Genomic DNA, 112,387 nt, shown 5'->3' on the forward strand with positions numbered 1-112,387 from the left:
TGGCGCGACGACACCGAACCGTTCGTCGGCGCCATGTCCTCGGTGTACCACCGCGGCCCGGACGGCTGGAAGCTGATGCTGTACCAGCAGTCAGCCAAGGGCTGAATCCCAGAACGCGGATGCCACCTCCGCGATCTTCTCCGGGTATTCGCCGTTGATCGCGTGCGAGGCCGTAGGCCACAGCTCGACCTGGCTGTGGCGCAGGAGCTTTCGTGCGTTTTCGGTGGCGCGGTGCGCATTGAGCATCACGCTGCGACCCGCGATGAACGCCAACACCGGAACCTCGAGGGATCTCAGTTGTTGCTCGGTGAACCGCCGGGGCATGGCGGAGCGCAGCACGAAGTTCTTCGCGCCGGCCGCGATCAGCGACGCCACCGGTTCGGCTTCCTCGAGGTCCACCCCGCCGGAGATCCAGCGCAATGTCCGGCGCCGCAAGGACTCGGGCACCCCCGGCAGGTACATCGCCATCGAGGCCAGGACGGTTGTGACCGGCAACCGGTCGAACGTCAGGACCGCATCCAGCAGTGTCAGCGAGGCCACCCGGCCCGGACGGTGCACCGCGGCGTTGGTGGCCGTCCAACCCCCGATCGATACGCCGAGCAGATGCGCGCGGTGCACGCCGAGCCCGGCGAGTGTCTCGTCCAGCCACTGCGCCTGATCTTCGGCCCCGGCGATGCGACGGGTCTGCACCGACAGTCCCGCCTCGCCGAGCAGATCGAGGCAATAGACGGTGCGGCGGTTGCGCAGCGGTTCCAGGTTGACCCCGTACATCGGGGTGGACGCGTTGCGCCCGGGCAGCAGCAACACGGGCGCGCCGGCCGGACCGTCGAACCGGTAGACCCGCACGGTCCCGAAGGTTGTCGGGATGTCACTCGAGGTGTACGGCGGTAGTCGCGCCATGCCGGACCGATAGGCCCGGAGATACTCGGCGAACGCCGCGGCGCTGCGGAAATAACCGACGTCGCGGTGCCGCCCGATGTTGACGGGTGGAACAGCGAACGCGGCCGGCATTACTCGACGGTCACCGACTTGGCGAGGTTGCGCGGCTTGTCGACGTCGTATCCCCGGGCCTGCGCCACCGCGGCGGCGAACACCTGCATCGGGATGGTCGACAGCAGCGGCTGGTAAAGCGTTGGCACGGCGGGCATTTCGATCAGGTGGTCGGCGTAGGGCCGCACCGTCTCGTCGCCCTCCTCGGCGATCACCACGGTCACCGCCCCGCGCGCCTGGATCTCGCGGATGTTGGACATCAACTTGGCGTGCAGCACCGCCGCACCCTTCGGGGAGGGCATCACGACGATCACCGGCAGCCCGTCTTCGATCAGGGCGATCGGTCCGTGCTTGAGCTCACCGGCGGCAAAGCCCTCGGCGTGCATGTAGGCCAGTTCCTTGAGCTTGAGCGCGCCCTCCAGCGCCACCGGGTAGCCGACATGGCGACCGAGGAACAGCACCGTCGGGGAGGCCGCGAAGCGCGCCGCGATCGCCGCCACGGCGTCCATCCGGGTGAGCACCTCGGCCACCAGCGCGGGCATGGCCTCCAACTCGTGATATTCGCGTGCCACCTCGTCGGCGTACTTGGTGCCGCGGGCCTGTGCCAGCGCCAGGCCGACGAGGTAGTTCGCGGTGATTTGCGCCAGGAACGTCTTGGTGGACGCGACGCCGATCTCCGGCCCGGCCCGGGTGTAGAGCACCGCGTCGCATTCGCGGGGGATCTGGCTGCCGTTGGTGTTGCAGATCGCCAGGACCTTGGCCTTCTGGTCCTTCGCGTGGCGCACCGCCTCGAGCGTGTCGGCCGTTTCACCGGACTGCGAGATGGCGATCACCAGCGTGCTGCGATCCAGCACGGGGTCGCGGTACCGGAACTCGCTGGCCAGTTCCACCTCGACCGGCAGCCGGGTCCAGTGCTCGATGGCGTACTTGGCCAGCATCCCGGAGTGGTAGGCCGTGCCGCATGCCACGATGAAGACCTTGTCGACCTCGCGCAGTTCCTGATCGCTCATCCGCTGCTCGTCGAGCACGATGCGGCCGTCGACGAAGTGGCCCAGCAGGGTGTCCGCCACCGCTTGGGGCTGCTCGGCGATCTCCTTGAGCATGAAGTACTCGTAGCCACCCTTTTCGGCGGCCGACAGATCCCAGTCGATCTGGAATTCCCGAGCACTGGCGGCGTCGTCCACGCCGGCGAAGTCCGTGATCCGGTAGCCGTCGGCGGTGATCACCACGGCCTGGTCCTGGCCGAGTTCCACCGCGTGGCGGGTGTGCTCGATGAACGCCGCGACGTCGGAGCCGACGAACATCTCGCCCTCGCCGATGCCGACCACCAGCGGGGTGGACCGGCGGGCGGCCACGATGGTGCCGGGCTCGTCGGCGTGCGCGAACACCAGCGTGAAGTGGCCTTCCAGGCGGCCCAGCACGGCGTACACCGAGGCCACGAAGTCACCCGCGGTCGCGCCCTCCTTGTAGGCCCGCGCCACCAGGTGCACGGCCACCTCGGTGTCGGTGTCGCTGGCGAACTCGACGCCGGCCGATTCCAGCTCGGCGCGCAGGCCCGCGAAGTTCTCGATGATGCCGTTGTGGACGACGGCCAGCTTGCCGGCGGCGTCGCGGTGCGGGTGGGCGTTGCGGTCGGTGGGACGGCCGTGCGTCGCCCACCGGGTATGTCCCATCCCGGCGGTGCCGGCCAGCGCGTCGTCGTCGGTCTCGGCCAGCGCTTGTTCGAGGTTGGCCAGGCGCCCGGCGCGCCGACGGACCGTCATCTGGCCATCACCGGCGAGCAAGGCGATGCCCGCGGAGTCATAGCCCCGGTATTCCATCCGACGCAGGGCGTCGATCACGACACCGCGGGCGGGACGGTGCCCGACATAACCGACGATTCCGCACATGACTATCGAGAGTAGTGGAGAGCGCCGCCGGAGCCCTTGTCGACGGATGTGAGTTAACGTCATCGGGTGGCCAGTATCAAGAAGCTCGTGTCAACGCTGAGCCGGCGGGGCCCGCACCCCGTTTTGCGTGGTGACCTGGCCTTTGCCGGTCTGCCCGGCGTGGTCTACACCCCGGCGACGGGATTCAATCTGCCTGCGGTGGCCTTCGCCCACGATTGGGTCACAGCCGCCGACCGCTACGTCGGCACGCTGGAACACCTGGCCTCCTGGGGCATCGTGGCCGCGGCGCCGGACACCGAACGCGGTTTGGCGCCCTCGGTCCTCAACCTCGGCTTCGACCTGGGCACCACCCTCGACATCGTCAGCGGCGTGCGGTTGGGCCCAGGGCAGATCAGCGTGCATCCGGGCAAGCTGGGCGTGGCCGGCCACGGCTTCGGGGCCGGGGCGGCGGTCTTCGCCGCGGCCGGGATGGCGGACCGGGTGCGGGTGGCGGCGGCGATCTTCCCGTCGATCACCAAACCGGCGGCCACCGAGCCCGCAGCGGCCCTGAAGGTGCCCGGGGTGGTGTTCACCGCCCCCCGCGACGGCACCGACTTGCGGTCCAACGCGCTGGAGCTGGCCCGCGCCTGGCCGTCGGCGACGCTGCACATAGTGAGCAAGGCCGAATCGACCGGGCTCGCCGAGGGGCGCACACTCGCGAAGTTCATCGGTGCCGGTGGTTCGGATCGACGCACCCAGAAGTCGGTGCGCGCGCTGTTGACCGGCTTCCTGCTGTTCGCGCTCACCGGGGACAAGAAGTACCAGGAGTTCGCCAAGCCACAGGACCGGCTGCCCGGGACCGACGAGCTGCCGGCGGAGTTGGTGCCCGCTTCGACCGAGGAGCGGGTGGTGGCGCTACTGCGGAGGTGAGCCGGGCGGTTCAGGCCTCCAGCGTGCCCAACGTGGTTCCCACCGGATAGGTCGCGTCGGCTTCGACGGCGGTACCGGAAAGTGGTGGCCGCCAAGGGTGTTCCGGCCTTACCGGTTGGTCGGCGGATCTGCGCCGGGTTTGAGCAACAGGGTGTCGATGAGCTGGGTCATGCGGTCCATGGCGGCGGGGTCGGTGGATGCCGCCGCGTGGGCGAAGCCGTCGACGATCGCATTGATCATCCCGGCCACCTCGGCCGGATCCAGATCGGCCGGGATCAAACCGCCCGCCTGCCCGGTACGCACCGCACCCGTGAGGGCATCGGCCATGATCGTGGCCTGCTTGGCGAAGGCCTCGGTGAGTTCCTCGTGCCGGCGCGCGTCGATCGGCGCGGTGGCCACGAAGCCCGCCAATTCGGGCGACTCGTGGTTGATCCGCATCGACTCGCTCAGCACGGCGCGCAGTAGCCCGTGCACGGTGTGCGCGCCAGACATCACCTCCGACGATCGCGCGATGATGTTGCCGTAGACGTCGTCGCAGACGGCGTCGAATAGTTTGCGTTTGGTGCCGAAGTGGTAGTACACCGACCCGGCGGTCACGCCCGCCATGTCGGCGATCAGATTGTTGGTGGCCGGACCGTAGCCGTACTGCGCGAAGCATCGGCAGGCCGCATCGATCACACGCTGGCGGGTGTCGACGCTGTCGATGCCGGCCGGACGGCCCGGCCCCGGCCTGGTCACCTTGTTCTCACTCACCCCACAATCATCGCGCACCAGCGCAAGGGTGGGGACGACCGCGTCAGCGGCCAAGATAGCCACCAAGGTCTTGATGGGACTGCCGAATCCGGATCTCCTGGTATTCGCCTGCATCACAACGGGTTTCCTCATCGACTTCACCCCCTGGGTCCGCGGCAGGTTAGCCCGGCCCGCTGGAACACCACGCACCGCCCGACTGCCCCTCGGGCGGTGATCATCCGGCTGAAGCCATGCAATCCGCCGTGCCCAGTAGACGTCGTACTGCGTGTTGGAGTCGATTCACCTTGGCGTCCTCGGCGTCGAAGCCTTGGCGCCAGAGCGTGGGATATGATCCACCTCGCTATTATATTGGTCCACCAATTAGTCAAACCCCCGCCACGAATAGCTGGGAGCCCCAGCGTTGATCACCGCCGCAACCGAGCCGAACGCCTATCAGGTCGGGGCGTGCGACCCGCTTGGATCCGGCCACCATGCAAGCTCGACACCCGTGGCGTGCAAGGCGGCAGCGAAAGTGTTCGACCGGGGTTCGACCAGCCGACTGAGCCAGCTAGGAATGCCGTGACAAGTCCCAGCATGTCCGCCTACGAGCCGCTGTACGCCGAACACGACTACACCATCGAGGATTTCGAGGGGGCGCTGCCCGAGGAGTTGCGCGGCACCCTCTACCGCAACGGTCCAGGCAAGCTCGAGGCCGGCGGCCAAGCGTTGGGTCACCTCTTCGACGGCGACGGGATGCTGTCGATGTTCGCCATCGCCGACGGCACCGTGCGGTTCCGGAACCGCTACATCAAGACCAAGCACTACCGGAAGTCGCTGGGCTCCGGTGGCGCGCCCTATCGCGCGCTGGGGACCATGCGCCCGGGCGGGGTGCTGGCCAACGCGTTGCGCTTCCCGGCCAACGTCGCCAACACCGGAGTCGTCACGCATGCGGGCAAGTTGTTGGCGTTGTGGGAGGGCGGCCGGCCCACCGAAGTCGACCCGGACACCCTCGACACTGTCGGACTGCACGACTTCGACGGCGGCCTCAAGTGGCTCGGCGCGTTCTCCGCGCATCCCAAATGGGATCCGGACACCGGCGACATGTTCAACTTCGGCATGGCGATGGCGCCGATCCCGAAGCTGATCTGCTATCGCGTCGATCCACGCGGCCGACTGCACCGACTGGGCGAACTCAGGCTGCCCTCGCCGATGTTCAATCATGATGTGGGCCTGACCGCGCGGCACATGGTGTTCGTGATCCCCCCGCTGGTGTTCCCGCTGGGCAAGTTCCTGGGTTCGGGCCTGGGGTTGCGCAACTACATCGATGCCATCGAGTACGACGCCAGCCAGGGCACGATGATCGCACTGGTGCCCCGCGACGGCGGCAAACCCGTGGTGTTGCAGACGGATTCGTCCCTGCACCTGCACCTGTCCAACGCCTACGAACAGGGCGATGACACCGTGGTCGAGCTGGTCAACTATCACGCCACCTGGGAGCAGCTCAACGGCCAGTTGTCCGCGGTGCAGAACCTGGTCGAGACGTCGACCATGCCCTACGGCGGGACGCTCAGCCGGGTCCGGATCACACCGGCCGGGACCGTCAGGACCGAGCAGATCTGCGACCTCAGCGGGGAGTTCCCCACCTTCAACCTGAAGCACACCACGCTGCAGAACCGCTACACCTACCTGTCGGCCGGCGCCGACGGCAGCGTCTACCCCAATTCCATTGCAAAGGTCGACAACTCGACGGGCAAGGAGTCCATCCACCACCTGCCCGACGGGCAGCTGCCGCACGAGGCCATCTTCGCCCCGCGCCCCGGCGGCACCGACGAGGACGACGGCTGGCTGCTGGTGGCCACCCAGGACGGGATCAACAACGTCGCGAGCCTGGTGGTGCTGGACGCCAAGGCTGTCGAGGCCGACCCGATCTACGTCGGCAGGCTGCGCCACCACCTGCCGCTGACGTTCCACGGCAGCTTCACGCCGCGGGTTGCTACTGGGTAATCGGGCGGAACACCTCGCTACCAACTGGCCGGCCATGGTGGCGCGGGTCTGCTCGGCTAGCCCACCAACTGGTTGGTGTATAACTGACTGCTATGCGCACTGGCATCTTTCTGGGGTATTCGGGCGGCTTTCGCGAGGCCGCCGAGCAGGTGGTCGAGTTCGAGAAACTCGGCGTCGACATCGCACTGGTCCCCGAGGCGTACTCCTTCGACGCCATCAGCCAACTCGGCTACCTCGCCGCCAAGACCTCGAGGATCGAACTCGGTTCGGGTGTGGTGCCGATCTACACCCGAACACCGTCACTGCTGGCGATGAGCGCCGCCGGCGTGGACTACGTGTCCGACGGCCGCTTCCGGTTGGGAATCGGAACGTCCGGGCCGCAGGTGGTGGAGGGCTTCCACGGCGTCCCGTTCGACGCACCCATGGGCCGCACCCGCGAGGTGGTGGAGATCTGCCGGCAGGTGTGGCGGCGCGAGCGGCTGAATTACGACGGACGCTACTACCAGTTGCCGCTGCCCGCCGACCGTGGCACCGGGCTGGGCAAGCCGCTGAAGCTGATCAATCACCCTGTCCGGGAACGGATTCCGATTGTCATCGCCGCGCTTGGCCCGCAGAACGTGCAGTTAACCGCTGAGATCGCCGAAGGCTGGCAACCGGTGTTCTACATGCCGGAGAAGGCCGATGAGGTATGGGGCGACGCGCTGCGGGCGGGCTTCGCCAAGCGCGATCCCGCACTCGGCGAGCTGGACGTCATGGTCTCGGCGAGCCTGGCCATCGGCGAGGACGTCGAAGACCGACTGGCCTGGGCAAAACCGCAATTGGCGCTCTACCTCGGCGGGATGGGTGCGCGCGGCCAGAATTTCTATCACAAGTTGGCCACCCGCTACGGGTTTGGCGAGGCCGCCGACCGCATTCAGGATCTGTACCTGGCCGGACTCAAGCAGGAGGCTGTAGCCGCCGTTCCCGACGAGCTGGTGCGCAGCGTGTCGCTGATCGGACCCCGCGGGTACATCAAGGACCGGATCGCGGCCTTCGCGGAGTCCGGGGTGACCACGCTGCTGGTGCATCCCATGGGCAACGAGCGCGAATCCATGGAGTATGTCGAGGAATTGGTTGCCCTGACCCGGTGATCACTCCCCCACCTGGGGTAGTTCGTCGGCGGCCATCTCGCACGGGGTCGCCGCCGGTACCGGTGGCGGCGGTGGTGCAGCTACCGGTGCGCTCGGGACGCAGTCCGGTTCGGGTTCGGGCTCGTGTTCGGGTGGCTGCCCTACCGGGTCGACCTCGGTAGGGCCGTCCTCGGGTTCGATCTCGGCCCCTTCCTCCTCGTCGGTGTCCTCCGGATGAGGGTCGGCCTCCTCGTCCTGCGACTCCTCGGCCTCGCCTAGCGCTGGCGGCTCAAGCTCGTCGAGTGCCGGCGGGTCGAGCTCGTCGAGTGCCGGCGAGTCAATATCCGAGCCGGCCGTCCCCGCCGCCGGCATACCGGCGCCCGGAGCCCCCAACAGCCCGCCCAGGGTTTCGGCGATCCGCCCCGGGATCCCCGCAACCGCACCCAAGTCCGGCGGTGCCGCCGGGACCGGCGGTGCGGCAGGCGGCAAGGGTGCGGCCTCCGCCATCGCTGGCACAGCGGCGGGGCCCGGCGCTACGGCCGGCACAGCGGGCGGGACAGCGACCGGGCCGGACCCTGAAATACCTCCTGCGGTACCACCTCCGCTGCCGCCGCTACCGTCGTCTGGGGCGCCACCCGAACCGGCCGGGGCCCGAGGTCGCCCGGCACCTCGAACTGCACGCCCTGCCACTGACCGAGCGCATCGATGGCGCGCCGGTAGGCGTCCCGGGCGGCCTCGGTCGTCGTCCGCATGTCCCGGAGCCAGTCGTTGCCGATCGCGGTGGCCACAAACGGTGCCACCTGCGCGTCGACGATGTCCACGGCCGCCTCATCAGGCGCGCCGGTCAGCACGGCCTGCGCGGCCGCCAACCAGCTCTGCCGCCGCGTCCCGACCCGTTCCACGATCGCCGTCGTCGCCGCCACCTTGGCGTCCACCGCCCGCCACAGCTCCTCCCGCAGCGCGGCACAGGTCTGCGCCGCCACCGTCAGCGCATCAGCCAGCGCTGCGGACGAATCACAGTGTCGCCGAATGAATTCCACGCTCGCTGCCGCACCGGGCCCGGTCCAGGCCCGCACCAGCGCCGCAAGTTGACCGCGGGCCAGGTCCACCGCCTCGGTCGCGGCGCGCGCCGCGGTCTCCACCGCGGCCCGATCGGCATGCAGGCGCTGCAGGTCGAGGCCGTGTTCGGTGCCGTACCAGGACGCGAGATCGGTGAGTTCGGGATTCGAGTGGCCGCGCTGCCGCACCGCCGACACGTACGTGTGGGCGTCTTCGAGGGCGGCGCGGCCTTCGGCCAGCCGGGCCGCGACATCAAAGAGCGCGGTCATCGGAGCCCAATCGCCCGGCGAGGCCGCGATCGAAGTCGGCGTACCGTTGCGCACCGGCTCGCAGACCGGCCCCGATCTCCGCGGCGGCACGGGACCACAGCATCGCGTCGGTGACCACCCGCTCGATACCGCGCGGTATCGCAGCACCGTCGGCGGCATGGTCGCGACCGGCGACGGCGCTCCCGAAACTCAGTGGCGGCCGCACCGCCCGCTCCACCATCTCGGCAACGCGTTCGAACTCGCCGGCGACGGCCCGCAGTGCGTCCGCATCGACGCGAACCCCATCTTGTCCCATGCCTACTTAGACGGTGGCAGCCCGCCATCGGTTCCGCGGCCGGGGTGAAAGCTACTGCTGGCGACTCACCGATTCGGCCACCCGGCCGGCCACCAGGCGCGCGGTGTCCTCGTCGGCGGCCTCCACCATGACGCGAACCAGTTGTTCGGTTCCGGAGGGCCGCAACAGGATTCGGCCCGTATCACCCAACTCGGCCTCGGCCTCGCGGACCGCGGACTGCACCGCGGGCGCTTGGACGACGGTCGCCTTGTCGGCCACCTCGACGTTGATCAGTACCTGCGGCAGCGATCGCATGCCGGCCGCGAGTTCGGCCAACGACAGACCGGTCTGAGCCATCCGCGACATCAACCGCAGGCCCGTGACGATCCCGTCGCCGGTGGTGCCGAACGCCGGCAGCACGATGTGTCCGGACTGCTCGCCGCCGAGCGTGAACTCCCCGGCGCGCAACTCCTCGAGCACGTAGCGGTCACCGACGGCGGTGGTACGCACCGCGATTCCGGCCGCACGCATCGCCAGGTGCAGGCCGAGATTGCTCATCACCGTGGCCACCAGCGTGTTGGACGCCAGCTCGTCGGCCTCCTGCATCGCCGAAGCCAGCACCACCATGATGGCGTCGCCGTCGATCACCGCGCCGGTCGCGTCGACGGCCAGGCACCGGTCGGCATCGCCGTCATGGGCCAAACCCAGGTCGGCGCCGTGCGCGAGCACCGCGGCGGCGACCCCGTCCAGGTGCGTGGAGCCGCAGCCGTCGTTGATGTTGCGGCCGTTGGGTTCGGCGTTGATCGCCACCACAGTGGCTCCGGCGGCGCGGTAGGCGCGCGGCGCGGCCGTCGAGGCGGCCCCGTGGGCGCAGTCGACCACGACGGTCAGGCCTTCGAGTCGGGTGGTGGCCGCCTTGCCGACGTGCCGCAGGTAGCGCTCGAGCGCGTCCTCGGCGTTGACCACCCGCCCGATATCGGCGCCGATCGGGCGTCCACCGGTACCCGATGCTCTGCGCGCCAGCGGCTCATCGCCGACGAGCGCCTCGATCTGGTCCTCGGCGGCATCGTCGAGCTTGTGGCCGCCGGGACCGAAAATTTTGATGCCGTTGTCCGGCATGGGGTTGTGCGAGGCGGAGATCATCACGCCGAAGTCGGCGTCGTAGGCGCCGGCCAGGTAGGCCACCGCCGGGGTGGGGAGCACACCAACGCGAAGGGCGTCGACACCCTCGCTGGTCAGGCCGGCCACCACCGCGGCCTCGAGCATTTCTCCGCTGGCTCGGGGATCGCGGCCGACCACCGCCACCCGGCGTCGCGCCGGGCTCGAACGTGCAAGGTGACGGGCGGCGGCGGAACCCAGCGCCAGGGCGAGTTCCGCGGTCAACTCGCGGTTTGCCAGTCCTCGGACTCCATCGGTGCCGAACAGTCGACCCATAACAGACAAACCTCCCGGTTTGATGGTCGGTTTCCCCACTTTCCGGCGCGAGCGTGCGTGTCCGCGGTGCGACACGCCGCCGCAGTCGCGGAAGGACGCACGCTCGCGACCAGAAAGTGACCTGCTCGCAGTATCAGCGCTTGCTGTACTGAGGAGCCTTACGGGCCTTCTTGAGGCCGTACTTCTTGCGCTCGATGGCACGCGGGTCGCGGGTGAGGAAGCCGGCCTTCTTCAGCGCCGGACGGTCCTCGGGGGACACCAGGATGAGCGCACGGGCGATCGCCAGGCGCAGCGCGCCGGCCTGACCCGAGGGTCCGCCACCGTCGAGGTGGGCGTAGACATCGAAGCTCTCCAGCCGATCCACGGTCACCAGCGGCGCCTTGATCAGCTGCTGATGCACCTTGTTCGGGAAGTACTCCTCCAGGCTGCGGCCGTCCAGGAAGAACTTGCCGGTGCCGGGCACCAGACGCACCCGGACCACGGCCTCCTTGCGGCGGCCCACGGTCTGGATGGGACGTTCCAGGTAGACCGGCTCGCGGGGAGCGGACTCCTCGGTGGCAGCGGTCTCGTAGGTCTCCACCGGAGCCTCAGCGGCCACGGGGGCCTCTGCGGTCTCGGTGGTCTCGGTGACGGCTTCTTCAGTCACGTCAGTCTCGCTCACTGGCTCACCTGCTTGATCTCGTATGCGATCGGCTGCTGGGCGGTATGGGGGTGCTCGGGACCCGCATAGACCTTCAGCTTCTTCTGGATCTGCCGACCCAACTTCGTGTGCGGCAGCATGCCGAGGATGGCGTTCTCCACCACCCGGGTCGGCTGCTTGGCCAGCAGCTCGCCGATGCTGCGCTTGCGCAGACCGCCGGGATAACCCGAGTGGCGGTAAGCGAACTTCTTCTCGAGCTTGTCGCCGCTGATGGCGACCTTCTCGGCGTTGATGATGATGACGAAGTCACCACCGTCGACATTGGGTGTGAATGTCGGCTTGTGCTTGCCCCGCAGCAGGGTGGCTGCTGCAACAGCAAGGCGGCCGAGCACCACATCCGAGGCATCGATGACATACCACTGACGCGTGGTGTCACCCGCCTTCGGCGTGTAAGTAGGCACGTTGCTTACCTTCTCTTCTCGGGTTACGGAATGCCGGTCAGGCGGGTGCGAGTTGAGGTTCCGGCGACCGACGTTGACCCGGGACCCGTATGCCCGAGAAAAGGGCAGCACACGCCAACCGGGCAGCTTACCGGTGGCCGTCCGCGCAGGTCAAAACGCCCGGTCCGGCATCAGTGCAGTTCGCCGGCGCGGGAGGTGTCCTTGAGGGCGACTCCGGAGCGTCCCAGCTCGACCGCACCGCCGATCAGACCGGCCGCCACCCGCGCGGCGTCGGCGTACCCCAGGCCGTCGGGCGGGTGGATGTTGGAGACACAGTTGCGGTCGGCATCGGTACGGCCGGGCCGCGGCAGATGGGTCAGATAGATGCCGAGGCTGTCGGCCACGCTCAGGCCGGGCCGCTCCCCGATGATCACCAACAGGGTGCGGACCCGCTGCAGAGCGCCGATGTGGTCGCCGAGTGCGACGCGGGCCTGAGTGGCGATCACCGGCGGCGCCAGGGTGTAGCGGTCACGCAACTGCTCGACGAGTGCGCTCAGCAGCGCCGCACCGTGGTGCGCCAGGGCTGTCGGCGACAGTCCGTCGGCCAGCACGAAGCCGATGTCGGCCGGGTGCTCGGGCAACGCCCGGGATTCGGCGAGTACCCGCCCCAGGTCCGGTCTGCGCAGGTACTCGTCGCGGGAACGGGCCCGGCTGGTCACCGTCGCGGGCTCGCCGATTCCGACGTCGCGGACAGCTGCCGCCAACTCGGCGACCTCCAGCGGAATGTGCACGGCGTCACGGGCGGTGGCGTGCGCGGCCGCCAACTCCAGCACCCGTCGGGTCGGCAGCCCGTTGCCGGCTCGACCCAGACCGATCCTGGCCTGAGTGGTCAGGCGCAGCGTGTCCCAGAATTCTCGGACGGCCGGATCCTCGCTGGTCAAGGCGGGCTCACTGGTCCGTCGAGGTCAGGGAACGCAGCGGTGATCGGGTCAGGTCGAAGGGCGTGAGCGTGCCCGCCTCGTCGACCATGCCCACCTTGCGCAGCCACGCCTCGAACTCGGCGGCGGGCCGCAACCCGAGGGTGCGACGGGTGGTCAGCACGTCGTGGAACGCCAGACTCTGGTAGCCGAGCATCACGTCGTCGGCGCCGGGCACCGTGATGACGAACGCCACCCGGGCGGCCGCCAGCAGCGTCAGCAGGTTGTCCATGTCGTTCTGATCGGCCTCGGCGTGGTTGGTGTAGCAGACGTCCACCCCCATCGGCAGGCCGAGCAGCTTGCCGCAGAAGTGGTCTTCCAGGCCGGCCCGGATGATCTGTTTGCCGTCGTAGAGGTACTCCGGGCCGATGAATCCCACCACGGTGTTGATCAGTAGCGGCTGCAGGTCGCGGGCCACCGCGTAGGCCCGGGCCTCCAGGGTCTGCTGGTCCACCGGTTTGCCGCCGACACCCAGGTGGGACTGCGAGCTCAGCGCCGAGCCCTGCCCCGTCTCGAGGTACATGACGTTGTCGCCCACGGTTCCGCGGTGCAGCGCGCGGGCGGCGTCGCGGCCCTCCCGCAGCAGCGCGATGTCGACCCCGAACGCGGCGTTGGCGCTTTGGGTCCCGGCGATGGACTGGAAGACGAGGTCGACGGGCGCCCCGCGTTCGATCAGTCCGATCGTCGTGGTGATGTGCGAGAGCACGCAGGACTGTGCCGGGATGTCGTAACGGGTGCGAATGGAGTCGAGCAACTCCAGCAGGTCGGCGGTGGCCTGTGGGGAGTCGGTGGCCGGGTTGACCCCGATCACGGCATCACCGCAACCCAGCAGCAGCCCGTCGAGCACCGAGGCGGCAATCCCGCGGGGGTCGTCGGTGGGGTGGTTGGGCTGCAGCCGGGTCGCCAGTGTGCCGGGGGCACCGATCGTGGTGCGGAATCCGGCAGTCACCCGGGTGGCTGCCGCGACCGCGATCAGGTCCTGGTTGCGCATGATCTTGCTGACCGCGGCCACCATCTCCGGGGTCAGGCCCGGCCCGACCGCGGCGATCGTCTCGGCGGCCGTGTCCTGCGCGGCGGCCTCCAGCAACCAATCGCGCAAGCCCCCGACCGTCAGACTGGAGATCGCCGAAAAGGCTTGCCGGTCATGACTGTCCATGATCAGCCGGGTGACCTCGTCACTGTCGTAGTCGACGAGGTCCTCGTCGAGGAAGGTCTGCAGCGGCAGGTCCGCGAGCACCCAGGCGGCGGCCGCGCGTTCGGCGTCGTGCTCGGCGGCGCATCCGGCAAGCTGATCCCCGGAGCGCAGCGGGGTGGCTTTGGCCATCACCTCGACCAGCCCGTCGAAGTGGTAGTTCACCCCCGAAACCTGTTGCCGATAACTCAAGTCAATTCGCTCTCGGCCTGGGCCAGGATCGCGAACTCTTCGTCGGGCGAATTGGCCACCAACTGGTGCCGGCTGTACACCGCGAAATATCCCATGAACGCCGCGAACACCGCCAGGCACCAGCCCGCCGCAACGGGGTTGACCAGGAAGGTCGCGATGACCGCCAGCACCGCGATGACCAGCGCGAATCCCGTGGTCACCGCGCCGCCCGGGGTGCGGTACGGCCGCGGCATGTCGGGCTCACGCACTCGTAACACGATGTGGCTGACCATCATCAGCACGTAGCTCAGCGCGGCCCCGAACACCGCCATGTTCAGCAGCAGGTCGCCCTGTCCGGTCAGCGACAGCACGAAGCCAATGGCGCCGGGGATGATCAGCGCCAGGGTGGGCGCCTTGCGCTTGTTGGTCACCGACAGCGTTCTGGGCAGGTAGCCCGCCCGGGACAGCGCGAACAACTGTCGCGAGTACGCGTAGATGATCGAGAAGAAGCTGGCGATCAGGCCCGCCAGGCCGATGTAGTTCACGATCTTGGCGGCGGTGCCGTCGCCGAGCGCCTCCACCAGCGGGTTGCCCGAGGTCGACATCTCTTGGGCACCACCGGCTCCGGTGGTCAGCACCAGGACCGTGACGCAGGTGACCAGCAGCACGGCCATGGCGGCGATGATGCCGCGGGGCACGTTGCGCTCCGGGTCGGCGGCCTCCTCCGCCGCCAGCGGCACCCCCTCGATCGCGAGGAAGAACCAGATGGCGAACGGGATTGCGGCCCAGATCCCCAGGTAGCCATGGGGCAGCCAGGCGGAGGCGCCGGCGGCCTCGGTGGGTGCGATGTTGGTCAGGTTGGCCAGGTCGAAGTGCCCGACGGCGGCGACGGCGAACACCAGCAACCCGACCAGGGCGATGGCGGTGATGACGAACATGACCTTGAGCGCCTCCCCCACACCGGCCAGGTGGATGCCGATGAACAGCGCATAGGCCGCCAGATAGATCCACCAACCGCTGGTGATCCCGAACAGGCCGAGTGACTCGACGTAGGCGCCGATGAACGTCGCAATGGCGGCCGGGGCGATCGCGTATTCGATGAGAATGGCTGTGCCGGTGGCGAACCCACCCCACGGGCCGAGTGCCCGACGGGCGAACGTGTAGCCGCCGCCGGCCGCCGGCAAGGCCGCGGACAGCTCGGCCATCCCGAGGACCAGGGCCAGGTACATGCCGGCGATGATGACGGCCGCGATGGCCAGGCCGCCGAAGCCGCCCTGCTCGAGACCGAAGTTCCAGCCGGAGTAGTCGCCGGAGATGACGTAGCTGACGCCGAGGCCGGCCAGCAGCAGCCAGCCCGCACTGCCCGATTTCAGTTGGCGCTTCTGCAGATAGTCCGCACTCTCGAGATGCGCTTCGACACCGGCCACGTCGAACTCCTTCGCCTCACAGGGTCAATCTGGTTGCCACCGCCGCCAACGCGCTCCCCATTGAGCCCAGAGGTCGGGTACTCGACCTGACGCAAAATCATCTCCCGATATCACGACGGTGTCCACTCAAGTACGCCAACTCCACTGATGCTGTTCTCGGACAACACTATTCGACCGATTCGGGATCAGAAGAATCCCTGCGCGCTGTTGCTGTAGGACACCAGCAGATTCTTGGTCTGCTGATAGTGATCGAGCATCATCTTGTGGTTCTCCCGGCCGATGCCGGACTGCTTGTAACCGCCGAACGCCGCGTGCGCGGGGTAGGAGTGATAGCAGTTGGTCCAGACCCGGCCGGCCTTGATGTCGCGGCCCGCGCGGTAGGCGGTGTTGCCGTTGCGGCTCCACACCCCGGCGCCGAGGCCGTACAGGGTGTCGTTGGCGATGTCGATCGCCTCGTCGTAGTCCTTGAACGACGTGACCGCGACGACCGGACCGAAGATCTCCTCCTGGAAGATCCGCATCTTGTTGTGGCCGGTGAAGATGGTTGGCGCAACGTAATAGCCGCCGGACAGGTCGCCGCCGAGTTCGGCGCGTTCCCCGCCGGTGACCACCGTGGCGCCCTCGCTTTTACCGATCTCGATGTAGGACAGGATCTTTTCCAGCTGATCGTTGGAGGCCTGCGCCCCGATCATCGTCTCGGTGTCCAGCGGGTCGCCCTGTCGCACGGCCTTGGTCCGGATCGCGGCCATCGCGAGGAACTCGTCGTAGATGTCGGCCTGGATCAGCGACCGGGACGGACAGGTGCAGACCTCGCCCTGGTTGAGGGCGAACATCGTGAAGCCCTCCAGGGCCTTGTCCTGATACTCGTCGTTGGCGGCCAGCACATCGTTGAAGAAGATGTTCGGGCTCTTGCCGCCCAACTCGAGCGTCACCGGGATCAGGTTCTGGCTGGCGTACTGCATGATGAGCCGGCCGGTGGTGGTCTCGCCGGTGAACGCGATCTTGGCGATCCGGTGGCTCGAGGCCAGCGGCTTACCCGCCTCCACCCCGAAGCCGTTGACCACGTTGACGACACCGGGCGGCAGCAGATCGCCGATCACCGACATCAGGTACAGGATCGAGGCCGGGGTCTGCTCGGCCGGCTTGAGCACCACGGCGTTGCCCGCGGCCAGGGCCGGGGCCAACTTCCAGACCGCCATCAGGATCGGGAAGTTCCACGGGATGATCTGGCCGACAACACCCAGGGGCTCATGGAAGTGGTAGGCCACGGTGTCGTCGTCGATCTGCGACAGCGACCCCTCCTGGGCGCGGATGGCGCCGGCGAAGTACCGGAAGTGATCGACCGCCAACGGGATGTCGGCGTTGAGCGTCTCGCGGACCGGCTTGCCGTTGTCCCACGATTCGGCGACCGCGATCGATTCCAGGTTCTCCTCGATGCGGTCGGCGATCTTGTTCAGGACGACGGCACGCTCGGCCGGCGACGTCTTGCCCCAGGCCGGCGCCGCGGCGTGGGCCGCATCCAGCGCCTTGTCGATATCGGCTTCGTCGGAGCGCGCCACCTCGCAGAACGCCTCGCCGGTGATCGGCGTGGGGTTCTCGAAGTAGCGGCCGGCGGTCGGCGGCACCCATTGGCCACCGATGTAGTTGTCGTACCGGGCCTCGAACGACATCACGGCACCCTCGGCGCCCGGACGCGCGTAAACAGTCATCTTCAACCTCTTCTGATCGTCAGGTCGGCACGAAACGTGATAGCCACCACCCTTGCGGACTCCGGTGCCGGCCGCAATGCACCAACCGCAATTGGGCCACAATGGCTGCATCGGGACACCACGCAGGACGCCGCACCAGCAACGGGCCAGACAGACCCTGGACGTGCTGGTGGAGGCGGCCGCCCAGATGTTCTCCCGGGAGGGGCCGGCGGCCACCACCAACCGGATCGCCGAGCGCGCGGGCGTCTCGATCGGCACGCTGTACCAGTATTTCCCGGACAAGCACGCGCTGTTACGGGCGGTGGCCCGCCGACACGTCCGGGACGGCGAAGCGCGATTGGCCCCGCTGTTCGACCGGCTGCGGGTGGACAATCCGGCGTTCGAGACCACGATGGCCACGCTGCTGCGGGAAGTGGTGGACCTGCACAGCGGGCATCCGCGCCTGCACGCGTTGCTGCACCGGGTGGCCGGCACCGCCGACGACGTCGAGGAGATGGGCCGGTTCGAAGACTGGATCTGCGCCGAGGTGTCCTACCACCTCAAGCGCTGCGGTCGGGGCGGCGCGGACCCGGAGTTGACCGCCCGCACGATCCTGCACGCCGTCGACGCCCAGGTGCACCGCGTGATGCCCCGGCACGGCTACGACGTGAAGCAGTTGTTGCTCACCGTCGACCGGCTTGCTCCGCCACCGCCCTGACGGTCTCGCGCACCGCCTCCCCCAGCTGTGTCAAGCCCGGCTCCTCGATCGGGTAGTGCCCGCAGTTGTCCAGCAGCACCAACCGGGTCGGCGCCGAGATCCGTTGCAGGAAACCGATACTGCGCTCTGGCGGGGTCCAGGCGTCGGCAGCGGGATGGACCAGGGTGACCGCCGCGCCGCGGTACTGCTCGGGCACGGTGTGCCGATAACCGAGCCAGCTGGACAGGAACCCGAGGGGAACGTGGACGCCACCGCCCTTCGGGTCGGTCGCGCACAACCTCGACAGCCGCGGATTGCCGCTCATCGCGGACATGTCGGCGACCCAGCGCATCGGCACTCGGAGGTTTCCGAACGCCGCGCCGCCCATCCGCAGCGCCGCGCCGCTGATCCGGCCGTCGACCTTGATCCGGGACGCCGCCGCCAGCGCGGCCGGATCGGACAGATCGAGTAGGCAGGTCGCCAGCACCGCGGCGACCTCGCCGGTGCGCGCGGCGACCTCGTAGGCCAGCATGCCGCCCATGCTCGCGCCGAACAGCACGATCGGACGCGCATCGCGGCGCCGCTCTTCGACGACGATGTCGCAGAGCAGGTCGATCCAATCCGCATAGCGCACCCGGGCGGGTTCGGGTTCCACGGTGTCGCCGTACAGCGGCATGTCCGGCGAGAGCACCTCGACGCCCTCGCCCGCGAGCAGCCCGGCCAACGGCCACAGCGCACCCGAGTACCCACCGCCGCCGTGCACCACGATCATCCGCACGGGGGCCGAGGCGTCGGTCGCGCGGGCGATGTGGATGCGACGGCCACGCCAGTCCATCCACGTCGGCTCCGGCAGCACCCCGGAGCGGCGGTCGGGTGGCAGGAAGGCGGCGTACCGGTCGATGTCCATGCATCGATCCTTCGGCACCAGCGCGACGCTGACAACTCGCGTTCCGGACCGCCATCGGAGCAGTTCAGCGCGGCTTTCGGAGTTGCTACTCACTTTTCGCGACTGTGCGGCCCCACCGGGCTCTCCTCCCGGCGGGACCGCACAGAGTTGGTGGCGGCGCTACCGGAACCAGGTGTTCGCGGCGCGCCGGTCGGTCTCGGCCAGGTCGGCGGCGCCCTCACCGACGGCGTGCCCGAGCCGCATCAGCATGTCGTTGAGCGCGACCGCGGACTGCTGCCACCGCAGTTGTTCACCGCGATAGGCGGTGGCCGCCTCGCGGGTCCACAGCTCCTGCAACGGTGCGATCTGCGCTCTGAGGTCATCGAGCATGGCGTTCAGCCTGCCCGAGGTGGCGTTGATCTCGCCGCGCACCAACGCATCGATCTCCCCGAACTGATACGACAGCACTGGATCCATGGTCTGCCCCTTCAGAGTTCCGCGGCGCTCGCGCCGACCTGCCGCGCGTGCCGCTCGGTGGCGGCCCGCAGGGCGCGCTCATTGGTGCGAATGGTTTCGGCGATCGCCTCCAACGCGGTGCACAGCCGCACCGACTCGGCGTTCCAGCGCTGCATGACGTCGCGGAAAACGGTTGCGGCAGCACCACTCCAGACCGTGGGCGGTACGGCAGTCATGCGCCCGATGAAGGAATGCAGCATGGCGCGGATCTCCGCGCTGCGGGCGTCGGTCGTCCCGGCGACCTTGGTCATCAGCTCGAAGTCGGTGGCGAGGCTGTCGTGCGGTGTGCTCATCTGGTCTCCTTGATCGGTTCGGGTGGCCCCTGGTACGGACAGTGGTGCGGGTTCGCGGTCTCCTCCTCAGCGAATTCGGTGTGCGGAGCGGATTGCGAGTTCACAGGCCGGTTGCGCGTGGTGGGTGTCCCCGGGCGGACTCTGGCAGCCGACGCCGATGCGGATGCCGTCCTCGACGAATACGGTCCAGTCGATCTCCGCGTCGGCGCGGACCTCGCGGTAGGTCACCGCATCCCGTCCCGCGCGAGCGCGGGCCGACTCGAACTCGAGGAACACCCCCGGCGGTTGTTCGGCCAGCACGGCGCGCAGCGTGGCGGCCACGGCGCGCAAGTCCTGTCCCGGCACCGGCGCCTGGGTGAGATGCACTACCGCAGCGGGATTGTCGGGAGCGGCGACCTCCAGGCGCGCCGACCCGGGTCCCCCGGTCACCCGCCGCACCAGCCAGCCCTCGGGGATGTCGGCGGTGATGCGACCCTCGACCAGCGCCACCGTCGACGACACCGACGCGGTGTGGGACTCGGGGCGCAGCAGCCATCCCACCCCGAGCCCGGCCAGCAGCACCGCCGCGAGGCCCACCGACACCCCGCTGGGTCGGCGAGCGACGACCGGGGTGGGCGTCGGCGGGGCGGGCTCCGGTGCTGCGACCCACCGATTCGGGTCCACCCGGCGTACCGGCACCCCGTCGGCACGCAGCCGCGCCGCGATCAGCTCCGCCAGCGCGGCGGCGCCGGGCACCTCGGCCGGCGCATCCAGTGCCACCGGTCTCGGTGGTTGGCCCGCCACCAGCGCGGTCACCCGGGTGGCGACGTCACCTGGTGCCGCCGAACGGGATTCGCCCTGAATCGGCTTGCCGCCGGCCGACACCAGCACCAGCTGCGGGGCGATCTCGACATGCACCGACCCCGGTCCGACCAGCGCGGCACGCGAACTGGTGACGACCCGCCGCACGACGCCGCGGGCCAGCTCGGCCACCAACGCCGGCCTGGTCGCCGGCCACCAACTCGGGTGGATCAAGTGGGCCTGCTGGGCGTCGCCGAGCAGCGTCGCGAACACCTGCCGCCACACCGCGGCGGTGCGCACCGCCCGGTCCCCCACCACCGTCACCGGGTCATCGCCGGCCGCCAGTGCCGCTCGCGCCAACACCGGGTCCACACCGGTGCCCGCGGCCGGCCCGAGCCGGCGGACCGTCGCCGGGCCGAGTTCGCACACCGCGACCCGGGTCACGGCGCGCTCCACGCGACTTGGATGCACTGTTCGCCACCTGCCCGGGTGATCAGCACCGCGCGTCCGGGCGGCAGCACGGCGGGGCGGCTCGATGCCAACAACGGGCCCTCGTCGGCACCCGCACTCAGTTGCAGTCCCATGGCGTCGCTGTGCCGAACCGCGGCGAGCAGCGGCTCATACAGCGCTCGCCCGGCCCCGGCGGCGGGCCGAGCGATCAGCAGGTGCAGCCCGACATCGCGGGCCAGCGGCAAGATCTCGGTCAATCGCGTCAGCGCGCCCTCGGCCGTACCCGTCGCCACGTCGTAGTCGTCCACCAGGACGAACACCGCGGGACCGTGATCGGCGGCGGTCGTGCGGCGGTGCAGCAGCAGGAGCAAATCCTCGATCACCGCCACCAGGTCCGCGCCACCGCTGACATGGGTCGCGCCCGGCACCGCGGTCATGGTCCGGCGCGGGTCCACGACGATCAGCCGGTGCCGCCGGTCGATCTGGGCGGCGATCATGCGCAGCGCCGAGGTCTTTCCGCTGCCGCGGTCGCCCAGGATCAGCAGGTGCGGTTGGACATCGAAGTCCAGCGTCACGGCGCCCAGGCGATGCTCGTCCACGCCGATCACGACCTGTGTTCCGGAGCGGGGCGTGGCCGCGAGGGCGGCATGGTCGACCAGGTGCGGCAGCACCCGGATCGGCGGCGCCTGCCGGTCGGGGTAGCGGTCCCGCAGCGCGTTGGCGGCGGCCGCGGTGGCCTCGGCCAGACCGGTCGCGCTCGCGCACCCGTCCAGCCGTGGCAGCGCGACCGTGAGCGCGTTGCCCTCGGGGGTCAGGCCGCGCCCGGGCCGACCGGCCGGCACGTTGCGCGCGGCGCGCCGGTCGATTTCCGAGTCGATCGGGTCGGCCAGGCGCAGCTCGATCCTGGTGCCGATCTGATCGCGCAGCGCCGGCCGCAGATCTGCCCACCGCCCGGCCGCGAGCACCACGTGCAGTCCCAATGAAAGCCCTTCTGCCGCAATCATTGTGATGGCCTGCTCCAGCTCTTCGTATTCTTGGCGCAGCGCCGCCCAGCCGTCGACGATCAGGAACACATCGCCGAACGGGTCCTCGGTGTCGTCGACACCGGTGGCACGGTGGTGCCGGTAGGCGGCCATCGAGTCCAGGCCATGCCGGGTGAACAGCGCCTCGCGGCGGCGCAGCAGGGCGGTCAGATCCGCCACGGTACGACGAACGAGTTCGACGTCGCGGCGGCACGCGATCGCGCCCACGTGCGGCAACTGCCGCAGCGGCCCCAATCCGCCACCGAAATCGAGGCAGTAGAGCTGGATTCGTTCCGGCGGGTGGGTGGCGGCCAGCGCCAGGCACAGCGTCCGCAGCGCGGCGCTCTTGCCGGACTGGGGAGCGCCGATGACGGCCACATTGCCGGCCGCTCCCGACAGCTCCACCAGCGTCGGCTCCCGGCGCTGTTCGAACACCCGATCGGCCAGCCCGACCGGGATCCGCAGATCCTCGACCGCGGCCTGCGACAGGACCTCGTCCAGGCTCGGCGAGTGCGGCAGTGGGGGCAGCCACACCGGGTGGGCCGGCGCGCCGTGGTCGGCCACGGCATCGAGCACCGCGTCGAGCAGCGTCGCGGTCGACGGGGCCTCGACCGGCGGCCGATCCGGCAGGCTGGGCACGCCGGCGAATTCGACCGGGGCATTGACCGGGGCCGGCCGCGGCGGGGCGGACGGCACCGCCGCCGAGACCAGCGCGGCCTGAAATCGCAGCGGGTCGCTCGCGCCGACCTTCAAGAACGCACCGCCCGGCGCGGTCGGCAGCTCATACGCGTCGGCCACGCCGAGTACGGCCCGAGATTCGCCGGCCGACAGGGTCTTCAGACAGATTCGATACGACAGGTGCGATTCCAGTCCGCGCAACCGCCCCTCGTCGAGACGCTGGCTGGCCAGCAGCAGATGGATGCCCAGCGACCTGCCCAGGCGCCCGATCGCGACGAACACGTCGACGAACTCGGGATGTTGGCCGAGCAACTCGGCGAACTCGTCGACGATCACCAGCAGGGTCGGCAGCGGCGGCAACGGTCGCCCGGCGGCGCGGGCCCGCCGGTAATCGGCGATGCCGCCCACATTGCCGGCCTCGCGCAGCATCCGTTGGCGGCGATTGATCTCCCCGGTCAGCGCGTCCTGCATGCGGTCCACCAGGTAGGCCTCGTCGGCGAGGTTCGTGATGATCGCCGAGACATGGCGCGCGCGATGCAGGTCGAGAAACGTCGCCCCGCCCTTGAAGTCCACCAGGATCAGGTTGAGTTCCTCGGGCGGGTGGACCGCGATCATGCCCACCGCGACGGTGCGCAGCAGTTCGGATTTGCCGGAACCGGTTGCTCCGATGCACAACCCGTGCGGGCCCATGCCGCCGGCCGCGGCCTCGCGAATGTCGAGTTCGACGGGGCGACCGGATTCCGCGCTGCCCAGTGGGACTCGCAACTCGCGCGGATTGTCGCCGCGCCACAACGCTTCGGCGTCGAGGGCCTCGAGGCCGGTGAGACCCATCAGGTGCAACCAACCGGTGCCGGCGCGCGGGCTCGCCCCGAGGTGGTGCCGGGCCAGGCGTCGCGCGCACGCCAGCGCCTGCGCGGTCGGCATCAGATCCGGTGCCGCCGTGCGGTTCTCCCGGCCGCGGACGGTGACCTCGGTCGGCGTCACGGTCAGGTGTAGGTCGGCCCCCTCGGCCCCGCCCACCGCGAGGACCGTGGCCCCCGACGGCCGGGCCCCCGAGGTGGCGCAGGCGTGGTCGAGCACCACCAGCAGTCGGGCACCGTCGCGCGGTGCCGCGCCGAGGTCGGTCAGCGCCTCGAAGAACATCGGCGGATCACCGTTGTGCGGCAGCCATTTGACCCAATCCCAGTGCCCGCGGGTGGTGGCACCGGCCACCACGGCGACCCGCACCTGATCCGGGCCGTGGGACACCGCGAGTTGGCAGAGCAGTGCGCGCGCCAGCGCCCGCGCCCCGTCGCGCTCCCCGGCCACGGCCACCACATCGGCGGCCAGCAGGTCGATCGTCACGGCCATGTCCGGCAGCACGGCATGGGCCTCGAGGAACCGATCCAGCGCGGTGTGCGTGACCGGATCGCCCATGGTGATCGACGACGCGGCGGCGACCCCGCCCGCCCGCACCGGCCGGACCTCGGGGCCGATCTCACCGCGGCCCACCCGGACCCGCCCGTACCCGGGTTCGCCGGCGCGGCAGCGCCACATCAGCGCGGTGCCCGCCGACGTCCACAGCGCCGCGGGGTCCGGGTGCCGGTCTCGGCTTCGATCCTGTTGTCGCACAGCCGCTTCGCGCAGTTCGCCCCCGATCCGACCCAGATAGGACAGATAGTCGTCGCGGTCGCGGTCGAGCTTGGCGTTGCCGGCCCCGCCCACGCCGTACGCCAGCGACGTCAACATCGAGACGATCATGATGACCGGAAACGCCAGCAGCGCCGGGTGTTGCGGGGACGGCCCGGCACCACCGACACCGACAGCGACCATCACCGCCGCCCCGGCCAGCAGACCGAGGACGGGCAGCCACCTCGTTCGGCCCCCGCCGGCGTTGTCCCGCGGTACGGCGGGCGGTTCGGACACGGTGAGCTCCAGCACGGACGTGACGCTATGCAGCGGCGTCACACCCGGCAATTCACCCGGCCCGGGCTGTGGATCGCCGTGCACCCGCGCCGGACCGGGCGGCCTACCGTCGCGGGATGCGAGTATCGATCCGTCTCGACGACACCGGTTTTGACGTCACACTGCCCGACGATGTCGCGATCGCCGAACTGCTGCCGGCGGTCTGCGACATCGGCGTCGGTCACGGCGCCGATCCGTGGACGGCGCCGCTGGCCAGGCATGTCTATGTGCCCACGCTCGGTCCGCTGGACCCGTCGACGACCCTGACCGAGGCCGGGGTGGCCGACGGCGATCTGCTGCTGGTGACCGCGACGCCCACGGCGCCCGTCGCCGCGCGCGGCACCGACAGCGCGGACGTGTTGTGCGCCACCGTGCACGCGCAGTACCGGTGGGACTCGAGGTCCACACAGGTCGCGGCGCTGTCCGCGGCGCTGTGCGCGACCGCCGCGCTCGGGTACAACCTGTTACCGGGTGCGGTGGTACCGCGGCTGCTACTGACCGCGGCGGCGGTGGCGTCCGCAGCGACCCTCGCCGGGCGATGGGACGCCGGTACCGCACCGGTGATGCACCCGATCGCCGTCGCCGCGGCGCTGGTCGGCGCGGTCCTGCTGCCCGCCACCATGATCGACGCCCCGGCGCCGAGCGCGGGGATCGCCGTGGCCACCGTCGCGCTGCTGGTGCTCGCGGCCGCCGGCCGGATCGCATTGTTGCCGACCGGTGACCCGGTCGAGACGATCCGGGTCCACGGCCTGCTGGTCTCGGGCACCGCCGGTGCCGCCGCGTTCGGTGCCGCGCTGGCGGCGTTGGGCGCTGCCGGCCCGCCGGGTCGGGTATTCGGTGCCGTCGTCGCGACGGTGCTGCTGACGCGCGCGGCCCATCGGCAGCCGCCGGCGTCGCGGACGGTGCTGCTGGTGGCCGGAATCACCACTGCAACAGCCTGGTTCATCACCTTGTACCCGCTCGGGCCGCAGTGGACCACCGGCATCGCAGTGGCTGCGATGGGGCTGGCGGTGTCGGTTCCGTCGCTGGCGCGCGCACCCGGCGCGCCGGCCGTGCTCGGCGCGGCCGAACGCATCGCGCTGGTGGCGACGCTTCCGGCGGCGTGGTGGGCGCTGGAGCTGTACCGATGACGATCCTCCGGTTCCTCGCGGCCGCGACGCTGCTGGCCGTCGGGGTCGGGGTGGCACCGCCGGCCCACGCCCTGGACCGCCCGGTGATCGACGGCAGCCGATTGCCCGCCCCGGCCGCCCCGGCACCGCCGACCGCCACCCGCCAACGCCAGACGTGCGCGGTCCCGCCGGACCACCGCGGCCCCGCCACGGCGGCGAACGCGGTGGCGATGCTCGGTCTCGATGCGGCGTGGAACATCACCCGCGGGCAGGGGCAGCGCGTGGCCGTCATCGACACCGGCGTCGCCCGGCATCCACGGCTCGCGCGACTGGAGGGTGCCGGCGACTACGTCGGCGCCGGAGACGGCACCCAGGACTGCGACGGCCACGGCACCATCGTTGCCGGAATCATCGCCGCGGCACCCGATTCCGCCGACGGCGTCGGATTCGCCGGCATCGCACCGGAAGCCACCGTGCTCAGCATCCGCCAGTCCAGCACCAAGTTCGGCCCCGCCCACGATGCGACGGCGGTCGGCTTCGGTGACGTCGAGACCCTCGCGATGGCGGTGCGCACCGCGGCCGATCAGGGCGCGACGGTCATCAACATCTCCTCGGTGGCCTGCCGAACCGGCTCGCTCGAGGACCGGGCATTGGGCGCCGCGCTGGCCTACGCGGTCGACGTCAAGGATGCGGTCGTGGTGACCGCCGCCGGCAACATCGGCGGCGCCGCCCAGTGCCCCCCGCAGCCGGCGGACGGCGCCGCGCGGTGGGACAGCGCCACCGTCGCGGTGAGCCCGGCCTGGTACGACGACTACGTGCTGACGGTCGGTTCGGTCGACGCGGACGGCGCCGCGTCCGCGTTCACGCTGGCCGGCCCGTGGGTCGATGTGGGCGCCCCGGGCGAGCACCTGATCTCGCTGAACCCGGCCGGCGGCGGGGTGACCGCCACGCTGCCCACGCCGGACGGCGACCGCCCCCTCTCGGGCACCAGCTACGCCGCTCCGGTGGTGTCCGGGCTGGCGGCGCTGATCCGGTCCCGGTTCCCGGAACTGCGCGCCCGGCAGGTCATGCATCGCATCGAGGCCAGTGCGCAACGCCCGGGCCACGGCTGGGATCCGGCGATCGGCAACGGCGTGATCGACCCGCTACGGGCCCTTGACGGTGAACCGATCACCGCGGCGCCGAGCGCCGAGGCGCTGGGTCGCCCGATCGAACCGGAGCGCCGCTCCGGCCGCGACCCCGATGCGCGGACCGCGGCCCTGCTGGGCGCGGGCGGGTGCGCGGTGGTGCTGCTCGCCGCATCAACGCTGCCCGGTCGGCGTCGCGGCAGTCACGACGTCGTGGGCCACCAACGCGGCCGCCCGACTCAGGGTCGGGCCCGCCGGTAACGCGGTGACCAGCTGCCACGGCGCCGGCAGCGCCGCTGCCGGCAGACCGAGCAGCCCGGCGGTGTCCGCGTCCTCGACCGCGAACCGGACGCCGGTCTCGGTCACCACCACCGCGGACCGCGGGCCCCGTTCGGGCCGCACGTACAGGCTGCGGCCCGGTGGCAGCACCACCTCGTCCACGGCCGGACCGGTGCCGTCGGCCTGCGCCAACCGCACGCCGCCCGGACCCGCGGCGGTCCCGGCCCGCAGCGTCACCGGTTGCCCGGGCAGCCAGGTCGCGCAGACCACCGCGGCGTGGTCGCGGCGCGGCAGGTCGACACGATCGGGATAGGTCGAGACCGCCAACGCGCCGAGGGTGGGCACCGCGCGCACGGCCGCGGGCGCGACGTCGGCCATGTCGCGGCCGACACCGCCGAACCTGATCAGGTCCGCCGCGACCGCGCCGATCCGCTGCAGCCCACCGGTGAGCACCACGAAATGCTCGGTGTCGTCGGCCCTTTCGATCCGGATGACGTCACCGACCATGGTCCCCGGCAAACCCTCCGGCCCCGGGTTGCCGAGGTCGGGGACGCGCGGGACGGTCAGCGGTGCCACCTCGGGCACCGCGCCCAGCAGCGCCGCCGAGACCGGGATGGGGGTCACGCCCTCGAGGCGCAGCGCCCGCACCACTGCCGGATCCTGGTCGTCGAGGGCCGCGCGTTTGCCGTCGTACAGCAGATGGGTGGTGCCGCTGGGGCCGCGGACCAGGATCGCGGCCGCACCCGTCAGCACCGCGGTGCCATCCTGCGGCACCACTCCGGCCAGCACGGTGGTCTGGACGCCGTCGCAGACCGTCCAACTGGACTCGGCCTCGGTCAACGGTGCACCGATGCGTTCGGGTGCCCCCGGGATGCCGACCAGCGGACCGCGTCCGGCGGCGTCGATGGCCGCCGGGGCCACCGCTCGGGGATGCTCCGCCCGGCCCGCGGCCAGCCGCGCCGAGGTGAGGTTGAGCGCCGGGTGCAGGACCGCATCGATGCGCACATACAGCGCCCCGGTGTCGCGGTCCAGCACGATGGGCGCATCACCGAGGTGCGCCGGCGGCCGCAGCAGGCTCAACACCAGGGCCCCGGCGGACAACAGCGCCGCGACCGCCGCCCCGACCAACATCCAGAACGGCGGGGTACGGGCCGAGTCCGGGCCGCCGCGCGGGTCTGCGTGCACCAGGGCCCGTTCCCGCCGGCGGGCCAGATAACGCCGCGCGCCGGCCTGCAGCGGGCTGCCGGGTGGGCCGATCACCGCCTCACCGTAGGTGCGCCGCGGGGCGGCCGGTGTGCAGCGATCCACAGGCTCAGCGCCACCGCGCCCACACGTAGGGCACCAGTGCGCGCAGGAACTCCAGGTCGGGTCCCGGCTGCGCGTCGGCGAAGGCGGCCTCGAAGTAATCCTCGGCCACCAGCAGGATGCCCTCGGCGTACTCGCGGGTGTACTGGATGCTGCCGTAGTCGTCCAGCAACGCGCGGATGGTGCGCACCACTTCCTCGGAACGCTGCGCGCGGTCGCGCCGCAGGTAGTCGCGGACGAAGTCGGCGTCGGCGCCCCGGGCGGTCGCGATCAGATGAACCAGGGCCAACGTGCGCTTGCCCTCGTAGAGGTCGCCCAGGATCTCCTTGCCGTAGGCGTGTTCATCCCCGATCAGATTCAGCAGGTCATCGCGGATCTGAAAGGCCGCCCCGAAGTGGAACCCGAACCGGATCAGCGGCGCCAGGTCGGCGGTGCCGCCGGAGCCGATCAACGCCCCCACCCGCAGCGGGTAGATGGTGGTGTACCAACACGTCTTGTGCATGATCAGCTCGAGGTAGTCCGCCGGCAGCAGATCGGCCGTATTGTCGCGCTGCCAGCCGATTTCGGTGGCCTGGCCCTCGAGCGTGCGCATCGCCATGAGGTCGAACTCGGCCAGCACCCGGTCGGCGAGATCCCGGTCGAGGTGCCGAGTCGCCTTGCGCAACACCTGGCTGGCCACGATCGCCAGCCCGTCGCCGGCGTTCAGCGCGGCCGCCATCCCGTGGCTGGCGGCCAGGGTGGGCCGCCCGCGTCGCATCTCACTGCCGTCGGCGATGTCGTCGTGCACCAGGAAGGCGTTGTGCAGCAGCTCAATCGCCACGGCGACACCGAGCAGGGACGCCTCCGATCCAGCGCCGAACGCGCGTCCGGCGGACAGGCACAGCGCCGGCCGCAGGGCCTTGCCCGGCCGCGCCGGGTACTCGCGCATCGGCGCGTACAGCCAACGCACAGGTTCGCCGTCCGGCATGGCGTCGAGCATGGCGCGGCGCACCTGTCGACCCACCGCCCGCAGTTGATCCTCGACGGCAGCCACCAGCTCGGGACGGTCGTCGATGCTGGTCATGCGCGGTGGCCGCCGACCTGTACCGCCAGCGGCAGCCACAGCTGCGGGTGCCGCTGCGCCAGCAGCGTGCCCCGATAGCAGCCCGGCGGCACGCCGTCGGCCACCCGCACGGTGACGTCGACGCCCCGGCTCGAGCGGGCCGGCACCGGTATCACCCGCGGGTCGATCGACACCGCGGCCGCCTCGATGGTGCCGCCGTCGGCCGCGAGGAGGTCACTGCACCGCAGCGTCACCTCCCCCAGGTCGGATCTGCCCAGATTGTGCAGCCACACCTCGGCGGTCGCCACCCCGGGCGCCGGGACTTCCAGTGCGATGCGACCGGAGGGCGTCGCGGTGGTGAAATCCAGTGCTGCGCCATTGGATTCGCTCGATTCTGGCGACGATCTGCCGGCTGAGCCGCCCAGCATCTGCGCCATCATCGACATCCACGACCGCAGCAGGGGCTCGATATCGGTAGCGCCGAAGATGTCCGCGCGTCGGTCCTGAGCCCGCTGCCGGTCGGAGTCCGCACCCGAGGGATCGGGGCTCTTTCCCGCGCCGTCCAGTCCGGTGGCGGCAACGCGGATGAACCTGTCCACCAAATGGCTCGCGGCCCGCAATCCCTCGGCCTGAATGCCGGTCAGGGCGCGCATGTTTGCCGCCGGATCGAATACCGAAGCCCACGGAAGATCACCGTTCGACGCGGCATCGCTTCCGGTTTCCACGGGCCTACTCCTTCGAATTCCAACCCGCATTCGGGGCCGCGTGACGGTATGCTAACTGCGCTACGGGTCCGGGGAGGGGCAATGGCTGCGTTGCGTTCGCTGCTTGAGGTTTACGGGGCGTTAGACGCTGCGGTGATTCATGCCACCGATGCCGCGGTCGGAAGTACCGTCGATGAGTTCCTGCCGGGGGCCTCGGCGAACACCGGCTGGTATCGCGAATTGGAAACTCTGTTCTTCGGGCCAAACGCCAAACTCGAGCCCAGCTTCTCCGATGCCGTCGAGGACATCGAGCGGGAGGTGCTGGCCGACAAACCGCTGTCCGCCGGGGAGAAGTCCCGGCTGCTGTATGCCACGACGGCGATCAGCCGGGTGCGCCAGGACGCCGGGAGTTCGCCCGCGGCGCCCACCTTGACCGCCACGCTCGGCGACGACGCCTTCGAGAATTCCCTGGCCAAGGCACTGGCGCTGGTCAGCCCGGGCGATCCGGCCGGGTCACAGAAGCGGGGTTATCAGCACCGCCGCGATGCGCTGCTCGACGACTGCCACCAGCCCGACAGCATCGTGCAGCAGTTCCTCGCCGACCTACCGTTCCGGATGTCTCAACGCGCCCAGTTCTACGGTTTTCGCGAGTATGCCGTCGCCCAGCTGCGGCTCGACCCGGCGATCCTGGACATCCCGGTGTGCCACGCCGCGGTGATCGATGTCTGTGGCACGGAAGCCGTTGTGGTGGATACCGAATGCAGCACCACGCTGGTATCGCTGGAGGACTTGAAGAAGATCGTCAACCCGTTCAACTGGCATCACAACTACAACGACTTCTTCTGCAGCATGGACGCCATCGGCGCACCGGAACGCCCCGACGGCTGGCGCCGGGTGCTCGAAGGGGTTGGCCTGTGCAAGGTCACGAACTGCGTCACGTTGAAGACCGCGCTCAAGTACCACCTCTCGGTCAGCGATGAGAACGAGCTGATCCCTTGGGCCCGACTCGATTACGATTTGGACGACCCCTGCCCGGGCCGGGGCGGCGACGGCCGGGTGACCGTCGACCGCGGCTACATCAACATGTGGGCGCACAACGACGCGAACAACGCGGCCCACCAGGGGGTGGCCATCCGGACCCGCAAGGTCGTGCACATCACCGACGTGTCGCCGTATGCCCAGGCCAGGCTGGTGTGTATCACCGGCTACGGCACCGCATCCGGTGATTTTCTGATCGGCGCGGCCCAGGACCCGGACAAGCAGTGCGAGGGATTCGACTACTACGACACCGGCGTACCGGTCCCCGCGACACCGACACCGGATCCGGCCGCGGCCACGGTCGCCTCGGACGGCACCCCGCGTCCCGCCGACCACGCGGTGACCACCGCGGTCAAACTGTGGACCGATGCCGCGGCGACCATCAGTAACAGCTATTCCAAGCTCGCGGGCAAATGGTCGGCCGGCCAGCTGAGCCTGAACGATGTCACCGAGCACTACCGGGGCGTCACCGAACAATTGGTAACCAAGCCGCTGGCATACCTCGACACCGTCAGCCGGCCACGCTACCCGGCCCCGGTCGCGGAACGCCCGTCCGACGACGGCTCCGGGAACGCGGTATTGGTGCACCAGGAAGCCACCGCGAGGGCGCTGTGGGATCAGCTCCGGATCATCATCGACAACGCCGCGGCCGAGGACAAGGCCGGAACGTGGGGGGTCAACGGTTGGATCCGGACCATCCACGACCTCATCGACCTGCAGATACGTACCGCGGCGAGTTATCTGAAGGCCGCCGCGTCCGGACCCTGGTTCGGCGCCGTCGCCGTCGGCACCCCGTGGCCGTCGGAGCGGGTCTACGTCAAACCCGAGAGCTACCCGCGCCGCCCCAGCGCCGAGGGGTTCAGCCGGGTCGGGCTGTGCAACGACACCGTCGAGGACACCCTGATCGGTTTCCGGCCGGCGGTGCTGCCGGCCAACGCCGACCACTTCGTGGTCTTTCTCAAGGACGAATGCCGGATCGGCTCCAACTATCGGGGCACCGTCCGGTTGTCGAGATGCGACGGGGTGGCGGGCGAACCCACGGCGCAACGCGTCACCGTCGGACTGTGAGCGACGTTTGACTCACCGGCCCACCATCGAGGAGCTACTCGACCGCGCGGTCACCGCGATCAACCGTGGCGACCGCGCCACCGCCGACGCGCTGGCCGGACAGGTGTTGGCGGTGGACCGCAGCAACCCCGACGCCGAAGGACTGCTCGACTCGCCCCGCGACGGCGGCGAAATCCGGCGTCTGACAATTCTTTTCGCCGACCTCGTCGACTCGACGGCATTGTCGACACGGATCGAACCCGAGGTCTACCGGACGGTCGTCGGCCACTATCGCGATGAGGTCCTGCGGATCGTCAACCGGTACGAGGGGCACATCGGCTCGACCAAGGGCGATGGGCTGCTCGCGGTGTTCGGCCACCCGACCGCCCACGAGGACGACGCGAGCCGCGCCGTGGCGGCCGGCCTGGACATCATCCGGGAAGTCGGGCAGCTCAGCGAAAGAGTCCGCCGCCGTTTCGGTTTCGACATCGCGGTGCGCGTCGGCGTGCACCGCGGCCTGGTGTATCTCGACGTCGCCCAGGACGACGTGTACGGGTTGGGCGCCAACCTGGCCGCCCGGATGTGCAGCCTCGCCGATCCCGGCGCCGTGGCCGTGTCCAAGGCCATCGAACAGCTGGTGGGCGACGACTACGAGCTGGCGGAATGCGCGCCGACCCTGGTCAAGGGTGTCGACGAACCCGTCGCGCACTTTCGGGTGGTCGGCGAACGCGACACCGCCGCCGTCACCCACGGTCCGATCGTCGGCCGCGAAGCCGAGCTCGCACGGCTGCACCAGGCGTGGTCACAGGCCCGCGCCGGGGTCCTGGGCACACCGGGCATCGTGCTGAGCGGGGAGGGTGGAATCGGCAAATCCCGGCTGGTCGGCTCGGTGCTGGACCTCGCCGAGCGCGACGAGGCGGCGGTCGTCAGGTTGTTCGGATCCCCGTTCCACACGCACGTCGGGCTGCGCCCGGTCCGCCGGCTGTTGGAGCGCAACTGCGGGATCAAACGCGGTTCGGACGCCGCGACCGCGTTGCAGCAGCTCACGGCCGAAATCCTCGACCGCGGTTTGGCTGCCGCGGCGCTGGTTCCGTTGTTGGCGCCGGTGCTGGGCATCTCGCCGGCCAGCGGCTACCGGCCGAACACCGCGAACGCCACCCGGCTCTACGAGCAGATCGCTGAGGCCGTCCGGGACTATCTGTTGGCCTGCGCGGGCCCCGGTCCCGGCCTCATCGTGTTCGAGGACCTGCACTGGTACGACGAGGACACCATCGCGGTCCTCGAGGCCTTGCTGCGCGGAAAACACGGCCGGGCACTGGTATTGATCACCGACCGCGAGCTGCCGGCGCTGCGCACCAACCCCGAGATCATCGCGCTGAAGCCGCTCGATGACGCCGAAGCCGACGAACTGATTCGCGCCCTGCATCCCCAGCTCGCGGACCGCGCGCGCAAGCAGGTTCGCAAACGCTGCGACGGTATTCCGCTCTACATCGAAGAGGTGGTGGCCAAACTCAAGGAGCAATCCACCGATGCCAGCTCCTCGACGCAGGTGCCCGACACCCTCTACGAGGCGCTGATAGCCCGGGTGCGATCCAGTGAGCGCTCCAAGCTGGTGGTCGAGGCCGCGGCCCTCACCGGCGGGTTGATCGACCGCCGACTGCTGCGCTCGGTGGTCGAGATGGATCAGCAGGAAGTCGATGCGATTCTCGACGAGTTGACCCGGGGCCGGGTGCTGCAGCCGGTGAGCAAGAACCACTGGCGTTTTCACCACGAGCTGCTGCGCGAGGTGGCCGCCGAGCTGTCCCCGCCCAGCGTTCAGCGCCGGCTGCACATCCGGATCGCCGACGCGCTGGCGGCCGGAGCTCCCGACGGCACCCCCGAATGGCCGCTCATCGCACACCACTATGAGAAGGCCGAGAAGTACGACGATGCCGCCTCGGCCTACCGCGAGGCCGCCGCCAACGCCCGGCAGCGTGGAGCGCTCGTCGAATCGCAAAGCCACCTCGCCCGCGCGCTGGACAACGTCGAACGGCTTCCGGCCGGCCACACCCGCGACGAACACGAGGTCGACATCCGGCTCGAACGCGCCTTCCTGGCCTCGGCGGCCGGCGGCCACGCCAGCGCCGCGGCGGCCGCGGAGTTCGAGCGGTGCCTGCTGCTGGTCAGCGACCGGCCGGGCGTGGCGCTGTACGCCACCTTCACCGGACTGTGGAGCTATTACGCGACCCGGGGGGATCTGCGCCGCGCGGCCCAGTTGGTGGAGGCGTTGCGGTCGCGGCTGTCGGGCATGCCGGACTGGTACCGGGCCGCCACCGACGCGGCGGCCGGGTCGTTGCAGGTCTTTCGCGGCGAATTCAACTCGGCGCGCGCCACTTTGGAGGCCGCCGCACTGGCTCTGGAAAGCCTGGATTCGGCGGAGATCGAAGGGGCCTGGTTCGCGCCCAACGATCCGGTCGCCGCGACGTACACCTTCGTCGGGTTGACCCGCTTCCTTCAGGGCGACCTCGCCGGCGCCGAGGAGTCCTTCGCCAAGGGCCGGCGGCGCTGCCAGACCCTGTCGTTCCCGCACGGGCCGTTCACGCTGTGCTACGGGCACACCATCGAATCGTTGATCCGCACCGAGGCGGGCCAAACCGATCGCGCGGCCGGACTTCTCGGCGAGGTGGCGACCATCGGGCAACAGTCCGGATTCGACGAGTGGGTGATGATCGCGGCCAGCGCCACCGCGACCACGAATTCGCGGGGATCGGACGTCGGCGCCGACCGCGCTGCCGCGGACCAGGAGGCGCACATCCAGGCCCTCACGACGGTCGTGGAGACCTGGCGGGAAGCGGACCTGAAATCCTTTCTGTGCTGGTATGACGCGGCACTGGCCCAGGCGTTGTTGGTGGCCGGCCGCAAGGACGCCGCGCGGATGCGCATCGACGTGGCCCTGCAGATGGCGGACCAGACCGATTGGCACATCTACGACGCCGAACTGCTGCGGATCCGCGCCCTGACCCACGACGCGCCGGAGGCCCGTGCGGCCGACCTGCGCGCGGCCGTCGAGATCGCGCGCAATCAGGGCGCTTTGGTGTTCGAGCTGCGTGCGGTGGCCGACATGTTCAGGTTCGACGGGGAGCAGCACCGTGCCGAGTTGCTGACGGTGCTCGGCCGCTTCCCCGCGGATCAGGACTGGCCCGACCTCGCCCGGCTGCGCGCCCTCGTCGGTTGATGCGACGCCGCGAGAAGGTCGCCATCCTGGGCGGTGGGATGGCCGGACTGAGCGCCGCGTGGCGGCTCAGCGAGCCGGGCTGGCAGGACCGCTTCGACTCCATCACCGTCTATCAGCGCGGCTGGCGCCTCGGCGGGAAGGCGGCATCGAGCCGGGGACCCCATGGCCGCATCGAGGAGCACGGCCTGCATGTCTGGCTGGGCTCCTACGAGAACGCCTTTGCGCTGCTGCGCGAGTGTTACCTCGAAATCGACCGGGCTGCAACCGATCCGGCCGCGCCGGTGCGCACCTGGGACCAGGCGTTGATCCCCGCGGACGCGCTGGGGATGGCCGACCGCTGGGACGGCCAATGGTCGATCTGGCCCGGCAAATTCACCCGCAATGCGCAACTGCCCGGCGAGCCGGGCGCCTCCGGACGCGAACTCACGGTGATCGACCTCGCGCGCCGCGCCCTGGAGTTGGTCCTCGACTTCGCCGACTCCCTCGACGCCGCGGCCCCCGAACTGGTGTTGTCGGTCTCGCCGCTGCCGGTGCGGTGGGTGGACTTGGTGCGTCGGGGCGCGCTGGCCGCCTCGAAGGCGTTGGCCGAGGCCACCGCACCGGCCGACATCGGGCGGCTACTCGACACGCCGCTGGCGGGGTTGCGCGACGTGTTGGACTACGAACGCCGGCCCGAACACCGCCGGACCTGGCTGCTGTCGTCGCTGCTGCTGGCCACCGCGCGCGGACTCGTCGCTGACAATCTGGTCACCGATCCGCGCGGTTTCCGGGCCATCAACGATCAGGAGTACGGCCAGTGGCTGGTGCGGCATGGCGCGCACCCCGACGTGTTGGACTTCGCGCTGATCCGCGGCATGTACGACATGGTGTTCGGCTACGTCGACGGCGACTTCGACCGGCCCAGCCTGGCCGCCGGCACCGCGGTGCTGCTGACCGGGATCGCGCTGTTTCAGTACAAGGGCGCCTTCTTCTGGAAGATGACGGCCGGGATGGGCGACGTGGTGATCGCACCGATGTATCAGGCGCTGCGCCGACGGGGGGTGCGGTTCGAATTCTTTCACCGGGTCGACGCGCTGCACCTCGACGACCGCCGGCTGGCGATCGAGTCGATCTCGATGGGTCGGCAGGCCCGGCTGGCCGCGGGCCTCGAGGATTACGATCCGCTGATCCGGATCGGTGGTCTGCCGGTGTTTCCGGACGCGCCGCGCTCCGATCAACTCGAGCCCCGGGCCGGGCTGACGGGTCTGGAATGCCACTTCGGCGACGACCGCCGCGATGTGGAGCGCCGGGTCCTGCGGTGCGGCCGCGACTTCGACCGGGTGGTCCTGGCGGCCTCGCTCGGCATGGTCGAGTTGGTGTGCGCCGAACTGATCGCCGACCGCCCCGAGTGGCGCGAGATGTCCGCGCACCTGCGCACCGTCGCGACCCAGTCGTTCCAGTTGTGGATCCGCTCGACCGAGGACGAATTGGGTTGGGCCCGCCCCGGAGTCACCACCAGCGGTTACGTCGCGCCGTTCGACACCTGGGCATCGATGCCGCAGACGCTGTGGGCCGAACAGTGGCCCGCCGAGGACCGGCCCCGCACCGCCGCATACTTCTGCGGGGTACTGGCGGCGCCGTGGCCGGCCGATGCGGGGCCCGCGGAGTACCTGCGGCGCTGCCGTCGGCGCGTCACCAGCACGGCGGTCGAGTACCTCGATCGGCACGTCGGCCTCTACCTGCCGGGCGCGGTCACCGAGGGCGGCTTCGCGTGGCAGTTGCTGTGCGGCGCCGGGGACGCCACCGGGGCGGCGGCGCTGGCCACCCAGCACATCAGCGTCAACGTCGACCCGTCGGACCGGTATGTGCAGTCGGTGCCCGGCTCCGACGAGTACCGGCTGCGCGGCGACGAAAGCGGTTACGACAACCTGGTTCTGGCCGGCGACTGGACGGACAGCGGGCTCAACGCCGGATGCATCGAGGCGGCCGTGATGTCGGGCCTGCAGGCCGCCAACGCACTGCTCGGGCGGCCGCGCTTTCATCGCGTCCGCGGTTTCTACCTGCCGTGAGCGGTCAACCGAGCCGGGCGGTATGCAGCGCCACCCCGGCCGTCGGGAGCAGTTCCAGCAGCGCGTCACCCATCGCCGCCGCCGGGGTGAGCACGCCGTGCTGCGTGGCGAGCCGGTCCCGGCCGCGCGCCAGCGTCAGCGCGCTGACCCCGATCAGGGTCGCCGTTGCCGAGTATCCGGGATCACCCTGCTGTGACATGGTCGCGACGTAGCGCTGCCCCCGCGTGGTGGTGGTGTAGGTCTCGACCTTGTAATAGCCGCGGTCGCCCTGATCGAATCCGGCGCCGGCGGGCAGCATCGTCTCGAGGAGTCCCGGCGGCAGCAGCCGCAAGTACGTCCCGCCCAGCCGCGCGGCACCGGTGATGGTGAGCCCGCTGAGGGTGGCGAACATCGGCGCGGCAACCGTAGATCCCATGCTCAGCGTCTCGGTGTAGCGCAGGCGGCGGCCGTAGCCCCAGTTGAGCAACGCATTGCTGCGGCGCACGCACCGGGTGTTGTACAGCGCCATCAGGTAGCCGCCGGTCCACAGGCCGGTCAACTCCGGGGCGATCTCGGATCCGGCGCGCACCTCGACATCCGGCTGCGGCCCCAGCTCGGGTTCGGCGCCACGATCCGGGCTGAGGCTGTACGGATCGTCCAGGACCGCACGGAGGGCCGGGTTTTCGGCACCGGTCCGCATCAGGTCGAGCATGGTCTGCAGCGATCCCGCCGAGCACCCGCCGGAGTAGGTGCGCAACACGAACGTGGTGTCCCCCAATTCCCCGGCCGCGTCGGCGAAGGTACGACGGTGCAGCGCAAACACGTTGAGGTCGGAGGGAATCGAGTCGAATCCGCAGGAGTGCACGATGCGGGCGCCGTTGTCCGCCGCGAGGCGGTGGTAGCGCTCGATCGAGGCGCGCACGAAGGGGATCTCCCCCGCGAGGTCGGTGTAGTCGGTTCCGGCGGTGGCGCAGGCCTCGACGATCGGCAGCCCGCACCGGCCGTACGGCCCGACCGTGCTGATGACGACGCGGGCCCGGGCGGCCATCTCCTGCAGCGCCGGCCGATCGGTGACCTCGGCGACGATGACCGGCCATCGCTCGGCGGCCGCACCCAGCGACCGTCGGACCGCCGCCAGTCGGGCGCTCGAGCGGCCCGCCAGCCCGATCTGCAGTCCGGCGGGCGACTTAGCCAGGTAGTCGGCGACGAGACGGCCCATGAATCCGGTGGCGCCGTACAGCACGATATCCAGGTCACGCCGCCCCGCCCCCATGGCCGCAGACGTTACTCGCGGTCACTTCCCCCGGGGTGTTTTTGCCGGGCCGGCGCCCGGTTGGCCGCGACGCTCCCGGTATGCCGCCACATGCTGACGGTTGCCGCAGTTGCCGGTGTCGCAGAATCGCCGGGACCGGTTGCGCGACAGGTCCACCAGGACCGCGTTGCAGTCGGGTGCGGCGCAGAGCTTGAGCCGGCGCAACTCGCCCGCGCGGATCAGGTCGGCCAGCGCCATCGCCATCTCGGCGCCCATCCGCCGGGCCAACGGATCATGGACCGAGGCCAGATGCAGATGCCACTCCGGCATCTCCGGATGCCGGGTCAGCCAGGGTGCCGCCTTGGTGTCGGACAGCAACGCGTTGACCGCCGCGACGGTCTTCTCCTCATCGTCGACGAGTGTCCAGATGCGCCCCAACCGCGCCCGTAACCGCTGCACGTCGGCCAGTTCGTCGGCATCGCGGTCACGTCGGCCGGTCCAGCCCCAGCCGTCGAGGTATTCGTCGAGCGCGCGCTGGTCGCCGAGTTGTTCGCCGTCCACGCGGTCGCTGTTGACCAGCGCACACACGGTGCGCAGCGTGAGCTCAGTGTCATGACTGAAATTCATTTGACTCATGACTCCTCCCTGGTTTAGCGTCATGAGCAACCTTCACTTTACTCATGACATGGCACCGCGTGCCGCCGAGGATCCCCGTACCGATGACGTCGTTCGACAACCGCTTCCGGCTCGGCCTGCTGTTCGCCCTCGGTTCGGCGATCAGCTTCGGCCTGTCCGGGCCGTTCGCGAAGGCGCTGATGACCTCGGGCTGGAGTCCCACCGCGGCGGTCACCGCCCGGTTGGCCGGCGGCGCGCTGGTCATGGCGATCTACGCCAGCCTGGTCCGACCCGGCTGGTGGGGCGAGGCACTGCGCCACTACCGGATTGTCCTGCCCTACGGGCTCTTCCCGATCGCCGGCGCGCAGCTGTGCTATTACAACGCCGTCGAGCACCTGTCCGTCGGGGTCGCGCTGCTGTTGGAATACACCGCGCCGGTCCTGGTGGTCGGGTGGCTCTGGGCCGTCACCCGCAGCCGCCCCGAGCACCGGACCCTGCTCGGGGTGGCCCTGGCGGTGGTGGGAATCATGTTGGTGCTCAATGTGTTCAGTGGCGCCCATATCAACACCGTCGGAGTCATCTGGGGTTTGGCGGCCGCGGTGTGCGCCGCCTGCTACTTCCTGATGAGCGCGCGGGTTGCCGACCACTCCGGCGGTCCCGGACTGAGCCCGGTGGCGCTGGCCGCCGGCGGCCTGATCATCGGCGCGGCCGCGGTCGCCGCGCTCGGCCTGACCGGGGTCATGCCGATGGTCTTCGGCACCGACGACGTGATCGTCGCGGGGTTCACCACGTCGCCCGTGGTGCCGGTGCTCGTGCTCGGTGTGCTGAGCACCGCGGTGGCCTACACCCTCGGCATCAAGGCCGTGTCCCTGTTGCAGCCGAGCTTTGCCGCACTGGTCGGACTCTCCGAGGTGCTGGCCGCGGTGCTGTGGGCCGCCCTGCTCGTGGGCGAGGCGTTGACCGTCCCGCAAGCCATCGGCGGGGCCGTGGTGTTGGCCGGTCTGGCCCTGGCCCGCCCCGGGGATCGCGGCCGAACGCGGCAACCCCGGACGCCCGTGGCCCCCGTCGGCGGCCTCGCGACCGACCACAGCGGTGATCCGGCGGAAATCGAGAGTCGCTAACATCTTTGCTGTGACCGTGATCAGCCCTCGCCGAATTGTCTCGCTCGCCGGTGCCGTGCTTGCCGCGGCCGCCCTGCTGGTCGCCCCCGCGGCGGTCCCGGCGCCGCAGACCCCCACCGCCGCCGCCGCGGACTGCCCCGACATCCAGGTGGTGTTCGCGCGTGGCACCACCGAGGCGGTCGGCATCGGCCGGGTCGGACAGGCCTTCGTCGATGCGCTGCGCGGCCAGGTCGGCGGTCGCAGCGTCGACACCTACGCGGTGAGCTATCCGGCCAGCTACGACTTCCTGGCCGCGGCGGGCGGCGCGAACGACGCCAGCCGCCACATCCAGTGGATGATGGGCGCCTGCCCGCAAACCCGTCTGGTCCTCGGCGGCTACTCGCAGGGCGCGGCCGTGATCGACGTCATCGCCGCGGTCCCCGTCCCCGGCATCGGTTTCAACGCCCCGCTGCCGCCGAATGCCCCCGAGCACGTGGCCGCCATCGCGGTGTTCGGTAACCCCACGGCCAAGCTCGGCCTCCCGCTGACCTCGAGCCCGGTCTGGGGTCCCAAGGCCATCGACCTGTGCAACGGCGGCGATCCGATCTGCTCGGATGGCCGCAGCGTGGCCGCACACAGCGACTATGTCGCATCCGGACAGGCCGCCCAGGCCGCGGCCTTCGTCGCCAGTCGACTCTGACCGAAATTACGGACCGCCAGCACAGATATGTGAGTATTAGCGCCATGAACGACGCCCAATCCCTCCGCGGCGCGGTCCGTCGACCGTATGCCGCGCTCGGTACCGCCGTGGCAGCGGCGGCGCTCATGCTGGCCCCCTTCACCCTGCCGGCGCTGCCGGTCGCGGCCGCGGACCCGTGCCCGGACGTGGAACTCATCTTCGCGCGCGGTACCAGCGAGGCCCCCGGAATCGGGCGAGTGGGCAATGCGTTGGCCAGCCAGCTGCAAGGGCAACTGAACGGGCGCAGCCTGGGCACCTATGCGGTGAACTATCCGGCCACCTACGACTTCTTCGCCGCGGCCGACGGCGCCAACGACGCCACCAACCGCATCGCGACCATGGCGGCGCAGTGCCCGTCGACGCGCATCGTGCTCGGCGGCTATTCGCAGGGCGCGGCCGTGGTCGACATGCTGGTCGGAATTCCGCCGTTGGGTAACAAGGTCGGCGATGTGGGCTCGGCGGCCCCGCTGCCCGGCAGTCTGCGCGAAAACGTGGCCGCGATCGCGGTTTTCGGCAACCCCGCCGCCAAGTTCGGAAACCCGGTCACCGCAGGGAATCTCGGCGCTCGTTCGATCGACATGTGCAGCGACGGCGATCCCATCTGCTCGGGTGGGCGCAATCCGTTCGCACACACCAACTACGAGTCCGGCCCGTTGCCCGGTCAAGCCGCCGGGTTCATCGCCCGGTTGATCTGACGCCGGTTCGGTACTATCGACCAAGTGGAAATCCGTCGATATTGCGCACTGCTCGGAGCGGGCATTATCGCCGCTGCATCCCTGTTCGTCGCACCCGCGGTGCTACCGCGCTCGACCGCGATTCCGGCGGCGGCCGCGGCGCCGTGTCCCGACGTCGAAGTGGTGTTCGCGCGGGGGCGGGTGGAACCCGCGGGCGCCGGCCAGATCGGCAACGCGTTCGTCAATGCGCTGCGGTCCAAGACCGGGCAGAACATTCGGCTCTATGCGGTGAACTACCCCGCCAACACCGAAGTCGATATCGGCGCCAACGATATGAGCCAGCGCATCCAGAACACCGTCGGGGACTGCCCCGACACCCGAATCGTGGTGGGCGGCTACTCCCTGGGCGCCGCGGTCGCCGATGTGGTGCTGGCAGTGCCGTTCTCGTTTTTCACGTTCAAGAAGCCGCTGCCGCCGAATGCCGAGCAGCGCATCGCGGCGGTCGCGTTGTTCGGCAACGGAGCCTCCTGGGTGGGGCCGATCTCGAATTTCAATCCGGTGTACCAGGACCGGACGATCGAGTTGTGCCACGGCGACGATCCGATCTGCAACCCCACCGATCCGGAGAACTGGGAAGCGTATTGGCCCGACCATCTGGCACCGGCCTACATCAAGGCCGGGATGGTGAACCAGGCGGCCGATTTCGTTGCCGGCCGGTTGTAGGCGACCGCTAGATTTCGTCCGGGCTGCGGACGTCACGGGTGATCAGGCTGCGCGCGGCGAGTTCGTCGTCGGACGGGTAATCCACCCCGATCATCGTCAGGCCCCGCGCCGGCGCCGCCGCGAAGGCACTGGACCGACTGCTGGCGGACAGCAGATCCACGGCCCACGCCGCCGGACGGCGCCCCTCGCCGACCGCAAGTAGCGCACCGACCAGCGAGCGCACCATGTTCCAGCAGAACGCGTCGGCGCTGACGTAGGCGGACACCAGGTTGCCGTCGCGTTCCCAGTGCAGCCGCTGTAGCTCGCGAATCGTCGTCGCGCCGGGGCGGTGCCGGCAGAACGCGGCGAAATCGCGCAGGCCCAGCAACTCCGAGGCGGCCTGATTCATGGCCGCCACGTCCAGCGGTCGCGGCCACGGTGTGACGAACCGCGCCTGCTGCGGATCAACACCATAGGGCGCCAGCGACAACCGGTAGACGTAGTGCCGACGCAACGCCGAGAAGCGGGCATCGAAACCGGCTGGAGCCCGGACGATGTCGCGGACCCGGACATCCTCGGGCAGCAAGCGGCCCAGCCGTCGCACCAGCGGCAGGAATTCCGGCTCGCCGACCCGGGCGGTGCGCGGGTAGGCATGGTGCAGTGCATCGTCGGGGACATCGACGTGCGCGGTCTGTCCGGTGGCGTGCACGCCGGTGTCGGTGCGCCCGGCCGCACGCAGCACGACCGGCCCGCGAAACACCGTCGACAACGCCTCCTCGATCACGCCGGCCACGGTGCGCTGCTCGCGCTGCGTGGCCCAGCCGGCGAAATCCGTGCCGTCATAGGCGATGTCGAGGCGAAGGCGAACAACGTTGTCGCTAGGCCTGCTCGTCATCCTCGGCGGAGCCTCATTCTGGTCTTCTGCGGCCTCGGTATCTTCCGTCGCGGGACCTTCGACCTCTTTCCGTTCGACAGCCGCCTGCGGGGCCCGCAAAGAGTAGGCGCGTTCGCTGCATCTTGGCAAAGAATACTTGCTGACCACCGGGATGACCAAAATGCGTTTAGGGAGGCAGCAGCATGTTCTGCCACGACCTGTCCGTCCGGGCGCCCCTCGCCAGACCCGTGGCCGGGTCGTACGCGGCGGCAGGCAGCGCCGGCGGCTCGGGAGCTGCGGACTGCGGCGGCACGTGTGGCACGGCTTGGCCCGACAGCGTGGCGTTCGGGTCCCCCTTCCAGTTGAGGCCGTCGTTGAGCGGCACGTAGTGATCGTCGCTCTCGCACATCGCGACCGTCGGTGCACGCTTACCCGGCACGGTCGCACAGGGTGTGTTGCGCGCACCCCGCACATTGAACTGCGAGTCCTGCGGCACACGGCAGTACAGGTCGCCCTCGGGGCGGTCCGGAGCGTCTTCGAAGACCGCCGAGCGTGCCTGCTGTGCAGGCAGAAAGCCGGTTGTGCACGGCGGCGGCAAGTTGATGTTGAGGTTGAAGCTCAGATACTGCCCTTTGTAGGCCTGTTGGGTGTTGAGGTTGGCCACCAGCCCCGCCTGTCCCGCGGACACCACCCCGGGAAACAGCACCAGCAACTGTTCGACGTTGTCGTGGTAGGTGACCGCCACCTGCCCCACGCTGACCAGATTGGCCAGCACGATGGGAAGCGTCGGCTTGACCCGGTCGACGAGCTGACGCACAGAACCGGCGGCCGCACCACCATTGTCGATCAGGTGAGCGACGGTCCGATCGTGGGTCTGCAGCTGCGTGGTCACCGTGGCGACCTGTGACGCCCACGCAGCGATGGCCTTCGACGTATCGCTCTGCGAATCCAGCACGGGCCGCGCCTGGTCGATCAGCCTGATGAGCGGATCGAGATGCCTGCGTGCCTCGATCGCGAGATCCGTTGACCCCTCGACGATCCGAGACAGCTCGGCTCCGAGCCCGCCGACCGCGGTGTAGGACTCGTCGATGACGGTCTTGAGATTGCCGCGCGGAATGGCCTGCAGCCCGGCGTTGGCGTCCGCAAGCAGCGTGTTGACGTCGGGCGGCACCGACGTGTCAGCAAGCGCGATGACGTCATTGTCACGCAACGGCGGGGCATCGCCATTGCGCGGCAACAACGCTACGTACTGCTCGCCGATTGCCGACTGGCTGTGCACTTCCGCACGCAGATCGGAGGGTATCTCGATGCCCCGCTTCAGCGACAACACGGCTTCGACCCCGCTCCGGGTGAGCCGCACGTTCTCGACCCGACCGACCTCGGTGCCGCGGTAGGTGACGTTGCCCCCGCTGTACAGCCCGCCGGTCTGCGGTAACTCCATGACGACCGTGTACCGGCCGACGCCGAACAGCTTGGCCGGCAACTTCATGAAGTGCAGGCCCATCAACCCCATCGCCAGCAACGCGATCACGGTGAAGACCGCGAGTTGGATCTGCATTCGCCCGTCCAGTCGCATTACGGCCCCTGATCCCATCGATACGGCACGACCAACGGATTGCCCTTTGTATAGGGGCTGGGGAACTGTCCGATCGTGCGGCCCCACTGCACTTCCAGCGCGGTCAGATCACCTTCCCACCGGGTACCGGTGAACATTCCCGCGTCGATTCGGCTCAGGGTGAGGTCCGCGATCGCGGTCAGGTTGGCATAGTCGCCACGCTGCCACTTCTCGATCGTCTCGTTGGGAAACGGGAAGGTAAGGATGAGCGACAGGGCTCGGGTCATGCTCGGCCCGGCGTCGGCGAGCGACTCCAGCACCGGGCCGACGTCGTTGAGTTCCTTGACCAGGTTGTCCTTGGTCTGGTTGACCGAATCGACCGTCAACGCACTGAATATGCCGAACTGGTGGGCGGTTTCGACGAGGTTACGCCGCTGCCCGTTGAGTACGGCCAGCGCCTCGGGGACCGCCTGCAAGGCCTGGTCCAGAACCGGCCGCTGTGCGGCGAACTGCCCAGCCAGGTTGTTGAGGCTCTCCGTGGCGGTGATGATGTCGCCGGTTTGGTCGTTGACGTTGCGGGTGAATGTCTCGAGCTGACCGATCATACTGCGCAGGTCGTGCTCGCGGCCGCGGAAAGCGGTCGCGAGCGCCGCAGTGATGTCCTGCACCTGACCGAGTCCGCCACCGTTGAGCACCACGGACAGCGCCGCCAAAGTCTGCTCGGTGCTTGGGAATGCGTCACCACGCGACAGCGGAATAAGTGAGCCGGCGTGCAGTCTGCCCTTCGGCGCGGCGTCGGTCGGCGGCGCGAGCTCGATGTGCAATGAGCCCAGCAAACTCGTCAGACCTATTGTGACGGTGGAGTTCTCCGGTAGGTCGACGCTGCCGTCCAGCTGCATCGTCAGCAACGCGTGCCAGCCCTGGCGCTCGATCCTGGTGACCGCGCCGACGTCGACGTCGCCGACACGGACCCGCGAGTTCGGCTGAATGTTGTTGACATCGGGCAGCTGCGCCTGGATCACGAACGACCCGGGGCCCCCGCCCGCCGTTCCGGGCATCGGCAACGAGTTCAGCCCTTGCCAGTCACCACAGCCAACGACCCCACCAGCGATGACGAGCGTCGCCCACGCCATCACCATTCGTCGCCACCAGATGCGCATCATGCACCACCACCGTTGGTGGGGAGCATGATTCCTGACAGGCCGGCGGTGGGGTCCGTTGCGGTCGTTTGCGGCCCGTCCTCGGCGGGCGGTACGAAATCGGGTCGCATCCGGTCCTCGCTGTAGGTGACCTCGTTGGGTCTGGCCTGCGCTCCGACGACCAGGTTCGCCCCGATCGGCGGGAAGTTGTACTGCCGGTTCTTGACGATCGGGGCCAGGTACTGCACGCACAGCTTCGCCGACTGCTCGGCACCACGCCGAGACGCCGCCTGGATTGCACCGCAGAGGAAGCTGATCGGGTTCGCGAAGTTGTTGACGGCCAGCGCGCCGGTCAACGCGCCGTTGGCGGGCTCGAAGATGTTGTAGAAGTTCGCCACTGTGCCGGGGGCGATGTGCAGTGTCTGCTCGAGATCATCGAGGCTGGCGATCAACGTGTCGCTGATCGACGCCAGTTTGTCCGAGGCCGTGCCGATCGCTTCCCGATTGTCGTCGGCGAAGTCCTTGACATCGCCGATGACACCACCGAGATCCTCGATCGTCCGTGCCACCTTCTGCGGGTCGTCGGCGACCAACGAAGTCACCTCCGCCATGTTGCCGTTGAGCTGCTCGAGCAGGTCGGCACTGTCGTGCAGGGCGGAAACCAGGGTCGACAGATTGGTGAACGTCGAGAAGATATCGGAGCTGTGACCGCCCAGCGTCGCCAGTGCCTGCGACAGTCTGACGACGGTCTCGCGGATGCTGGCGCCTTGCCCGCGTAGGTTGTCGGCCGCGGTGTTGATCACCGCGCCCAGTGTGCTGACACCGCCTGGCTCGGTTGGTTGAAGCAGTCTGGTCAAGCGTTGCAGTTGAACTCGGACCTCGTCCCATTCCACCGGGACCGCAGTGCGCTCCTCCGGAATCACCGACCCGGTAGGCATCATCGACCCACCGGTGAATGCGGGGGTCAACTGAATCGACCTGCCGGTCACCAGTTGCGGCGCGAGAATCACCGCGTTCGCATCGACCGGTATCGGATACTTGCGGTCCACCCAGAACGTGATTCTGGCACGGGTGGGCTGCGGCTCGATGTGGTCGATGCGTCCCACCGGCACGCCGAGGATGCGCACGTCATCACCGGCGAACAGGCCGTTGCTGTTAGCGAAATAGGCGGTCACCCAGGTTTTCCCGATTCGATCGGAATGCCGTACCACCACAACGAACCCGGCTGCGAGCGTCAACGCGAGTATGCCCGCCAGTGCTGTGCGCAACCAGCGCAGGCCGGTCATGGCTGCCCCGATTCCGGGGTGGCGTTGCCGGACAACGCGGGTGGGCCGGGCGGGGGACCACCCGGCAGCGGTGCGGGCAGCGGTGCACGGTACGGGTAACGAGGATCGCCCGGGTTGCCGGTGATGGCGTCGGGCACGGTCAGATGGGGCTCCCCACCCTGGCCGGTGCGCGGGTGGGGCACCGGCAACGCGGGTGTGCCCGGCTGACCTGTCGGGGGATCTGTCAGCTGCGATGGAGCCAGCACATTGGGGTCGAGGCCGAGGTCCGAGAACGCGGCGTCGACGAACGGCTGAACGAACTGTCCGGGAAGCAAGTTGACCACATATGCCTTGAAGAACGGCCCGGACGACAGCGACTCACCCAGCGACATCGCGTATTTGTTGAGCAATTTGACCGCTTCCCGAAACCGGTCCTTGCGATTGTCCAGAATCGCCATGACTCCGTTGAGCTTCTCCAGTGCCGGCCGCAGCTGCTGGCGGTTCTCGGCGATGAACGCCTTCAATTGCGCTGCGGCCGAGGAGATGCTGGCCCAGATCTGGTTCACCGCGTCGCTTTGGGTGCGCAGTTGCGCCAACAGGTCGTTGGTGGCGGAAACCAGCCGGGCAACCTGATCGCTGCGGTGGGCCAGTACACCTGTCGCCTTGGCGGCATTGGTGAGCAGCGTGCGCAGCTGCGTGTCGCGGTCGTTGAGAGTCTGAGCGAAGCGCGCCACGCCGTGCACCGCCTCCCGAAGCTCCCCGGGGGTATCGGCGAAGGTGTCCGACAAGGTCGACAACGATTCCGAGAGTTCATCTGTGTCCAGGCCGCTGATGGTGTCGGCGAGATCGCCGAGCGCATCGGGCAGCTGATACGGCGAGCTGGTCCGGTTCATCGGGATGGGCCCGTCGAGGTCGCCTCCGCCCTGTGGAAGAACGGCAAGCATCTTGGTTCCCAGCAGGCTCTTCGTCTTGATTGCGGCCTCGGTCGCCTCGCCCATTCGGATGTTCTTGTCGACGCTGAAGCGCACCAGCACCGCGGCTCCGTCGAGCTCGATGGACGACACCCTGCCCGCCGGATATCCGGAGACCTCCACCGTGGCCCCGCTGAGCAGGCCTCCGGCGTCGGCGAAGTGAGCCGAGTAGGTCTTGACCTGATTGACCAGGGGCAGATTCTGGTACTGCAGCGCCCCGACGACGACCGCGGAGACCACCACGACGCCGACGGCCCCGATCGCGAGCGGACTGCGCTCCGTGAAGGATCTCATCTCGGTGCGCACCGCCCCGAGACCTGATCGGCGACCTTCACGTATACCGGCTGACCGCCTTTCCCGTTGAGCTTGAGCACGATTTCGCACAGGTAGAAGCTGAAGAAGTCGCCGTTGATGCCCTGTCGGCCCAGCGCCCGGTACTTGTCCGGCAGGGTGTTGATCAGGTTGTCGAGATACTCGTGGTCGGCCAGCGCGATGGCGGCCGTGCGGTCCGTTTCGCGGACCACCTTCGCGAACGGTTGGCGGGACTGCGCCAACAGGCCGGCCACCGAGCCTGCCGCGGCATCGGTGTACGCCAAGGCCGTTGAAATGTCGCCCTTGCGTTCGGCGAGCCCCTGCACCAGTTCGGACAACGACGTGACCGCCAGATCGAGGCGCTCGGTTTGACCGCCGAGGGATCCGAGCACGACGTTGAGGTTGTCGATGACCTGACCGATCAGCACGTCGCGATCGGCCAGGGTGTTGGTCACCATCGCCGCCTGTTGCAGAAACGATCCGATGGTGGCGCCCTGGCCCTGAAGGGCCGAGATCAACTGTCCACTCAGCGCGTTGACCTGATCGGGATCGAGCACCCGGAACAGCGGCCTGAACCCGCCGATGACGGAATCCAAGTCGAGGGCGGGCTGTGTCCGCGCGACCGGGATCGTTGCGCTGGGCTGCAGCGGGCGCAGTCCCCCGGCGCCCTCCTCCAGGGCCAGATACCGTCCGCCGATCACGTTGTCATATCGAACGGCCGCGCGGGTGCCCTCGGTGAGCAGGACCGAATCGTCGGTGGCGAACTCCACGCGCACGGTCGAGTCACCATTGAAGGAAATGTCTTGGATCGTGCCGACTTCCACCCCTGCGATGCGCACCATATCGTCGCTCTTCAATCCGGACACATTGGTGAAATCGGCGAAGTACTTCTTGCCGCCACCGAAACGGAATTCGGCGAACACCGTCAGCAATGCGAAGGTCCCGAATGCACACACTGTCAGGAAAATCAGCAGGCGCCATGCCGCGCCCTTGAAGTCGTCCTTCACGGTTTCGTCTCCTGAGCTCGGTGGGATCGAGTCATCCGCCCGGCCCCGGCGCGGCTCCGGGCAGGCACTGCCTGATGCTCGCCCGCTCGGGGTTCCCACGGGTCACCGGGAAGTAGTTAGCCCAACAGGGATGGCCGATACCGGGATTCGGCCGGATGTCCAGACCCGGTCCCCACCCGGTGTTCGTGATGAGCTGGCGGACCGGGAAGTTCTCGGTGGCGTCCGGTAGCGACCCGCAGCCGGGCTTCCCACCGGGACCTCCCTTGGCGGCGATGACGGGCAGGTTGTCCGGGTACTTGTACGGGTCGTTACCGAACAACAGGCCGACATCGAACTGAATCGAGCGGTCGTTGTCCCCACCCCAAGCATCGAACCCGCCGTTGTCGAGAAACCACGTTGCGCCTTGTAGCCAGCAGGCGTACACCGGGCTGTACTTGTTCAGCAGGCCGGTCGTGGGCTCAAGAATGTTGACCAGACCCACCAGGCTGTCCTTGCTGGATGCCAGCAGTTCAGTTCCGGACCTGGCCAATCCAGTGGTGCTGAGCAGCAAGTGATCCAGATTCGCTGCCCGGTCGACCACGGTCTTGCTGGTAGTACTCGCGCCGTCGAGGATGGTCACGATGTCATTGGCGACCGCGGCATAGGTGTCGTTGAAACGCCCGAAGGACTGCCAATCCTGCCGGATTGTCTCGTTGCGTTCGTTGAGCGCGGTGAGGACGACGTTCAGGTCGGTGGTGGCCTGCCCCATCCGTTCGCCCTGGCCGCGCACGCCGTCGGCGACGGCGGTGAGAACCGCGTTGAGCTTGGAAGGATCGATCATCCGCAGGAGGTCGGACAGGTTCTCGAAAATGGTGTTGACCTCGGTACTGACATTCGTTGACTGCAGCACCGCGCCGGCGGCCAACGGGGCAGGGCTCGGATCCGGCGGATACACGAGCTCGACGAACTTCGCGCCGAATGCAGTGGTGGCCTGAATTCGTGCCTGCACGTTCGCAGGGATGAACTGGGTCTGGTTCGGGTCAATCGCCACTTCCAGCTTGGCACGGCCGTCACCGCCACTGATGTTGCGGACCCGGCCCACCTCGACGCCGCGCAGCTTCACTTTCGCACCGGTCTCCATCACCAACCCGGATCGGTCCGAAGTCAAAGTGACTGGAACATGAGAACTGAACGTGCCGCTGTAGACGCCGACGGTGACGAGAAGAAACGCGCCCACGACAGCCAGCAAGATGACGGTCCACCAAGCGTTGTGGATGCGGGCTTCGCCCTTGCGCGGCCCCATGTCAGCCCGCCAGGTTGAAGTTGCCAGACTGCCCGTAAACGGCCAGTGAGATCATCACGATTTCGATCGCGGCGACGACCATCGATGTGCGCACCGCGCGGCCCACCGCCTCGCCGACCCCCGCGGGTCCACCGGACGCGGTGAAGCCGTAGTAGGTGTGCACGAGCATGATGACGACTGTCATTGCCACACACTGGAAGAAGGACCAGATCAGGTCAGTCGGGTTGAGGAACGTCCCGAAGTAGTGGTCGTAGACCCCTGAACCCTGGCCGTAGATCACGGTGGTGCCGAAGCGGGCCGCGAGAAACGCCATCATCACCGCCACGCAGTAGAGTGGGATGACCACGATCACCCCGGCGAGGACACGCGTCGCGGCGAGATAAGTGACGCTGCGGATTCCGATCACCTCGAGCGCGTCGATCTCCTCGTTGATCCGCATCGCACCCAACTGGGCGGTGGCGCCGGCGCCGATGGTGGCCGACAAGGCCACTGAGGTGGTGCCCGGCACGATCAGCCGGACGTTGAAGAACGCCGAGGCGAATCCGGTCAGCGCCTCGAAACCCACCGACGCAAGTTGGTTGTACCCCTGCACCGCAACCAAGGCGCCCGTTGTCATGGTCAAGAAGCCGACGATCGCGACAGTTCCACCGACAACGGCCAGGGCCCCGCTGCCCAACCCCATCTGCGCGATCAACCGCAACAACTCGGTCCGGTAGTGCGTGACGGCATCGGGGATTGCCGCCAACGTATTGGCGTAGAACCGAGCTTGGCCACCGATACGGTTCCAAGCGGCGACGAACTCGTCGACCACATGCGCAAGCCGTCCAAACGGCCTGCTGGGTGTCCCGACGCTCATGGCACTGCCACCTCACGTGACCGTGAACTGGATACCGACCGCGGTGACGAGGATGTTGATCGCGAACAACACCGTGAAGGTGAAGACCACGGTCTCGTTGACCGCGTTGCCTACCCCCGCAGGTCCGCCGTTGACGTAAACCCCCTTGTAGCAGGCGATCAGTCCGGCTGCCAAGCCGAAGAGCGCCGCCTTGGCAAGCGACACGATAACGTCCCCGGCACCGGTGAGCAGGGTCAGCCCGGAGACGAACGCACCCGCCGAGACGTTCTGGATGTACACACAGAATACGAATGCGCCTGTCAGACCGACGATGATCACCGAGGCGGCCAGGGCAAGCGCCACGGTTGTCGCCGCGAGTACGCGGGGCACCACCAACGCTTGTATCGGATTGATACCCATGACCCGAAGCGCGTCGAGTTCGTCACGAATCGTACGGGCGCCGAGATCGGCGCACATCGCAGTGGCGCCGGCGCCCGAGACCACCAGCACCGTCACGATCGGCCCGATCTGGTTCACCGTTCCGATAGCGGCGCCCGTCCCCGAGAAGTCCGTCGCGCCAAACTCATTGAGCAGGATGTTGAAGGTGAACACCAGCAGGACCGAATACGGCATTGTCAGCATCAGCGCGGGTACCACCGATACTCGCGCGACGAACCAGGTCTGGATGACGTACTCGTGCCAGGCGAATGGCCGCTTGAACATCGAGACGAAGGTGTCCAACGACATCGCGAATATTCGGCCGATCGCACGTACCGGCTTTGCTGCCGTCTGCGCGGCTATCACCATGGCGCCACCCACCTCTCCTCCGGACGGGTCGATGTGGATAAGTGACATTCGAGGGCGTAAGCGCCCCGCACATCTATGTCCATATCCAACGCTTTCAACTGATCCTCGTACTGATGCATTGCTTCTGCAGCGGCGGCTTGTCCTCAGTCACGTATCTTGGCGCTGTCGCCAGAAGCTAAGTGGTGCAACTTATTCGGAAACACCTGAAGAGCGCCCGACGGGCACAGCCCGACTGCGGCCCGAACCCGGGCCTGCTGGTCGTCGGGTACCTCCTCGAACGCGAGCACGACGACACCGCTCTCGTCCTGGTCGAAGAACCCGTCGGCGGTCATCACGCACATTCCGGCGGACATGCAGATCTCGCGGTCGGCGGTGACCCTCATCGGCTGAACGCATCCTGCGTCAAGGCGGAGTTCATGAAGTCACGAAAATGCAGCCAGCGCCCATTGCGAAGCGTGATGATGTGCGCGAATTCCGATTGCCATTCGTGGCCGTTGTCGAGCCTGCGGAAGCGCTGCCGACCCCAAACGGCGAGGTCGTCACCCTGGGCGATGAACTTCCACGGTTCCATTTCGACGATCTCGATGGTCTGCCCGACCCTGCTGAAGAACGTCATTGCGTCGGAGATGCCTCGGTAATCACCGGCATACGGGATCTTCTCAGTGCCGTAGTAAGTGATCCGCACATCTGGATCGAGGTACCGCAGAGCGGTATCCAGGTCGCCGGCAGGCACCGCGGCATAGATCGCCTTGGTCGCGTCGATGTTGCGCGCCTCTCCAGTGATGGCGGTCATGAGAGGCACAGGGGCAGGCGGACATACGCGTGCGTCAGCAAACTGGCGGTCTGCTTCGTACCGGGGTCGTCGCTCAAGGCAATGTGCTCATACCGGTCGAGTACCGCGTTGAGCATCGCGGTCACCTCCAGTCGGGCCAGCGAGGAACCAAGGCAGAAGTGCAACCCATGACCGAGTGACAACTGCTTGCGCAGATTCGGCCGGTCGATGTCGAGTCGCGACGGGTCGGGAAAGATGGCGGGGTCACGGTTGGCCGAACCGAAGAACAACGCCACCCACTGCCCCTTGCGGATCAGCTTGTCCCCCACCTCGACATCGCGGGTGGCGATCCGGAACAGTCGCTGCGGAGGTCCGTCGAGCCGCATCGTCTCTTCGATGAAGACCGTCAGCAGTGAGCGGTCTGCGCGGATCCGCGCGGCGACCTCGGGTTCCCGCGCCAGGGCATGCAACAGGTTGCCGATCAGAAACGTCGTGGTTTCACTACCCGCGACCACCAGCGTGACACAGAACCGGACGATCTCCTCGGGAGTCAGCCGCTGACCGTCCACCTCCGCGCGCAACAACGCCGAAATGAGGTCTTCGGCGTCGTCGACGTCTTCGCTTGTCGCCTGTTGAGCAACCCGGGCGGAGTGCTCGGCGAGTCGGGCAGCGAACGTCGCAACCATCTCCTCGTTGCTCGCGATGCGCTCCTCCGGAGTCAGAGACGAGGACAACATGAACGCGTTGGCCCAACGTCTGAACCGGACGTGGTCGCCTTCGGGCAGGCCCAGCAGGCGCACCATGGCCCTGGTGGGGATTTCGGCCGCGAACGTCATCACGTCCACTTCGCCCTCCCCGAGATCGTCAAGCAATCGCGGGATCAACTCGTTGAGCCAGCCGTCCAGCCGCTTAATGCGGCGCGGAGAGAACGCCTGCCCGACCAACTTTCGTTCCACCTCGTGTTTGGGCGGATCGGTGTTGACCAGCATCAGACTGGGGGCGGTGGAGGCCTCTTGGAGTGGGTCCCGCGACGAGAACGTGGCACTGTCGCGGGCGGCCTCGAAGACCTGGTCGTAGCGAAAAAGCGCCCACGCGGTGACGGGCTCGTCGGCACCGGGCACAGTACCCGGGGGCCAATCGCGGTAGCCCGCGACCGGGGAGGACGCGCGCAGCTGGTCGTACAGCGGATAAGGGTCGGCGATGCCCTGTGGCGTCGTGAGCAACTCGAGTGCCGAAACCGTGGTCGATGACATGTCCACTAGCCTCGGCCAACCACGTCAGCAAAGCGATCCCCCGTTGTGGAGCACTTCTACCCCCGTATGAGGGCATTTTGCAGTTCATACCGCAAGCCCGGCGCGGCCGGAGGACAGTGAACACCATGACCGTCACCGGCGACACACCCGACTCCGAGTCGGGCGCGACGTTGGCGGGCCATGCTGGCTGGGCGTCGCGTCCGGCGGTTGAAAGCGAGGCTGCCCGCCGCTACCGAGAGGTGTTTCGGGATTGGCGTATTGACCCTACCGACGATCCAATGGCCGCGGTGTCGGAAGCGATCGACACCAACGCCACCGAGGTGCGAAACGCCTTGGAGGCGTGTGGCGACGAAGAGGCGATCATCGCACTGGAGTCAGTGCTCGACTTGTGTTCACTGGAACGGGAGTTGATCGAGGACGGCGCGAGGCGGCGTACGTTCGCGCTGTTGCAGGTTCAAGAGGCCTTGAGCAAGTTGCGGGTGGTCGATGATGTTGCGACGATCGTCGACCGGGCCCCGCGAGAGCTGGTGGAGTCGTGTGGATTTGATCGCGCCGTGCTTTTCCGCGTGCATGAGGGCCGGATGTTCATGGAATCGGCGTACTTCGGCGACGATCGCGAGGGCGCCGAGAAAATGGTCGCGTTCGCCCAATCCGTGGCGCCGCCGTTGGACCACATGTTGTTGGAGACACAGATGATCCGCCGTCACGCACCGGCGATCGTGCGCGACGCCCGCAACGACCCCCGCGTCAACAGACCGATTATCGACTTCTCGATGACCCATTCCTATGTAGCGGCACCGGTAATGCCGACGGGCAAGGTGATCGGCTTCCTGCATGCCGACCGGTTGTACTCAGGCCGACTGGTTGACGAGATCGACCGCGACACGGTGTGGGCGTTCGCGGAGGGATTCGGGTACGCCTACGAGCGCACGGTGCTGATGGAGAGGATGCGCCGCCAGCACGCGGAGGTGCGTAATGCGCTGGCGTCGGCGGACGAGGCGGCCCGTGCGTTACAAGACGCCGATCTTGACCTGCGCAAGATCGAACCGCTGGAGCGCAGTCCCGCGGCGAGGTCCCTGGCCGAGGTGCAGACGAGGGTGATGACGATGCTCACCCGCCGTGAGGTCGAGGTGCTTCGGCTGATGGCGGCCGGTCGCACGAACCAACAAATCGCCGATGAGCTGGTGATCTCGGCGGGCACCGTCAAGTCCCACGTGAAGCGGGTGCTGCGGAAATTGCATGCCACGAACCGTGCCGAGGCCGCTTCGGCATACGTGCGGTTGGCCAGTGTGCCCGACGTCGGCTGAGGCGATACCAAGGCGCAACCGCACGGCGGCGGCCAGGCGGCGATCTGACGGAACATGCCCGCCACCGGAATCAGTGACGGGCATGCTCACAGCGTTGTCGCTAGGACTTGGTGTCATCCTCGGCGTCAGCCTCGGGCGCCTCGGCCTCGGTGGCCTCGACCTCGGTGGCCTCGGCCTCTTCGGCGGTGGGGCCTTCGGCCTCTTCCGGCTCGACGGCCGCCTGCGGCGCCGCCGCGGCCGCCACCGGTTGCGCGGCCGCCGAGCGGCGGGCGCGGTCGGCCTCCGAGGTCACGGTCTTCTCCCGCACCAGCTCGATGACGGCCATGGGTGCATTGTCACCCTTGCGCGCCTCGACCTTGATGATGCGCAGGTAGCCACCGTTGCGGTCGGCGTAGAACGGCGCGATCTCGGCGAACAGCGCGTGCACCACGTCCTTGTCGCGGATCTTCTTCATCACCTGACGCCGGTTGTGCAGCGAACCCTTCTTGGCGTGGGTGATCAGCTTCTCCGCGTACGGCCGCAACGCCCGCGCCTTCGGCTCGGTCGTCTTGATCCGGCCGTGCTCGAACAGCGCGGTGGCCAGGTTGGCCAACAGCGCCTGCTGGTGCGAGGACGACCCGCCGAGGCGAGGCCCCTTTGTGGGCTTGGGCATTGCGACTATCTCCTAAATGGGGCCGGCCCCCGTATCAGGTAGGACCGGGACGGAATTCTGTTAGAGCTGCTCGGTTTCGGCGTAGTCCTGATTGTCTTCCGCGTCGTAACCGGCTTCGCTGTTCCAGGTGCCGGTGGCGACGTCGTAACCGGCAACCTCGGACGGATCGAACGTGGCGGGGCTGTCCTTGAGCGAGAGACCCAGCTGATGCAGCTTGATCTTGACCTCGTCGATGGACTTCTGGCCGAAGTTACGGATGTCCAACAGGTCGGACTCCGTGCGGGCGACCAGCTCGCCCACGGTGTGCACACCCTCACGCTTGAGGCAGTTGTACGACCGCACCGTCAGGTCCAGGTCATCGATCGGCAGCGCGAACGAGGCGATGTGGTCGGCCTCGGCCGGCGACGGCCCGATCTCGATGCCCTCGGCCTCCACGTTGAGTTCGCGTGCCAGGCCGAACAATTCGACCAGGGTCTTGCCGGCCGAGGCCAGCGCGTCCCGTGGGCTGATCGAGTTCTTGGTCTCGACGTCCAGGATCAGCTTGTCGAAGTCGGTGCGCTGCTCGACACGCGTGGCCTCCACCTTGTAGGTGACCTTGAGGACCGGCGAGTAGATGGAATCGACCGGGATGCGGCCGATCTCGGCACCGGAGGCCTTGTTCTGCACCGCGGGCACGTAGCCACGGCCCCGCTCGACGACCAGCTCGACCTCGAGCTTGCCCTTGTCGTTCAGGGTCGCGATGTGCATTTCGGGGTTGTGCACGGTGCAGCCGGCCGGCGGCACGATGTCACCCGCGGTGACCTCGCCCGGTCCCTGCTTGCGCAGGTACATGGTGACCGGCTCGTCCTCCTCGGACGAGACCACCAGGCTCTTGAGGTTCAGGATGATCTCGGTGACATCTTCCTTGACCCCGGGAACGGTGGTGAACTCGTGCAACACCCCATCGATGCGGATGCTGGTGACCGCCGCGCCCGGGATGGACGACAGCAGCGTGCGCCGCAGCGAGTTGCCAAGGGTGTAACCGAAACCCGGCTCCAACGGTTCGATGACGAACTGCGAGCGGTCCTCGGCGATGACCTCTTCGCTCAGGGTGGGACGCTGAGAAATCAGCATGGTGTTTCTTTTCTCCTTCTCGGCACCCGCTATTTGATGCCGTTCGGTGGCCGGCCCCCGGGATCGGGGGCGCGACGGTTCCTCTTACTTCGAGTAGAACTCGACGATCAGCTGCTCGGCGAGCGGCACCTGGATCTGCGCACGCTCCGGCAACTGGTGGATCAGGATGCGCTGACGTTCGCCCACGACCTGCAACCAGGACGGGATCGGACGCTCACCCGCGGTCTCGCGGGCGATCTGGAACGGCACGGTGTTCAGCGAGGTTTCCCGCACGTCGATGATGTCGTACTGCGACACCCGGTAGCTCGGGATGTCGACCTTGACACCGTTGACGGTGAAGTGGCCGTGGCTGACCAGCTGGCGGGCCATCCGGCGGGTACGCGCTATGCCGGCGCGGTACACGACGTTGTCCAACCGGCTCTCGAGGATCTGCAGCAGCTCCTCGCCGGTCTTGCCGGCGCGGCGCTGGGCCTCCTCGTAGTAGCGACGGAACTGCTTCTCCATCACGCCGTAGGTGAAGCGGGCCTTCTGCTTCTCCTGCAGCTGCAGACGGTATTCGCTCTCCTTGATCCGCGCGCGGCCGTGCTGGCCGGGCGGGTAGGGACGCTTCTCGAAGGACTGGTCTCCGCCGACAAGGTCGACGCCGAGGCGACGCGACTTGCGCGTGACGGGTCCGGTGTAACGAGCCATTTATTCTGTACCTCTTCCTGACTCTCTTAGACCCGGCGCCGCTTGGGCGGACGGCAACCGTTGTGGGGCTGTGGTGTGACGTCGGAGATGGCGCCCACCTCCAGGCCGGCGGCCTGCAGCGAGCGGATCGCGGTCTCGCGTCCCGAACCCGGGCCCTTGACGAAAACGTCGACCTTCTTCACGCCGTGTTCCTGCGCCTTGCGGGCCGCGTTCTCGGCGGCCAGCTGCGCGGCGAACGGCGTCGACTTGCGCGATCCCTTGAATCCGACATGGCCCGAGGACGCCCAGGCGATGACGTTGCCCTGGGGATCGGTGATGGACACGATCGTGTTGTTGAACGTGCTCTTGATGTGGGCGGCGCCGTGCGGGACGTTCTTCTTTTCCCTCTTACGGGTCTTCTGCCCCTTCTTCGCCGTGGAGGCCGACTTCTTCGCTTGTGGCATGTGCTTACCTGGCCTTCTTCTTGCCGGCGATGGTGCGCTTGGGACCCTTACGAGTGCGCGCATTGGTCTTGGTCCGCTGGCCACGCACCGGCAAGCCGCGGCGATGCCGCAGGCCCTGGTAGCAGCCAATCTCGATCTTGCGGCGGATATCGGCCTGCACCTCGCGGCGCAGATCACCCTCCACCTTGAGGTTGCCCTCGATGTATTCGCGCAGCTGAGTCAGCTGGTCATCGGTCAGGTCTTTGGTCCGCAGGTCCCGGTCGATACCGGTCGCATCCAGGATCTCCTGGGAGCGGGTACGGCCCACGCCGAAGATGTAGGTCAGCGCGATCTCCATGCGCTTATCGCGCGGGAGATCGACGCCCACTAGACGTGCCACAGTGGTGTGCTTCCTTCTCTATGCGGAGGTCTGTTCCCAGCTCGTTCCCGCCTGCTGACGGGGTCCGGCCTCCGAACCGAACGTGTCCGAGCCGCCAATCGGCCCGGTGAAACTGGGAGGTCTGCATTCAGTTGTGGGTGACGACGTCGCAGCCGAAGCCAACTGCTCTTCGCGCGAGCGCTCGTCGCTAGCCCTGCCGCTGCTTGTGGCGCGGATCGGGGCAGATCACCATGACCCGCCCATGCCGGCGGATCACCCTGCACTTGTCGCAGATCGGCTTGACGCTCGGGTTCACCTTCACGGCTGTTCGATCCTGTTCTCTGTCGTAAATGGGGCAGTGTTGCGGGGCGCTACTTGTACCGGTACACGATGCGGCCGCGGGACAGGTCGTACGGAGACAGCTCCACTACGACGCGGTCCTCCGGCAGGATGCGGATGTAGTGCTGCCGCATCTTGCCGCTGATGTGCGCGAGCACCTTGTGACCGTTCTCCAGCTCAATGCGGAACATCGCATTGGGCAATGGCTCGACCACGCGGCCCTCGACCTCGATGGCACCGTCTTTCTTGGCCATACTTCTTGGCGATCCTGTCGTCTGGTGTTTCGTAACTACTTCGGTTTCGTATGTGTTGTACTCGTTAGCGCCCGCATCAGCGCAGCCACGTCCGCGACTACAATCAACGTGATATCCCGCCTGGAAAGTTCCAGGAAATCTTTAGAATGCACGCAAGAAGTCGGCGCGGTGGCCGCACCGTTGGTCCACGATACCCGCTCTGCGCTCAGGCTCCAAAACTCCTGCAGGCGGACCGACCGCGGTGATGCGAGGATCATCCCAGCAGCACCGACAGTGCGTCAACACGCTGTGGACCGGCGCTGGCGGCCGGCAGAAAGGAGCCCCGGTGACGGCTGGGTACCTCGCCGCGTTCGCGGTGGGCGGAATCGCGCTGCTCGCCACGCTGCTGCTGACCGACCTCGACGTCGGGGGTGACGGTGACGGCCTGCCGTTCCTGAGCCTGACCAGTGTGTCGGCGGGTCTGCTCGGCGCCGGCACCGGCGGCCTGGTCGGCACGTTCGCCGGTATCGGCGCGGTGACCACCGGCGTGATCGCCGCGGTCAGCGCCGTCGTCCTGATCGCCGCGCTGCAGGGCGTGCTGCTGCCCTACCTGCGTCGCCAGGAGGCGAACTCGCAGCGGGGCCGGGCCTCCTACATCGGCCGGCTCGGCACCGTCACCCTCGACGTCGCGCCCGACGGCTGGGGCGAGATCACCTTCCTCGACGCCGACGGCAATCGCGTGCACACCCGCGCGATCACCGCCGAAGCACGGCCCCTGCGCAAATCCACCACGGTGTACATCGCCGACGTCGACGCGGACTTCGTCCACGTCGTCGCGGTGCCCGAGCCCTGAGTCACCCGCCACCGCCAGAAAGGTCGACCGATGTCCACCCTGATGATCATCGTCATCGTCGCCGCCGCAGCCCTGCTGCTGCTCGTGGTGCTTCCCCTGATCTATGTGAAGAACTACATCAAGGTCCCGCCGAATGAGGTCGCGGTGTTCACCGGCCGCGGCACCCCGAAGGTGGTGCGCGGCGGCGCCCGATTCCGGATGCCCGGCATCGAACGCGTCGACATCATGAGCCTGGAGCCGTTCAACGTCAGCATCAACCTGCAGAACGCGCTGTCCAACAACGGCGTGCCGGTCAACGTCGAGGCCGTCGGCCTGGTCCGGATCGGCTCGGCCGAAGAGGCCGTGCAGACCGCGGTGCAGCGCTTCCTGACCTCCGATCTCAACGAGCTGCAACGGCAGATCAACGAGATCCTGGCCGGCTCGCTGCGCGGCATCACCGCGACCATGACCGTCGAGGACCTCAACTCCAACCGCGACACCCTGGCCCGCAGCGTGGTCGACGAGGCCGGCGGCGACCTGGCCCGGATCGGCATGGAGGTCGACGTCCTCAAGATCGCCGGCATCTCCGATGCCAACGACTACCTCAAGTCGCTGGGTCAGCGCCGGATCGCCGAGGTGAAGCGCGACGCCGAGGTCGGCACCGCCGAGGCCGAACGCGATGCGCAGATCCAGTCCGCCAAGGCCCGCCAGGAAGGCTCGGTGGCCCAGGCCGAGGCCGATACCGCGATCGCGACCGCCAACCAGCGCCGCGATGTGGAACTGGCGCGCCTGCGCGCCCAGACCGAGGCCGAGAACGCCCAGGCCGACCAGGCCGGCCCGCTGGCCAATGCCCGCGCCCAGAAGGACGTCGGCATCGCCACCGAACAGGCCGAGGCCGCCCGGGTGCAGGCCCGCATCGAGGTCGAGCAGCGCCGCGCCGAGCAGGCACAGGCCGCGCTGCAGGCCGACGTGATCGCACCGGCGGAGGCGCAGCGCCAGGCCGACATCGCGCGCGCCGAAGGTCAGCGTCAGTCCGCGATCCTGGCCGCTCAGGCCCACGCCGAGGCGGCCCGGCAGGCCGGCGATGCCGAGGCCGACGCCCGCAAGGCCGCCGCCGAGGCGTTGCGCGTCGAACGGCAGGCCGAGGCCGACGGCATCAAGGCCCGACTGCTGGCCGAGGCCGACGGCAAGAAGGAGATCGCCGCGGCGCTCAACAGCTACTCGGCCGGCGCGGCCCGCCTGCAGATGCTGCCCGAGGTCCTGCAATCGGTGATCAAGTCCACCGAGGCGGCCGCGGCACCGCTGGCCGAGATCGAGCGGATGTCGATCATCGGCGGGTCCGGCGATGTCCAGGATGCGATCGGCGGCCTGCTCGGGGTGAGCCCGCTGGCGGTCGCCAAGACCATCGAGGCGCTGAAGTCCTCGGGCATCGACGTGGCCGCGATGCTGAACCGCAGCGACGGCGACCACCCCGCGGCGGCCGCGGAACCGGCGTCGCCCTCGGAGTAACCGGAGTTCGGCCGTCCCCCACCGGTTTGCGTCGCTGCGGCGCATACTGGACGGCGATGCCCGGATCACAGTCCCCCAGCCGTAAGCCCGTCATCCTGACCGTCGACGACGACCCCGGGGTTTCGCGTGCGGTGGCCCGGGATCTGCGCCGCCACTACGGTGAGCACTTCCGGATCGTGCGCGCCGAATCGGGGCCGGATGCGTTGGCGGCCCTGAACGAACTCAAGCTGCGCGGCGAGACCGTGGCGGTTTTCGTCGCCGACTACCGGATGCCGCAGATGAGCGGTATCGAGTTCCTCGAGGCCGCAATGGATCTGTACCCGCTGGCCCGCCGGGTGCTGCTGACCGCCTACGCCGACACCCATGCCGCGATCGATGCGATCAACGTCGTCGACCTCGACCACTACCTGCTCAAACCGTGGGACCCGCCGGCGGAGAAGCTGTACCCGGTCATCGACGCGCTGATCGATGCGTGGCGCTCCGCGGGTGACCGGGCCATCCCGCACACCAAGATCGTCGGCCATCCCTGGAATGCCCGCTCTTCGGAGGTCCGTGAATTCCTGGCCCGAAATCGGCTGCACTACAGCTGGTTTCGCGCCGACGAAGCCAAGGGCGCGCGGCTGTTGGAGGCGGCCGGGCTCGATGGCCTGACGCTCCCGGTGGTGATCACCGAGCAGGGTCAGACGTTGGTGGGACCGTCCGATGCCGAGTTGGCGGCCACCCTGGGGCTCACCACCACGCCGGCCGAGGACTTCTATGACCTGGTGGTGATCGGCGGCGGCCCGGCCGGTTTGGCCGCCGCCGTCTACGGCGCCTCCGAAGGGCTCAAGACCGTACTGATCGAGCGGACGGCCACCGGCGGTCAGGCCGGTCAGAGTTCGCGCATCGAGAACTACCTGGGCTTCCCGGACGGATTGTCGGGCTCGCAGTTGGCCGAGCGCGCGCGCCGCCAGGCCGAGAAGTTCCGGGCCGAATTGATCACCGCCGCCGAGGTGACCGCCCTCGAGGTCGACGGTGCCGCGCGCACCGTCCAGCTGTCCGATGGCCGCTGCATCGGTGCGCGTGCGGTGATCCTGGCGATGGGCGTCGAGTACCGGCAACTGCCCGCGGCGGGCTGCGCCGGGCTCACCGGGGCCGGGGTGCATTACGGGGCGACGTCGTCGGTGGCGGCCGACTGCGCCGGCGACGACGTGTACGTCATCGGCGGCGCCAACTCGGCCGGTCAAGCGGCGATGTTCCTGTCGCGCACCGCGCGGTCGGTGACGATCGTCAGTCGTCGCACCCTCGAAGAGTCGATGTCGCACTACCTGATTCAGCAGATCCGGGCCAACGACCGGATCGTCGAGATGCCCCATACCGTGGTGCACGCCGTCAACGGCAACGGACATCTGGAGGGCATCTGCCTGGAGGACACCCGCACCGGGACGCGGTCGAACTTCCGCTGTGGCCGGATGTTCATCTTCATCGGCGCCGAACCGCGCACCGACTGGCTCGACGGCGTGGTGGTGCGCGACGACCACGGCTTCATCCTGGCCGGGCCGGATCTGCGCGAGGTGTCCGGGTGGACCATCGATCGCCCCCCGCACCACCTCGAGACCAGCGTCCCCGGCGTCTTCGCCGCCGGGGATGTCCGGGCCGAGTCCGCCAAGCGGGTGGCCGCGGCCGTCGGCGAGGGCTCGATGGCGGTGATGCTGGTGCACCGGTATCTGGCCGAGGCCTGAGCACAGGGCGAGACGACGGGGGAAACGCAGATGTCCGAGGAATGCCAGGCCGAGGAATTGCGGACGCTGTTCCTGTTCGAGCAGCTGTCCACCGAGCAGCTCGAGATGTTGTGTACCGCTGGGTATATCGAGACCTTCCCGGCCGGACCGCTGTTCGCCGAGGGGGAACCCGCGACGCGGCTCTACGTGCTGATCGACGGCGAGGTGGTGATGTCGAAACGCTCGGGTGGCGTCGACATCGAGACCACTCGGACCTCGCAGCGCGGCGTGTACTGCGGCGCCTGGTCGGCCTATCTCCCCTACGCCGAGCGCGCCTATCAGACCTCGGTGCGGCTGACCGTGCCGTCCCGGATGTTCGTCCTGCCCGCTGCCGACTTCGCCCGGTTCATGCAGACCCAGTTCCCAATGGCCGTGCACCTGTTGGAGGGCCACATGATCGGTGGGGAGCGGCAACGCCAACTCGTCGGTCAGCGCGAACGACTGCTCGCGCTGGGCACCATCACCGCAGGCCTGACGCACCAACTCAACAATCCGGCGGCGGCCACCGCCCGCGCGGTGGCCGATCTGCGCGAGGGTATCGGCAAGATGCGGCACAAGCTGGCGATGCTCGCCGAGGGCAAGTTCACCCCGGCTGCGCTGCGGGTGCTGGTCACCGTCCAGGACGAGGTGGCCGAACAGGTGGCGAGGACGGACCGGACGGAGCCCTCGGCACTGGAATCCGCGGACCGCGAGGACGAGCTGGGCCAGTGGTTCGAGGACCACGGGATCGCCGGCGCCTGGGAGTACGCGTCGACATTCGTCGAGGCCGGCCTCGACATCAGCTGGCTTCAGCGGGTCGCGAGCACCGTCGATGCCGCCATGCTGCCGAGCGCGATCGGCTGGCTCAAGCACACCATCGACGCCGAACTGCGCACCCAGGAGATCGCCGAGGCGAGCAAGCGCATCTCGGCGCTGCTGGCCGGGGCCAAGCAGTATTCACAGATGGACCGCGGCGCGTACCAGAGTGCGAACGTCAACGAACTTCTTCGCAGCACCATCATGATGTTCGGCGACAAGCTCGGCGCGCCGGGCAAGGGCAAGCCGGTGACCCTGGTCAAGGAGATGGATTACGACCTGCCCGAGATAGCCTGCTATCCCGGCGATCTCAACCAGGTGTGGACCAACCTCATCGACAACGCGATCCAGGCCATGAACGGCCACGGCACGCTGACGGTGCGGACCAACAGCGACAACGCGGCGATGATCCGGGTCGAGATCTGCGACGACGGACCCGGCATCCCCGCGGACATCGTCGAGAAGATCTTCACCCCGTTCTTCACCACCAAGCCCATGGGCGAGGGCACCGGGCTGGGCCTGGATCTGGCCTGGCGGGTGGTGGTCGAGAAGCATCACGGCAGCCTGTCGGTGGAATCGAAGCCCGGCGACACCCGGTTCACGGTGTGTCTGCCGTGCCAGGCCCCGCCCCCGGGCGCGGAATAGTCGGCGCGCCGGCCAAGGTTGTTCTTGAACATGACCAAACCTGACCTCGGCACCTTCGGCGTATTCGGCCACTACGTCCAATGGCAGCAGCTGCCGCCCGAACAGCTCCGCGAGATCGAGCGACTGGGTTACCGAGCGCTCTGGGCCGGCGGGTCGCCGGCGGCCGAATTGGAGTGGGTCGAACCGATCCTGGCCGCGACCGAGACCTTGCAGGTCGCCACCGGCATCGTGAACACCTGGACCGCCCCCGCCGAGGTGGTGGCGCAATCCTTTCACCGCATCGAGGCGGCCTATCCGGGCCGGTTCCTGCTCGGCATCGGCATCGGCCACCCCGAGGCCCAGACCGAGTACCAGAAGCCCTACGACGCGCTGACCGAATACCTGGACCGCCTCGACCAGCACGGTGTGCCGGTGGACCGCCGCGTAGTGGCCGCACTCGGTCCCCGCGTCCTGGAGTTGTCGGCGCGTCGCAGCGCCGGCGCCCACCCGTACCTGACCACCCCGGAGCACACCGCCCGGGCCCGCGAGATCCTCGGTGCGCAGGCCTTTCTGGCGCCCGAGCACAAGGCCGTGCTCAGCACCGACGCCGAGCATGCCCGGGCTGCCGGTCGTAAGATGCTCGACATCTACCTGGGTTTGCAGAACTACCGGAACAACTGGAAGCGCCTCGGCTTCAGCGACGCCGACCTGGCCAAACCGGGCAGCGACGCGCTGGTCGATGCGGTGATCGCGCACGGCAGCGCGGAGCAGGTCGCCGCGCGCCTGCACGAGCATCTGCGCGCCGGAGCCGACCACGTGCCCGTCCAGGTCCTCACCCGAGGTGACAAGCTGGTAGCTGCACTCGCCGAACTGGCCGGGCCTCTGGGGCTGACCACCGGCGCCGCCTGACGACCGACAGAGATGGACCCGCGATGACCGACGCAGTTTCGCTCAAACCCGACCTCGGCCGCTTCGGCGTCTGGACCTTCGGCCCGGTCAGCCCGACAACCGCCGTCGAGATCGAGAAGCTGGGCTACGGCGCGCTGTGGGTGGGCGGCTCGCCGGCCGCCGACCTCGACTTCGCCGAACCGATACTCGCCGCGACCGAGACCCTGCAGCTGGCCACCGGCATCGTCAACATCTGGACCGCACCCGCGGCCGAGGTGGCCGAGTCCTATCACCGCATCGAAAAGGCCTACCCCGGGCGGTTTCTGCTCGGGGTCGGGGTCGGCCATCCCGAGCACACCGAGCAGTACGCCAAGCCGGTGGAGGCGCTGGTGAAATACCTCGACGACCTCGACGCCAAGATGGTGCCCACCAGCCGGCGGGTCATCGCGGCGCTGGGCCCCAAGGTGCTGCGGCTCGCGGCGCAGCGCAGCGCCGGCGCCCACCCCTACCTGACCACCCCCGAGCACACCGCCAGCGCGCGTGGCCTGATCGGCAACACGGTGTTCCTGGCCCCCGAGCACAAGGTCGCGCTGACCCGCGACGCCGCCAGCGCCCGCGCGCTGGGCCGCCAGTCCGTGGACTTCTATCTGGGGCTGTCGAATTACGTCAACAACTGGCGCCGCATCGGCTTCACCGCCGAGGAGGTCGCCTCGCCCGGCAGCGACCGCCTGATCGACGCGGTGGTCGCGCACGGCACACCCGAGTCGATCGCGGCCCGGCTGACCGAACACCTCGACGTCGGCGCCGATCACGTCACGATCCAGGTCCTCGGCGACCCCGAGGACCTGCTGCCGACGCTGGCCGATCTGGCCGGCCCCCTGGGCCTGACCGCCGGGAGCTGACCCGGGCATCGGGTAGGGTCTGCTTCCATGCGTTTGCTGGTCACCGGGGGTGCCGGATTCATCGGCGCCAACTTCGTTCAGAGCACCGTGCGCGAGCATCCCGAGGACGACGTGACCGTGCTGGACGCGCTGACCTACGCCGGCAGCCGCACCGCACTGCGCGGCGTGGAGGACGCGGTCGAGTTGGTCGAGGGCGACGTGGCCGATTCGGCCCTGGTCGACAAACTGGTGCGGTCCTGCGACGCCGTCGTGCACTTCGCCGCCGAGACCCACGTCGACAACGCGCTCTCGGATCCCAGTCCGTTCGTACACTCCAACCTGATCGGGACGTTCACGCTGTTGGAGGCCGTGCGCGAGCACGGCGTTCGGCTGCACCACATCTCGACCGACGAGGTCTACGGCGACCTGGCACTCGAGGGCACCGAGCGGTTCACCGAGGACACCCCCTACAACCCGTCGAGCCCGTACTCGGCGACCAAGGCCGGCGCCGATATGCTGGTGCGCGCCTGGGTGCGGTCCTACGGCATAGCCGCGACAATCTCGAACTGCTCCAACAACTTCGGCCCTTATCAGCACGTGGAAAAGTTCATCCCGCGCCAGATCACCAACATTCTCACCGGCCGTCGCCCCAAGCTGTACGGCACCGGCGCCAATGTGCGGGACTGGATTCACGTCGACGATCACAACAGCGCGGTGCGACGGATCCTGGAGCACGGCACCCCGGGCCGCACCTACCTGATCGGCGCCTCCAACGAGCGCTCCAATCTCGCTGTGCTGCAGTCGATCCTGACAATCATGGATCGCGATCCCGATGACTTCGAACATGTCACCGACCGCGCCGGCCACGATCTGCGTTATGCGATCGATCCCACGGTCCTCGGTGCCGAACTGGGCTGGACACCGGCCCACACCGACTTCGACGACGCGCTGCGCGCCACGGTCGACTGGTATCGCGACAACGCCGACTGGTGGTCGCCGCTGAAGGACACCGTCGAAGACCAGTACGCGAAGCGGGGGCAGTGAGATGGCGTTCCGTGAACTGCGCGTCCCGGGCTCCTACGAGATCACCCCGGCGCTGCACACCGACGAGCGCGGGACGTTCTTCGAATGGTTCGCCGATGCGGAGTTCACCCGGCTCGCCGGGCACCGCCTCGACCTGAAGCAGGCGAACTGCTCGGTGTCCTCGGCCGGGGTGCTGCGCGGCCTGCACTTCGCGCAACTGCCGCCCGGCCAGGCCAAGTACGTCACCTGCGTGCGGGGCTCGGTCTTCGACGTGGTTGTCGACGTCAGGGTCGGATCGCCGACCTACCGCCAGTGGGACGCGGTGCAACTCGACGACCGCAGCCGCAACTCGGTGTACCTGTCCGAGGGACTCGCGCACGGCTTCCTGGCGCTCGAGGACGACTCCACGGTGATGTATCTGTGCTCGGCGGGCTATGACCCGCAGCGCGAGCACACCATCTCCCCCACCGACCCCGCGATCGGGATCGCCTGGCCGGAGACGGTTTTCGGCACCAGCCGGGTGATCTCGGAGCGTGATGCCGCCGCGCCCAGCCTGGCCGGGGCCGAGGCGGCCGGGCTGCTGCCGACCTGGGACGAGACCCGCGACTTCATCGCCGGCCTGCGCTGAGACCGTTCTGCGGCAGGGTCTTGCGCATCCGCATCCCCAAATACTAGGATATGCAAGTATCTCTGCTCCAACTCCCGCGTAGGACGTCTCATGACCTCAAAGATTCCGCACTTCGTCGATGGACGCCGTAGCGATCTCGCCTCCACCCGCACCGCCGATGTGCTCAACCCCAGCACCGGCGATGTGCAGGCCCAGGTGCTGCTCGCCTCGACCGATGACGTCAACACCGCCGTCGCCTCCGCCGTGGCAGCCCAGAAAGAGTGGGCGGCCTACAACCCGCAGCGCCGCGCCCGCGTGCTGATGAAGTTCATCGAGCTGGTCAACGCAAACGCCGACGAGCTGGCCGAACTGCTGTCCAAGGAACACGGCAAGACCGTCGCCGACTCCCACGGCGACATCCAGCGCGGCGTCGAGGTCATCGAGTTCGCCGTCGGGATCCCGCACCTGCTCAAGGGCGAGTTCACCGAGAACGCCGGCACCGGCATCGACGTGTACTCGATCCGGCAGCCGCTCGGCGTGGTCGCCGGCATCACCCCGTTCAACTTCCCCGCGATGATCCCGCTCTGGAAGGCCGGACCGGCACTGGCCTGCGGCAACGCCCTGATCCTCAAGCCGTCCGAGCGGGACCCGTCGGTGCCGCTGCGGCTGGCCGAGCTGTTCACCGAGGCGGGTCTGCCCGACGGCGTGCTGCAGGTGGTGCAGGGCGACAAGGAGGCCGTCGACGCCATCATCGAGCACCCCGACATCCAGGCCATCGGCTTCGTCGGCAGCTCGGACATCGCCCAGTACATCTACTCCGGTGCGGCCGCCCACGGCAAACGCGCCCAGTGCTTCGGCGGCGCCAAGAACCACATGGTCGTGATGCCCGACGCCGACCTGGATCAGGCCGTCGACGCCCTGATCGGCGCGGGCTACGGCAGCGCCGGTGAGCGCTGCATGGCGATCAGTGTCGCGGTGCCGGTCGGCGAGGAGACGGCGAACCGGCTGCGCAACCGGCTGGTCGAGCGGATCAGCCAACTGCGCGTCGGGCACAGCCTGGATCCCAAGGCCGACTACGGCCCGCTGGTCACCGGCGCGGCCCTGGAGCGCGTGCGCGATTACATCAAGCAGGGCGTCGACGCCGGTGCCGAGTTGGTGGTCGACGGCCGCGAGCGGGCCAGCGACGACCTGGCCTTCGGCGACGAGGACCTGTCGAAGGGGTACTTCATCGGCCCCACCCTGTTCGACAACGTCACCGCCGAGATGTCGATCTACACCGACGAGATCTTCGGGCCGGTGCTGTGCATCGTGCGCGCCGAGGACTACGACGAGGCGCTGCGGCTTCCTTCCGAGCACGAGTACGGCAACGGTGTGGCGATCTTCACCCGCGACGGCGACGCCGCCCGCGACTTCGTCTCCCGGGTGCAGGTCGGGATGGTGGGCGTCAACGTGCCGATCCCGGTTCCGGTGTCCTACCACAGCTTTGGCGGCTGGAAGCGCTCCGGCTTCGGTGACCTGAACCAGTACGGGACGGCGTCGATCCAGTTCTACACCAAGGTCAAGACCGTGACCGAGCGCTGGCCGTCGGGCATCAAGGATGGCGCCGAGTTCGCCATCCCCACCTTCAAGGAGGGGTGAGGTCGCACGTGTTCGAGTTGGACGACGACGAACGCGTGATCGCCGAGACGGCGGGCGCGTTCGCCGCCAAACGGCTGGTGCCGTATGCGCTGGAATGGGATGAGAGCAAGCACTTCCCGGTGGACGTGCTGCGCGAGGCCGCCGAGCTCGGCATGGCCGCGATCTACTGCGGCGAGGACGTCGGCGGCAGCGGGCTGCGCCGGCTCGACGCCGTGCGCATCTTCACCGAGCTCGCGGCCGCCGACCCGACCATTGCGTCGTTCATCTCGATCCACAACATGTGCGCGTGGATGGTCGACAGCTACGGCACGCTGGAACAGCGCAAGGCCTGGGTGCCGCGGTTGGCCTCGATGGAGGCGATCGCCAGCTACTGCCTCACCGAGCCTGGTGCCGGTTCGGATGCCTCGGCGTTGCGCACCCGGGCCGTCCAAGACGGCTCCGACTATGTGCTCGACGGCGTCAAGCAGTTCATCTCCGGCGCGGGGGTGTCCGACCTGTACGTCGTGATGGCCCGCACCGGCGCCGAGGGCCCCCGCGGAATTTCGGCGTTCGTCGTCGAAAAGGGCACGCCGGGACTCAGTTTCGGCGCCAACGAGGCCAAGATGGGCTGGAGTGCCCAGCCGACGGCCCAGGTGATCCTGGAGAAGGTGCGGGTGCCCGCCGACGCGCTGCTCGGCGGCGCCGAGGGCGAGGGCACCGGATTCGGCATCGCCATGAACGGCCTCAACGGCGGCCGCATCAACATCGCGGCCTGTTCGTTGGGCGGCGCGCGCACCGCCTATCAGAAGGCGGCCGGCTACGTCCGCGACCGCGAGGCGTTCGGCGGCGCACTGATCGACGAGCCGACCATCAGGTTCACCCTGGCCGATCTGGCGACGTCGCTGGAGACGTCTCGAATCATGTTGTGGCGCGCGGCATCCGCTCTTGACGCCGATGCGCCCGACAAGGTCGAATTGTGCGCGATGGCCAAACGCTATGTCACCGACGCCTGCTACGACGTCGCCGATCAGGCGCTGCAATTGCACGGCGGGTACGGCTATCTGCGTGAGTACGGGCTGGAAAAGATCGTCCGCGATCTGCGCGTGCATCGCATCCTCGAGGGCACGAACGAAATCATGCGGGTGGTCGTCGGACGGGCTGAGGCCGCCCGCGCCAGGGCCGCCGGCTGAACCGGAAAGGGTTGGCAATGACGACGATCGCATTCCTGGGCTTGGGCAATATGGGCGGCCCGATGGCGGCCAATCTGCTCACCGCCGGGCACACCGTGCACGGCTTCGACCCGGTGCCCGCCGCGGCGCAGACCGCCGCCGAGCGCGGCGCGTCGGTGTTCGGCAGCGGCGCCGAGGCCGTCGTCGGCGCCGACGTGGTGATCACCATGCTGCCCAACGGCGAATTGGTGAAGCGCTGCTATCAGGAGGTGCTGCCGACCGCGAGCCCGGGCGCGCTGTTCATCGACAGCTCGACGATCTCGGTCGATGATGCGCGCGAAGTGCACAAGCTCGCCGCCGACGCCGGATTCGCCCAACTCGACGCGCCGGTGTCCGGTGGCGTCAAGGGCGCGGTCGCCGGCAGCCTGGCGTTCATGGTCGGCGGCGAGGACGCCGCGGTGGAACGCGCGCGGCCGGTGCTCGACCCGATGGCCGCCAAGGTGGTGCACTGCGGCTCCGCCGGGGCCGGTCAGGCCGCCAAGGTGTGCAACAACATGGTGCTGGCCGTCCAGCAGATTGCCGTCGGGGAAGCGTTCGTGCTCGCCGAGAAGCTGGGCCTGTCGGCTCAGTCGCTGTTCGACGTCATCACCGGTGCCACCGGTAACTGCTGGGCGGTGCACACCAATTGTCCGGTGCCGGGCCCGGTTCCGACCTCACCGGCCAACAACGACTTCAAACCCGGGTTCGCCACCGCGCTGATGAACAAGGACCTGGGGCTGGCCATGGCCGCGGTGGCCTCGACCGGTTCGGCCGCCCCGTTGGGCAGCCACGCCGCCGAGATCTACGCGGAGTTCATGGGGTCCGCCGGACCCAACGCCGACAAGGACTTCAGCGCCGTGATCGAGGCGCTGCGCGGCGCATAGCTCGCAGCGCGGGCGCGACGCGCGCCGGCCACCGCCGGCGCGACGAGGGTCGCGAGCAGGATCGCCGCGCCGATACCGCCGACCGCCAGGGACACCGACCGGCGATCGGCGATCAACTCGGCGCAATCCCCCGCGTAATTCGTGGCGACGAAGCCCGGCCCGTTCTCGACGTGAAGCCGCCGGTTCAGGGTGTCGACGTGCTGCGCAATGGCGACGTTCGGAGTCAGGCCGCTGCCACAGGCGATGGGCTGACCCGCCCGGTCGACGACGCTCAGTCCCAGCGGCACACACAGCGCAAGGAACGCGCCCAGCACGGCCGCGGCCCCGATCAGCTGCCAACCGCTTCGCATCCTCGGATGCCCACCGTGCGATAGAGCTGCCATCTCAGCGAACCCTTCAAGTTGGCATTGGCTTGGCGAGCCGGTGCGCTTCGACCAATTGACCCTTCCGACAAAACGTAAAGTACCACCGTTGTTGCGGAACTAAACATCGATCGAGGCGTCCCGCTATCGCGTCAGTTGAGGCACAACGAGGTGTGCTCAGCTACCACCTTTGCGAGTTCGTCACCGATTGGTCATCTCGGGTCAGAAGTCGCCGGCGTGCCGGCGCAGCGACTCGATCGACGTCACGAGCGCCCGCGACTGCTCGGGCGACATCCCGATGTCGGCGAACACCTTCTCGTTGAGCGTGACCGTCGCATCCTCGACCGTCGAGCGGCCCAGTTCGGTGATCTCCACCAGCGTGGTGCGGCCGTCGGTCGGATGCGGCAGCCGCCGGACCAGACCGCCCGCCTCCAGCCGGCGGATGGCGTGCGTGACGCTGGTGACGTGGACCTGCAGCCGATCGGAGGCCTTGGTGATGGGTAATGCGCCGCTGCGGCTGAACGCCAGCAGTCGTAGCAGCTCGAACCGGGAGAAACTCAAATCGTAGGGTCGCAGCGCGGTTTCGACGCGCGCGAGCAGGATCTGATGCGCCCGCATGACCGAGGTGACCGCGACCATGCCGTCGGCGACCTCACCCCAGCCCGACCGCTCCCAATTTGCGTGCGCCTGCGCGATCGGATCGCGCGACTCAACCGAATCGACCATCCGCACATTCATACCGCATGACCGCGCCGGTTCGGTTGTCGCCCGGCCCCTTCACAGCGTGCGCTGCAACAGGACCGTCCCGGAGTCGGCGGAAACGACTTGGACCGCGGCAATTTCGGTTATCGGCAGGGCGGTGCTCGCGGTGGGCAGCGCGGTTGCCGCGGGCAACGCGACCCAGCTCGCCAGCCGGGTCGCGCTGCCGTCGCGGGCCAGCGCAACCAAGACCAGCTCGTCGCCGCCGTCACCCTCCTCGCCCGACCAACTGCGGTAGGTGCAGGTCAGTTGAATCAGGGTGCCCCAATCCTGCGGCGACAAGCTGACCGCGGCCTCGAATTCCGACGGTGTCATCGGTGTCATGGTCTCCGCGTTGGCCACCGCGTCGCCCAGCGCTTCGGTGTCGGCGGGCGTCCCCGGCCGCAGCGCGACGAAAGCACTCATCGACAGCGCGATCGCAACGAGCGCGGCCGCGGCGGCGGTGAACCAGCGTCGACGTCGACGCCGTGCCCCCACGCGGCGCAGCAGGGCCGTGCGCAGACCCGGCGGCAGTTCGGCGGCGAGGCTGGTCTCGGAGCCGTCAGCGGCCGGGTCGGTGGCGGGATCGTGATCCAACAACGCCAGCAGCGCCGGCACGCCGCTGATTTCCGATACCGCCGACCGGCAGGCTCGACACCCGGGCAGGTGGTCCTCGAATTCCCGGCGCCGCGCGCTCGAGAGCGCACCGAGCACGTAGGCGGCGTCCCAGCGCGCATAGGGGTCCGGGCCGTCCGGGCCGTGGTCGCCGGTCACCGTGTCACGCCCATTTCCTGCAGGGCGAGCCGCAACGCGCGCACCCCGTAGTGCAGCCGAGACTTGACGGTGCCCTCCGCGATGTCGAGGTCCGAGGCAATCTGCGCGGTGGTCCAGCCCCGGTAGTAGGCGCGGCGTATCACCGCGCGGTGATCCTCGGACAGCCGCGCCAGGGCGTCCCCGACCAGCAGCCGATCCAGGGCCGCGTCCACCTCGGCCGAATCGCGCTCCTCGGGTTCGGGGACCGCCGGCAGCCACCCGGTTTCGTGGCGGTACCGGGCGCTGCGCCGCTCGTCGATGATCATGTTGCGGGCGACGGTGAACAACCACGCCCGCGCGGAGCGGTCCCCACGGGCGACCTCGGGGTGTTGCCAGGCCCGCAGCAGGGTTTCCTGCACCACGTCCTCGGCGCGGGCTCGATCTCCGGTCAGGTGCGTCGCATAGCGCCACAATGCCGCGGCGTGCTCGTCGTAGAGCAACCGCATCAGTGCTGTCTCGGGATCGTCCTGGTGATACACGTCCGTGCCGACCTCCCGCCGGTGGTACGAGACCGGCAGTCGATCGGTTCAGTGTGCTCCGCTGCGGGCGTCAGCCGGCGGGAAGGGTGAGAATGCGCGGTCCGTCCTCGGTGACCGCGACGGTGTGTTCCCAGTGCGCGGCGCGAGATCCGTCGGCGGTGACGACGGTCCATTCGTCGTCGAGGATGCGGGTCTTGACCGTGCCCAGCGTCAGCATCGGTTCGATGGCCAGCACCGAACCCGGAGCCAGGAGCGGGCCGCGACCGGGCGCACCCTCGTTGGGCAGGAACGGGTCCATGTGCATCTCCCGCCCGATGCCGTGGCCGCCGTAGCCGTCCACGATGCCGTATCGGCGGCCGTGCTCGGCCTCGGCGGCGCGGGTGCCGCGTTCGATCGCGTGCGAGACATCGGTGAGGCGATTTCCCGGGATCATGGCGGCGATGCCGGCCTCCATCGATGCCCGGGTGGCCGCCGACAGCGCCTCGTCGGCGGGGATCAACGCACCCACGCCGAACGTGATGGCCGAATCGCCGTGCCAACCCTCGACGATCGCCCCGCAGTCGATCGACACCAGGTCGCCGGCCGCGAGCACCTCGGTGGCCGACGGGATGCCGTGCACCACGCGGTCGTTGACCGAGGCGCACACCGTCGCGGGAAAGCCGTGATAGCCCAGGAATGAGGGAATGCCGCCGCCGTCGCGGATGACGGCCTCGGCGATGGCGTCCAGTTCGAGCGTGGAGACCCCGGGGGCGGCGGCGGCGCGCACCGCGGCCAGCGCGGCGGCCACCAGGGCACCGGCCACGGCCATCGCATCGAGTTCGGCGGCGCTGCGCTGGGCGACGACCTTGCGACTACGCAAACCGGGGATGGAGACCATGACCAGCGCAGCCGTTACCGGCCGAGGGCCTGCAGGGTGCGCGCGAAGACCTCGTCCAGCGAGCCGACGGCGTCGACGGTCTTGAGCTCGTCGCGGTAGAAGTCCAGCAGCGGCGCGGTCTCGTCCCGGTAGACGCCCATCCGGTGCCGGATGACGTCCTCGGTGTCGTCGGCGCGACCGCGGCCCTTGAGCCGCTCCACCAGCTCGTCGGTGGGCACCCGGAATTCCACCACCGCATCGAGCTGGACGCCGCGCTTGGCCAGCATGTCGGCCAGCGCCTCGGCCTGTTCGACCGACCGCGGGAAGCCGTCGAGGATGAATCCGGCGGCGGCGTCGGCCTCGTTGAGCCGGTCGTCGACCAGGGCATTGGTCAGGGTCGCGGGCACCAGGTCGCCGGCATCGAGATACTTCTTGGCCTCCAGGCCGAGTTCGGTGCCGTTGCTGATGTTGTGCCGGAACAGATCGCCGGTGGAGATCTGCGGAACCCCGAGCTTCTCCGCCAGCTTGACCGCCTGGGTGCCTTTGCCCGCTCCGGGGGGTCCGAGTAGGACGATTCTCACTTCAGGAACCCTTCGTAGTTGCGCTGCATGAGCTGGCTTTCGATCTGTTTCACCGTATCCAGACCGACGCCGATCATGATCAGAACAGCCACACCGCCGAAGGGCAGGTTCTGCAAGGTTGCTCCGCTACCCATCTGCAGGAACACGTTGGGCAGCACGGCGATGACGCCGAGATAGATCGAGCCCGGCAAGGTAATCCGGTTCAGGACAAAACGCAGGTGATCCGCGGTCGGGCGACCGGGACGGATACCGGGGATGAAGCCGCCGAACTTCTTCATCTCGTCGGCGCGCTCGTCGGGGTTGAACGTGATCGACACGTAGAAGTACGTGAAGAACACGATCAGGCCGAAGTAGAAGGCCACGTAGACCAGGTCGGCGGGGTTGGTCAGGTGGTCCGCCACGAAGCGGTCCCACCAGCTGTTACCGGGTTCGGCCCGGCCGCTCTGGATCAACTGGGTGATCAGCTGCGGAATATAGATCAGCGACGAGGCGAAAATCACCGGGATCACGCCGGCCTGGTTGACCTTCAACGGCAGGTAGGTCGAGGTGCCGCCGTACATCTTGCGGCCCACCATGCGCTTGGCGTACTGCACCGGGATCCGGCGCTGGCCCTGCTCGACGAAGATGACGCCGATCAGGATCGCCAGCGCGGCGAGGCAGACCAGGGTGAACACCATGCCGCCCCGGCTTTCCAGGACCATCTGGCCCTCGCCGGGGATCTGGGCGGCGATACCGGCGAAGATCATCAGCGACATGCCGTTGCCGACGCCGCGCTCGGTGACCAGCTCGCCCATCCACATCACCAGCGCCGCGCCCGCGGTCATCACCAGCACCATGACGACCAGCGTGAAGATGCTGGTGTCCGGGATGATGGGCAGCGCGCAGCCCTGCAGCAATCCCCCGTTGGCGGCCAGGGCCACGATCGAGGTGGCCTGCAGGATCGCCAGGGCGATCGTCAGGTACCGGGTGTACTGCGTCATCTTCGCCTGGCCGGACTGGCCTTCCTTGCGCAGCTGCTCGAACCGCGGGATGACCACGGTGAGCAGCTGGACGATGATGCTCGCGGTGATATAGGGCATCACGCCGACGGCGAAGACCGCCAACTGCAGCAGGGCGCCACCGGAGAACAGGTTGATCAACGAATAGATCTGCCCGGAGTCACCCCCGCTGACCTGCTCGATGCACTGTTGCACATTGCGGTAATCCACACCTGGAGACGGCAGGGTCGCGCCAGCCCGGTAAAGGAGGACGATTCCGAGCGTAAAGAGGATCTTGCGCCTCAGGTCGGGTGTCCGCAGCGCCGAGATAAAAGCTGAGAGCACTCTTCCTCCTGGGCCGCCGGGTGGGTGACCACGGCGTGCCAATGGGGCTGGCTTCGAGATATCCCAAGCCAGCGTCGGGTTGTCCGGTGTGACGCGCCGATGTCGGCGGCGTGCAGCAGTCTACGAGAGTAACAGCTGGCACCGGACCAATCCGCATCGCAGCACGCTGGGTTGCCGTTCCGTCCCGCTGAGCTCCCAACCCGTCGCTTTCACAGCTTTTCTTCAGGGCGGCGCGCGTAGGCTCGCGGTATCTCGTTATACACACTAATTACCACGGATCCGGAGGTGCACTCGTGACCCCAGCCGACCGAACCGAGCCGGCCCGAACGGACCGCACCGACGACGACACCTGGGATCTCGCCTCCAGCGTCGGAGCCACCGCGACCATGGTCGCGGCCGCCCGCGCGGTGGCCACCCGCGCCGAGCACCCGGTGATCGACGACCCGTACGCCGAACCGTTGGTGCGGGCCGTCGGCGTCGAATTCTTCAGCCGCCTCGCACGCGGCGAACTCACCCCGGCCGAACTCGACGACGCGGACTCCCCCGTCGGCGTGCGCCGCTTCGCCGACGCGATGGCCGCTCGGACCCGGTTCTTCGACGACTTCTTCATCGGCGCCACCGACGCCGGCATTCGGCAGGCCGTGATCCTGGCGGCCGGTCTCGACGCCCGCGCCTACCGCCTGTCCTGGCCCGACGGCACCGTGGTGTTCGAGATCGACCAGCCGGAGGTCATCGACTTCAAGGCCCGCACCATGGCCGAATTGGGTGCCCGTCCGACCGCGCAGCTCCGTACCGTCGCCGTCGACCTGCGCGCCGACTGGCCCGCGGCGCTGATCGGTGCGGGATTCGATGCCCGGCGACCGACCGCCTGGATCGCCGAGGGACTGTTCGGCTATCTCCCCCCGGCGGGCCAGGATCGGCTGCTGGATCAGATCACCGCGTTGAGTGTGCCGGGCAGCCGGATGGCCGCCGAGGGCGTACCCAGCCAGCAGGGTGCCGACGAGGAGGCCTCGCGCGAACGCATGCAGGCCTCGGCCGACCGCTGGCGCGAACACGGCTTCGACATCGACTTCGCCGCGCTGGTGTTCCTCGGCGACCGCGCCGACCCCGCCGCCTACCTCGCGGGCCACGGCTGGTCGACGACCGCGGTCAAGGCCAACGACCTGCTGGTCCGCTACGGACTGGCACCGCTGGGATCCGACGAGGGCTTTGCCGACGTCTCCTATGTCAGTGCGGAGAAGTGACCATGACACGCAAGGCAGGCGACACCTGGGACCTGGCCTCGAGCGTCGGCGCCACCGCCACCTCGGTGGCGGCTTCGCGCGCGCTCGCCAGCCGGGGCCCGAACCCACTCATCGACGATCCGTACGCCGAACCCCTGTGGCAGGTCAGCGTGGCCACCACCGCGCAGGCCTACACTGCCAACGGCTTCGAACCGCCGCATGCGGAACTGCTGGCCATGATCGGTGATTCCGGTTATCTCACGGCCGAACTGAGCGGACCGCCGAATTAGGGAGGAGCACTGATGGCACGCACCGGCGACGATTCGTGGGATCTGGCCTCGAGTGTGGGCGCCACCGCGACGATGGTGGCCGCCGGGCGGGCGGCGGCGAGCAAGGACCCGGACCCGTTGATCGACGACCCGTTCGCCGAACCGCTGGTCCGGGCCGTCGGACTGGATTTCTTCACCCGGATGCTCGACGGCGACATCGACTTGTCGATGATCCCGAACGGGTCAACCGAGCGGGTGCAGGCCATGATCGACGGAATGGCGGTGCGCACCAAGTTCTTTGACGACTACCTGCTGGCTGCGGCGGCGACCGGTGTCCGCCAGGTGGTGATCCTGGCGGCCGGCCTCGACGCGCGCGCCTACCGGCTGGCCTGGCCGCCGGGGACCGTGGTGTACGAGATCGACCAACCCGACGTCATCGAGTTCAAGACGCGGACGCTGGCCGGCATCGGCGCGACGCCGACCGCCGAACGCCGCACCGTCGGTATCGATTTGCGCGACGACTGGCCCGCGGCGCTGCGGGCGGCCGGGTTCGACCCGGGCGCACCGACGGCCTGGCTGGCCGAAGGACTGTTGATCTACCTGCCACCGGAGGCCCAGGACCGACTGTTCGACACCATCACCACGTTGTCGCCCGCGGGCAGCACGGTGGGCACCGAATACGCACCGGGAATCCTGGATTTCGACGCCGACCAAGCGCGTGAACTCTCGGCGCCGCTGCGCGAGCACGGACTGGACATCGACATGCCGTCGCTGGTGTACGCCGGTCAGCGCAGCCACGTCATGGAATACCTCGCCGAAAAGAACTGGCGCGTCACCGGCGCGCCGCGCGACGAACTGTTCACCAGATTCGGCCGGCCCGCCCCGGCGCTGGACCACATCGATCCGCTCGGCGAGATCGTCTACGTCAGCGCCACGTTGGCCTAGCGTCCGGTCAACCGGACCGCTCCCCCGCCGCGGTGTACTCGAGTTGGTCGGGGGCGTCGTCGGTGCCCGGGGTTTCGGTGCCGCCGATCGGACACCGCGCGGTCTCCGGCAGCCCGAACAGGGCGATCGCGCCCACCACACAGGCCGCCATCATGTAGTACGCCGGCACCAGATTGTCACCGGTGGCGTTGATCATCCAGTCGTTGACCGCCGGTGCGGTGCCACCGAACAGCGACGTGGACACGTTGTAGGCGATCGCGAACCCGGCGTAGCGCACCTGCGTCGGGAACATCGCCGGGAACGTCGCCGAAATCGTGGCCAGCTGCGGCACGTACAGCAACCCGAGCACCGCGAACCCGATCACCGCGCCGAGGATGCCGGTGCTCATCAGCATGAACATCGGGATCCCCATGACGAACAGGCCGATCAGCGAGAACCACCACAGCGGTTTGCGGCCGACCCGGTCCGACATGCTGCCGGCGATCGGCAGGAACACCATCATCGACAACATGCCGATGATGGGCACCAGCAGCGACATCGTGTCGGACAGCCCGATCGAGGTGTCGAGGTAGGTCGGCATGTACGTCAACAGCGTGTAGTTGACGACGTTGAGCGCCACCACCAAACCGCCGAGCCGCAGGATCGGGCTCCAGAACCGCACCAGCAGATCCTTGAACTCCGCCGAGATTCCCTTCTCGCCGCGGCCCTCGTCTTCGAGCTCCCGGAAGATCGGGGTCTCCTCCAGCCGGGAACGCAGATAGATCCCGATCAGGCCCAGCGGCGCGGCGACCAGGAACGGCAACCGCCAGCCCCAACTGTGCATCTGCTCGTCGTTGAGGATCAGCGACATGCTCAACATCAACAACGCGCCGAGGGAGAATCCGGCCAGGGTGCCGAACTCCAGGAAGCTGCCCAGGAATCCGCGGCGCCGGGTGGGCGCGTACTCGGCCATGAACGTCGCCGCCCCGCCGTACTCGCCGCCGGTGGAGAAGCCCTGGATCATCCGCAGCAGCACCATCAGCACCGGCGCCCAGAACCCGATCATGTCGTAGGTCGGCACCAGCCCGACACACAGCGTCGCCCCCGACATCAACAGGATGGTCACCGCCAGCACCTGGCGCCGGCCGATGCGGTCGCCGAGCGGACCCCACACGAAACCGCCGAGGGGTCGGACCAGGAACGAGACGGCAAAGGTCATCAGGGCCAGCAGCGTGGCGCTCTCGGTGTCGCCCGGGAAGATCGCCGCCGAGATGTAGGCCACCCCGTAGGCATAGATGCCGTAGTCGAACCATTCGGTGGCGTTGCCGATGGCCGAGGCCCCGATCGCGCGTTTGAGCACTTCCGGCGACGGCTGCGGTCCCTCGACACCCAATTCCTGCTGGTGCTCGCGCTCCACAGCGACGCCCTCCTCGGGTCAGGACCGAACTGCTCGACCCGTGCTAGGTACCCACAACGGCGCCGGGCAAACCCCGCCCCGGACCGGGACCCACCGCCGACCTAGAAGCGGTGCTGTCCCCACCACACCGCGTTGGCGTCGCCGAATTGGCGGTGCGCCTGGTCAACGGCCTCGATGAGGGCGCCGGCGACCATTCCCGGCAGCGCCTGGGACAGCGCTGCCGCGGCCGGAACCGAGGACGGCTTGGGCCGCAACAGGTCGCGCAGCGAAGAACCCGGATAGGACACGATCTTGGCCTTGGCGTCCGGGTCGAGGCCCGCGAGCACCTTGGCGCGGCGGACGGCGGTGCGCAGACCGCCGAGTTCGTCGACCAGGCGGTGCTCGAGCGCGTCGGCCCCGGTCCAGACCCGACCCTGCGCGATCCGGTCCACGGCCTCGACCGTCATACCGCGCCCGTCGGCCACCCGCTCGATGAAATCGCGGTAGAGCAGGTCGGTTTCGGCCTCCACGCGGGCCTGCTGCTCGGCGGTGAACGGCGCGTTGCTCGACCACGCGTCGGCATTGGCGTTGGTGCGCACCGCCTCCGAACGTACGCCGAGGCGGTCCTTGAGGTCCCTGGCCACCAACTTGCCGGTCACCACCCCGATCGAGCCGGTGATGGTGCCCGGGTTCGCCACGATCGCGTCGGCCGACATCGACACGTAGTAGCCGCCCGAGGCCGCCACCGCACCCATCGAGGCGACCACCGGTTTGCCGGCCGCCCGGGTCCGGCCGACCTCGCGCCAGATGGTCTCCGAACCGGTCACCGAACCGCCGGGGCTTTCCACCCGCAGCACGATGGCCGCAACGTCGTCGTCGGCGGCGGCTTCGCGCAGCGCGGCGGCGATGGTGTCGCCGCCGGCGCTGGGGTTGCCGAACGGGAGCAACTGCGGACCTCCGCGGCCGCTGACGATCTGGCCGGCCACCGTGACCACGGCGACGCATCCCCGCCCCTTGCGGCCCGGGATGTTCATGCTGGGCAGTTCGGGTTTGCCGCTGCGGGCGTACCTCGACAGGTACAGCCGGGCCGGCGCGTCGTCGCCGTCGGGGTCGCCGGTGGTCGATGTAATACCTTCGGCGCCAACAAGTTCGGCGATCCGACCATAAGCCTCGTCACGGAAACCGACGCGGTCGATCAGGCCGCCGGCCAGCGCGTCCTCGCGCAGCAGCGGCGCCCGGTCGGCGAGTGCGTCGACCGCCGCGACCTCGATGCCCCGGGATTCGGCCACCCCCTGCCACACCTGGGCCGCCAGGCTCTCCACGATCCGGGTGTCGGCCTCCCGATGCGCCGTGGTGTAGCCGTCCTCGGTGAACAGACTGGCCGCCGACTTGTACTGACCGCGGGCCACGAACTGCGGCTCGATGCCGGCCTTGTCCAACGCGTCGCGCAGGAACATCGGGCTGGTGGCAAACCCGATCAGCCCGACCGTGCCCGAGGGTTGCAACCACACCTCGCCGAACGCCGAGGCCAGGTAGTAGGACAGCGTGCCGGGGTAGGTTTCGGCCCACGCCAGTGACGGTTTCACGGCGCTGAAGGCCGCGATCGCCTCGCGCAACTCCTGGATCGGGCCCGGCGGTGCGGCGTTGATCTGCACCCGGGCGATCAGCCCGGCGACGCGCTGGTCGTCGGCCGCACGATGGATCGTCGCGACCGTCTCCCGCAAGGTCAGCGGGCGGCGCTGGCCCACCACGTTCGACAGCATCGCCAGCGGTCCGGGGTTCCCCGTCTCCGGCGGCACCGTGTCCAGGTCGAGTTCGAGGATGCAGCCGGCGGGCACCCCGTTGTGGCGGGCGGTGTCGACCTTCTTGGCCAAGGCGCGCACATCGTCGGGCAGGGCGGGCAGCAGAGAGAACATGAAACCGAGGGTACCGACCGGCGCCGCCGCGATAGATTCGCGGCGCTCTCATCGGCGGGGACGTCGACGAGGGTTACCGCAACCCGGTCAGCGCCCGGCGACCGACCCGTGCTCCGGGCAGTAGACCACGACCGAGGCCCGCATCAGCGAGACCGCCTGGCCGCGCGTCAGACCGCTCTTTTCCAAGGTGTTCACCACGCCGCGGACCGTCGGGACCGGGTCGATGGTGCGCGCGCGACCGGAGGTGAGCATCTCGCATACGTCGCGGCCGACCTTGGGCAGGTCGACATCGGCGGACATCTGGATCCCCATCTTGGAGACCGCATCGGTGAACCGCTGGTCGTCCGGGCCGGCATGGGCGGCCCCGGCACCGAGCAGCGCGGCGCCGACGCCGGCGGCGGTCAGCAGCGCGACGAGGCTGCGATGGGTCCGACGCCGGTGCTCCATGAAATCTCCTTGGTCCTCGACAGCCGCAGTTTAGTCAGCTCGCGGTGGATCCGCCCAATACAGAAGTGCCCCCGCCGGAGCGGGGGCACTTCCTATGTCGATATCAGCTGGCGGGCTGTTACAGCTCCGTGGCGGTGCCGCCGGCGGCCGTGATGGCCTCCCGCGCGCTGCCGCTGAACTTGTGCGCGACCACGTCGACCTTCGTCGAGAGCTTGCCGTCGCCCAGCACCTTCACCAGAACGTTCTTGCGGACCAGGCCCGCGCCGACGAAGTCGTCGATCCCGATGCTGCCGCCGTTGGGGAACGCCTTGGCGATCTCCCCGACATTGACGACGGCGTACTCGGTGCGGAACCGGTTCTTGAAGCCCTTGAGCTTGGGCAGCCGCATGTGAATCGGCATCTGCCCGCCCTCGAACGTCGCCGGCACGTTCTTGCGCGCCTTGGTGCCCTTGGTGCCGCGACCGGCGGTCTTGCCCTTGGATCCCTCGCCACGACCCACGCGGGTCTTGGCGGTCTTGGACCCGGCGGCCGGCTTCAGGTCATGGAGCTTGATGACCGATGAGTCCGAGCTCATTTGTCGCCCTCCTTGACTTCCTCGACCTCGACGAGATGGTGCACGACGCGAATCAGACCGCGGGTCTGCGCGTCATCCTTGCGCACCACCGAATGGCGGATCTTGCGCAGGCCCAGCGTACGCAGGCTCTCGCGCTGATTCCAGCGCGCGCCTATGGTGCCGCGCACCTGGGTGATCTTGAGCTCTGACATGTCTATGCGTTTCCTTCACGCGCCGCTACGGCAGCCAGCGCATCACTTTCCCGACGCGCGCGCAGCATCCGCGCCGGCGCGACGTCCTCGATCGGCAGACCGCGACGGGCCGCCACCTCTTCGGGACGCTGCAGCATCTTCAGCGCGGCCACGGTGGCATGCACCACGTTGATCGCGTTGTCGCTGCCCAGCGACTTGGCCAGGATGTCGTGCACGCCCGCGCATTCCAGCACGGCACGCACGGCACCACCGGCGATCACTCCGGTACCGGCACTGGCCGGACGCAGCATCACGACACCGGCAGCGGCCTCGCCCTGCACCGGATGGGTGATGGTGCCACCGATCAGCGGCACCCGGAAGAAGTTCTTGCGAGCCTCTTCGACGCCCTTGGCGATCGCGGCCGGTACTTCCTTGGCCTTGCCGTAGCCGACACCGACCATGCTCTTGCCGTCGCCGACGATGACCAGCGCGGTGAAGCTGAACCGGCGACCACCCTTGACGACCTTGGAGACCCGGTTGATGGTCACGACGCGCTCGAGGTAGTTGTTCTTGTCGCCGCTGTCGCGGCCGCCGCGGCTACCGCGGTCGTCACGCCGGCCACGGCCGCCGTCACGTCCGCCGCGTCCGCCACGCTCGGTGTCGGTCCGGGTACCGGCGGTCGGGGCGCCGGAGCTGGCGGCTGGCTCAGCCGCAGCGCCCGTAGTCTGCTCCGCCATTATGCGGTCCTTCCGTTGTCAGTCACTAGAACTTCAGTCCATTCTCGCGGGCGGCATCGGCCAAGGCCGCGATGCGTCCGCCGTAGGTGTATCCGCCACGGTCGAACACCACGGCTTCGATTCCGGCGGCCTTGGCGCGCTCGGCGATCAGCTGACCGACCCGGACGCTCTTGCCCTTCTTGTCACCCTCGACGCCACGCACGTCGGCCTCGATGGAGGAGGCCGCCGCCAGCGTGGTGCCGGTCAGGTCGTCGACAAGTTGAACGTGGATGTGCCGCGAGGAGCGGTTGACCACCAGGCGGGGCCGCTGGGCGGTGCCGGCGACCTTCTTGCGCAACCGCGCATGCCGACGCAACCGCGCCACCCGCCGGGCGGCGGAGATGCTCTGCCCCACCGGCTGATGCTTCTTGGTAGTGGATGTCTGCGCCATATCTACTTACCTGTCTTTCCGACCTTGCGGCGGATCTGCTCACCCTCGTAGCGGATGCCCTTGCCCTTGTAGGGGTCGCTCTTCCGCAGGCGACGAATGTTGGCCGCCATCTGGCCGACCTTCTGCTTGTCGATCCCGGAGATCGAGAACTTCGTCGGGGTCTCCACCGCGAAGGTGACGCCCTCGGGAGCGTCGATCTGCACCGGGTGGCTGTAACCGAGCGCGAACTCCAGGGTGTTGCCCTTGGCCACGACGCGGTAACCGACCCCGAAGATCTCCATCTTGGTCGTGTAACCCTCGGTCACCCCGGTCACGAGGTTGGCGATCAGCGTCCGCGACAGCCCATGCAGGCTGCGGTTGTGCCGGTCGTCGTCCGGGCGGGTGACCACAATGGCACCGTCGTCGTCGCGCTGCACCACAATCGGTTCGGCGACGTTGAGCGACAGCGTGCCCTTGGGGCCCTTGACGGACACGTGCTGTCCGTCGATCGTCACATCGACCCCGGACGGAACCGGGACCGGATTCTTTCCAATACGCGACATAGTCTTGTTGCTCCTATCCCGCTACCAGACGAAGGCGAGGACTTCGCCGCCCACGCCTTGTCGAGCTGCCTGACGGTCGGTGAGCAGACCCGAGGACGTGGAGATGATCGCCACGCCCAGGCCGCCGAGCACCCGAGGCAGATTGGTGGACTTTGCATAAACCCGCAGACCGGGCTTGGACACCCGCCGCAGGCCGGCGATGCTGCGCTCACGGCTGGGGCCGTACTTGAGCGAAACAACCAGGGCCTTGCCGACGCGGGCGTCTTCGGTCCGGTAATCGGTGATGTAACCCTCGCTCTTGAGGATCTCGGCGATGTTGGCCTTGATCTTCGAGTGCGGGAGGGTCACCTCGTCGTGATACGCCGAGTTGGCGTTACGCAGACGTGTCAAGAAGTCTGCGATCGGATCCGTCATTGTCATGACAGGTATGTCACCTTCCTCGCGGCGGTTCCCTGATACTCGTCAGGGCCTGCCGCGCCCTTACTTGGTCTGTGGGTGGTTTTGGTTACCAGCTGGATTTCTGCACGCCGGGCAGCTCGCCCGCATGCGCCATCTCACGCAAGCAGATGCGGCAGAGGCCGAACTTGCGGTAGACCGAGTGGGGCCGACCGCACTTGTTGCAGCGGGTGTAGCCACGCACCTTGAACTTGGGCTTCTTGTTGGCCTTGTTGACCAGCGCTTTCTTTGCCATCTGCTCAGTTCTCCTTGAACGGAAAGCCGAGGGCCCGCAGCAGCGCTCGTCCTTCGTCGTCATTCGTCGCCGAGGTGACGACGGTGATGTCCATGCCGCGGGGACGGTCGATCGAGTCCACGTCGATTTCGTGGAACACCGATTGCTCGGTCAGACCGAAGGTGTAGTTGCCGGTGCCGTCGAACTGCTTCGGGCTCAGGCCGCGGAAGTCGCGGATACGGGGCAGCGAGATCGAGATCAGCCGATCCAGGAACTCCCACATCCGGTCGCCGCGCAGGGTCACCCGCGCGCCGATGGGCATGCCCTCGCGCAGCTTGAACTGTGCGATGGACTTGCGGGCCTTGCGGATCTCCGGCTTCTGGCCGGTGATCAGGGCGAGGTCGTTGACGGCGCCGTTGATCAGCTTCGCGTCGCGAGCGGCGTCGCCGACACCCATGTTCACGACGACCTTCACCACGCCCGGGATCTGCATGACGTTGGCGAAGTCGAACTCTTTTTGCAGCGTGTCGCGGATTTCCTCGCGGTAGCGCTGCTTGAGCCGGGGCTGCACCTTCTCGGTGGTTTCTGCGGTGGTCACTTCTGAATGTCCTTGCCGTTCGTCTTGGCGATGCGGACGCGCTTGCCGCTCTCTTCGTCGGTGCGGTATCCCACGCGGGTCGGCTTGCCGTCGGAGTCGACCACCATCACGTTGGACACGTGGATCGGGGCTTCCTGGGTGACGATGCCGCCCGAGGAGGCGCCACGCTCGGTCGACGAGACCGCGGTGTGCTTCTTCATCCGGTTGACACCCTCGACCAGGATGCGGTTGCGGGTCGGGTAGGCCTGCAGGACCTTGCCCTTGGCGCCCTTGTCCTTACCGGAGATGACGAGGACGGTGTCGCCCTTGTGAATCTTCATTTACAAAACCTCCGGGGCCAGCGAGACGATCTTCATGAAGCGCTTTTCGCGCAGCTCACGACCGACCGGGCCGAAAATACGGGTGCCGCGCGGGTCGTTGTCGGCCTTGATGATGACGGCCGCATTCTCGTCGAATTTGATGTAGCTGCCGTCGGCGCGACGGCGTTCCTTGACGGTGCGCACGATGACGGCCTTGACGATGTCGCCGCGCTTGACGTTGCCGCCGGGGATGGCGTCCTTGACCGTCGCCACGATGACATCACCGATGCCGGCGTAACGCCGACCCGAGCCACCGAGGACGCGGATGCACAAGATCTCCTTGGCGCCCGTGTTGTCGGCGACCTTGAGCCGCGATTCCTGCTGAATCACTAGATCTCCTATATTTTCCCAGCCCGCATCGTTCGGTCCCGGCCGAAACGAACTGGTCTTCCTCGTTGCGCACGCCAAAGATCCCCCGACAATCCCTGCATATCGGCCAGGGCATGCCGGAAAAACCTTGACGAGCTCGGTCTTCGTCACCGAAGGGCACGCGGGGCCGATGAAGCTCTCATCGACCGAGGTCTGCCCACGACAACCACTAGAGTCTAGGTGACGAGCAGCCCTGCACCAAATCTGCGCCGACAGCGCTCAGCCGCGCACACAGCGGAACCCGATATGGGTGGTCGCACTGTCCTGGGCCTGCGGGGATCTCGCGGCGGGCCGATAACGGTGACAGTACTCCGGCGCGCACAAATGCGAGCCGCCCTTCAGCACCTGGCTGACCGCGGGGTCCGGGTCCCGCGGGGGCGGGCAGCACCCGTTCTCGGGCGGCCGGCCGGGCCGGTGCCGGGCGGCGTATCGGGTGGTGGTCCACTCCCATACGTTGCCGATCATGTCGACGAGCCCGAAGTCGTTGGCCCGGAAGGTGCCGACCGGGGAGGTCCCGACCCAGCCCCGTGCGCCGTCGTTGCGATACGGAAACCGGCCCTGCCAGGTGTTGGCCATGAGCGTCCCGCCCGGGGCGGCCTCCGCACCCCATGCGTAGGTGGTGTCGGCGCCGGCCGCGGCGGCGTACTCCCATTCGGCCTCGGTGGGCAGCCGACGCCCGGCCCAGGCCGCGTAGGCCGCCGCATCCGGATAGGCGATCTGGACCACGGGGTGTTCCGGCCGGTCGGCGACGGTGCTGTCCGGCCCGAACGGGTGCTGCCAACAGGCGCCGGGCACCCAATGCCACCATTGCCGCCAGTCGCGCAGGTCGACCGGACCCGCGGTGGGACGGAACACCAGCGCGCCGGGCTGCAGATCCGACTCGGCCACGCCCGGGTAGAGCGCCGGATCCAGCGGGCGTTCCGCCACCGTGCGGTAGCCGGTGGCGGCGACGAACTCGGCGAACTGCGCGTTGGTCACCGGATGCCGCTCCACCGCCAGGGCCGCGACCGTGACGGGGTGGACCGGGGCCTCCTCGGGATAGAACGCCGTCGACCCCATCCGGAAGGTGCCGCCCGGCAGCTCGATCAGTTCGGTGAGCGCCACGGGATCAGGTTATCGGGGCGTCTCGGGTCAGTCCTTCGCGAAGGCCGCCGCGAGTTCGCGTTCGATGTCCACATACGGCGCGCCCGAGACGTCGACGACGGCCTTGGCGATGACGCCACCGGTGAACGGGTACGGCGCGGTATAGGCCGCCGAGACGGCTTGGCCGCCGTTGCGCCCCACCGCGAGCCCGCCCCCGGCCAACCCGAAGGTGCCGGGATGGGCGCGGACGTCGGCGCGGGTGGCCACGACGACGTCGTCGACATGCAGCGTGACCGTGCCCAGCGGCGTGTGGCTGCCCTCGACGGCCCCGGACCGCTCAAAGCGCACCCCGAACACGTGCTCGCCGGTGGCCACCACGTCGGGCGCCGCCACGGCCTGTTCGTCCTCGCCCATGAAGTTGTAGACGTAGTGCAGTGCACCGCCGGCGAGGTAGAGCACATGGCCGCCGTGCCCGGCGCCGTGCTTGACGAGCACACCCTCGGCTTCGGGGGTGTCCACCGTCACCTCGACCAGCACCGAGAACGATTGGCCGCGCAGTTCGACGCCGGCTCCGGGCCCGATCTCGGCCGTATCCGGGTAGTAGGTGAACCGTTGGCGCTCCCCGACCAGGTAGGGCCGGCTACGGGCCAGCGTTTCGAAGATGTTGAGGTCGCCCAACGGCAACCCGTTGTACTTGGCCGCCTCGCTGAACCACAGCGCCTTGAGCTCTTCGAGGCGCTCGGGGTGTTCGTCGGCCAGGTCGCGGCACTGACTGCGGTCCGATTCGATGTGGTAGAGCTCCCAGCGGTCGGTGTCGAAGTGCCCCCAGCCGGCCGGCGACGCCGCGTGCACGGTGTTGGCGAACCACCCCTGGTGCCAGATACCCCGGGTGCCCAGCATGGTGTAGAACTGCGTGTGCTTACCGGTCGGGAATTCCGGATCCTTCAGTGCCGCAGCGAAACTCACCCCCTCGAGCGGTTTCTGTGCGACGCCGCGCACGGTCGCGGGCGGGCAGATGTCCAGCAGGTCGAACACCGTCGGGGTGACGTCGCAGACGTTGGCGTAGACATCGCGGATCTCGCCGTGTGCCGCAATGCCATTGGGCCAGGCGATGATCGCCGGATCGGCGACGCCGCCCTCGTGGGAGGCGTACCGCTTGTAGAGCTTGTAGGGCGTGTTGAACGCCATCGCCCAGCCGATCGGATAGTGGCCGTAGGTCGAGGGCCCGCCGAGTTCGTCGTAGTAGCGCAGGCTTTCCTCGACGGTGTCGATGTAGCCGTTGAAGAACTTGACCTCGTTGACCGACCCGCTGGGCCCGCCCTCGCCGGACGCGCCGTTGTCGGAGATCACCACGATGATGGTGTTGTCCAGCTGACCCGATTCCTCGAGATAGTCGAGGACTCGGCCGATCTGATCGTCGGTGTAGCTCAGGAATCCGGCGAAGACCTCGGCCATCCGGGCGAACAGCCGCTTCTCCTCATCGTTCAACGATTCCCACGGCCGGACGGTGTCCTGCTCGGGCCACGGCTCGCCGCCGGGGCCGGTCACGTCTTGATAGGGGTTCATCGGGGACAGTTCGGTGTGCTGGGGCACCAAGCCCATCCGCTGCTGATTTTCCAGCACGACCTCGCGGTAGCGCTCGTAGCCCATGTCGAAGCGGCCCCGGTAACGGTCGGCCCAGTCGGTGGGCACGTGATGCGGCGCGTGGCCCGCGCCCGGGCACACGTAGGAGAACCACGGCTTGTCCGGCGCAATCACCTTGGCGTCGCGGATGAACTCGATGGTCTTGTCGGCCAAGTCCTTCGACAGGTGGTAGCCCTGTTCCGGGGTCCCCGGCGGGCTGACCGGATGGTTGTCGTACACCAGCTCCGGGTACCACTGGTCGGTCTCGCCGCCCAGGAAGCCGTAGAACCGTTCAAAGCCGCGGCCCAGCGGCCAATGCCGTTTGCTGGCAGCCAGATTCGACTCCTCCAGCGGGGTCAGGTGCCACTTGCCGACGCAATAGGTGTTCCAGCCGCGTTCGGCGAGGACCTCGGACAGCAGCGCTGTCTCGTTGGGAATGCGCCCGCTGCAGTTGGGGAATCCGTCGGTGAACTCCTCGATGGTGGCCATCCCCACCGTGGTGGGGTTGCGTCCGGTCAGCAGGGCGGCCCGAGTCGGCGAGCACAGCGCGGTGGTGTGGAACTGTGACAGCCGCACCCCGCGGTCGGCGATGCGGCTCATGGCGGGCATCTCGACAAGTCCCCCGAAGCAGTCCCAGGTCGCGATGCCGATGTCGTCCCAGACCAGATACAGCACGTTGGGCGCACCCGCCGGCGCGGTCGGGGCGGCGAACGGACCCCAGTCGGGCTCGGAATCCCGGATGTCCAGTTCGATCTTGCCGTTGAAGTCCGTGCCCATCGGTCCAACCCCTACCCTGTGATCACACCCGAATGTGTTCGGACCCTACCGCGCCGCCGCGCCGAACCGGCCCGAATCGCGCGGCGGATCACCACATCAGTCCCCGGATCAGCGCGGCTGGTGGCACATCTTCGATCGACAGCAACCCGCTGGGGGCGGCACAGATCCAGTCGATCGCGTTGACCACGCGGGCCGCCGTCGAGATGCAACCCGCGTCGGTGGTGTCCAGCCTCGGATGCGACACGTGGGTGTTGATCTCGACCCGCGGCTCCCCTTCGACCACGACGCGGTGTACGCCAGTGTGGTTGTCGGGCGGGTATTCCCAGTCCGGCGCGGCGGCCGCGGTCAACCGGGTGATGTGTTCCATCGTGATCACCGGCGTACCGTCGCGAACCCCCTCCACGGCGAACCGGATCGCGCCCATCTGACCCGGCTCCACCGTCGTCATGATGCATTCGATCGTGTCGGTGGCGTACCAGGGTTCGATGCGTTGTCGGACCTCGTCGAGTTCGATCCCGAGCAGGCCGGCGAGATTGCGGATCGGTCCGCTCCACAGGTTCGTGAGCACCCCGGGCAGGAACAGCGGGGGCGTCTCGTCGTCCGGACCGAGACCGAAACCCATTGTGGTGCCGGTGAACTCGAAGTCATCATAGTTGGCGTAGTCGAAGATCTCCTGGACGGTGATCGATTCGGCGCGGGTGACCAGGCTCAGCGCGCTGAACACCTCGGTGTCCCCGGAGTACCCCGGGTCGACTCCGTTGGCATACAGCGACGAATTGCCCTGCTTGCAGGCCTGCTCCAGCGGCACCCGCAGCCAGTCGTCGGCCAGGCGCGGCGCCACCAGCCACACCATCGAGGTCGACGCGACGTTGATGCCGGCCCGCAGGAACGTCGCGATCTGCTCGATCGCCGCCATCGGGCGGGTCTCGCCCTGCGCGGTGTAGACCACACAATCGGGCGCCAGCGCCACCAGGGCCTCGATGTCGTCGGTCGCGATGATGCCGGTCGGTTCGCTGCGTCCGCACAATTCGGCGGCGTCGCGGCCGATCTTGTCCGGACTCGCCGCGTGCACCCCGACCAGTTCCAGATCCGGCCGACCGATGATCGCGTGCAGCGAGTGACGGCCGACATTGCCGGTGGAGAATTGCACGACTCTTCGCATCCGCGGGGTTCGCTTTCGCTCGATGGTCACCGATCGCTTCAGATTCGCACAACTGCCGGCTCGCCGATGGGCATGTGGAGTTATCCGCGCCGACCTATATTGACTGAAGTCAGTGTCGTCAGCGTCGTGACAGCACCCGATCCCACCAGGAGTGGCCGATGCCGCAGCAGACCTACCGCGTGATCCAGTGGATGACCGGCGATGTCGGGCAAGTGGGTGTGCGACATTTCGCGAGCAACCCGGTGTTCGAACTGGTCGGTGTGCTGGTGCACACCCCGGACAAGGTCGGGCGGGACGCCGGCGACATCGTCGGTATCGCGCCCACCGGCGTCGTCGCCACCGACGATGTCGAGGCCGTGATCGCCCTCGACGCCGACTGCGTGTTCTACACGCCGGTGATCATGGACGTGGACACCGTCTGCCGGCTGCTCCGCTCGGGCAAGAACGTCGTCACCACCAGTGGGTTCTTTCACCCCTCGCCGGACTTCCGCGACGCCGGCGATCGCATCCGCGCGGCGTGCCGCGACGGCGGAAGTTCCTTTCACGGCGCGGGAATCCATCCCGGCTACGCCGGCGACGTGCTGCCGTTGACGCTGGCCCGGGTCGCGAGCCGAATCGACAAGATCGAGGTCTACGAAGTCGTCAACGTCCTGTCCGATGCGCCGCTGGATCACATCGACTGGCTCGGTTTCGGGAAGTCGGCGGGTGAGTTCCTCGGGGCGCCCACGATTCTGGGGCTCGGCGTTCCGTTCTTCGCCCAGTCGATGCACCTGATCGCCGACGGGTTGGGGGTGGACATCGACGAGGTGTCCGCGGAGGTGACGGTGGCCACCGCGACCGCGGACATCGCGCATGAACTGGGCGTGATACCCCGCGGCACCGTCGCGGCGCAGCATCACGTCTGGACCGCCTGGGTGGGCAGCGATCCGCTCATCGTCTTCCACGCGATCTACACCACGGGCGGGCCCGACGACCTGGAGCCGGCCTGGGACTGGGGCAAGACCCGGTACCGAATCGTCATCGAGGGCGATCCGGCGACCGAACTCACGCTTGCCGGCGTCGAGCGGCCGGACGGCACCATGAGCCACCCCGGCTACTCCTGGACCGCGATGGCGGCGACCAACGCGATCCCGTCGGTGTGCGATGCCCCGCCGGGCTGGGTCACCCACCTCGACCTCGGACTGGTCGCGCCCCGTGGTCTGGTGCGCCGGGCTACTGCTGATCGATGACGGGTTCGTTCACCCGATAGAGCCGCCAATCAGGCAGGCTGTCACCGTCATTGGGGATCTCGAGCTCGAGCGTGGCGATCTCGGCACCGGTCTCGTACAGCGTCGGGTAGCGCAGGTTCAGCGCATCGGAGACCCCTCGACCCTCCCGCGGAACCGCCAACAGGTACTTGATCCCACCCAGGGACGGATCGTTGAGCAGCGCGGTGAAGTCCGGATCCGACGGGATGACGAAGATCTTGGGCCGATCGGTGGCCGCCAAGATCGCGAATCCGTGCACGGTGTCGGTGATCACCGAACTGTCCGGCAGCCCGAGGCCCTCGAGGTAGTCGGAAATCTTGCGTTCGGTGGCGAAGCTCGCCGCGATGCGGCGCTGCAGCGCACTGTGTTCGGAGACGGCGTGGCGGTCCGGTGCCAGCACCGTCGCCAGGGCGTATTCCTGCGGCGCGTACTGCGGCAGGCTCATCCCCCACGCGGTCATCGGCAGGCTGACCGCGAACAACAGCGCCACCACGACGTAGCCGGTTCGGGAGTGCCTTCGGGTGTCGACCGGGGCCGGCACCGGCGCATACCGGCCCCGCCGCTTGGCGGCCGCCAGCGCCCCGTCCGGGACCGCGAGCATCGCCAGGCAGGCCGTCAACGGGACCGCGATGATGTAGAACCGCAGGAAGGGAAACGTCGACCCGGAGGCGTAACTGACTGCCTGAAACGCCAGCGCCGCACCGTAGATCGACAGTGGTACCAGCACCACCTGCCAGTTCGGGGTGCCCCACCGCCGCGCCACACACCACAACGTGATCGGCACCAGGGTCGGTGCCAGCAGCGCAATGCACGCAACCGCGAACAGCAGACCCGCGCCGAACGTCTGGGTGACCTGACCCGATTGCGCCAGGATCGCAGTGTTTCCATATTGCGAGGTGAACTGGGCGAAGGCCGCCCCGGTGATCAACCAGCTGACCCCCACCCAGCCGATGAACGCCACCGTGCCGGGGGCACTGACCATCACCGTGTCCAGCATGGCGCGCCGCAACCGCGGCGCCGGGCGCGCGCGACGATAGGTGGTGGCACCCACCAGCAGACCGGCCGCGGCGATGCACGCCACCGCGTCGTAGCGGGTCAGGTAGGCCAGGCCCATCGCGATACCACCGGCGGCCACCAGATGATGCACGTCGTCGTCGACCATCCACCGGATCAACCGGCGCACCGCCCAGGTCATGAAGAAGATGAACGGCGCCTCGCTCATCCCGTTGGAACCGTAGAACACGATCATCGGGTTCAGCGCGAACATCGCGGTGATCGCCAGCGCGTAGCCCCGGGGCAGGCCGCGGTCCAGGCCCATCCCGAGGATCTGGATGACGGCCCCGGCCATGAAGACCGCCGACATCAGGCTGCCCGAGAACGCTCGCTCGGCGATATCCGGCCACACCGGGCTCAGCAGGAGCGCCGGCACCTGCGCCAGCGCCGTCAGCGGGGTGAAGATGAACCCGATCGCCGCCAGGTGGGGGTCGCGGCTGAACAGCACCGATTGCGCGGCCGCCACGCGGGACAGCGCGTCGCCGATGATGAACCCGTGGCGGACCTGGAGCCAGTAGCCGACCGCGGCGTAGAGCGCGAAGCAGACGAAGAACACGGCGACCAGCAGACGTCGCCCCGACCAGCCACGGGCCACCGATCCCGGCACCTACTCGGCCTCCGCCTCGGTGGGCCGTTCGGCCAGACCGTGAAAGGTCTTCTCCCAGTAAGACGGGTTGCGGATCAGCTGATAGCAGCCCTTGGCCGCCGCGACACTCATCATCACCCAGAACAACGGCACCGTCAGCGCGGCCACCAACAGGTCGGAGCGGTCGTCCTCGCGCAGCGCGATGAGGTTCATGTAAAGCGTGGCGGCGTTGCCCAGCACCAGGGCGACCAACGCGGGAAAGTAGATGTACCACGGGAATACCGCCTCGACCAGTGCGGGCTGACCGAGAAACCACACCACGGTGATCAGCCAGAACGCCAGGTTCAGCACCGCGATGATCGGCGTGCCGGCCAACACCAGGTTGAATCGGACGAAGCCGCGGGGGCCGAGCGTGCGCAGCAACTGAACGGGCCGACGAATGTGCACCAGCCAGGTCTGCAGATACCCCTTGTACCAGCGGGAGCGCTGCCGCACCCAGTTGATCGGGTCGCTGTTGGCCTCCTCGAGCGTGTACGAGTCGATCACCGCGGTGCGATAACCGTTGGCCGCGATCCGCAGCCCCAGGTCGGCGTCCTCGGTGACATTGAACGGATCCCACGCGCCGATCTCGTCGAGAACCTCACGGCGGAGGTGATTGGACGTGCCGCCCAACGGAATCGGGGACGTCGAGCCCATCATGCCCGGTAGCAGATAGCCGAACCACAGCCCGTACTCGGCGGTGAACCAGCCGGTCAGGATGTTCTGGTGACCGTTGTGGTACACCAGTTTTGCCTGCACGCAGGCGACATCCTCGGGTAGGTCGCCGAACGCGGCGACCACCCGGCGCAGCTGCAACGGCTCGGGCAGGTCCTCGGCGTCGAAGATCGTGACGATGTCCCCGGTGGCAAAGTGCAGACCGTAGTTGCAGGCCTTGGGTTTGGTGCGCGGCTCCGCGGGCGGCACCAACAAGATGGTGATGGCATCGGAGTCCGCGCAGTCCTTCGCCGCGGCGATCGTGACGTCGTCGTCGGCCTCGAGCAACAGCAGCACCTGCAACTTGTCGCGCGGGTACTCCAGGGCCGCCATCGCCCCGATCAGGTCGCCGACCACCTCCGGTTCGTTGTAGGCGGGCACCAGGATCGTGTACCGGGGCAGGTCCTCATCGGGGGTCGCCCGGGCCCGCTCATCGGCGATGACGATCGCGCGCGACGCCAGTCCCTGCCGGAAGATCAACAACCTATCCCCCATGGTGAGCAGGTAGCCGGCCGTGCTGAGACCGATGAGCACCACGGCGGTGGTCATGGGTTGCCATGCGGCACACACGATCACGAGCACCAACAGCGACCACAGCGCCACCCGCTGCCACCCGATCACCGGGACCGAGGCCGAGCGCAGCGGATGGTCCTCACGCAGGCCGTTGATCGCCCGGTGCAAGGCGTGCTCGGTACTCATCGCGTCACCGCCACCGATTCGAATTGCGTCGCCACCAACTCCCGGCCGAACTCGGTGAGCAGTTCGGCGTCCTTGAAACTCGGGGTTCGCTCGTCGAGCACCGCGTTGCCACGGAACAGCAACGTGAACATGGTCCGCAGCGTCGAGGCCAGCGTGGTGGTCGGCTCCGGGAACGGCGCATCGGGCTCGTGGTTGTCGACCGCGAAAATCGTGACGCGCTGGGCGATCTCCTCGTCCGTGCCCCACGCGAATCGCAACGAGTTCCAGGTGATGAGCAGGTTGTCGTCGACCACCGACAGCAGGTCGCCGCTGACCCCGTGCCCGAGGTCGACGCGCCGAGGATCGCTGAGCCGGGCATTGGCCATGTTGTAGATGATTCGCCCGTGAAAGGTGTCGAACGAGAGCGGCCGTTGGCTCACGATACTGTCGACGACCACCGTTCGGGGCCGAGAGTCCTTGTCGAAGCGGGGATCTCCGGTGGTGGCGGTCATCTGCTGGCGCAACAGCACCGCGTGCTGGCCGTAGAACCGGCTCATGCCGTCATAGGTGTGCTGCTCGGTGGTGTCCCAGCCGGCCGGGGTGGCCAACGGACGCCCCGGAACGAGCTCGGCGGGCCCGGCATGGGTGATGACGGTCGCGGATGCTCCCGCAGGCAGCGGAATGAGTGCCAGTGCAATGGTCACCCCCACGACGAGCGGCACGCCCGCCCACACCTGATTGGCGGCCAACGGCTCGACCCTGCGGTCGAACAGCCGTTTGGGCTGACCGCGCCGGGCCTGCAGATACATGAAGACACCGACTGCGGCGATCGCGACGAGCACCGGAACCTCTTGGTAGACCAGCATCGGCGCATCCTCGAAGAACACCCCGATGAGGGTCAGGACGCTGAAACCCACCAGCCACGCATACAGGGAGCCGATCGCCCCGCGCCGCACGGTGGTGCGCACCGCGACGCCGGTCGCCACGGCGGCGATGATCATCGTGGAGGCGCCGGCGGCGAACTTGCCGCCGCCGAGGAACACCACCGACAAGAAGTACGGCAGCGTGAACACCATGAACAACAGCGCCCAGACGTGGCGGAACCGCATCACGGGGCGCAGTCCGAACAGCACGATCGCCGCCGAGAGCACGAACAACCACATCGCGACCAGGTCGAGTCGCAGCAGGTGGAAGTACAGCGAAAAGCGGGGCGCCAGTACGGCTTGGACCAGCAGCGCGAGAATCAGTCCCATGGTGCCGACGATGATGTCGGTCTGTCGGTCGTGGATCGGCAGCTCGGTCCGATCGCGTCGTGCCACGCCCACCGCGGCGAGGGCGGCCGCGCCGGGCACCAGCCACACGTAGCCGCCGATACCGCCCACGGCCGCCGTGTGGGCCGAGGTGGCCACGCTGTCGGAGAACGCCACGCCGGCACACCCCAGGATCAGCGCCCAGCGCAGTGCCAACCGATAGGGCGGCGACAGTGCCAGGTAGCGCTGCAGCACGGCGGAGCCCCACGACCGGCGCTCCTCGACCTCGGCGACCGTCAAGGCCGGCCTTCGGAATGCCTGCTGCGCCGGTAGATCACGACGCCGGCCGCTGCAACGAGCAGCACGCCCAGCGCCGTGGCGAGACCCAGATACAGCGACGACCGGTCCGCGGTCGCCGCGGCAGCGGCCGGCACCGACGGCGCGGTGGAGATCAGCACCGGTTCCCGGTCCGGCGCGGCGATCAACGCGGTGCCGGACAGCGATGACCACCGCTGGACGTCGTTGCCGAGCCAGCCGAGCAGCGCGTCGAGGCGCTCGGGGGCATTGTTGGAGGTCGCGATGAGCACGCTGCGCTCGCCGTCGTAGACCGTTTGCAGCGAGCCCCAGGCCAGGCCGGGGTCGAGCTCCAGGGTGCTCGCCACTTGGGTTCCGTCCGGTGGATCGGGGCGCTCGACACTGATCTCGCCGTCGGCACCGGCGGTGACGGGCAGGGTGATGCGCTCGTCGGTCCACCCCGCTGCGCTGACCAGCACCGCCGGGCCGGCAGCGTCGATGGCCTCGCGCACCGACATCACCGCGGTGTCGATCGGCAGCGCGCTGAGGCGCTGCAGGCCGGCCAGCAACACGACCGCCCTGCGGGCGTCGTCGAATCCACCGTCGACGCCGACGGCCGCGCGCGGCAGCAGGGCTTGCGGCAACGACTGAAACCCACCGCGAACCGGCGGCTCCGCGAGCCTGCTGTGCACCGGACTGTCGCCGTCGATGGTCAACGTCAGCGGCTGGAATTCACCACAGCGGCCGGTGTTGCCGCTGATGTCCAACCGCACACCGAGCGAGGTGTAGCGCTCCATCAGATGGTCGGGCACGTCCACCCAGCGGTCGATGTCGCCGGTGGCATCGGCCGGCCAGCGGTCGACGGTTTCGCCGCCGATCGAGGCGACCAGTTGCCCGGCGACCGAGCCGGGCAGCGGCGTGTAGTCGCCACGCAGGTGTACCCGCACATCGCGCACCGAGCGCCCCAGCCGAGTCTGGTCCAAACCGATCGAGACCTGGGGCGACATCGCGGTGGCATTGACCCCCGGCTGGCCGAGCCGACGCAGCGTGGTCTGGTCGCCGGGAAGTTGTGGGGTCGAACTGAGCGGACCCGCAACGGCTTTGGAGGCGATCGCGAGCCGGTTCAGATCGCTGGTCAGCAGCCGACTCTGGTTGCCCAACTCTTCGGCGGGGCCGGCCACCAGCAGCGCCGGTACTCCGCCGGTGCCTCGTAGGGACACCCCCGCCTCGGCGTCTTCCCGGATCACGATGTGGCGCTGCAGCGGCGCCGAGGGCGCCTCGGGCAGCAGTTGGCCGTCCCGCAACGGCAGCAGTTCGATGCCGGGATTCTGGGTCCCGTAATGCGCGGCAACGGCCGTCGCCAACCGGACCGCGGCGTTGGTCTCGGCGCGGGACGGATCGTCGTCGACGAAGATGCTGAGCTGACGTAGCACCGGCGGCAGGAAATCCGCCACCGCGGTGGGAACGTGCTCGACGCCGGCGAATGTCACGCCGGCCTCCGACAACCGCAGCGGGTTGGACGGGTCCAGACAGTAGCCGTCGAGGGGGATCAGATAGGTGCGCAACATGACGTGCGCCGCGTTGTCCACGACCCGGACACCTTCGAGTGGGATCACCACGGGCGCACTTTCGCCCGGCGGCATCTCGACCCGGCCAATCGTTCGGTCGTCCTGCATGACGGTGATCGCGGCGCTCCGCACATTCACGGGCAATTGCGTAATCGCGGTCAGCGCCACGGGATTCAACCCTGGGGGGACCGGGATTTCCAGGGATTCGGTGCCCTGCGTTCCGTAAAAGGCCAGCTGGGGCACAGCCCCGAGCTCGACCAAGGGCAGCGTCGGCGCGACGGAGACACCCAACTCCTCCGGGGGCTGACTCCTTGCCACCGGCGAAACCAGCAAAGTCATCAGTGTGATTGCCGCCAGCAACCTTGCACAGGCCGCGATAGATTGTTTCATCGCAGGTCAGCGTAGCCGCAACGCCGCAACCGCAAACATGAATGCGAAAACCCCCGTCGCCCAACCGGCGTACGGGGGTTCTGCGCGTAGCGCCTTGCGGCGCTACGGGTTTGGCTACGTGGCCTCTACTTCGCCTTCTCGAGGATCTCGACCAGGCGCCAGCGCTTGGTCGCCGACAGCGGCCGGGTCTCCATCAACGACACCCGGTCGCCGATGCCGGCGTCGCCGTTCTCGTCGTGGGCCTTGACCTTGGTGGTGGTCCGGATGATCTTGCCGTAGAGCGGGTGGCTCTTGCGCGATTCCAACTCGACCACGATGGTCTTCTGCATCTTGTCGCTCACCACGTAGCCGATGGCCGTCTTGCGACGGTTGCGCGGCTTCTCGGTGCGCGGGGTGTACTTAGGACCCTTGTCCTTTGCTTGTGCATCTGCCATTAGGAATCCTCACCCTGGGGTCCGGCGGCCAGACCCAATTCACGTTCGCGCAGCACCGTGTAGACGCGCGCAATTTCCTGGCGCACCGTGCGCAGCCGACGATTGTTGTTCAGCTGGCCGGTCGCATTCTGGAACCGCAGGTTGAACAGCTCTTCCTTCGATTCGCGCAGGCGCTCGGTCAGCTCGTCGTCGGTGAGCTCGCGCAGTTCGCCAGCGGAAACTCCCACTGCCATCAGAACTGCTCCTCTCGGGTAACGATGCGTGCCTTGATCGGCAACTTGTGGATAGCACGGGTCAGTGCGTCCCGTGCGGTCTTCTCATCCGGGTAGCTGAGCTCGAAGAGCACGCGTCCCGGCTTGACGTTGGCCACCCACCATTCGGGCGAGCCCTTACCGGAACCCATGCGGGTCTCGGCCGGCTTCTTGGTCAGCGGGCGGTCCGGGAAGATGTTGATCCAGACCTTGCCGCCGCGCTTGATGTGGCGGTTGATGGCGATACGAGCGGCTTCGATCTGCCGGTTGGTGACATAGGCATGCTCGAGCGCCTGGATCCCGTACTCACCGAAGCTCACGGTGGTGCCGCCGCTGGCGATACCCCGCTGCCTCGGGTGGTGTTGCTTGCGGTGCTTGACCTTACGCGGAATCAGCATGACTCAGCTCTCCGTTGCTTCCGGGGTGGCCGCAGCCGAGGCCACGGGTGCCTCGGTCGCCACCGGTGCCTCTGAGGCGGCGCGCCCGGCGTCGGTGCTCGTCGCAGTGGTGCCCGAGGCGCCGCTGCGGCGCGGCCGGGTGCCCGACGGACGCTCACGACGCGGACGATCGGCGCCGGCAGGTGCGGAGACGGGCAGCTCACGCTTGCCGCCGACGACGTCACCCTTGTAAATCCAGACCTTCACGCCGATCCGGCCGAAGGTGGTCCTGGCCTCGTACAGGCCGTAGTCGATGTCGGCCCGCAGCGTGTGCAGCGGGACGCGGCCCTCGCGGTAGAACTCCGAGCGGCTCATCTCCGCGCCGCCGAGGCGACCCGAGCACTGCACCCGGATGCCCTTGACGTTGGGCTGACGCATCGCCGACTGGATCGCCTTGCGCATCGCGCGGCGGAACGCCACGCGGTTGCTCAGCTGCTCGGCGACACCCTGAGCCACCAGCTGCGCCACCGACTCGGGGTTCTTGACCTCGAGGATGTTCAGCTGGACCTGCTTCTTGGTGAGCTTCTCCAAGTCGCCACGGATGCGGTCGGCTTCGGTGCCGCGGCGACCGATGACGATGCCGGGGCGGGCGGTGTGGATGTCGACCCGAACCCGGTCCCGGGTCCGTTCGATCTCGACATCGGCGATGCCCGCGCGCTCCAGGCCGGTGGCCAGCAGCTTGCGGATCGCGACGTCTTCCTTGACGTAGTCGGCGTACTGCTTGTCGGCATACCACCGGGACTTCCAGTCGGTGGTGATGCCGAGACGGAAGCCGTGGGGGTTGATCTTCTGGCCCACTACTGCGAGCCTCCCTTCGCTTCCTCAGAAGCCTTGGTCTTCGAAGTGGTCTGGGCGGTCTTCGCGCCGGCAGCCTTGCTGCCCTGCGCCCGACGCGAACGCGCGGCGCTGGCCGAGGTCCCGCCGCTCTTCTTCTTGTCCGGGCGGCTTTCGACGATCACCGTGATGTGGCTGGTGCGCTTGCGGATCCGGAATGCCCGCCCCTGGGCGCGCGGCCGGATGCGCTTGGCGGTCGGGCCCTCGTCGGCGTGGATGGTCGCGACCACCAGCGTTGCCGGGTCCAGACCGTCGTTGTTCTGCGCGTTGGCGGCTGCACTGGCGATCACCTTGGCGACCGGCTCGCTGGCCGATTGCGGCGCCCACCGCAGGATGTCGAGGGCCTCGGTGACGGACTTGCCGCGCACCAGGTCGATCACCCGACGTGCCTTGGTCGGCGAGATCCGCACGAACCGAGCCTTGGCCGTCGCGGACGGGTATTCAGTAACAACAGTTGTGCTCATCGCCGCTTACTCTTCCGGTCGTCCTTGATGTGACCCTTGAAGGTCCGCGTCGGCGCAAACTCGCCGAGCTTGTGCCCGACCATCGACTCGGTGACGAACACCGGCACATGCTTGCGACCGTCGTGGACGGCGAAGGTGTGGCCGATGAAGTCGGGGATGATGGTCGACCGACGGGACCAGGTCTTGATGACCTGCTTGGTGTTCTTCTCGTTCTGCACGTCGACCTTCTTGAGCAGATGGTCGTCGACGAACGGGCCCTTCTTCAGGCTGCGTGGCATCTGTGCTTCCTTTCCGGGCTAGCGCTTCTTGCCGGTGCGCCGGCGTCGGACGATGAGCTTGTCGCTCGGCTTGTTGGGCTTGCGGGTACGGCCCTCGGGCTTACCCCACGGGCTGACCGGGTGGCGACCACCGGAGGTCTTACCCTCACCACCACCGTGCGGGTGGTCAACCGGGTTCATCACGACACCGCGGACGGATGGGCGCTTGCCCTTCCACCGCATCCGGCCGGCTTTACCCCAGTTGATGTTGGCCTGCTCGGCGTTGCCGACCTCGCCGACGGTGGCGCGGCAGCGCACGTCGACGCGGCGGATCTCACCGGAGGGCATCCGCAGCGACGCGTAGGCGCCTTCCTTACCCAGCAGCTGGATGCTGACACCGGCCGAGCGGGCCAGCTTCGCGCCGCCGCCGGGCCGCAGTTCCACCGCGTGGATGACGGTACCGGCGGGGATGTTGCGCAGCGGCAGGTTGTTGCCCGGCTTGATGTCCGCGTTGGCGCCCGACTCGATCACGTCGCCCTGCTTGAGGCCCTGCGGCGCGATGATGTAGCGCTTGTCGCCGTCCAGGAAATGCAGCAGCGCGATGTTGGCGGTCCGGTTCGGGTCGTACTCGATGTGTGCAACCTTGGCGTTGACGCCGTCCTTGTCGTGGCGACGGAAGTCGATCAGGCGGTAGGCACGCTTGTGGCCACCGCCCTTGTGCCGGGTGGTGATACGGCCGTGCGCGTTACGCCCGCCCTTGCCGTGCAGCGGACGAACCAGCGACTTCTCCGGATGGTCGCGAGTGATCTCGGCGAAATCGGAGACGCTGGCACCGCGGCGACCGGGGGTCGTCGGCTTGTACTTGCGAATTGCCATGTCTACTAAGTCTTTCTGGTCTCTGCGTCCTGGCCGGCGGTTAGGCCGGGGCTCCGAACAGGTCGATCGGCTTGCTGCCGGCGGCCAGGGTCACGATCGCGCGCTTGGTGCTCTTGCGCTGGCCATAGCCGGTGCGGGTGCGCTTGCGCTTGCCCTGCCGGTTGAGGGTGTTCACCGAGTCGACCTCGACCTTGAAGATCTTCTCGATCGCGATCTTGATCTGCGTCTTGTTCGAATCCGGATGCACCACGAACGTGTACACGTTGTCCTCGATCAACCCGTAGGACTTCTCGGAGATGACCGGGGCCAGGATGATGTCGCGGGGGTCAGTCACGTTTGCCATCAGGCCGACACCTCTTCTTTCTCAGTCCCTGCAGACCTCGAGTTGGACTCGATGTAGGCGTTGAGCGCCTCCACCGAGAACACCAGGTCGTCGGCGTTGAGCACGTCATACGTGTTCAGCTGATCCGGCGAGATCACGTGCACGCCAGGCAGATTGTTGACACTTTTGGCGCTGACCACGTCGGCGCGGCCGATCACGACGAGCACCTTCTTGTGACCGGTGAGCGACTCGAGGAACTCCCGCGCGCTCTTGGTCGAGGGGGTCTGGCCGCTCACGATTTCGGTGACCGCGTGGATGCGCTGGTTGCGCGCCCGGTCCGAGAGCGCCCCGCGCAGTGCGGCGGCGATCATCTTCTTCGGGGTGCGCTGGCTGTAGTCGCGCGGCTTGGGGCCGTGGACGACGCCACCACCGGTGTACTGCGGCGCGCGGATGGAACCCTGACGGGCCCGGCCGGTGCCCTTCTGCCGGTACGGCTTGCGACCGCCACCGCGAACCTCGCCGCGGCTCTTGGTCGAATGCGTGCCCTGCCGGGCGGCCGCACGCTGCGCGATGACCACCTGGTGCATCAGCGCGATGTTCGGCTCGACGTCAAACAGCTCGGCGGGCAACTCGACAGTGCCGTCCTGCTTGCCCCCGGGGGCGAGCACGGAGAGCTTCAGAAAGTCTTGGCTGGCCATCTCTACTTCTCACCTCGTTTGATCGCGGTGCGAACCATGACCAGTCCGCCGTTGCGTCCCGGGATGGCGCCCTTGATCAGCAGCACGCCGTTCTCGGCGTCGACCTTGTGCACCTTCAGGTTCTGCGTGGTGACTTTGTCACTGCCCATCCGGCCGGACATCCGGGTGCCCTTGAAGACGCGGCCCGGGGTGGCGCAGCCACCGATCGAACCGGGCCGGCGGTGCACGGCCTGGGTGCCGTGACTGGCGCCCTGTCCGTGGAAGCCGTGCCGCTTCATGGTGCCCGCGAAGCCCTTGCCCTTGCTGGTGCCGGTCACATCGACATAGCCACCATCGGCGAAGATCTCGGCGGTCAGTTCCTGACCGACCTCGTACTCCGCGATGGCGGCCTCGTCGTCGAGGCGGAACTCGGCCAGGTGGCGGCGCGGGTTGACCCCGGCGGCGCCGTACTGACCGGTGACGGGCTTGTTCACCTTGCGTGGGCTGATCTCGCCGTACGCCAACTGCACCGCGCTGTAACCGTCACGCTCCTGGGTGCGGATACGCGTCACGACGTTGGGCCCGGCCTTGACGACCGTCACCGGAACGACCTTGTTGTTCTCGTCGAACACCTGCGTCATACCCAGCTTGGTGCCCAGAATGCCTTTTCTAGCCATTTCTGTGATTCTCCTGGGGCTTCTACTGGATGTTCACGTCGACACTGGCCGGCAGATCGATGCGCATCAGAGCGTCAACGGTCTTCGGCGTCGGGTCGAGAATGTCGATCAACCGCTTGTGTGTGCGCATCTCGAAATGCTCCCGCGAGTCCTTGTACTTATGCGGAGACCGAATCACGCAGTACACATTCTTCTCGGTTGGCAGCGGCACGGGCCCGACCACGCTGGCGCCGGTACGGGTGACCGTTTCCACGATCTTGCGCGCCGAGGCGTCGATTGCCTCGTGGTCGTAGGCCTTGAGCCTGATGCGGATCTTCTGTCCCGCCACGCTTCTCCTACCTCACTGTCGTGACCAGGCCCCGATTGGGACCCGGTCGAGCTCAAACTGTGGTGCCCGAACGCTCACGCGCTCTTGTGCCGCCGCTGTTTACCTGTCTCTGGTTCACCGGCCCCCGCGGTCGGGTGTGTCACCCTACGCAGCCTCGTGTCGCGCTGAATTTCTCGCCGCGATCGTAGATTGGGACCGGACGCGCCCGTACGGGCGCCGGTCGTCTGCCCGGGGCCAGTACCTGGCTCAGGGCAACCCGAATAGTATGCCTGAAGATCGCACGTCGTCCAAATTGCCGGACGACCTGGATTCCCGGCCCGCCGCGACGGGGCCCGCCGACCGAATCCATGGCCGCCGCCACGCCATCTTACTCGCCGGTAGGGTGGCGCTGTGTTCCCGGCCCAGCACCAGCCCAGCGGCACCTACCGGATGTGGCAGCGCCTCGAACGACTGCCGGCCGGCACCCGGCTGTTCTCGGCCGCCGCGATGGCCCGCGTCCCCTATTTCGCCTCGGTGCTGCCGCACGTCGAGCGGATGGAACCGGGGTTGGCGCAGGTGTCGGTGCCGAACTGGTTCTTCGTCCGCAACCACCTGCGCACGGTGCACGCGATCGCGTCGTGCAATGCGGCCGAGGTCGCCATGGGCATGTTGATGGAGGCCACCGTGCCGCGCAGCCACCGCTGGATCCCCAAGTCGATGACGGTGACCTATCTGGCCAAGGCCACCACGTCGCTGCGGGCCACCGCGCGGCTGGAACCGCCGGATTTCACCGCGATCACCGCGGGCGCCGAACTCGTGGTCCCGGTCAGCGTCACCGACCGCGCCGGCACCGAGGTCGTGCACGCCGACATCACCACCTGGGTGACGCCGGCCTAGGTGCGAGGTCCCGGCAGGGTTGTTCGCCGGCGGCGCTAATGCGCCAAGTCGGCCCAGAAGTCGCACTGGTGGTCCCGGTCGAACGTGGTGCTCACCCGGCTGCCGTCGGGCTGCAGCGACATCCGCGGGTCCGAGGCCTCGCTGAGCACGGCCGGCCATGCCGGCGCCCCGGCCGCCGCGGGGACCCCGGTGCTGACGAATTCGCTCCAAAATTCGACCATTTCGTCGGACAGTTCGCGCTGGGCGGGGCTGAGCGGGGCAGCACCGCCGACGTCGAACAGGTAACGCAGTTCCAGGGAATGGCTCGCGCCCACCGGAAAGGGCACGGTGCGCAACGGTTCCGGCGCCACCGCGGTGCGGTCGTTGAATTCGTAGGCGTACACCGCCGCGGGCGGCAACCCGCGCGCCAACCCGACGGCCATCCGGTCCGCCACGCAGGCGAACATCCCGTCGGTCACCGCCGCCGAATACGCCAGCGCCGCGCTGCCGTCGTACCGGTCGAGTGGATAACGCGCGGCGACGGCCCGGGCGTCGGCCCCAAACACCTCGGCCAGCTCGGCCGGATACTCCGCGGCGCTCGGTAGGCGTCTCTCGCGCAGATATTCCAGGGCGGTGAACAACGTGAACTCATCGCGCGTCGTCCCGATCAGCACCGGTACCCGCGCGATCTGCCCGCTGCCCAGCGCGGCGACGGGGTCCACCGGCAGGTCCGCGGTGCCGAGTACCGGGCCGCTGAGGCCGGCGTCGCCGATCCAGGCGTAGCGCGGGGAACCCGCCAGTTCGGCGGCCGGCAGGGCGCGCAGGCAGCGGGCCGCGGTCGCCGGTTCGGGACAACCCACCGAGCGCGCGTAGTCGAGGCTGGCGGCGCGGGCCGCGGGCAACCACGGCTGGCGCTGACACGGGCCGCTCTGGATGATCGCCGCCCGAAACAGACCCGCCGATCCGGGCGCGACCAGGTGGTCGCAGACCGACACCGCCCCGGCGGACTCCCCCGCGATGGTCACCTGCCCGGGATCCCCGCCGAAGCGCGCGATGTTGTCCCGCACCCACCGCAGCGCGGCCTGCTGATCGGCCAGCCCGTAATTGCCGTCACCGACGGCCGGGTGTGCCAGAAAGCCGAGCGCACCCAGGCGGTAGTTCAGCGTGACCACCACGATGTCGCCCTCGGTGACCAGCCACTTCGCGTCGTACTGATCGCCGCTGCCGTTCGCGAATCCGCCACCGTGTATCCACACCATGACCGGCCGGCCCGACGCCCCCTCGGGACTCCAGACGTTGAGCGAGAGGCAGTCCTCGGAATAGTCCTGATTGGAGCCGGGATCCAGCGCGACGTCCTGCACGCAGCGCGGTCCGGGGCTGCTGGCATCGCGCATCTGTTCCCACCGCGCCGGGGGCTGCGGCGGAGCCCATCGCAGTGCGCCGACCGGGGCCGCGGCGTACGGAATGCCCTCGAAAACCTGATACCCCGGCGCCACCTGACCCCGCACCGTGCCGGCGGTGGTGTCCACCACGCCGGCACCCAGACCGGGGGCCGCCGCGGGTTCGACATGCTGGGCGCCCGCGCTGCAACCGAGCAGCAGCAGCAGCAGCGAAGTCAACGCCAGCGCGCGGATCGATCGGCGTGGCACAACAAATCAGCCTACGGCAGCCGCGGACGGACGCCGCCGGACCGAAGTTGCTTTCGTGGGCCGAGTCGCGAAGTTTCCGAAACCGCTTCCGCTAAACGGATTTATCGACGAGACTGGTACCTGACACCTGTCAAATCTGCACTGTCGCAGACGTGAGGAGCTTGAATGACCACGCCGATGACCGACCGCCGGGCCAGCGAGCAGGCCCGGGTGCTCGCGGACCCGTCCGCCTACGCCGACGACGATCGGCTGCACACCGCGTTGACCTGGTTGCGGGCCAATGAACCGGTCGCCTGGGTCGACTTCGAGCCCTATCGCCCGTTCTGGGCGATCACCAAGCACGAAGACATCATGGACATCGAACGCGACAACGAACTGTTCATCAGTAACCCCCGGCCGCTGCTGATGCCGGCCGAGGGCGAGGACGTCATCAAGGCACAACAAGATGCCGGCATCGGGCTGCGCACCCTGATCCACATGGATGACCCGCTGCATCGCGATGTGCGCAAGATCGGGGCGGACTGGTTCCGTCCGAAGGCCATGCGTGCGCTGCAGGAGCGCGTCTCCGAGCTGGCGAAGCGTTACGTCGACCGGATGCGCGACATCGGTCCCGAATGCGACTTCGTCACCGAGATCGCGGTCAACTATCCGCTGTACGTGATCCTCTCGCTGCTCGGCCTGCCCGAAGAGGACTTCCCGCGAATGCTCAAGCTCACCCAGGAGTTGTTCGGCGGCGACGACGTCGAGCATCAGCGCGGCGACACCACCGAAGACCTCCTCGCGGTGCTGGCTGACTTCTTCGCCTACTTCAACAAGCTGACGACGTCGCGCCGCGAGACCCCGACCGAGGACCTGGCCTCGGCGATCGCGAACGGCACCATCGACGGCGAGCTGATGACGGACATGGACACGCTGTCCTATTACGTCATCGTCGCCACCGCCGGGCACGACACCACCAAGGACGCGATCTCCGGCGGCCTGCACGCGCTGATCGAGAACCCGGATCAACTGGCCCGGCTGCAGAACGACATGAGCCTGATGCCGCTGGCGGTCGAGGAGATGATCCGCTGGAGCACCCCGGTCAAGGAGTTCATGCGCACCGCGACCGCCGACACGGAGGTGCGCGGCGTGCCGATCGCCAAGGGCGAATCGGTGTATCTGGCCTACGTTTCGGCCAACCGGGACGAGGATGTGTTCGAAGACCCGTTCAAGTTCGACGTCGGTCGCGACCCGAACAAGCACCTGGCATTCGGGTACGGCGTGCACTTCTGCCTCGGCGCCGCGCTGGCGCGGATGGAGATCAACAGCCTGTTCACCGAGCTGTTGCCGCGGCTGGAGTCCATCGAACTGGCCGGCGAGCCGGAGCTTTCGGCCACCACCTTCGTCGGCGGCCTCAAGCACCTGCCGATTCGGTATTCGTTGCGCTGATCGGCCGGCCGTAGACGTGCAGGAAGCCGTCGACTGCCGCGCGGACACACTCGCGGTAGTCGACGTCGGCCAGCGTCGAAAGCTTGGCGGTCACCAGCGGACCCAGTAGCAACGTCATGGCCGTGGCCCGGTCGAACTCGACGAGTTCGACCGTGGCCTGCGGGCTGTCGAAGATCGCGTCGAACGGCGCGGCGTACTGCTGTGCGATCCGTTCCCGCAGGGTGCGCACCTCCACGCTGTCGGCGTCGCTGACCGAGCCGTCCTGCTGAGCATCCGGCAGGTGCTCGAGGTCGCGGCCCAGCGCCAACCAGTTCATCGCGGTCAGCAGCGCCGGCGCTTCGGCGATGTGTTCGGCCCAGGCCTCCATGAGCGCCATCAGCCGGTCCCGCAGCGATCCGTCCTCGGGCGGCATCGGGGCCGGCGGGATCAGGCTCTGGAACGCCGCTGCCAACAGATCGTTCCCGCTGGGAAAGTGGCGGTACAGGGTGGCCCGCGCGACGTTGGCCCCGCGCAGTACCGCATCCACGGTCACCGCACTGGGCCCGCCGGTGCGCAACAGCGTGGTCGCCGCATCCAGCAGGCGCGCGCGGGAGCGCGCCGGTCGCGGATCGGTCCGCCCCCTGGCTTTCGTGCGTTCGTCCTTGTCCAGCAACTGTTCACCGCTCTACAAGACTGTTAGTCTCGAAAGTTCATCCGCCACTGAAGGAGGTTTCCGAGGTGGTCGAGACTTCCGTTCAGCTTGATCAGCCTACCGAGCCCGCGACGACGGGGCTCTCGACTCGCGCAAGGCTGTGGACGCTGACCCTGGCCTGCCTCGGCGTGGCGCTCGTGATGTCGTCGATGGTCGCGCTCAACACCGCCCTGGGCGACATCGCCGTCGAAACCTCGGCCACCCAAACCCAGCTCACCTGGATCGTCGACAGTTACACCCTGGTGTTGGCGTGCCTGCTGCTCCCGGCCGGTGCGATCGGCGACCGGTACGGCCGCCGCGGCGCCCTGATCGCGGGCCTGGTGGTGTTCGCGCTGGCTTCGGCGGTGCCGCTGATCTGGTCCGGCGCCGATCTGCTGATCCTGGCCCGCGCGGCCGCCGGGGCCGGATCGGCGTTGGTGATGCCGGCCACGCTGTCGTTGATCACCACCGCGTTCCCCGCGCAGGAGCGCACCAAGGCCGTCGGCATCTGGGCCGGCGTCTCCGGCATCGGTGGCCTCGTCGGCATGCTCGGGTCCGGAATCCTGTTGCACTTCTGGACCTGGCCCTCGATCTTCTGGGCCTTCGCGATCTCGGCGACCGTGCTGATCCCGCTGACCATGACCATGCCGACCTCCCGCGACGACGACCCAAAACCGCTGGACTGGCTCGGCGCCGTCGTGATCGGCGCCGCGGTCGCGTCCTTCGTCTTCGGCATCCTCGAGGCACCCCGGCACGGGTGGGAACATCCCGCGGTCTACGGCTGCCTGGCGGCGGGCGTGCTGCTTGCGGTCGCGTTCTGCATCATCGAACTGCGTCGCACCCACCCACTGCTCGACGTCCGGTTGTTCGGCGACGTCAACTTCGCGACCGGGGCCGCCACCGTCACGGTGCTGTTCCTGGCGCTGTTCGGCTTCTTCTTCGTGATCATGCAGCACATCCAGCTGGTGATGGGCTACAGCGCACTCGAGACCGCGCTGGCCATCTCCCCGTTGGGCGGGCCCATGCTGCTGCTGTCGGCGACGTCGTTCTGGTATGTGCCGCGGTTGGGTCTGCGCACCGTGGTGTTCGTCGGCCTGATCCTGACCGCGGCGGGCTACCTCGGGCTACGGATGCTCGAAATCGACTCACCCTATTGGGATCTGGCGTGGCCCCTGGTAGTGCTCAGCTGCGGCATCGGGATGTCGGTCGCGCCCACCACGGCGGCGATCATGAACTCGGTTCCCGACGACAAACAAGGTGTCGCATCGGCGGTCAACGACACCACCCGCGAGGTCGGTGCCGCGCTCGGCATTGCGCTGGCCGGCTCACTGTTGGCCTCGCAATACACCAATGCCATTGCGCCACACCTGGCTTCGCTGCCCGAGCCGGTTCGGGGCGTGGCCGCGCGGTCGCTCGGCGAGTCGATCGCGGTTGCCGAACAACTCGGCGAGCAGGGCGCGCGCCTGATCGAGCTGAGCCGCGCGGCCTTCGTCGAGGGTCTGCACGCCTCGCTGCTGACGCTGGCCGCGGTGATCATCGTCGCCGCGGTGCTGATCGGCCTCTGGGCGCCGGGCCGCGACGGCCGCCAGTTCGCGCCCATTCGTCGACTCACTGCAGGACGAATTGCGCAGCCCGGTGCGCCAGCATCACCGTCGTCGCATGCGGACCGCGACTCGGAACCGACGGCATGATCGAACCGTCGATCACCCA

115 protein-coding genes and 1 pseudogene (2 of these 116 running past the window's edge) are annotated in these 112,387 nt (G+C 68.3%); 33 read left to right on the top strand and 83 right to left on the bottom strand.

Annotated features, from left to right (window positions below; genetic code table 11):
- Positions 1 to 105 carry the final stretch of a nuclear transport factor 2 family protein gene (locus tag RCP80_RS18570; RefSeq protein ID WP_308479074.1) on the top strand. Its footprint begins 267 nt before the window's first position, so the window shows 105 of its 372 coding nt (coding positions 268-372); its start codon lies beyond the left edge, outside the window; it ends in the stop codon at positions 103 to 105.
- On the opposite strand, the gene RCP80_RS18575 is transcribed toward RCP80_RS18570, so the two are convergent.
- Both RCP80_RS18575 and glmS read right to left on the bottom strand, forming a co-directional pair.
- A complete protein-coding gene (locus tag RCP80_RS18575; RefSeq protein ID WP_308479075.1) occupies positions 91 to 1,011 on the bottom strand; it encodes an alpha/beta fold hydrolase in 921 nt (306 codons plus the stop codon). The two genes, RCP80_RS18570 and RCP80_RS18575, sit on opposite strands and share 15 nt — an antisense overlap.
- The gene (gene glmS, locus RCP80_RS18580; RefSeq protein WP_308479076.1) at positions 1,011 to 2,879 is read right to left on the bottom strand and encodes a glutamine--fructose-6-phosphate transaminase (isomerizing); all 1,869 of its coding nucleotides are present in this window, start codon (positions 2,877 to 2,879) and stop codon (positions 1,011 to 1,013) included. The genes RCP80_RS18575 and glmS overlap by 1 nt, the downstream gene beginning before the upstream one ends.
- Before the next feature lie 66 nt (positions 2,880 to 2,945).
- Between glmS and RCP80_RS18585 the strand changes: the two genes are divergently transcribed.
- Positions 2,946 to 3,788: a dienelactone hydrolase family protein gene (locus tag RCP80_RS18585; RefSeq protein ID WP_308479077.1), complete on the top strand. Its 843-nt coding sequence runs from the start codon at positions 2,946 to 2,948 to the stop codon at positions 3,786 to 3,788.
- A 108-nt stretch (positions 3,789 to 3,896) separates the two neighbouring features.
- Here RCP80_RS18585 and RCP80_RS18590 read toward each other — a convergent pair whose 3' ends face one another.
- Complete coding sequence (locus tag RCP80_RS18590; protein ID WP_308479078.1) at positions 3,897 to 4,673, bottom strand: TetR/AcrR family transcriptional regulator; 777 nt, start codon at positions 4,671 to 4,673, stop codon at positions 3,897 to 3,899.
- A 441-nt stretch (positions 4,674 to 5,114) separates the two neighbouring features.
- Here RCP80_RS18590 and RCP80_RS18595 point away from each other — a divergent pair, with 441 nt between their 5' ends.
- Together RCP80_RS18595 and RCP80_RS18600 are read left to right on the top strand one after the other, a co-directional pair.
- Positions 5,115 to 6,524 carry a carotenoid oxygenase family protein gene (locus RCP80_RS18595; protein WP_308479079.1) on the top strand — a complete coding sequence of 470 codons (1,410 nt, stop codon included), beginning with the start codon at positions 5,115 to 5,117 and terminating at the stop codon, positions 6,522 to 6,524.
- Between the two features lie 92 nt (positions 6,525 to 6,616).
- Positions 6,617 to 7,654 (top strand): LLM class F420-dependent oxidoreductase, encoded by a 1,038-nt coding sequence (locus RCP80_RS18600; RefSeq protein WP_308479080.1) that lies wholly within the window; start codon positions 6,617 to 6,619, stop codon positions 7,652 to 7,654.
- Here the strand turns inward: RCP80_RS18600 and RCP80_RS18605 are convergent, their stop codons facing one another.
- The 10 genes from RCP80_RS18605 to adh form a co-directional block, all read right to left on the bottom strand.
- Complete coding sequence (locus RCP80_RS18605) at positions 7,655 to 8,140, bottom strand: hypothetical protein (protein ID WP_308479081.1); 486 nt, start codon at positions 8,138 to 8,140, stop codon at positions 7,655 to 7,657.
- A 26-nt stretch (positions 8,141 to 8,166) separates the two neighbouring features.
- Complete coding sequence (locus RCP80_RS18610; RefSeq protein WP_308479082.1) at positions 8,167 to 8,961, bottom strand: hypothetical protein; 795 nt, start codon at positions 8,959 to 8,961, stop codon at positions 8,167 to 8,169.
- Positions 8,945 to 9,256: a type VII secretion target gene (locus tag RCP80_RS18615; RefSeq protein ID WP_308479083.1), complete on the bottom strand. Its 312-nt coding sequence runs from the start codon at positions 9,254 to 9,256 to the stop codon at positions 8,945 to 8,947. Before RCP80_RS18615 ends, RCP80_RS18610 begins: the two co-directional genes overlap by 17 nt.
- Before the next feature lie 51 nt (positions 9,257 to 9,307).
- Positions 9,308 to 10,669, bottom strand: a complete 1,362-nt coding sequence (gene glmM, locus RCP80_RS18620) for a phosphoglucosamine mutase (RefSeq protein ID WP_308479084.1) — start codon at positions 10,667 to 10,669, stop codon at positions 9,308 to 9,310.
- A gap of 133 nt (positions 10,670 to 10,802) precedes the next feature.
- Positions 10,803 to 11,315: a 30S ribosomal protein S9 gene (gene rpsI, locus RCP80_RS18625; RefSeq protein WP_373693545.1), complete on the bottom strand. Its 513-nt coding sequence runs from the start codon at positions 11,313 to 11,315 to the stop codon at positions 10,803 to 10,805.
- An 11-nt stretch (positions 11,316 to 11,326) separates the two neighbouring features.
- Positions 11,327 to 11,770 carry a 50S ribosomal protein L13 gene (gene rplM / locus RCP80_RS18630; protein WP_308479085.1) on the bottom strand — a complete coding sequence of 148 codons (444 nt, stop codon included), beginning with the start codon at positions 11,768 to 11,770 and terminating at the stop codon, positions 11,327 to 11,329.
- Between the two features lie 170 nt (positions 11,771 to 11,940).
- Entirely contained in the window at positions 11,941 to 12,690 is a 750-nt protein-coding gene (gene eutC / locus RCP80_RS18635) for an ethanolamine ammonia-lyase subunit EutC (protein ID WP_308479086.1), read from the bottom strand.
- A gap of 7 nt (positions 12,691 to 12,697) precedes the next feature.
- Positions 12,698 to 14,110, bottom strand: coding sequence for an ethanolamine ammonia-lyase subunit EutB (locus RCP80_RS18640; protein ID WP_308479087.1), 1,413 nt, complete (start codon positions 14,108 to 14,110; stop codon positions 12,698 to 12,700).
- Entirely contained in the window at positions 14,107 to 15,516 is a 1,410-nt protein-coding gene (gene eat, locus RCP80_RS18645) for an ethanolamine permease (RefSeq protein ID WP_308479088.1), read from the bottom strand. Before eat ends, RCP80_RS18640 begins: the two co-directional genes overlap by 4 nt.
- 185 nt (positions 15,517 to 15,701) lie before the next feature.
- Positions 15,702 to 17,225, bottom strand: a complete 1,524-nt coding sequence (gene adh / locus RCP80_RS18650) for an aldehyde dehydrogenase (protein ID WP_308479089.1) — start codon at positions 17,223 to 17,225, stop codon at positions 15,702 to 15,704.
- Positions 17,226 to 17,301: 76 nt separating this feature from the next.
- Between adh and RCP80_RS18655 the strand changes: the two genes are divergently transcribed.
- Positions 17,302 to 17,922 (top strand): TetR/AcrR family transcriptional regulator, encoded by a 621-nt coding sequence (locus RCP80_RS18655; protein WP_373693546.1) that lies wholly within the window; start codon positions 17,302 to 17,304, stop codon positions 17,920 to 17,922.
- On the opposite strand, the gene RCP80_RS18660 is transcribed toward RCP80_RS18655, so the two are convergent.
- The 5 genes from RCP80_RS18660 to eccCa all read right to left on the bottom strand — a co-directional run bounded on the left by RCP80_RS18660 (position 17,888) and on the right by eccCa (position 24,446).
- The gene (locus RCP80_RS18660; RefSeq protein ID WP_308479091.1) at positions 17,888 to 18,808 is read right to left on the bottom strand and encodes an alpha/beta hydrolase; all 921 of its coding nucleotides are present in this window, start codon (positions 18,806 to 18,808) and stop codon (positions 17,888 to 17,890) included. The two genes, RCP80_RS18655 and RCP80_RS18660, sit on opposite strands and share 35 nt — an antisense overlap.
- Positions 18,809 to 18,967: 159 nt before the next feature.
- Positions 18,968 to 19,264, bottom strand: coding sequence for a WXG100 family type VII secretion target (locus RCP80_RS18665; protein WP_308479092.1), 297 nt, complete (start codon positions 19,262 to 19,264; stop codon positions 18,968 to 18,970).
- A gap of 11 nt (positions 19,265 to 19,275) precedes the next feature.
- Positions 19,276 to 19,596: a WXG100 family type VII secretion target gene (locus tag RCP80_RS18670; protein ID WP_308479093.1), complete on the bottom strand. Its 321-nt coding sequence runs from the start codon at positions 19,594 to 19,596 to the stop codon at positions 19,276 to 19,278.
- Positions 19,597 to 19,662: 66 nt separating this feature from the next.
- Positions 19,663 to 20,847 carry a type VII secretion-associated protein gene (locus RCP80_RS18675; protein WP_308479094.1) on the bottom strand — a complete coding sequence of 395 codons (1,185 nt, stop codon included), beginning with the start codon at positions 20,845 to 20,847 and terminating at the stop codon, positions 19,663 to 19,665.
- A complete protein-coding gene (eccCa, locus tag RCP80_RS18680) occupies positions 20,817 to 24,446 on the bottom strand; it encodes a type VII secretion protein EccCa (protein WP_308479095.1) in 3,630 nt (1,209 codons plus the stop codon). The genes RCP80_RS18675 and eccCa overlap by 31 nt, the downstream gene beginning before the upstream one ends.
- Before the next feature lie 101 nt (positions 24,447 to 24,547).
- On the opposite strand from eccCa, the gene RCP80_RS18685 reads away from it, so the two are divergent.
- Positions 24,548 to 25,600 (top strand): EsaB/YukD family protein, encoded by a 1,053-nt coding sequence (locus tag RCP80_RS18685; protein ID WP_308479096.1) that lies wholly within the window; start codon positions 24,548 to 24,550, stop codon positions 25,598 to 25,600.
- On the top strand, positions 25,597 to 26,967 hold the full coding sequence (gene mycP, locus RCP80_RS18690) for a type VII secretion-associated serine protease mycosin (RefSeq protein WP_308479097.1): 1,371 nt from the start codon (positions 25,597 to 25,599) through the stop codon (positions 26,965 to 26,967). The genes RCP80_RS18685 and mycP overlap by 4 nt, the downstream gene beginning before the upstream one ends.
- Here mycP and eccB read toward each other — a convergent pair.
- From eccB to RCP80_RS18705, 3 genes are read right to left on the bottom strand one after another with little or no spacing between them, the layout of a single operon-like run.
- Complete coding sequence (gene eccB / locus RCP80_RS18695) at positions 26,881 to 28,245, bottom strand: type VII secretion protein EccB (protein ID WP_308479098.1); 1,365 nt, start codon at positions 28,243 to 28,245, stop codon at positions 26,881 to 26,883. The two genes, mycP and eccB, sit on opposite strands and share 87 nt — an antisense overlap.
- 52 nt (positions 28,246 to 28,297) lie before the next feature.
- Positions 28,298 to 29,353, bottom strand: a complete 1,056-nt coding sequence (locus tag RCP80_RS18700; protein ID WP_308479099.1) for a polyprenyl synthetase family protein — start codon at positions 29,351 to 29,353, stop codon at positions 28,298 to 28,300.
- On the bottom strand, positions 29,350 to 30,057 hold the full coding sequence (locus RCP80_RS18705; protein ID WP_308479100.1) for a hypothetical protein: 708 nt from the start codon (positions 30,055 to 30,057) through the stop codon (positions 29,350 to 29,352). The genes RCP80_RS18700 and RCP80_RS18705 overlap by 4 nt, the downstream gene beginning before the upstream one ends.
- 81 nt (positions 30,058 to 30,138) lie before the next feature.
- Here RCP80_RS18705 and RCP80_RS18710 point away from each other — a divergent pair, with 81 nt between their 5' ends.
- From RCP80_RS18710 to RCP80_RS18720, 3 genes are read left to right on the top strand one after another with little or no spacing between them, the layout of a single operon-like run.
- Positions 30,139 to 32,142, top strand: coding sequence for a hypothetical protein (locus RCP80_RS18710; RefSeq protein WP_308479101.1), 2,004 nt, complete (start codon positions 30,139 to 30,141; stop codon positions 32,140 to 32,142).
- A gap of 7 nt (positions 32,143 to 32,149) precedes the next feature.
- Complete coding sequence (locus RCP80_RS18715) at positions 32,150 to 35,335, top strand: ATP-binding protein (protein ID WP_308479102.1); 3,186 nt, start codon at positions 32,150 to 32,152, stop codon at positions 35,333 to 35,335.
- Positions 35,335 to 37,383, top strand: a complete 2,049-nt coding sequence (locus RCP80_RS18720; RefSeq protein WP_308479103.1) for an FAD-dependent oxidoreductase — start codon at positions 35,335 to 35,337, stop codon at positions 37,381 to 37,383. The genes RCP80_RS18715 and RCP80_RS18720 overlap by 1 nt, the downstream gene beginning before the upstream one ends.
- 4 nt (positions 37,384 to 37,387) lie before the next feature.
- Here the strand turns inward: RCP80_RS18720 and RCP80_RS18725 are convergent, their stop codons facing one another.
- Together RCP80_RS18725 and RCP80_RS18730 are read right to left on the bottom strand one after the other, a co-directional pair.
- Positions 37,388 to 38,635 carry a saccharopine dehydrogenase family protein gene (locus RCP80_RS18725; RefSeq protein WP_308479104.1) on the bottom strand — a complete coding sequence of 416 codons (1,248 nt, stop codon included), beginning with the start codon at positions 38,633 to 38,635 and terminating at the stop codon, positions 37,388 to 37,390.
- A 21-nt stretch (positions 38,636 to 38,656) separates the two neighbouring features.
- On the bottom strand, positions 38,657 to 39,241 hold the full coding sequence (locus tag RCP80_RS18730; RefSeq protein WP_308482920.1) for a CGNR zinc finger domain-containing protein: 585 nt from the start codon (positions 39,239 to 39,241) through the stop codon (positions 38,657 to 38,659).
- 92 nt (positions 39,242 to 39,333) lie between these two features.
- On the opposite strand from RCP80_RS18730, the gene RCP80_RS18735 reads away from it, so the two are divergent.
- Genes RCP80_RS18735 through RCP80_RS18750 form a run of 4 tightly spaced genes read left to right on the top strand, consistent with a single transcriptional unit; the run spans position 39,334 to position 42,465 of the window.
- A complete protein-coding gene (locus tag RCP80_RS18735) occupies positions 39,334 to 40,350 on the top strand; it encodes an EamA family transporter (protein WP_308479105.1) in 1,017 nt (338 codons plus the stop codon).
- A 10-nt stretch (positions 40,351 to 40,360) separates the two neighbouring features.
- Positions 40,361 to 41,029 carry a cutinase family protein gene (locus tag RCP80_RS18740; RefSeq protein WP_308479106.1) on the top strand — a complete coding sequence of 223 codons (669 nt, stop codon included), beginning with the start codon at positions 40,361 to 40,363 and terminating at the stop codon, positions 41,027 to 41,029.
- Between the two features lie 44 nt (positions 41,030 to 41,073).
- A complete protein-coding gene (locus RCP80_RS18745; protein WP_373693376.1) occupies positions 41,074 to 41,763 on the top strand; it encodes a cutinase family protein in 690 nt (229 codons plus the stop codon).
- 24 nt (positions 41,764 to 41,787) lie between these two features.
- Positions 41,788 to 42,465, top strand: a complete 678-nt coding sequence (locus RCP80_RS18750; RefSeq protein ID WP_308479107.1) for a cutinase family protein — start codon at positions 41,788 to 41,790, stop codon at positions 42,463 to 42,465.
- A gap of 7 nt (positions 42,466 to 42,472) precedes the next feature.
- Here RCP80_RS18750 and truA read toward each other — a convergent pair whose 3' ends face one another.
- The 12 genes from truA to RCP80_RS18810 all read right to left on the bottom strand — a co-directional run bounded on the left by truA (position 42,473) and on the right by RCP80_RS18810 (position 54,516).
- Positions 42,473 to 43,339, bottom strand: coding sequence for a tRNA pseudouridine(38-40) synthase TruA (truA, locus tag RCP80_RS18755; RefSeq protein WP_308479108.1), 867 nt, complete (start codon positions 43,337 to 43,339; stop codon positions 42,473 to 42,475).
- A gap of 166 nt (positions 43,340 to 43,505) precedes the next feature.
- Entirely contained in the window at positions 43,506 to 44,894 is a 1,389-nt protein-coding gene (locus RCP80_RS18760; RefSeq protein WP_308479109.1) for an MCE family protein, read from the bottom strand.
- Positions 44,894 to 46,036, bottom strand: a complete 1,143-nt coding sequence (locus RCP80_RS18765) for an MCE family protein (RefSeq protein ID WP_308479110.1) — start codon at positions 46,034 to 46,036, stop codon at positions 44,894 to 44,896. Before RCP80_RS18765 ends, RCP80_RS18760 begins: the two co-directional genes overlap by 1 nt.
- On the bottom strand, positions 46,033 to 47,298 hold the full coding sequence (locus tag RCP80_RS18770; protein WP_308479111.1) for an MCE family protein: 1,266 nt from the start codon (positions 47,296 to 47,298) through the stop codon (positions 46,033 to 46,035). The genes RCP80_RS18765 and RCP80_RS18770 overlap by 4 nt, the downstream gene beginning before the upstream one ends.
- Positions 47,295 to 48,542 (bottom strand): MCE family protein, encoded by a 1,248-nt coding sequence (locus RCP80_RS18775; protein ID WP_308479112.1) that lies wholly within the window; start codon positions 48,540 to 48,542, stop codon positions 47,295 to 47,297. The genes RCP80_RS18770 and RCP80_RS18775 overlap by 4 nt, the downstream gene beginning before the upstream one ends.
- On the bottom strand, positions 48,539 to 49,567 hold the full coding sequence (locus tag RCP80_RS18780) for an MCE family protein (RefSeq protein ID WP_308479113.1): 1,029 nt from the start codon (positions 49,565 to 49,567) through the stop codon (positions 48,539 to 48,541). The genes RCP80_RS18775 and RCP80_RS18780 overlap by 4 nt, the downstream gene beginning before the upstream one ends.
- A 31-nt stretch (positions 49,568 to 49,598) precedes the next feature.
- The gene (locus tag RCP80_RS18785) at positions 49,599 to 50,849 is read right to left on the bottom strand and encodes an MCE family protein (RefSeq protein WP_308479115.1); all 1,251 of its coding nucleotides are present in this window, start codon (positions 50,847 to 50,849) and stop codon (positions 49,599 to 49,601) included.
- A gap of 1 nt (position 50,850) precedes the next feature.
- A complete protein-coding gene (locus tag RCP80_RS18790) occupies positions 50,851 to 51,705 on the bottom strand; it encodes an ABC transporter permease (protein ID WP_308479116.1) in 855 nt (284 codons plus the stop codon).
- Positions 51,706 to 51,717: 12 nt separating this feature from the next.
- Positions 51,718 to 52,491 (bottom strand): MlaE family ABC transporter permease, encoded by a 774-nt coding sequence (locus tag RCP80_RS18795; RefSeq protein WP_308479117.1) that lies wholly within the window; start codon positions 52,489 to 52,491, stop codon positions 51,718 to 51,720.
- A gap of 143 nt (positions 52,492 to 52,634) precedes the next feature.
- Entirely contained in the window at positions 52,635 to 52,874 is a 240-nt protein-coding gene (locus tag RCP80_RS18800) for a ferredoxin (protein WP_373693377.1), read from the bottom strand.
- Positions 52,871 to 53,284 (bottom strand): nuclear transport factor 2 family protein, encoded by a 414-nt coding sequence (locus RCP80_RS18805; protein WP_308479118.1) that lies wholly within the window; start codon positions 53,282 to 53,284, stop codon positions 52,871 to 52,873. Before RCP80_RS18805 ends, RCP80_RS18800 begins: the two co-directional genes overlap by 4 nt.
- On the bottom strand, positions 53,281 to 54,516 hold the full coding sequence (locus RCP80_RS18810; protein ID WP_308479119.1) for a cytochrome P450: 1,236 nt from the start codon (positions 54,514 to 54,516) through the stop codon (positions 53,281 to 53,283). Before RCP80_RS18810 ends, RCP80_RS18805 begins: the two co-directional genes overlap by 4 nt.
- Before the next feature lie 125 nt (positions 54,517 to 54,641).
- Here RCP80_RS18810 and RCP80_RS18815 point away from each other — a divergent pair, with 125 nt between their 5' ends.
- Positions 54,642 to 55,823 carry a LuxR C-terminal-related transcriptional regulator gene (locus tag RCP80_RS18815; RefSeq protein WP_308479120.1) on the top strand — a complete coding sequence of 394 codons (1,182 nt, stop codon included), beginning with the start codon at positions 54,642 to 54,644 and terminating at the stop codon, positions 55,821 to 55,823.
- A gap of 100 nt (positions 55,824 to 55,923) precedes the next feature.
- On the opposite strand, the gene rplQ is transcribed toward RCP80_RS18815, so the two are convergent.
- The 7 genes from rplQ to infA all read right to left on the bottom strand — a co-directional run bounded on the left by rplQ (position 55,924) and on the right by infA (position 59,672).
- Positions 55,924 to 56,475: a 50S ribosomal protein L17 gene (rplQ, locus tag RCP80_RS18820; protein ID WP_308479121.1), complete on the bottom strand. Its 552-nt coding sequence runs from the start codon at positions 56,473 to 56,475 to the stop codon at positions 55,924 to 55,926.
- A gap of 60 nt (positions 56,476 to 56,535) precedes the next feature.
- The gene (locus RCP80_RS18825) at positions 56,536 to 57,588 is read right to left on the bottom strand and encodes a DNA-directed RNA polymerase subunit alpha (RefSeq protein ID WP_308479122.1); all 1,053 of its coding nucleotides are present in this window, start codon (positions 57,586 to 57,588) and stop codon (positions 56,536 to 56,538) included.
- 84 nt (positions 57,589 to 57,672) lie between these two features.
- Positions 57,673 to 58,278, bottom strand: a complete 606-nt coding sequence (gene rpsD / locus RCP80_RS18830; protein WP_308479123.1) for a 30S ribosomal protein S4 — start codon at positions 58,276 to 58,278, stop codon at positions 57,673 to 57,675.
- A 26-nt stretch (positions 58,279 to 58,304) separates the two neighbouring features.
- Positions 58,305 to 58,721 carry a 30S ribosomal protein S11 gene (gene rpsK, locus RCP80_RS18835; protein WP_308479124.1) on the bottom strand — a complete coding sequence of 139 codons (417 nt, stop codon included), beginning with the start codon at positions 58,719 to 58,721 and terminating at the stop codon, positions 58,305 to 58,307.
- A gap of 4 nt (positions 58,722 to 58,725) precedes the next feature.
- The gene (gene rpsM, locus RCP80_RS18840; RefSeq protein ID WP_308479125.1) at positions 58,726 to 59,100 is read right to left on the bottom strand and encodes a 30S ribosomal protein S13; all 375 of its coding nucleotides are present in this window, start codon (positions 59,098 to 59,100) and stop codon (positions 58,726 to 58,728) included.
- A 187-nt stretch (positions 59,101 to 59,287) separates the two neighbouring features.
- Positions 59,288 to 59,401 (bottom strand): 50S ribosomal protein L36, encoded by a 114-nt coding sequence (gene rpmJ / locus RCP80_RS18845; RefSeq protein ID WP_003919293.1) that lies wholly within the window; start codon positions 59,399 to 59,401, stop codon positions 59,288 to 59,290.
- A gap of 49 nt (positions 59,402 to 59,450) precedes the next feature.
- Entirely contained in the window at positions 59,451 to 59,672 is a 222-nt protein-coding gene (gene infA, locus RCP80_RS18850) for a translation initiation factor IF-1 (RefSeq protein WP_003418601.1), read from the bottom strand.
- A 325-nt stretch (positions 59,673 to 59,997) separates the two neighbouring features.
- Here infA and RCP80_RS18855 point away from each other — a divergent pair, with 325 nt between their 5' ends.
- From RCP80_RS18855 to mmsB, 11 genes are all read left to right on the top strand, one after another.
- Positions 59,998 to 60,504, top strand: a complete 507-nt coding sequence (locus RCP80_RS18855; protein ID WP_308479126.1) for a hypothetical protein — start codon at positions 59,998 to 60,000, stop codon at positions 60,502 to 60,504.
- A 30-nt stretch (positions 60,505 to 60,534) separates the two neighbouring features.
- Positions 60,535 to 61,992: a flotillin family protein gene (locus tag RCP80_RS18860; RefSeq protein WP_308479127.1), complete on the top strand. Its 1,458-nt coding sequence runs from the start codon at positions 60,535 to 60,537 to the stop codon at positions 61,990 to 61,992.
- Between the two features lie 56 nt (positions 61,993 to 62,048).
- Positions 62,049 to 63,713: an NAD(P)/FAD-dependent oxidoreductase gene (locus tag RCP80_RS18865; protein WP_308479128.1), complete on the top strand. Its 1,665-nt coding sequence runs from the start codon at positions 62,049 to 62,051 to the stop codon at positions 63,711 to 63,713.
- A gap of 30 nt (positions 63,714 to 63,743) precedes the next feature.
- Positions 63,744 to 65,192, top strand: a complete 1,449-nt coding sequence (locus tag RCP80_RS18870; RefSeq protein WP_308479129.1) for an ATP-binding protein — start codon at positions 63,744 to 63,746, stop codon at positions 65,190 to 65,192.
- Positions 65,193 to 65,222: 30 nt separating this feature from the next.
- Positions 65,223 to 66,080 carry an LLM class F420-dependent oxidoreductase gene (locus tag RCP80_RS18875; protein ID WP_308479130.1) on the top strand — a complete coding sequence of 286 codons (858 nt, stop codon included), beginning with the start codon at positions 65,223 to 65,225 and terminating at the stop codon, positions 66,078 to 66,080.
- Positions 66,081 to 66,103: 23 nt separating this feature from the next.
- Positions 66,104 to 66,961, top strand: coding sequence for an LLM class F420-dependent oxidoreductase (locus tag RCP80_RS18880; RefSeq protein WP_308479131.1), 858 nt, complete (start codon positions 66,104 to 66,106; stop codon positions 66,959 to 66,961).
- Between the two features lie 27 nt (positions 66,962 to 66,988).
- The gene (gene rfbB, locus RCP80_RS18885) at positions 66,989 to 67,984 is read left to right on the top strand and encodes a dTDP-glucose 4,6-dehydratase (RefSeq protein ID WP_308479132.1); all 996 of its coding nucleotides are present in this window, start codon (positions 66,989 to 66,991) and stop codon (positions 67,982 to 67,984) included.
- Position 67,985: 1 nt separating this feature from the next.
- Positions 67,986 to 68,591 (top strand): dTDP-4-dehydrorhamnose 3,5-epimerase family protein, encoded by a 606-nt coding sequence (locus RCP80_RS18890; protein ID WP_308479133.1) that lies wholly within the window; start codon positions 67,986 to 67,988, stop codon positions 68,589 to 68,591.
- Positions 68,592 to 68,681: 90 nt separating this feature from the next.
- Entirely contained in the window at positions 68,682 to 70,208 is a 1,527-nt protein-coding gene (locus RCP80_RS18895) for a CoA-acylating methylmalonate-semialdehyde dehydrogenase (protein ID WP_308479134.1), read from the top strand.
- Positions 70,209 to 70,216: 8 nt separating this feature from the next.
- On the top strand, positions 70,217 to 71,377 hold the full coding sequence (locus RCP80_RS18900) for an acyl-CoA dehydrogenase family protein (RefSeq protein ID WP_308482922.1): 1,161 nt from the start codon (positions 70,217 to 70,219) through the stop codon (positions 71,375 to 71,377).
- A 17-nt stretch (positions 71,378 to 71,394) separates the two neighbouring features.
- Complete coding sequence (mmsB, locus tag RCP80_RS18905; protein WP_308479135.1) at positions 71,395 to 72,279, top strand: 3-hydroxyisobutyrate dehydrogenase; 885 nt, start codon at positions 71,395 to 71,397, stop codon at positions 72,277 to 72,279.
- Here mmsB and RCP80_RS18910 read toward each other — a convergent pair.
- The 7 genes from RCP80_RS18910 to secY form a co-directional block, all read right to left on the bottom strand.
- A complete protein-coding gene (locus tag RCP80_RS18910; RefSeq protein ID WP_308479136.1) occupies positions 72,198 to 72,662 on the bottom strand; it encodes a hypothetical protein in 465 nt (154 codons plus the stop codon). The two genes, mmsB and RCP80_RS18910, sit on opposite strands and share 82 nt — an antisense overlap.
- A 201-nt stretch (positions 72,663 to 72,863) precedes the next feature.
- Positions 72,864 to 73,367: a MarR family transcriptional regulator gene (locus RCP80_RS18915; RefSeq protein WP_308479137.1), complete on the bottom strand. Its 504-nt coding sequence runs from the start codon at positions 73,365 to 73,367 to the stop codon at positions 72,864 to 72,866.
- 51 nt (positions 73,368 to 73,418) lie between these two features.
- Entirely contained in the window at positions 73,419 to 74,153 is a 735-nt protein-coding gene (locus tag RCP80_RS18920; protein WP_308479138.1) for an anti-sigma factor family protein, read from the bottom strand.
- The gene (locus tag RCP80_RS18925; RefSeq protein ID WP_308482924.1) at positions 74,150 to 74,638 is read right to left on the bottom strand and encodes a sigma-70 family RNA polymerase sigma factor; all 489 of its coding nucleotides are present in this window, start codon (positions 74,636 to 74,638) and stop codon (positions 74,150 to 74,152) included. The genes RCP80_RS18920 and RCP80_RS18925 overlap by 4 nt, the downstream gene beginning before the upstream one ends.
- Positions 74,639 to 74,741: 103 nt before the next feature.
- The gene (gene map, locus RCP80_RS18930) at positions 74,742 to 75,548 is read right to left on the bottom strand and encodes a type I methionyl aminopeptidase (protein WP_308479139.1); all 807 of its coding nucleotides are present in this window, start codon (positions 75,546 to 75,548) and stop codon (positions 74,742 to 74,744) included.
- A gap of 14 nt (positions 75,549 to 75,562) precedes the next feature.
- The gene (locus RCP80_RS18935) at positions 75,563 to 76,108 is read right to left on the bottom strand and encodes an adenylate kinase (protein WP_308479140.1); all 546 of its coding nucleotides are present in this window, start codon (positions 76,106 to 76,108) and stop codon (positions 75,563 to 75,565) included.
- The gene (secY, locus tag RCP80_RS18940; protein ID WP_308479141.1) at positions 76,105 to 77,430 is read right to left on the bottom strand and encodes a preprotein translocase subunit SecY; all 1,326 of its coding nucleotides are present in this window, start codon (positions 77,428 to 77,430) and stop codon (positions 76,105 to 76,107) included. Before secY ends, RCP80_RS18935 begins: the two co-directional genes overlap by 4 nt.
- Before the next feature lie 386 nt (positions 77,431 to 77,816).
- Between secY and RCP80_RS18945 the strand changes: the two genes are divergently transcribed.
- The 3 genes and pseudogenes from RCP80_RS18945 to RCP80_RS18955 all read left to right on the top strand — a co-directional run bounded on the left by RCP80_RS18945 (position 77,817) and on the right by RCP80_RS18955 (position 79,867).
- Positions 77,817 to 78,674, top strand: coding sequence for a class I SAM-dependent methyltransferase (locus tag RCP80_RS18945; protein WP_308482925.1), 858 nt, complete (start codon positions 77,817 to 77,819; stop codon positions 78,672 to 78,674).
- Positions 78,675 to 78,676: 2 nt separating this feature from the next.
- Positions 78,677 to 78,811: pseudogene (locus tag RCP80_RS18950) on the top strand (SAM-dependent methyltransferase); the annotation flags it as partial.
- Positions 78,812 to 78,955: 144 nt separating this feature from the next.
- Entirely contained in the window at positions 78,956 to 79,867 is a 912-nt protein-coding gene (locus RCP80_RS18955; protein WP_308479142.1) for a class I SAM-dependent methyltransferase, read from the top strand.
- A 7-nt stretch (positions 79,868 to 79,874) separates the two neighbouring features.
- Here the strand turns inward: RCP80_RS18955 and RCP80_RS18960 are convergent, their stop codons facing one another.
- The 16 genes from RCP80_RS18960 to RCP80_RS19035 all read right to left on the bottom strand — a co-directional run bounded on the left by RCP80_RS18960 (position 79,875) and on the right by RCP80_RS19035 (position 92,699).
- Entirely contained in the window at positions 79,875 to 81,263 is a 1,389-nt protein-coding gene (locus tag RCP80_RS18960; protein WP_308479143.1) for an MFS transporter, read from the bottom strand.
- Between the two features lie 101 nt (positions 81,264 to 81,364).
- Positions 81,365 to 83,158, bottom strand: coding sequence for a signal peptide peptidase SppA (gene sppA, locus RCP80_RS18965; protein ID WP_308479144.1), 1,794 nt, complete (start codon positions 83,156 to 83,158; stop codon positions 81,365 to 81,367).
- Positions 83,159 to 83,245: 87 nt separating this feature from the next.
- Positions 83,246 to 83,605: a DUF732 domain-containing protein gene (locus RCP80_RS18970; RefSeq protein ID WP_308479145.1), complete on the bottom strand. Its 360-nt coding sequence runs from the start codon at positions 83,603 to 83,605 to the stop codon at positions 83,246 to 83,248.
- A gap of 118 nt (positions 83,606 to 83,723) precedes the next feature.
- The gene (gene rplO, locus RCP80_RS18975; RefSeq protein ID WP_308479146.1) at positions 83,724 to 84,179 is read right to left on the bottom strand and encodes a 50S ribosomal protein L15; all 456 of its coding nucleotides are present in this window, start codon (positions 84,177 to 84,179) and stop codon (positions 83,724 to 83,726) included.
- On the bottom strand, positions 84,176 to 84,370 hold the full coding sequence (rpmD, locus tag RCP80_RS18980) for a 50S ribosomal protein L30 (RefSeq protein WP_308479147.1): 195 nt from the start codon (positions 84,368 to 84,370) through the stop codon (positions 84,176 to 84,178). Before rpmD ends, rplO begins: the two co-directional genes overlap by 4 nt.
- Positions 84,371 to 84,372: 2 nt before the next feature.
- Positions 84,373 to 85,086 (bottom strand): 30S ribosomal protein S5, encoded by a 714-nt coding sequence (gene rpsE, locus RCP80_RS18985; RefSeq protein ID WP_308479148.1) that lies wholly within the window; start codon positions 85,084 to 85,086, stop codon positions 84,373 to 84,375.
- 25 nt (positions 85,087 to 85,111) lie between these two features.
- Positions 85,112 to 85,516, bottom strand: coding sequence for a 50S ribosomal protein L18 (rplR, locus tag RCP80_RS18990; RefSeq protein WP_308479149.1), 405 nt, complete (start codon positions 85,514 to 85,516; stop codon positions 85,112 to 85,114).
- 2 nt (positions 85,517 to 85,518) lie between these two features.
- Positions 85,519 to 86,058 (bottom strand): 50S ribosomal protein L6, encoded by a 540-nt coding sequence (rplF, locus tag RCP80_RS18995; RefSeq protein WP_308479150.1) that lies wholly within the window; start codon positions 86,056 to 86,058, stop codon positions 85,519 to 85,521.
- A 21-nt stretch (positions 86,059 to 86,079) separates the two neighbouring features.
- Positions 86,080 to 86,478 carry a 30S ribosomal protein S8 gene (gene rpsH, locus RCP80_RS19000; protein WP_308479151.1) on the bottom strand — a complete coding sequence of 133 codons (399 nt, stop codon included), beginning with the start codon at positions 86,476 to 86,478 and terminating at the stop codon, positions 86,080 to 86,082.
- Between the two features lie 85 nt (positions 86,479 to 86,563).
- Positions 86,564 to 86,749: a type Z 30S ribosomal protein S14 gene (locus tag RCP80_RS19005; RefSeq protein ID WP_260762072.1), complete on the bottom strand. Its 186-nt coding sequence runs from the start codon at positions 86,747 to 86,749 to the stop codon at positions 86,564 to 86,566.
- 4 nt (positions 86,750 to 86,753) lie between these two features.
- The gene (rplE, locus tag RCP80_RS19010; protein ID WP_308479152.1) at positions 86,754 to 87,326 is read right to left on the bottom strand and encodes a 50S ribosomal protein L5; all 573 of its coding nucleotides are present in this window, start codon (positions 87,324 to 87,326) and stop codon (positions 86,754 to 86,756) included.
- Positions 87,323 to 87,646 carry a 50S ribosomal protein L24 gene (rplX, locus tag RCP80_RS19015; protein ID WP_308479153.1) on the bottom strand — a complete coding sequence of 108 codons (324 nt, stop codon included), beginning with the start codon at positions 87,644 to 87,646 and terminating at the stop codon, positions 87,323 to 87,325. Before rplX ends, rplE begins: the two co-directional genes overlap by 4 nt.
- Positions 87,647 to 88,015: a 50S ribosomal protein L14 gene (rplN, locus tag RCP80_RS19020; RefSeq protein ID WP_308479154.1), complete on the bottom strand. Its 369-nt coding sequence runs from the start codon at positions 88,013 to 88,015 to the stop codon at positions 87,647 to 87,649. It lies immediately after the preceding gene.
- A 258-nt stretch (positions 88,016 to 88,273) separates the two neighbouring features.
- Positions 88,274 to 89,113 (bottom strand): SUMF1/EgtB/PvdO family nonheme iron enzyme, encoded by an 840-nt coding sequence (locus RCP80_RS19025; RefSeq protein ID WP_308482926.1) that lies wholly within the window; start codon positions 89,111 to 89,113, stop codon positions 88,274 to 88,276.
- Positions 89,114 to 89,185: 72 nt separating this feature from the next.
- The gene (locus RCP80_RS19030) at positions 89,186 to 91,537 is read right to left on the bottom strand and encodes an arylsulfatase (protein ID WP_308479155.1); all 2,352 of its coding nucleotides are present in this window, start codon (positions 91,535 to 91,537) and stop codon (positions 89,186 to 89,188) included.
- An 88-nt stretch (positions 91,538 to 91,625) separates the two neighbouring features.
- Complete coding sequence (locus RCP80_RS19035; RefSeq protein ID WP_308479156.1) at positions 91,626 to 92,699, bottom strand: NAD(P)H-dependent amine dehydrogenase family protein; 1,074 nt, start codon at positions 92,697 to 92,699, stop codon at positions 91,626 to 91,628.
- 158 nt (positions 92,700 to 92,857) lie between these two features.
- Between RCP80_RS19035 and RCP80_RS19040 the strand changes: the two genes are divergently transcribed.
- Positions 92,858 to 93,928 (top strand): NAD(P)H-dependent amine dehydrogenase family protein, encoded by a 1,071-nt coding sequence (locus tag RCP80_RS19040; protein WP_308479157.1) that lies wholly within the window; start codon positions 92,858 to 92,860, stop codon positions 93,926 to 93,928.
- Here RCP80_RS19040 and RCP80_RS19045 read toward each other — a convergent pair.
- The 15 genes from RCP80_RS19045 to rpsJ form a co-directional block, all read right to left on the bottom strand.
- Entirely contained in the window at positions 93,912 to 95,594 is a 1,683-nt protein-coding gene (locus RCP80_RS19045; protein WP_308479158.1) for a glycosyltransferase family protein, read from the bottom strand. The two genes, RCP80_RS19040 and RCP80_RS19045, sit on opposite strands and share 17 nt — an antisense overlap.
- Positions 95,595 to 95,606: 12 nt before the next feature.
- Positions 95,607 to 97,037 carry a glycosyltransferase gene (locus RCP80_RS19050; protein WP_308479159.1) on the bottom strand — a complete coding sequence of 477 codons (1,431 nt, stop codon included), beginning with the start codon at positions 97,035 to 97,037 and terminating at the stop codon, positions 95,607 to 95,609.
- Positions 97,034 to 98,566, bottom strand: a complete 1,533-nt coding sequence (locus RCP80_RS19055) for a hypothetical protein (RefSeq protein ID WP_308479160.1) — start codon at positions 98,564 to 98,566, stop codon at positions 97,034 to 97,036. The genes RCP80_RS19050 and RCP80_RS19055 overlap by 4 nt, the downstream gene beginning before the upstream one ends.
- Complete coding sequence (locus tag RCP80_RS19060) at positions 98,563 to 100,518, bottom strand: hypothetical protein (protein ID WP_308479161.1); 1,956 nt, start codon at positions 100,516 to 100,518, stop codon at positions 98,563 to 98,565. Before RCP80_RS19060 ends, RCP80_RS19055 begins: the two co-directional genes overlap by 4 nt.
- 125 nt (positions 100,519 to 100,643) lie before the next feature.
- Positions 100,644 to 100,952 carry a 30S ribosomal protein S17 gene (gene rpsQ, locus RCP80_RS19065; RefSeq protein ID WP_308479162.1) on the bottom strand — a complete coding sequence of 103 codons (309 nt, stop codon included), beginning with the start codon at positions 100,950 to 100,952 and terminating at the stop codon, positions 100,644 to 100,646.
- On the bottom strand, positions 100,952 to 101,185 hold the full coding sequence (gene rpmC / locus RCP80_RS19070; RefSeq protein ID WP_308479163.1) for a 50S ribosomal protein L29: 234 nt from the start codon (positions 101,183 to 101,185) through the stop codon (positions 100,952 to 100,954). Before rpmC ends, rpsQ begins: the two co-directional genes overlap by 1 nt.
- Entirely contained in the window at positions 101,185 to 101,601 is a 417-nt protein-coding gene (gene rplP, locus RCP80_RS19075; RefSeq protein WP_308479164.1) for a 50S ribosomal protein L16, read from the bottom strand. The genes rpmC and rplP overlap by 1 nt, the downstream gene beginning before the upstream one ends.
- 3 nt (positions 101,602 to 101,604) lie before the next feature.
- Entirely contained in the window at positions 101,605 to 102,438 is an 834-nt protein-coding gene (gene rpsC, locus RCP80_RS19080) for a 30S ribosomal protein S3 (RefSeq protein WP_308479165.1), read from the bottom strand.
- Entirely contained in the window at positions 102,438 to 102,938 is a 501-nt protein-coding gene (rplV, locus tag RCP80_RS19085; protein WP_308479166.1) for a 50S ribosomal protein L22, read from the bottom strand. The genes rpsC and rplV overlap by 1 nt, the downstream gene beginning before the upstream one ends.
- On the bottom strand, positions 102,935 to 103,216 hold the full coding sequence (gene rpsS, locus RCP80_RS19090) for a 30S ribosomal protein S19 (protein ID WP_011739061.1): 282 nt from the start codon (positions 103,214 to 103,216) through the stop codon (positions 102,935 to 102,937). The genes rplV and rpsS overlap by 4 nt, the downstream gene beginning before the upstream one ends.
- A gap of 18 nt (positions 103,217 to 103,234) precedes the next feature.
- A complete protein-coding gene (gene rplB / locus RCP80_RS19095) occupies positions 103,235 to 104,071 on the bottom strand; it encodes a 50S ribosomal protein L2 (protein ID WP_308479167.1) in 837 nt (278 codons plus the stop codon).
- Positions 104,072 to 104,111: 40 nt separating this feature from the next.
- Positions 104,112 to 104,414, bottom strand: a complete 303-nt coding sequence (gene rplW / locus RCP80_RS19100; RefSeq protein WP_308479168.1) for a 50S ribosomal protein L23 — start codon at positions 104,412 to 104,414, stop codon at positions 104,112 to 104,114.
- Positions 104,414 to 105,091: a 50S ribosomal protein L4 gene (gene rplD / locus RCP80_RS19105; RefSeq protein ID WP_308479169.1), complete on the bottom strand. Its 678-nt coding sequence runs from the start codon at positions 105,089 to 105,091 to the stop codon at positions 104,414 to 104,416. Before rplD ends, rplW begins: the two co-directional genes overlap by 1 nt.
- Positions 105,092 to 105,093: 2 nt before the next feature.
- Positions 105,094 to 105,747 (bottom strand): 50S ribosomal protein L3, encoded by a 654-nt coding sequence (gene rplC, locus RCP80_RS19110; protein WP_308479170.1) that lies wholly within the window; start codon positions 105,745 to 105,747, stop codon positions 105,094 to 105,096.
- Between the two features lie 22 nt (positions 105,748 to 105,769).
- A complete protein-coding gene (gene rpsJ, locus RCP80_RS19115; protein WP_003883485.1) occupies positions 105,770 to 106,075 on the bottom strand; it encodes a 30S ribosomal protein S10 in 306 nt (101 codons plus the stop codon).
- 429 nt (positions 106,076 to 106,504) lie between these two features.
- On the opposite strand from rpsJ, the gene RCP80_RS19120 reads away from it, so the two are divergent.
- Complete coding sequence (locus RCP80_RS19120; RefSeq protein ID WP_308482927.1) at positions 106,505 to 106,951, top strand: hotdog fold domain-containing protein; 447 nt, start codon at positions 106,505 to 106,507, stop codon at positions 106,949 to 106,951.
- Between the two features lie 35 nt (positions 106,952 to 106,986).
- Here the strand turns inward: RCP80_RS19120 and RCP80_RS19125 are convergent, their stop codons facing one another.
- A complete protein-coding gene (locus RCP80_RS19125; protein WP_308479172.1) occupies positions 106,987 to 108,579 on the bottom strand; it encodes a carboxylesterase/lipase family protein in 1,593 nt (530 codons plus the stop codon).
- Between the two features lie 165 nt (positions 108,580 to 108,744).
- Between RCP80_RS19125 and RCP80_RS19130 the strand changes: the two genes are divergently transcribed.
- Positions 108,745 to 110,007, top strand: a complete 1,263-nt coding sequence (locus RCP80_RS19130; protein ID WP_308479173.1) for a cytochrome P450 — start codon at positions 108,745 to 108,747, stop codon at positions 110,005 to 110,007.
- On the opposite strand, the gene RCP80_RS19135 is transcribed toward RCP80_RS19130, so the two are convergent.
- Positions 109,973 to 110,659, bottom strand: a complete 687-nt coding sequence (locus RCP80_RS19135; protein WP_308479174.1) for a TetR/AcrR family transcriptional regulator — start codon at positions 110,657 to 110,659, stop codon at positions 109,973 to 109,975. The genes RCP80_RS19130 and RCP80_RS19135 overlap by 35 nt on opposite strands.
- 65 nt (positions 110,660 to 110,724) lie before the next feature.
- Between RCP80_RS19135 and RCP80_RS19140 the strand changes: the two genes are divergently transcribed.
- A complete protein-coding gene (locus RCP80_RS19140) occupies positions 110,725 to 112,368 on the top strand; it encodes an MFS transporter (RefSeq protein WP_308479175.1) in 1,644 nt (547 codons plus the stop codon).
- Here the strand turns inward: RCP80_RS19140 and mftG are convergent.
- Positions 112,286 to 112,387 carry the 3' end of a mycofactocin dehydrogenase MftG gene (gene mftG, locus RCP80_RS19145; protein ID WP_373693378.1) on the bottom strand. It continues 1,362 nt past the right edge of the window, so only the last 102 of its 1,464 coding nucleotides appear in the window; its start codon lies beyond the right edge, outside the window — the gene reads right to left on this strand; its stop codon occupies positions 112,286 to 112,288. The genes RCP80_RS19140 and mftG overlap by 83 nt on opposite strands.

The organism is Mycolicibacterium sp. MU0053 (assembly GCF_963378095.1).
GTDB classification, from domain to species: Bacteria; Actinomycetota; Actinomycetes; order Mycobacteriales; family Mycobacteriaceae; genus Mycobacterium; species Mycobacterium burgundiense.

Excerpts from the sequence above, each read along its gene's own strand:
- RCP80_RS18575 (WP_308479075.1), bottom strand. The coding sequence starts at position 1,011 with ATGCCGGCCGCGTTCGCTGTTCCACCCGTCAACATCGGGCGGCACCGC.
- glmS (WP_308479076.1), bottom strand. The coding sequence starts at position 2,879 with ATGTGCGGAATCGTCGGTTATGTCGGGCACCGTCCCGCCCGCGGTGTC.
- RCP80_RS18590 (WP_308479078.1), bottom strand. The coding sequence starts at position 4,673 with ATGAGGAAACCCGTTGTGATGCAGGCGAATACCAGGAGATCCGGATTC.
- RCP80_RS18595 (WP_308479079.1), top strand. The coding sequence starts at position 5,115 with ATGTCCGCCTACGAGCCGCTGTACGCCGAACACGACTACACCATCGAG.
- RCP80_RS18600 (WP_308479080.1), top strand. The coding sequence starts at position 6,617 with ATGCGCACTGGCATCTTTCTGGGGTATTCGGGCGGCTTTCGCGAGGCC.
- RCP80_RS18605 (WP_308479081.1), bottom strand. The coding sequence starts at position 8,140 with ATGGCGGAGGCCGCACCCTTGCCGCCTGCCGCACCGCCGGTCCCGGCG.
- RCP80_RS18610 (WP_308479082.1), bottom strand. The coding sequence starts at position 8,961 with ATGACCGCGCTCTTTGATGTCGCGGCCCGGCTGGCCGAAGGCCGCGCC.
- RCP80_RS18615 (WP_308479083.1), bottom strand. The coding sequence starts at position 9,256 with ATGGGACAAGATGGGGTTCGCGTCGATGCGGACGCACTGCGGGCCGTC.
- glmM (WP_308479084.1), bottom strand. The coding sequence starts at position 10,669 with ATGGGTCGACTGTTCGGCACCGATGGAGTCCGAGGACTGGCAAACCGC.
- adh (WP_308479089.1), bottom strand. The coding sequence starts at position 17,225 with ATGACTGTTTACGCGCGTCCGGGCGCCGAGGGTGCCGTGATGTCGTTC.
- RCP80_RS18655 (WP_373693546.1), top strand. The coding sequence starts at position 17,302 with ATGCACCAACCGCAATTGGGCCACAATGGCTGCATCGGGACACCACGC.
- RCP80_RS18660 (WP_308479091.1), bottom strand. The coding sequence starts at position 18,808 with ATGGACATCGACCGGTACGCCGCCTTCCTGCCACCCGACCGCCGCTCC.
- RCP80_RS18665 (WP_308479092.1), bottom strand. The coding sequence starts at position 19,264 with ATGGATCCAGTGCTGTCGTATCAGTTCGGGGAGATCGATGCGTTGGTG.
- RCP80_RS18670 (WP_308479093.1), bottom strand. The coding sequence starts at position 19,596 with ATGAGCACACCGCACGACAGCCTCGCCACCGACTTCGAGCTGATGACC.
- RCP80_RS18685 (WP_308479096.1), top strand. The coding sequence starts at position 24,548 with ATGCGAGTATCGATCCGTCTCGACGACACCGGTTTTGACGTCACACTG.
- mycP (WP_308479097.1), top strand. The coding sequence starts at position 25,597 with ATGACGATCCTCCGGTTCCTCGCGGCCGCGACGCTGCTGGCCGTCGGG.
- RCP80_RS18700 (WP_308479099.1), bottom strand. The coding sequence starts at position 29,353 with ATGACCAGCATCGACGACCGTCCCGAGCTGGTGGCTGCCGTCGAGGAT.
- RCP80_RS18710 (WP_308479101.1), top strand. The coding sequence starts at position 30,139 with ATGGCTGCGTTGCGTTCGCTGCTTGAGGTTTACGGGGCGTTAGACGCT.
- RCP80_RS18720 (WP_308479103.1), top strand. The coding sequence starts at position 35,335 with ATGCGACGCCGCGAGAAGGTCGCCATCCTGGGCGGTGGGATGGCCGGA.
- RCP80_RS18725 (WP_308479104.1), bottom strand. The coding sequence starts at position 38,635 with ATGGGGGCGGGGCGGCGTGACCTGGATATCGTGCTGTACGGCGCCACC.
- RCP80_RS18730 (WP_308482920.1), bottom strand. The coding sequence starts at position 39,241 with ATGAATTTCAGTCATGACACTGAGCTCACGCTGCGCACCGTGTGTGCG.
- RCP80_RS18735 (WP_308479105.1), top strand. The coding sequence starts at position 39,334 with ATGACGTCGTTCGACAACCGCTTCCGGCTCGGCCTGCTGTTCGCCCTC.
- RCP80_RS18745 (WP_373693376.1), top strand. The coding sequence starts at position 41,074 with ATGAACGACGCCCAATCCCTCCGCGGCGCGGTCCGTCGACCGTATGCC.
- truA (WP_308479108.1), bottom strand. The coding sequence starts at position 43,339 with ATGACGAGCAGGCCTAGCGACAACGTTGTTCGCCTTCGCCTCGACATC.
- RCP80_RS18760 (WP_308479109.1), bottom strand. The coding sequence starts at position 44,894 with ATGCGACTGGACGGGCGAATGCAGATCCAACTCGCGGTCTTCACCGTG.
- RCP80_RS18765 (WP_308479110.1), bottom strand. The coding sequence starts at position 46,036 with ATGATGCGCATCTGGTGGCGACGAATGGTGATGGCGTGGGCGACGCTC.
- RCP80_RS18770 (WP_308479111.1), bottom strand. The coding sequence starts at position 47,298 with ATGACCGGCCTGCGCTGGTTGCGCACAGCACTGGCGGGCATACTCGCG.
- RCP80_RS18775 (WP_308479112.1), bottom strand. The coding sequence starts at position 48,542 with ATGAGATCCTTCACGGAGCGCAGTCCGCTCGCGATCGGGGCCGTCGGC.
- RCP80_RS18785 (WP_308479115.1), bottom strand. The coding sequence starts at position 50,849 with ATGGGGCCGCGCAAGGGCGAAGCCCGCATCCACAACGCTTGGTGGACC.
- RCP80_RS18790 (WP_308479116.1), bottom strand. The coding sequence starts at position 51,705 with ATGAGCGTCGGGACACCCAGCAGGCCGTTTGGACGGCTTGCGCATGTG.
- RCP80_RS18795 (WP_308479117.1), bottom strand. The coding sequence starts at position 52,491 with ATGGTGATAGCCGCGCAGACGGCAGCAAAGCCGGTACGTGCGATCGGC.
- RCP80_RS18800 (WP_373693377.1), bottom strand. The coding sequence starts at position 52,874 with ATGAGGGTCACCGCCGACCGCGAGATCTGCATGTCCGCCGGAATGTGC.
- RCP80_RS18805 (WP_308479118.1), bottom strand. The coding sequence starts at position 53,284 with ATGACCGCCATCACTGGAGAGGCGCGCAACATCGACGCGACCAAGGCG.
- RCP80_RS18810 (WP_308479119.1), bottom strand. The coding sequence starts at position 54,516 with ATGTCATCGACCACGGTTTCGGCACTCGAGTTGCTCACGACGCCACAG.
- RCP80_RS18815 (WP_308479120.1), top strand. The coding sequence starts at position 54,642 with ATGACCGTCACCGGCGACACACCCGACTCCGAGTCGGGCGCGACGTTG.
- rplQ (WP_308479121.1), bottom strand. The coding sequence starts at position 56,475 with ATGCCCAAGCCCACAAAGGGGCCTCGCCTCGGCGGGTCGTCCTCGCAC.
- RCP80_RS18825 (WP_308479122.1), bottom strand. The coding sequence starts at position 57,588 with ATGCTGATTTCTCAGCGTCCCACCCTGAGCGAAGAGGTCATCGCCGAG.
- rpsD (WP_308479123.1), bottom strand. The coding sequence starts at position 58,278 with ATGGCTCGTTACACCGGACCCGTCACGCGCAAGTCGCGTCGCCTCGGC.
- rpsK (WP_308479124.1), bottom strand. The coding sequence starts at position 58,721 with ATGCCACAAGCGAAGAAGTCGGCCTCCACGGCGAAGAAGGGGCAGAAG.
- infA (WP_003418601.1), bottom strand. The coding sequence starts at position 59,672 with ATGGCCAAGAAAGACGGTGCCATCGAGGTCGAGGGCCGCGTGGTCGAG.
- RCP80_RS18860 (WP_308479127.1), top strand. The coding sequence starts at position 60,535 with ATGTCCACCCTGATGATCATCGTCATCGTCGCCGCCGCAGCCCTGCTG.
- RCP80_RS18865 (WP_308479128.1), top strand. The coding sequence starts at position 62,049 with ATGCCCGGATCACAGTCCCCCAGCCGTAAGCCCGTCATCCTGACCGTC.
- RCP80_RS18870 (WP_308479129.1), top strand. The coding sequence starts at position 63,744 with ATGTCCGAGGAATGCCAGGCCGAGGAATTGCGGACGCTGTTCCTGTTC.
- RCP80_RS18875 (WP_308479130.1), top strand. The coding sequence starts at position 65,223 with ATGACCAAACCTGACCTCGGCACCTTCGGCGTATTCGGCCACTACGTC.
- RCP80_RS18880 (WP_308479131.1), top strand. The coding sequence starts at position 66,104 with ATGACCGACGCAGTTTCGCTCAAACCCGACCTCGGCCGCTTCGGCGTC.
- rfbB (WP_308479132.1), top strand. The coding sequence starts at position 66,989 with ATGCGTTTGCTGGTCACCGGGGGTGCCGGATTCATCGGCGCCAACTTC.
- RCP80_RS18890 (WP_308479133.1), top strand. The coding sequence starts at position 67,986 with ATGGCGTTCCGTGAACTGCGCGTCCCGGGCTCCTACGAGATCACCCCG.
- RCP80_RS18895 (WP_308479134.1), top strand. The coding sequence starts at position 68,682 with ATGACCTCAAAGATTCCGCACTTCGTCGATGGACGCCGTAGCGATCTC.
- mmsB (WP_308479135.1), top strand. The coding sequence starts at position 71,395 with ATGACGACGATCGCATTCCTGGGCTTGGGCAATATGGGCGGCCCGATG.
- RCP80_RS18910 (WP_308479136.1), bottom strand. The coding sequence starts at position 72,662 with ATGGCAGCTCTATCGCACGGTGGGCATCCGAGGATGCGAAGCGGTTGG.
- RCP80_RS18915 (WP_308479137.1), bottom strand. The coding sequence starts at position 73,367 with ATGGTCGATTCGGTTGAGTCGCGCGATCCGATCGCGCAGGCGCACGCA.
- RCP80_RS18925 (WP_308482924.1), bottom strand. The coding sequence starts at position 74,638 with ATGCGGTTGCTCTACGACGAGCACGCCGCGGCATTGTGGCGCTATGCG.
- map (WP_308479139.1), bottom strand. The coding sequence starts at position 75,548 with ATGGTCTCCATCCCCGGTTTGCGTAGTCGCAAGGTCGTCGCCCAGCGC.
- RCP80_RS18945 (WP_308482925.1), top strand. The coding sequence starts at position 77,817 with ATGGTCGCGGCCGCCCGCGCGGTGGCCACCCGCGCCGAGCACCCGGTG.
- RCP80_RS18955 (WP_308479142.1), top strand. The coding sequence starts at position 78,956 with ATGGCACGCACCGGCGACGATTCGTGGGATCTGGCCTCGAGTGTGGGC.
- sppA (WP_308479144.1), bottom strand. The coding sequence starts at position 83,158 with ATGTTCTCTCTGCTGCCCGCCCTGCCCGACGATGTGCGCGCCTTGGCC.
- RCP80_RS18970 (WP_308479145.1), bottom strand. The coding sequence starts at position 83,605 with ATGGAGCACCGGCGTCGGACCCATCGCAGCCTCGTCGCGCTGCTGACC.
- rplO (WP_308479146.1), bottom strand. The coding sequence starts at position 84,179 with ATGAGCTCGGACTCATCGGTCATCAAGCTCCATGACCTGAAGCCGGCC.
- rpmD (WP_308479147.1), bottom strand. The coding sequence starts at position 84,370 with ATGTCAGAGCTCAAGATCACCCAGGTGCGCGGCACCATAGGCGCGCGC.
- rpsE (WP_308479148.1), bottom strand. The coding sequence starts at position 85,086 with ATGGCGGAGCAGACTACGGGCGCTGCGGCTGAGCCAGCCGCCAGCTCC.
- rplR (WP_308479149.1), bottom strand. The coding sequence starts at position 85,516 with ATGGCGCAGACATCCACTACCAAGAAGCATCAGCCGGTGGGGCAGAGC.
- rplF (WP_308479150.1), bottom strand. The coding sequence starts at position 86,058 with ATGTCGCGTATTGGAAAGAATCCGGTCCCGGTTCCGTCCGGGGTCGAT.
- rpsH (WP_308479151.1), bottom strand. The coding sequence starts at position 86,478 with ATGACAATGACGGATCCGATCGCAGACTTCTTGACACGTCTGCGTAAC.
- RCP80_RS19005 (WP_260762072.1), bottom strand. The coding sequence starts at position 86,749 with ATGGCAAAGAAAGCGCTGGTCAACAAGGCCAACAAGAAGCCCAAGTTC.
- rplX (WP_308479153.1), bottom strand. The coding sequence starts at position 87,646 with ATGAAGATTCACAAGGGCGACACCGTCCTCGTCATCTCCGGTAAGGAC.
- RCP80_RS19025 (WP_308482926.1), bottom strand. The coding sequence starts at position 89,113 with ATGGGGTCGACGGCGTTCTATCCCGAGGAGGCCCCGGTCCACCCCGTC.
- RCP80_RS19030 (WP_308479155.1), bottom strand. The coding sequence starts at position 91,537 with ATGGGCACGGACTTCAACGGCAAGATCGAACTGGACATCCGGGATTCC.
- RCP80_RS19035 (WP_308479156.1), bottom strand. The coding sequence starts at position 92,699 with ATGCGAAGAGTCGTGCAATTCTCCACCGGCAATGTCGGCCGTCACTCG.
- RCP80_RS19040 (WP_308479157.1), top strand. The coding sequence starts at position 92,858 with ATGCCGCAGCAGACCTACCGCGTGATCCAGTGGATGACCGGCGATGTC.
- RCP80_RS19050 (WP_308479159.1), bottom strand. The coding sequence starts at position 97,037 with ATGAGTACCGAGCACGCCTTGCACCGGGCGATCAACGGCCTGCGTGAG.
- RCP80_RS19060 (WP_308479161.1), bottom strand. The coding sequence starts at position 100,518 with ATGAAACAATCTATCGCGGCCTGTGCAAGGTTGCTGGCGGCAATCACA.
- rpsQ (WP_308479162.1), bottom strand. The coding sequence starts at position 100,952 with ATGGCAGATGCACAAGCAAAGGACAAGGGTCCTAAGTACACCCCGCGC.
- rpmC (WP_308479163.1), bottom strand. The coding sequence starts at position 101,185 with ATGGCAGTGGGAGTTTCCGCTGGCGAACTGCGCGAGCTCACCGACGAC.
- rplP (WP_308479164.1), bottom strand. The coding sequence starts at position 101,601 with ATGCTGATTCCGCGTAAGGTCAAGCACCGCAAGCAACACCACCCGAGG.
- rplV (WP_308479166.1), bottom strand. The coding sequence starts at position 102,938 with ATGAGCACAACTGTTGTTACTGAATACCCGTCCGCGACGGCCAAGGCT.
- rpsS (WP_011739061.1), bottom strand. The coding sequence starts at position 103,216 with ATGCCACGCAGCCTGAAGAAGGGCCCGTTCGTCGACGACCATCTGCTC.
- rplB (WP_308479167.1), bottom strand. The coding sequence starts at position 104,071 with ATGGCAATTCGCAAGTACAAGCCGACGACCCCCGGTCGCCGCGGTGCC.
- rplW (WP_308479168.1), bottom strand. The coding sequence starts at position 104,414 with ATGGCAAACGTGACTGACCCCCGCGACATCATCCTGGCCCCGGTCATC.
- rplD (WP_308479169.1), bottom strand. The coding sequence starts at position 105,091 with ATGGCCAGCCAAGACTTTCTGAAGCTCTCCGTGCTCGCCCCCGGGGGC.
- rplC (WP_308479170.1), bottom strand. The coding sequence starts at position 105,747 with ATGGCTAGAAAAGGCATTCTGGGCACCAAGCTGGGTATGACGCAGGTG.
- RCP80_RS19120 (WP_308482927.1), top strand. The coding sequence starts at position 106,505 with ATGTGGCAGCGCCTCGAACGACTGCCGGCCGGCACCCGGCTGTTCTCG.
- RCP80_RS19130 (WP_308479173.1), top strand. The coding sequence starts at position 108,745 with ATGACCACGCCGATGACCGACCGCCGGGCCAGCGAGCAGGCCCGGGTG.